Genomic DNA, 115343 nt, shown 5'->3' with positions numbered 1-115343 from the left:
CCGCAGGCCCGGGCAATCCCGACGCAGCAGCGGCAACACCTCCTGCATGTAGCTGTGCGCGGCCAGCAAGCCGACGCCCACATTGAGCTCGCCCCCCTCGGCATTGGCCAGATATTGCGCCGATGCACTGAGGTTTTCAGCGCATCGCAGCAGATCCCGGGCTTGCGACAGCAGTTGCCTGCCCGCAGCGGTCAGCTGCACGCTGCGAGTGCCACGGTCAAACAGCCGCAACTGCAGGTCGCTCTCCAGCGACTGGATGCTGCGGCTGAACGCGGTCTGCGACAGGTGCGCGCGCTTGGCGGCCCGGGAGAAATGCAGCTCCTCGCTGAGCAGAACCATGTGACCGAGGCGCTTCAGGTCCATTAATGAACTCATTGCATCAATAACTCACAATACATGCATTGGACTTGATATATAGCACTAACCAATACTCACCCCAAGGGCATGCGGCGCGGCAGGCCCGACAAGAACAACAAGATAAAAGGGGTAACTCATGAAACGCACAACCCGATGGCAGCGTAACTGCCTGTCCCTGCTGCTCGGCGGCCTGCTGGCTGGCCAGGCTATCGCGGGGCAGCCACCACTCGATGCCGATGCCAGTGATCCGACGGTCATGGGCTGGATGCAGGGCTTTCCGCCTGCAGCTGATAAACAGGTGAACGGCAACAACTATCTCCTGTTCCCAAGAACCCGCTGGTCCTTCTCACATATTCGCGAACTGCTGCCGACAGCAAACGTAGGCCGAGGGGCTGGCGCAGTCAGCTCGCTACCCGACGCCCGCCGGGACGACATTAACGACCTGCAGTTCCAGTTGGCCGACGGCTCGAACATGACCTGGGCACAATCACTGGCGGCCAACTACACCGACGGCATCGTAGTACTGCACCGCGGTCAGGTGGTTTACGAGCATTACTTCGGCGCCCTGCAGGCCGAACGCCCGCACATGGCCTTCTCGGTGACCAAGTCGTTTATCGGTACCCTCGCGGCGATGCTGATTGCCGAAGGTACGCTGGACGAACAGGCCCTTGTATCGAGCTACGTACCGGAGCTGAAGGACAGCGGCTTCGGTAACACTACCGTGCGTCAGGTCATGGACATGACCACTGCCATTCGCTATTCCGAAACCTACTCCGACCCGACGGCTGAGATCTGGGAGTACTCCCGGGCTGGCAACCTGATCCCGCGTCCGGCGGACTATGCTGGCGCGACATCCCTGTACGGCTTTCTGCAGAAGGTACAGCCCGAGGGTCAGCACGGGGAGGTATTCGCCTACAAGACGGTTAATTCGGACGTGCTGGCATGGATCGTTCAGCGGGTAACCGGCAGTTCCTTCGCCGAGCTGTTGCAACAGCGTATCTGGAGCCGGCTGGGTGCCGAACAGGACGCCTACATCGTGGTCGATCAAGTCGGTACCCAGTTCGCCGGAGGCGGCCTCAATGCCAGTCTGCGCGACATGGCCCGATTCGGTGAAGCCTTGCGCAACAACGGTCGCTTCAACGGCCAGCAGATCATACCCGAAGCAGTGGTGGCCGACATCCGTAACGGTGGCGACCCAGCCAAGTTCGCCGCAGCAGGCTACGCCACGCTGCCGAACTGGAGCTATCGCAATATGTGGTGGGTTTCCAACAACGCGCACGGTGTCTTCGCTGCCCGTGGCATCCACGGTCAGACGATCTACGTCGATCCCAAGGCCGAGATGGTCATCGCCCGCTTCGCCTCCAACCCGGTGGCAGCCAACGGTGCCAACGACCCGATCTCGCTACCGGCCTACAGCGCGCTGGCGCAATTCCTGATGCGTCAGCCACAATAGGCAGCAAACCCTAGCGCCTGCGCCACTGCGGCGCAAAACTGCGCTGGCAAGGGTAGCCCGGCCAACCTCGTTGACCGGCAACAACACCGCGCCGGATACCAAAAACACCCGGCGCGGTATACAGAGCATGGCCACCTGCATCAAACAGGTGGCCGCTGCGCTCAACGATCAATCAGGGCAAAGGCGCCCTCACGATCCAGCCGCACCCAGAAATGTGGCGTGCCTACGGTCACCAAACCAGCTGCGGTACTGCACTCGGCATCCACATCAGCCGGCAGGCTAGCCATATAGCTGTTGTCATAATCCAGCGCACTGAGGCAGTCGACAGCCACCACCGGCTCCCAGCTGCCCGCAGTATCATTCCAGCGAGCCAACTGCAGGTTGCTGGCATCCGCGCCGGACGGCACGTTGAACTGCAGTACGAAGTCATCACCGCGCAGGTCGTCATCCAGCTTCCAGTTGCTGTTGACCCGGCCTTCTGGCAACACGTAGGGCTGCTTGCCCTGCTCGCTGCCATCACCAAAGCTGCCGGCGAAACCGGTGTCTTGGTCCAGCCGTTTCAGCGCTCCACGCGCGCTGCTGTAAGTGCCGTCCTGGCCCTGAATACCGCTGACCAGCAGAACCGCACTTTTTGCCCCCTCACGGGCAGGCACCCAGCTAAGCGACAACTGCTTCTTCAAGTCGATGGTCGTTTGGCGGATTTCCACCTCTTCGTCTTCCGTGCCCGCGTTGATCAGGCGCACGCGCTGGCTGTTGTTCAGGTTAGGGTTGTAGCTGGCATGGGGAATATGCAGCCAGCGGTAGTAGCGAGCGGCAAGCGCAGTGTTGCTCTGCGCCGTTGATACACCGGGCTCGACACTGGTGGTACGGGTGCGGGTGTCATAGCGATTGAATATCTGGTTGTCGCCATCCAGAATCCGCGCCGCTTCACCCGACCCGGCGACACACAAGCTGGTGCGGTAGCTTTTGTCATGAGTCATGTTCAACTGGTTGCCGGCAGGGATGCTCGACGGAAACACGATCTTGTCGCAACGCTCTGCAGAGCGGGTAAAGCGATCGATCAGCTTCCAGTCCGGCGTTGCCAGCTCACGCATGCCGTCTTCGTTACTGCGGATCGTGTGACTCTCGTAGTAGGAGCGGTAGTCGACCAGCGCGCCGTTGAACGTCAGAATTGAGGCGTTGACGTCGAGTGTGCCGTCGACACTGCCGTCGTTGATTTTGGTCATCACCACCTGCTGGATCAGTTCACTTTCACCATAGCGGCTGTCGTAACCCTTGTAGGAGGCGCTACCACTGACCAGCTCGGTGTAGTGGCCTCCGTAATAGCCCGATATCAGGCTGCGAATATACTGATGCTCATGACCAGCCACGTAGATGACGTCATTGTCGGCAAACAACTGACGGTAATCGTCGTGCACCAGCAAAAACTGCTGATCCCCCTCGGAGGTGTCGTAAGCTTCTACCGCACGCTCGCGAATGTTGCCGTAACGGCTGCCGACCATCGTGTTGTGGGACGATACGATGATGTGATCAACCTGATCACGGTAGGTTTCAATCATCTCCCGGACGAAGTCATAGGCGAACGGAATTTGCCCATAGGAAACCGTCACGATAAGCACATTGTCACGCACCAGGGCATAGTTTTTGTCGCGCTGGCCCGCCATCTGGATGGCGTCGTCCGGAATCAGATCACTGACGTTGTCATACCAGTCCTGATCCGTGCCCTTGATATCGTGGTTCCCCTGCAACGGCAGCATGACAAAGTCATCACGGTAGTCATCGATAACACTGCGCCACTGGGCATACTCGGCAGGGGTACCTTCTTCGGACAGGTCCCCAACAATCAGTAGCAGGTCTACGTCCTGCTCGCGGTAAAACTCCATCAACGCACGCATGGGCATCACCGAGGTATTCTGCCCGCCACCCTGGGTGTCGGGAATGACCCCAATCCGCAACGTCGGTGCATCAGGGGCAGGCGGCGCTCCCCCTGCATCGCTGCTACTGCTGCCCGACGAAAGGCAGCCGGTCAACAGACCTGCCGCCACTAAAGAGACCAATCCTGTACGAACAAACATGGCGCATCCTTTTCGAACCATATGAATGAGGTCTGAACACTACAGATGCGCTGTGAAAGGCCCGAGACAGAGCGGTTACATTCTGATCACGGAGTTGTTACGAAGCGCCGTATCGCTAGCGCACGAAACGATAGAACAGGTTGGGCTCACTGACCACGAACAGCTCACCACTCTTAGCCACCACCACACCCTCGGGCTGGGGAATGCCCTCCTGCAGTCCATTACCGGCACGCAGCGACCGGCGGTCGAGTAACTGACCGTCAGCCCCCAACTCGAACAGCAGCTGCGACTCATCACTGAGCAGCAGCAGGTGGCCACTCGGCGCGTGCACCGTAATTGCAGAGAGATCGCGGGAAACGCCGGCAGCACTGACCCAGTTGGTCAGGTCGTGGATGTCGAGTTGCAGATCGCCCGCCAAGGTAGGACGCAGGCCGCCGATACGGTAAAGCTGCTGCGGGTCGCGCTCCTTAACCACGTAGAGCAGATCACGCTGCGCATCGTAGGCAACACCCTCAAAGCCCTTGTTGTCGTTCGACAAGGCCACACCCAGAGTTAACTGGCGAGCGTTATCACGGGTGATCGGGCCGAACTGCTCGGGCAGGCGCACGATATTCAATCGCTGCACCCGCTCCTCAATGATCAGCACCAGCCCATCGCCCAGCCAGGCAAGATCCTCCGGATCCTCGAAGCCAATCAGTGGGTAGCGGCCGAGCAGGCTTCCTTGGCGGTCGAGCGCCACCAGTTGAACCGGGCCCGCGTTAGTAATCGCCAGCAGCTGGTCGTGTTCCGGGACGTAGCTAATACCAGATAGATCATTGCCAATACCGGGGATGCTCAGCGCCTGTACCGCCGCGCGGTAGTCGGCGAGCCTGAATACACCGTTCGCCGGGCTAACAATTGCATCAGCGCGATGGAACTCGGTCAGCTTGAGCAGCGTGCCCTGCCAGGCAACCAGAACGGCCAACGCGCTGACCGTCAGCAGCAACAGCAGGAGCCGCCGCGGCCCGCCCCATTCAAGCGTACCCGACATGGATACGCCCCTTGCTGGTATGCAGCTTCATCCACCCTGCTCCTGTCCACTGTCGCGCCGATACTAGGCGACAACGGATGACAGGGTGGTGACAGCGCAGGCTAGCGGAACGGCGGCTCGTCGAAACTGCGCAGCTTGCGCGAATGCAGCGAATCGAGCTGGCTGCGCATCAGCTCCAGCGCATGAATACCGATATGCAGATGCTGGGTCACGGCGCGCTCGTAAAAAGCGCCCGCCGCGCCCGGCAGCTTGATCTCGCTGTGCAGCGGCTTGTCGGACACGCACAGCAAGGTGCCGTAGGGCACCCGCAGACGGTAGCCCTGAGCAGCGATGGTGCCGCTTTCCATGTCGACCGCAATCGCCCGCGCCAGATTGATCAGCGGCCGTTCCTGCGCCCAGCGCAGTTCCCAGTTGCGGTCGTCATAGGTCAGCACCGTGCCGGTGCGCAGACGGCGCTTGAGGTCATCGCCCTGCTCGCCCGTCACGTCGGCTGCCGCCTGCTGCAGCGCCTGCTGCACCTCGGCCAGCGCCGGCAGCGGAATGTTCGGTGGCAGCACCCGGTCGAGGATACCGTCGCGGCGCATGTAGGCGTGCGCCAGCACATAGTCACCGATGGTCTGCGACTGACGCAGACCGCCACAGTGGCCGATCATCAACCAACAGTGCGGCCGCAGCACAGCCAGATGGTCGGTGATGTTCTTGGCGTTGGACGGGCCCACGCCGATGTTGACCAGGGTGATACCTTCGCTCGGGCTGTTGCCCTGCAAGTGATACGCTGGCATCTGGAAGCGGTGCCAGACCACCGACTCGATGATCGCCTGCATCTCACCTTCGGACATGCCACGTTCAACCACCACGTTGCCGGGCAGCACCATGCGCTGGAAGCGCGACTCGGTCTGCAGCATGTTCAGACCGTGGCGGATGAACTGATCGACGTAGCGGTGGTAGTTGGTCAGCAGGATCCAGGGCTGTACATGGCGCCAGTCACTGCCGGTGTAATGCACCAGGCGGCGCAGGGAGAAGTCGGTACGCGCAGCATCAAACAGCGCCAGCGGCAGCGGGTCCTGGTTCTCCCAGTCGTACAGGCCGTCAGCAGTGCCATCATTGGCGGCGGACAGGTCGGTGCTCGGAAACACCCGCGCCAGCTCGGCCGCAGTCACGCCAGAGGCGCCAAGCTCATCACCCTGCTCGACCACGTAGGGATAGGGAATATTGGCCTGACTCGGCCCGACTTCCACGGTAACGGTAAAGTCGGACATCAGCGGCCGCAGTTGGTCCAACAGGTAAGTACGGAAGGCATCGGGCTGGGTCACGGTTACCGCGTAGGTGCCGGGCACCTGCACCTTGGCATAGGCGCGCACACTGCTCGGCACTTCACCCTGGCAATGGTAGGTCAGGCGCAACTCCGGGTAGCGGAAGGCACAATGCGCCTCGCTCGGCGGGACGCGATCCTTGAGGTACTGCTTGAGCGCTGCGCGCAGTGCATTGGTGGCCTGCTGGTGCAGCATAGCCAGGCGGTCGACCGCCGCTTCCGCGGAATCGACCGTTACAAAATCATCGGGGCAAACTGGGTTCACGGAAAACCTCTTATCGGTGGTTCGGGAGGCCCTAGGTCAGCGGGCGCAGGTGTCGATGTCGGCTGCTGTGATCATGACCGGCGTGCTGGTGCTCGTGTTCATCCTCTGTCAGCGAGACCTGGTTCAACTGACCGTGCCGCACGCCGCTCTCGGCCATGATGCGCTCGGCCAGCTGACGCACCTGCGGAGTAGGCCCGCGCAGGATGGAGCTTGCCAGGCAATGGTCATGGTCGATATAGGACAGCAGCGTAGACACGCTAATATCATGATGCTCATGGTGATGGCGGGCCAGGCGCTCGGCCAATTCACGCTGATGGTGGTTGTAGACGTAACTGAGCGAGGCAACACAATATTCGCTCGGCTCCCGCGTCTGGCGGGCACTTTCCAGTTCGGCGCGCAGCAAATCACGCATCGCCTCAGACCGACTGCGATAGCCGCGCTCGGCAATCAGCGCGTCAAAGGCTTCGGCCAGTTCACTTTCCAGGGAAATGGTGATGCGCTCCATGGGGTCCTCATGCGGGCAACGTCAGAATCCGGGTTCCCAGACGTTGTACCAGTGTCTGATCGTGGCTGGCAATCAGCATCGGCAAGCCGGTCTCAAGCAGACAGGCAAACAACCGCTCGCAACTGGCCTGGTCCAGACCATTGCTCGGCTCATCCAGCAGCAGCACGCGCGGGTTCATCGCCAGCACCCCGGCCAGCGCCACCAGCCGCTGTTCACCGCCAGAGAGCTGCTGCACCGGCCGCTCCGCCAGATGCTCCAGCCGCAGCGAAGCCAGGGTGCGCAGCGCCAACTGGCCGGCCCGCTGGCGATCCAGTCCCTGATTGCGCGGCCCAAAGGCCACGTCATCAACCACCGTCGGGCCAAACAGCTGATCGACCGGGTCCTGAAACAGCAACCCCAGGGGGCCACGCAGCGGGACAAAGTCGGCCTCGACAGAACGCTCGCGGCCAAATACCTGCAGGCAGCCAGCCTGCAGAGGTACAAACCCCAACAGCGCGTGCAGCAAACTGGTCTTGCCGCGTCCGCTAGGCCCAAGCAGACACAACCGCTCGTTTTCATGCAAGACGAAGTCGGGCAACGCGAGCTGGCGCTGCGGGCCGCGCGCCAGACGCAAGCCGCTGGCCTGAATCAGCACGCTCATAGCGATTCCTGCCCTGCGGTCACACCCGCCACCGCAGTCGCCCGTTTAGGCGCGCGCACGCGTTGGGCCAGGCCGCGGGCTTGCATCGCCTGTGCCACCCGCTCGGCGCGCAGCAAGGCATGCACCAGAATTAACGCGACCTGCAGTGCCAGCACCTCCAGCGTGCGCCAGTTACAACGGGGGTGGAAACCCCGTGCCTGCATTGCCCGCTGCACCTGCTGACGCGTCTGCTGCATGACACTGAGGTAGCGCACCGTCAGCAACAACAACTGCGCCAGCCGCGCGGGCATGCCCAGACGCGCCGCCGCTGCCGCAACATCGAAGGCATTCATACCCGCCAGCAGGGCAATGCACAGCAGGCCGGCAATATTGCTGCGCAAGCTGATATGCAGCGCCGCGTCCACGCCCGCCGGGTTCCAAGCCAGGCCGCCGCCGGTCCAATGCCAGGGCAGCGTCAACCAGACCAGCACCACGAAGAGATTCAGCAGCGCAATCCGACGTAGCAGCCAGCTGGGCGAGGCTAGCCGCAGCACGACCGCCGCCAGCACGGCAACCCCGGCCACCAGCAACAGCGCCAGCAATTGCCAGGTCTGCTGCAACAGGGCAGCTCCCAGCGCCCCGGCCAGTGCCAATAACAGCCGTTGCGGCGCGGTCATGGGCACAGCTCGCGGGTCATATCGGGCAACATGCGCCACAACAGGTTGAGTGCCAGGGCGCTGATCAGCGCGTCCACCACAAACACCGGCGCATGGGACAGCACCAACATGCCGATCAGGTGATCGAACAGCCGGCCACCGCTCAGATTCAGCACCAACGCGGCCACCACGGCAGCACCACCGACCCCGATCAGCCCGCATCCGGCGCCAACCAGCAACAACCGCCGACGGCTCGGCTCACCGCGTAGCAGGGGCGCCAGCAGGACATGACATAGCAGCGCCGGCGCGGCCATGATCAGCAGGTTGGCACCCAGCACGGTAAAGCCACCAAAGGAGAACAGCGCGGCCTGCAGCAGCAGCGCGACAAAGAACAACGGAAACACCGCCCAGCCCAGCAGCAAGCCGGCCAGGCCGTTGAGGATCAGATGCACACTGCCCACGCCCACCGGCATGTGCAGCGTACTGGCAACCATAAAGGCAGCACCCAGCAGCGCCGCCAGTGGCATCCGCGTTTCATCCAGGCGGCGCACACCCAGTGCGATACCGCCCGCCGACAACACCGCACAGCTGGCCAGCACTGGCAGACTGAGCACCCCTTCGGCAATATGCATCAGAGTCCTCGACCAGGTTGACGGCTGCGCCACAGCGCCCAGAGGCCGAGCACGCCAACCAGATAGCCGATGCCACCCAGCACGTCGCGCCACCATAAATGCTGCTCCAGCCGGGCAATATCCTCGCGCAGCAGCAACAGGCTTTGGTTGCCGCTGCTGCCGCTCGGCAAATCACTGACCAGCGCCTGCGCGCGATGCCCCTCCTCGCCCTCGGCGATGACTCGCATGCCACCGCCCTCGCGGGCGGCGAAGGTGAAACGGCCGTCATCGCCGGTCTTGCTGTGTGCCAACACCCTACTGGCATCTTCAGAGGCTACCAGGGCTACGTAGATCGCAGCAGCCGGCGTGCCGTCGGAGTACAGCGCCAAACCGGACACCTGTCCCTCACTGTGCTGGGCGATCACATCCAGGCCATGCGCTTGAGCGGCGGTGGCCGACAGCCAAAGCAGCAACAGCAGCGTGGCACGCTTTAGCTCAATCCTGCGCATGGAACACCAGGCTGTATTCCGTGCTGAGCTGGGTGTACGCCGGATTGTCGGCCACTGCCAGCCGTTGGCCGGACCAGATCCGATTGACGCCACTGCGGGCGATCAGCACCGCTACTCCCTCGGCGTCACTGACGGCATCGTCACCTTCCTCACCAAATGCCAGGGCAATGCCCTGCGCCGGTTGGCCGTCGATCAGCACCTTGAGGCGCACCGGCTGACCGGCGGCAGGTGCCTCGGCATCCAGCGGCAGCAGCTCGAAGGCCTGCCCCTGCGGCTGGGTTGCCTGCGCGTCCCAGCGCGCAATGTACTTGTGATACTTGACCGCGTTGACCGCTGACTCGGCACCCTCGACCTGATCCATCGGCAGGTTCTCGCTGCGGCCATCCGGCAGTCGGCTCCAGATGCCGTTGTTGAAATACAGCGTCAACACCGACGCCGGCTCGGCGGTTTGTAGCCGCACTCCGGCTGTCAGGTCCTCGCGGGCGACAGCGACCGGCACACCCGCTGCATCGACGGCGCTGACCTGTTCCAGCTTGGCCGGAGGAAAGTCTTCCAGCACGCCGGCATGCCCGCCGAAACGGACGACGTAGCCGTTCGCACTCTCGGTCGACTCAAGCCAGACGGTATGCGCACTGACCAACGGACTGAGCAGCGCCAGAGCGGTTGCGGCAAGCAGGCTGCGTAGGGGGTAAGACATGGTAAAACTCCTTGTGCACGAGGGTCAGAAACTCGCCTGGATGCCCAGGCTGACACGACGGGGCGCGCCGGTGGCATACCCGATGGTAGAAACGGTGGAGGCATAGACCTTGTCCGTCAGGTTCTCCACCGACAGATAAGCGCGGTAGCCCGGGGTGCCGGGAAACAGATAGGCCAACGTCAGGTCAGTCACCCGGTAACCACCATCGACCAATTGATTGCTGGCGTTGACCGCGTAATCACCAATATCGCGCAGCACCAGACTGCCTTCCCAATCCGAAAGCGGGCGCCAATTTACTTGCGCGGTAGTGGTGTGGCTGGGCACGCCGGTCACCCGGTTGCCTTCAAGGGATGCATCACGGTGCTTGCGGATCTCCGACTGCGCCGTGCCCCAGGCCAGCGACACATCCAGGCTGTCGGTCAGGTACCAGTAGCCCGAAACTTCCACGCCCTGACGCCGGGTCTCGCCAAAGTTCTCGTAGTCGCCGGCCGGGTTGCGGCCGATCTCATCGCTGGAGTCGATGCGATAGGTCGCCAGGTCCAGCCCGAGGTCACGCCAGCTCAGCGTCATGCCCAGTTCGATCTGACGGAACACGTTGGGAGAGACGCTGCTCGTGCCGAGCGAGTACTTGGCGGTTTCCGGGGCGATGGCAAAGCCCTCAGCCCAGCTGCCACGCAGCTCCAGCCAATCCAGCGGCTGCGAGCGAATGCCCAGTTTGGGGCTGGTGTGACTGACCGACGACATGCGCTCGCACTCCGCCGTGGAGGTTTGCGCGCCTTCCAGGTCGCAATCCCCGGTGAAGCGGTCCCACCGCAAGCCCAGGCTGGGCATGAACAGCGGGTGCAGCTGCCACTGCATCTCGCCGAAGGCCGCCAGGTTGTTCAGGCTGAAGCGCCGATCCAGTTGCGGCAACCCGACCCGCTGGCGGTATTGGGTGTTTTCATACTTCAGGTAGTCAGTGCGTTCACGATAGGTTTCGACGCCGGTGACCCAGGTGAGCGACTTGCCCGCCAGTTGGCTATCGCCATTAAGGTTGAAGCCGCCGCCCAGCACATCACGGTCGTAGGTTTCCTCGCGCTGGGTCCAGACGCCGCTGACTGGCCGGGTAAACCAGCGGCTGAAGTCCTGTTGGGTGTGGTAGACGAAACTCAGCAGGCGCACATCGTCATCAAGCTGATAGTTGGCGTCCAGGCGCAGGGTTCTGAAGTCCTTCTCGCTGCCGTCGTTTTGCACCTCGCTGTAGACCCCGTAAGGGTCACGCTGATAATCGGCGTAAGGCAGATAGGACGGGTTGTCTGCCTCGGCATGATGCAGACGGGTCGACAGCGCCACTTCCAGATCAGGGCTGAGATCCAGCGCCCAGCGCCCAGCCAGGGTTTGGCGATCGGCCTGCGACTGATCGCGGAAACCGTCATCATGGACCGCCTGCACCGCCAGGTTGAGGCGCTGGCGCTCGGCCTCAAAGCCACCGGCGGCCTGCAGATCCAGCTTGCCGAATTCTGCTGCGCTGATGTCCAGGTCACGGTAGTTACCACCCCGGCGGCTCTGCAGCGTGACCGTGCCGGCCCGGTTGTAGTTGCCATACAGCGCCGATACCGGGCCACGCAGCACATCAATGCGCTCCAGTTCCAGCGGAATGACGACGTTCAAATCGCCGTAACCATCGGCGTGGGACATGGCCTCGTTGAGCGGAATGCCATCGACGACAAAGCCAATGTCTCCGCCGTGCCCGCCGGCTCCAAAGCCGCGCAGCGAGATATTGTCAGCCACTCCCGGCAGCCCCAGCGTGCTGACATTCATACCCGGAACCTTGCGCAGCAGGCTTTGCACCTGATCAACGTGCGCCTCACGAATATCGTCAGCGAGCAGACGGGTGACCGAATAGGCTTGATCGGTGGTATCGGCCATGGCCTGGCCCTTGACGGTGATACTGGCCAGCGACACAGGTTCAGTAGAGGCCAACGCGGGCAAAGGCAACAACAGGGCAGCCGCTAGCGGCGTGAGACGAGGGAGTAGCATCAGGCATCCTTATGCGGGGTCGGTTGCAGCACCTCTCAACTGGCCAGGCATAGGCGAGCCGGGTGCAAGTATGAACAAATCAGCAAAGTTCATACCAGAGCCCGCTTCACTGAAATTCGGCGGTTGCGGCCAGAGGGGCAGCCCGCTTTCGCACCACAAGAAAGCAGCAAGCGGCACTATCGCACCATGTCGGCGCACAGCTTCAGCGATGTCGTCACCGGCAGCCGGAAAACGGGTGGGATCAAAGTAACCTGATGTCGACCGGAGCAACGAAAGAACGGTCCGATGCCCCATGCAGCCCTGCCTGGCTAGCAGACTGATGTGGATAACGGGCGCCGACAGGATGTCAGCGCCCAGCAAACCGGCCGACGCACGCAGCATTCGCGGCGCCGGCCGGTCGCGGGTAGGCTCAGCCGGTCTTGTCCTTGATGACGTCGCTGGTACCGTTGTTTTTGACCGACTCGATGCCCTTCTCGCAGCTGGCCGCCGCAGCGTACATCTGGCTGGTGCCGATCACCTGATGATTGGCCGCCTTGAGATTGAAGAAATGGCGCCCGTCCTTTGCCTCTTTGCGCTCATAGCGCCCGTCCTCTGAGCAGTTTTTCTGTACCGACGCAATGCCGTTCTCGGCGCTGGCTCGCGTGGTGTAGAGCTCACTGGTGAGAATGGTTTCGGCATTGCCTGCCTTGAGGACAAAGCGAAATTGCCCGTCCGTGCTGTTGCTCAGTTCATACCAACCAGCCATATGAAGCACTCCTTATCCAACGTCGGTGGACTACCTGCGCGTCCGCCCGGATGCGGACGACTTGGTCAGTATAGACAGGAGATGCGCGCTGTCTCGCAAGCGAGACCCGTCGACATTATCGAGACGGAACACCCGCCAGCGAAGACGACTCAAGCCCCAGCGCTGCTGCCCGCTGAGCTGCACGCCAATGCGACGGCGAGACGCCGGTCCAGCGCTTGAAGGCACGGGAAAAGCTGGCCGCTTCGCTGTACCCCAGCTGCGCGGCGATGGCATCCAGCCCGAGATCACTGTCGCCCAGCAGGCGCTCCGCCAGGCGCCCGCGCACTCGCTCATCGAGCTGACGAAAGGGCTGGCCCTCAGCCGCCAGCCGGCGATGCAACGAACGCTCGGAGATCCCCAGCGCAGCCGCCACCTCAGCGGCGACGGGCGGCTCCCCCGAACGGCTGATCAGCACCTGAAGAACCTGTCGCGCGAACGGCGAAACAACGTCTTCAAGCCCATCACACAGTTGCCGGCACAGGGCTGCACAGGCGTTGCGGGTAAGCTCGTTGGCGAGCGGCAGCGCACTGGCCAGATCCGCATCCGCAATCAGTACTGCGTTGCTCGCCGCGCCGATGACTACCGGGCATTCGAAGTAGGTTTCGTAACGGTCGGCGGTGGCAGCTCGCGATAGCGCCAGCTCCACCCGCAGCGGTACAAAGGGGCGCTGCAGTAACTCACCGAAGATACGCTTCCAGACTGCCAGCCCGCGCTCGGCAACCATATCCTGCGCATCCCGCGGCAGCACACTGTGGTCCAGACTCATGCGCACACCACCGTCAAACGGTTGCAGCTGAACCGGACAGATCGACAGCGTCAGTTCACGAAACTGGGTACTGACCACCAGTGCCTCATGCAGATTGCGACAGGCCAGCATGGTGTAGCCGAGCAGCCCCAGACTGGTCAGTTGGTAACGACTGCCCACCAGCAGCCCAAGACCGGGTTCCGGCGCCAGCGCCACCAGGTTGCGAATCACGGCCAACTCCTGCCAGCGCTGTATCCGGGCTCCGGCACTCAGCACACCTTCGTCCAACCCACTGCCCTGCAGGCAGGCCTCGACGGAGCAGCCAATACTGTGAGCCGTGTTCAGCAGGTGGCGCACGTTGGTGGCATCACGCACTTCACGCCAGTTCATACAACCTCGTGGCAGTTATTGTCATGTCATGGCAGAAATTATCATGGATAGCCACCGCGCACAGGCGCAATCTTGCCTGGCAGAACAAAAACATCAACAACAAGACAGACCACTGCAGGTAACAGCCATGCCCGAATTTTTTTACACCACGGCAAAAAACAACCAGGCCCGCTCCAGCAACCATTTCCGCACCGTACCGGTGGCTGGCTCACTGGGTGCAGACGTCCACGACATCGACCTCAACAACCTCAGTGACGCCGGTCAGGCAGATCTCCGCCAAGCCCTCATGGACCACGGCGTACTCTTTATTCGGGACCAGAACCTGAGCGTCGAACAGCTCGAAGCCGTGACTCTGCGTTTCGGCGAGTTCGGCAAGGAACCTTATGTACAGCCGATGGCCGATCATCCGCATGTGGTGCATGTGCTCAAAGAAGCCGGCGAGGGCAGCCCATTCGTGTTTGGTGGTGCCTGGCACAGCGACTGGTCATTCCAGGAGCGACCGCCGGCCTTCACTCTGCTGTACGGCCACGATGTGCCGGAAAGCGGCGGCGACACCCTGTTCAACAACATGTACCTGGCCTGCGAGTGGCTGTCTCCAACCCTGCGCAATCTGCTGCGCCAGCTCGACGGCATCCACACCCCGGAGTTCGGTTACGGCCCCAAGGCCGCACACAACGCCGGCATCGAGAACATGCAGATCCGCTTCGGCGACAACGTCGATGAGGATGTCCGTACCCACCCGATGATCACCCGCCATCCGGAAACCGGTCGCGAGGTGCTGTTCGCCAACCCGGCCTACACCCTCGGTATCGCCGGTATGAAACCGGAGGAATCACGCCCGCTGCTCGACTACCTGTTCAGCGTTGCCGCTGCTCCGGCCTTTACTTGCCGCATGCGCTGGACGCCGGGCACACTGGCGATCTGGGACAACCGCTGCGTATGGCATCAGCCCATCTCGGATTACTTCGGCAAGCGCCGCGAGATGTTCCGCACCACGGTTGTTGGCGAAAAACCGAGCCGAGGAGAAACGGCATGAGTCACATCGAACAGGCCGCAGAGGCGCTGCTGGAAGCACGCGCCAGCGGCAAACCACGCGGCCCGGTCGCTAGCGAATATGCATTGACCGACCTAGCGTCAGCCTACGCCGTACAAAACGCGCTGATTAGCCGGCAGCTTCAGGGCGAGCGCCCGGCCGGTTACAAGTTGGGGCTGACCGATGCCCGCGCCCGCCAGGCCCTCGGCGTGGCAGAACCGCTGCGCGGCGTACTGCTGACAGCCAACGAATATCAGACCGGAACGACACTGCAGCATGCGGACTTTATCGCGCCGCGACTGGAGATCGAGGTTGCGATGCGCCTGGCCCGCGATATCGAAGACCCGCTGGCCGATCGCGCCGACCTGATCGCGGCGCTCGAAGGCGTGATGCCCGCGCTGGAGGTTTGCGACTCAGCCTTTGAGGGCTGGCCGAAGTCGCTGGCTGATGCGGTTGCTGACAACCTGTCCTTTGGTGCCCACGTGCTGGGCCAGTGCGTTGCAGCCGACAGCGTGCAGCTGGATGACCTGCCGGTGGCACTGAAGCTTAACGGCGAACAGGTGGGCAACGGCAATACCTCAAGCTGCATGGGCAACCCACTGGACGCGGCGCTCTGGCTGATCAATCAAATGGTCACTGCCGGACAGCAACTGCGCAGCGGTGATGTGATCATGACCGGCGCGCTGGCCGGAATGCAGCCGGTTGCCGCCGGCGATCTGGCCGAAGTGGAGATGGGCGCGCTGGGCAGTGTGAGCTGCCGCTTCAGCGCCTGAGCACACTGGGCACGGCCATCAACGCCGTGCCCTGCTCAAATCGCAGGCAAGAAAAAACCCCGCCGAGGCGAGGTTTTGCAGAATGGTCCTGATCATCCCTAATACGAAGTGCCTCCGAGGCACTGTCCCTGTTCCCTGTTGTTCTGGTCGGTTCCTGCGATGCTCCTAGCGCGATTGATAGTACGCAGCATCGCAGGGTGTGCACATAGGCCAACGCCAGCACAACGCGTAAGCAAATGCTTACATCAATTCAGCAGGCCACCGGCAGGGTCGGTGGCCTGCTCCGGCTCAACCCTTGTGATACCCGGTAACGCGCTCAACCTCGTCCTTGGAACCCAGGAACACGGCAACACGCTGGTGCAGCGACTCCGGCTGAATATCGAGAATGCGCTGGTGACCATTGGTGGCAGCACCGCCAGCCTGCTCGATCAGCATCGACATCGGGTTGGCTTCGTACATCAGGCGCAACTTGCCCGGCTTTTCCGGCTCGCGGGCATCGCGCGGGTACATGAACACACCGCCGCGGGTCAGGATACGATGCACGTCGGCGACCATGGCGGCGATCCAACGCATGTTGTAGTTCTTCTCCAGCGGACCTTCCTTGCCCGCCAACAGCTCGGCGACATAGCGCTTGACCGGCTCTTCCCAGTGACGCTGGTTGGACATGTTGATGGCGAACTCAGCGGTGCTGGCAGGTACTTTCATGTTCTCGTGGGTCAGCACGAAGCTGCCCATCTCCCGGTCCAGGGTAAAGCCCATCACGCCGTCGCCCAAGGTCAGTACCAGCATGGTCTGCGGACCGTAGATCGCGTAACCGGCAGCCACCTGCTCGGTACCCGGCTGCAGGAAGGCCTGCTCATCCAGACTCCCGGTCTGCTCCACATACTTGTCGGGACAGCGCAGTACCGAGAAGATGGTACCGACCGAGACGTTGACGTCGATGTTGCTGGAACCATCCAGCGGATCAAACACCAGCAGGTAAGCGCCCTTCGGATACTGACCCGGAATCTGGTAGGCGTTGTCCATTTCTTCAGACGCCATGCCGGCCAGGTGACCGCCCCACTCGTTGGCTTCAAGCAGGATCTCGTTGGAGATCACGTCCAGCTTCTTCTGCACCTCACCCTGTACGTTCTCGGTGCCCATGCTGCCCAGCACACCACCAAGGGCGCCCTTGGATACGGCATGGCTGATTTCCTTACAGGCACGTGCCACCACCTCGATGAGAAAACGCAGATCGGCGGGGGTGTTGTGGCTGCGCGTCTGTTCGATCAGGTAGCGGCTGAGAGATACACGGGACATGAGCAAGCTCCGGAGAGAAAAGTAAAATCGCGCACAGTTTACCCGCTCCGGGAGCGCTTCGCCTCCTGAATACTCCCCGGCGGCGACAACAAGGCTGCGCAGAAACGAAAAAGCCCCGCCGAAGCGGGGCTTTTTACTGCACCGTCAGACTCAGAACTGAGCTTCGTCGAGCAGGAACAGCGACTCGCTGCCAGCCTTGACCGACGCAGTCAGCGAGTGAATACGCGGCAGCAGACGCGCGAAGTAGAAACGCGCAGTGCCCAGCTTGCTCACGTAGAACTCGTCTTCTGCCTGCTTAGCCAGCGCAGTACGTGCCATCAGTGCCCACATGTAGGCATAGGCGGTGTAACCGAAGGCCTGCAGATACTCGACCGATGCGGCGCCAATTTCATTCGGGTTGTTCTTGGCGTTCTCAATCACCCACGCAGTCAGCTCATCGAGGTTGCCGATGGCTGCTTCCAGCGGGCCGGTGAACTCGCCCAGAGCAGCGTCAGCGCTGGCGATGAAGGCTTTGACCTCATCGCTGAAGTGCTTGTAGAAGGCGCCACCGCTACCAACGATTTTGCGACCCATCAGGTCCAGCGACTGAATGCCGTTGGTGCCTTCATAGATCTGGGTAATGCGACAGTCACGGATCAGCTGCTCCTGGCCCCACTCACGGATGAAACCGTGGCCGCCAAAGATTTGCTGACCGTGAACGGTGGTTTCCAGACCCATGTCGGTCAGGAACGCCTTGGCAACCGGCGTCAGCAGGGCTACCAGTTCCTGAGCACGGGCGCGCACTTCCTTGTCTTCGCTGTACTTGGCGGTATCCAGCTGCATGGCAACATAGCTGGAGAACGCACGACCGCCTTCGTTCAGCGCCTTCATGGTCAGCAGCATGCGACGCACGTCGGGGTGAACAATGATCGGGTCAGCGGCCTTGTCCTTGGCAACCGGGCCGGTCGGCGCGCGGCTCTGGATGCGGTCACGGGCGTATTCGATGGCGTTCTGGTAGGAGCGTTCACCCAGCGACAGCCCCTGAATACCCACACCCAGACGCTCGTAGTTCATCATGGTGAACATCGCGTTGAGGCCCTTGTTCGGCTCATCAACGATCCAACCGGTAGCACCGTCGAAGTTCATCACACAGGTAGCCGAGGCCTTAATACCCATCTTGTGCTCGATGGAGCCGCAGGACAGGGAGTTCTTCTCACCCAGCGAACCATCGTCATTGACCATGACCTTGGGCACCAGGAACAGGGAAATCCCCTTCGGACCGGCCGGTGCATCAGGCAGCTTGGCCAGTACCAAGTGGATGATGTTCTCGGTCAGGTCGTGCTCACCACCGGTGATAAAGATCTTGGTACCGCTGATCTTGTAGCTGCCGTCAGCCTGCGGCTCGGCCTTGGTACGGATGATGCCCAGATCAGTACCGGCGTGCGGCTCGGTCAGACACATGGAGCCCGCCCAGGTACCGGAGTACATGTTCGGCAGGTACTTTTCCTTCAGCTCTTGGCTCGCGTGATTGAGGATCGAGAGGCAGGCGCCGGAGGTCAGCATCGGATACAGACCGAAGGACAGGTTGGCGGAGTTGACCATTTCTTCGACCTGAGCACCGATCACCTTCGGCATGCCCATGCCGCCGAACTCGGGAGCACCGCCCACGCCCACCCAGCCACCTTCGGCGTAGGTGCGATAGGCTTCCGGGAAACCGGCCGGTGTAGTCACGACGCCATCGTTCCAGGAGCAGCCCTCTTCGTCGCCAGAGCGGTTCAGCGGTGCAACGACACCGCCGGTTACCTTGCCGGCTTCTTCCAGGATGGCTACAGCGGTCTCTTCGTCCACCACTTCAGCCAGGCCCGGCAATTGTGCCCAGAGCTTGGAAACCTCAAAAACTTCATTGAGAACGAAGCGCATGTCGCGCAGGGGAGCTTTATAGTCAGCCATGGATATCTCCTCGTGGTTCGGTGCCGGTTCAGACCGGCGCAGGCGGGAGATTGTATATCGACAACAAAAAAACCTATAGCGTCTTTTTATGACTTTTCATTATTGATTGGTCACCATAAACAACATTACTTAAGGCAGGGTCAGGCTAGCCGCCTGACGCGCAATAAAAAACCCCGGCATGGCCGGGGTTCTTTATTCAGATCAGCGAACCGATCAGAACTGCTCGACGGCGATATCCATCAGACTGGATGCACCGGCGGTCAGCGCTTCGGCGTGGGCCTGAGCGCGCGGCAGCAGACGTTGATAGAAGAACGCCTGAGTCGCCAGCTTGCCTTTGTAGAAGTCCACTTCGGTGCTGCCGGCCTCCAGTTTGGCCTGGGCAACCAGTGCCATCTTCAGCCAGAAGTAGGCGTGCACGACGTAGCCGGAGAACGCCAGGTAATCAACCGCTGCAGCGCCCACTTCTTCCGGGTTCTGCATGGCTTTCATGCCGACGGACGTGGTCAGCTCGCCCCACTGGGCATTCAGCTGGGCCAGTTTCTTGGCGTACTCGCCGAACGCAGCATTGCCTTCGACTTCCTTGCACAGCAGATGAACCTGCTTGGTGAACGCCTTCAGCAGCTTGCCCTGGCTACCCAGCACCTTGCGACCCAGCAGGTCGAGCGCCTGAATGCCGTTGGTGCCTTCGTAGATCGGCGCGATACGGCAGTCGCGTACCTGCTGCTCCTGACCCCACTCACGGATGAAGCCGTGACCGCCAAACACTTGCTGACCCAGCAGGGTCGCTTCCAGACCGGTATCGGTCATGAAGGCTTTGCAGATCGGCGTCAGGAAGGCCAGCTGGGCCTCGGCGTCAGCGCGCGCTTCTTCGCTCGCGTAGTGGGCCTGATCCAGCAGGCTGGCAGTATAGTAGGCCAGCGCGCGGTTACCTTCGTTGAACGCCTTCATGGTCAGCAGCATGCGACGCACGTCCGGGTGAACGATGATCGGATCAGCCGCCTTCTCAGGAGCAGCCGGGCCTTTCAGCGAACGCATCTGCAGACGGTCCTTGGCATACGCCAGAGCGGACTGATAGGACGCTTCACCGTGACACAGGCCCTGCATGCCGGTACCCAGACGGGCGTGGTTCATCATGGTGAACATGCAGTTCAGACCCTTGTTGATGTCACCGATCAGGAAGCCGGTAGCATCGTCAAAGTTCATCACACAGGTTGCGGAAGCCTTGATGCCCATTTTGTGCTCGATGGAGCCGCAGACCAGGCTGTTGCGCTCGCCCACTTCACCGTTCGCATCCGGCAGGAACTTGGGAACGATGAACAGGGAGATCCCCTTGGTGCCAGCCGGCGCGTCGGGCAGCTTGGCCAGCACCAGGTGGACGATGTTCTCGGACATGTCGTGCTCACCGCACGAGATGAAGATCTTGGTGCCGGTGACCTTGTAGGTGCCGTCAGCCTGCGGTACGGCGCGGGTCTTGACCAGACCGAGATCGGTACCACAATGCGGCTCGGTCAGACACATGGTGCCGGTCCAGGTGCCGGGGGTCAGTTTGCTCAGGTACAGGTCTTTCTGCTCTTGGGTACCGTGTGCAGCGATCGCCGCAGCACAGCCGTGGGACAGCCCCGGGTACATGCTGAAGGAGTAGTTTGCGGAGGCAACCATCTCGGCGATGATCAGACCAAGCGAAGACGGCAGACCCTGCCCGCCGTATTCCGGCGAAGCGGTCATGGAACCCCAGCCGTTTTCGCAGTAGGCCTGATAGGCTTCCTTGAAGCCCTTCGGCGTGGTGACCACACCATTTTCGATGTGGCAGCCTTCTTCGTCACCAGTGCGGTTCAGCGGAGACAGCACCTGATTGGTAAACTTGGCACCCTCTTCGAGAATGGCGCTGACCAGATCCGGGGTGGCGTCTTCCAGACCGTATGCAGCGTAGCTGCCGGTCATGTCCAGCAGCTCGTCCATGACGAAGCGCATATCGCGCAAAGGGGCGTTATATTCAGGCATGTCGACTCTCCAAAGGGCAGCCAGTCACTGCTGGCAGCATGATTTCATACAGGTGTTTGAACACTAGGGATGCACGCCCTTGCGGTCAAGGTTTTGGCCAGTCCATTACCCCGCCTGATGGAGGACCATAACACCGGAAGCATCCTGCGGTAGCATAGGCACTGCATCCATTGCCCCCGGGAACCCGCCGTGTCCACTCTGGCCGATCTGCACTTCGACAACCGCTTCGCTGCGCTGGGCGATACGTTCTCCAGCAAGGTCATGCCTGATCCGCTGCACAATCCACGACTGGTGGTATGCAGCGAGGACGCCTTGCAACTACTAGATCTGGGTCCGACGGAGGCCAGCGACCCGCTATTCACCGAGCTGTTTTCCGGCCACAAGCTATGGAGCACTGCTGAGCCGCGGGCGATGGTTTACTCCGGCCATCAGTTCGGCGCCTACAACCCGCAACTCGGCGATGGTCGCGGCCTGTTGCTGGGCGAAGTGGTGAACCAGGCTGGTGAACACTGGGATCTGCACCTCAAGGGGGCCGGCAGTACGCCCTACTCGCGCATGGGTGACGGCCGTGCGGTGCTGCGCTCGTCGATCCGCGAGTTCCTCGCCAGCGAAGCGCTGCATGCGCTCGGCATCCCGACCAGCCGCGCCCTGTGCGTGACCGTCGGCGACAACCCGGTCTACCGCGAACGCGAGGAGCGTGGCGCTATGCTGCTGCGCCTGGCGCGCTCGCACATTCGCTTCGGCCACTTCGAATACTTCTATTACACCCGCAAGCACGACGAACTGCGCCAACTGCTCGATTTCACCCTCGACACCTGCTACCCCGACTGCCGCAACCAGCCGGAACCCGAGCTGGCGATGTTTCGCGCCGTACTCAAGCGCACCGCCAGAATGATCGCCCACTGGCAGGCCTCGGGCTTCTGTCACGGGGTGATGAACACCGACAACATGTCGATTCTGGGAATCACCTTCGACTTCGGCCCCTATGCCTTCCTCGACGCCTTCGATGCCCGCCACGTCTGCAACCACTCTGATCACGAAGGGCGTTATGCCTTCCACCGCCAGCCATTGATCGCACAGTGGAATGTCGCCTGCCTGGCGCAAGCGCTAACGCCGTTCATCGCCGTCGATACGCTGAAAGCCGAGCTGGCTCAATTCATACCAACATTTGAGCAGCACTATCTGGCACTGATGCGCCGCCGCCTGGGCTGGGGCGACGCCCGTGCAGAAGACGCAGAGCAGCTGGACGCGCTGCTGCAACTGATGCAGACCAGCGGCGCCGACTACCACCTGAGCCTGCGCAAGCTGGCCGAAGACAACCCGCTGGTACGCGACCACTTCATCGACCGCAGCGCCTTCGACAGCTGGCTGCGAGAGCATCAAGCGCGTTGCCAGGCCAGCACGCGCGAGCGCCAGGCCGCCAACCCGCTCTACGTATTGCGCAACTACCTGGCGCAAAACGCCATCGCCGCAGCCGAGCAGGAGGATTTTGATGAGGTGCGCCGCCTGCACCATATCCTGCGCCGGCCATTCGAAACGCAAGCAGGAGCCGATGCGTACGCAGCCATGCCACCAGACTGGGGCAAACACTTGGAAATCAGCTGCTCCTCCTGATCCTGATTGTTGCAACGCTTATTCCTCACAAGCATATAAAAATCAGTTTTTGTACTTGGACAAATATAGCTCCGCCTCTTAATGTGACGCCCAGCCTGGGTCCGAGTCCGGACCCTCACGAGAGAGTTCGGTAACCGATGAGCTGGGATTCGCTGCCACTGATTGGCGTGGCACTGCTGCTGTGCTGGGTTTTCTACGCCTTCGCGCGGGAAAAGTTCAGCCCCGACGTGGTGGTCGGTATCGCCGTGGCCGTCCTGCTGGTCAGCCAACTGCTGACGCCCTCCGAAGTGCTTGGCGTACTGTCCAACAGCGCCCCCATCACCATCGCCTGCATGTTCATCCTGTCTGCCGCACTGGAACGCACTGGCTGCGTGGAGACGCTGGGTAACTGGCTGTCGCGCATGGGCGGCGGCAGTCAGTGGCGCACCCTGTTCAGCCTGATGATGACCGCCCTGCTGCTGTCGACCTTTATCAACAACACCCCGGTGGTCGCGATTCTCACGCCGGTCGCCATCGCCCTGGCAACGGGCGTCGGCAGCAAGCCATCGAAAATGCTGATCCCGCTGTCCTACGCCACCATCTTTGGCGGCACCATGACCATGATCGGCACCTCGACCAACATCCTGGTCGACGGCGTGGCCCGGCAGATGGGCATGGAGCCCTTCGGCATGTTCGAGATCACCCTGCCCGGGCTGATACTGGCCGGCATCGGCATGGCCTTCGTGTTGCTGATTGGCCACCGCCTACTGCCGGAGCGCGAAAGCCTGTCGCGCCAGCTGCGCCCGGATCAGTCCCGTACCTTTATGACCGAGCTGCTGGTACCGCACGACTCGCCAGTGATTGGCCAGACCATCAGTCAGGCCAACCTGAATGGCAACAGCGGCATCCGGGTGCTGAAAATCTTCCGTGGCGACGACGAGCTGTCGACCCCGCTCAACGACACTCGGCTGCTGGCCGGCGACCGGCTGGTGCTGCACGCCGGCATGCGCGACTTCGTCGAGCTGCGTCAGAACGGCCTGTTGGCGATCAACCGCCCGGACAGCTTCGAGACCATTTCGACCCGCGACGTGATGCTGGCCGAGGCCATCGTCGGCCGCAACTCGCGCTACAGCCACCGCCCGATGCGCGACCTCAACCTGACGGCACGCTACGGTATTCACGTACTGGCAGTGCATCGCCATAACGAGAATATTCAGGACAACCTGGACGACTTCGAGCTGCAATTCGGCGACGTGATGCTGGTCGAGGGCACGCCCGCGCAGATCAAGAAGTTTGCCGACAATGGCGAACTGATCAGCCTCAACTCGGTACAGGAACGCGCCTACCGCCGCGACAAGGCGCCGATTGCCATTGCTGCCGTGCTGGCCGTGATGGTGCTGGCCGCATTCAAGGTCATGCCGATTGAGGGGCTGGCGATGATCGCCGCCGCGCTGGTCGTCGCCACCGGCTGTCTGGATACCGAAGACGCCTACAAGGCCATCGACTGGCGCATCCTGACGCTGATCTTCGGCATGTTGGCGATCAGCATCGCGATGAACAAGGTCGGCCTGGTCGACACCGTGGTTAGCCACGTGATGACCCTGTCACCGCTGCTCGGCCCGCTGTTCATGCTGTCGTTCATCTACCTGCTGACCTCGGTTCTCACCGAGGTGGTCAGTAACAACGCGGTAGCGGTATTGGTCACCCCGATTGCCATCGGCGTTGCCCAGCAGCTGGGCGCCGACCCTCGCCCATTCGTCGTCGCCGTCATGTTCGCTGCCAGCGCCAGTTTCGCCACCCCGATCGGCTACCAGACCAACACCTTCGTCTACAGCGCTGGCGGCTACCGTTTCGCCGACTTCATGCGTATCGGCGTGCCGCTGAACCTGATCATGTGGGCAGCCGGCTCGCTGATCATTCCGCTCGTCTGGCCGCTGTTTCCCTAGCGCGCGCTGGCGCGCGCGAGCTGCAAGCGCAGTCAGGATGAATTGGCCTACAGGCAGTCAAACGCTTTTTAGCATTCAGGGTGCTATCCCAACCACAAGAAAACCCGCGCGATTCAACACCGCGCGGGTTTTGCTTGTGGCTTGTGGCTTGACGCTTGTGGCTCAGCTCCCGCAAAGCGGGAGGTGACTAAAGCGAAGCGTCGAGCGCCTGCGACAGATCGGCGAGGATATCGTCGATATGTTCGATACCGATCGACAGGCGCACCATGTCACGCGGCACACCGGCCTTGGCCAGCTCCTCGTCGTTCAGCTGACGGTGGGTAGTGGATGCCGGGTGGCAGGCCAATGACTTGGCGTCGCCGATGTTGACCAGTCGCACCACCAGGTTGAGCGCGTCGATAAAGCGCGCACCGGCTTCCTGGCCGCCCTTGATTCCGAACGACAGTACCGACGCCGGCTTGCCGCCCATATAGCGCTTGGCCAGGGCGTGCTCGGGGTGATCTTCCAGTCCGGCGTACTGCACCCAGGCGACCTGCGGGTGGTTCTTCAGGAATGCCGCCACCGCCATCGCGTTGTCGCAGTGGCGCTCCATGCGCAGCGCCAGCGTTTCCAGCCCCTGCAGGATCATGAAGGCGTTGAACGGCGACAGTGCCGCGCCCATGTTGCGCAGCGGCACAACGCGACAGCGACCAATAAAGGCGGCCGGGCCGAAGGCCTCGGTGTAGACCACGCCGTGATAGGACGGGTCGGCGGTATTGAGCAGCGGGAAACGTTCCGCGTTCTCGGCCCACGGGAAGCAGCCACCATCGACAACGATGCCGCCCAGAGTGGTACCGTGACCGCCCATATATTTGGTCAGCGAGTGGACCACGATGTCCGCGCCGTGCTCAAACGGGCGGCACAGCGCCGGTGTGGCCACGGTGTTATCGACGATCAGCGGGACGCCGTGGCGGTGAGCCGCGTCGGCCAGCGCCTGAATGTCGATGACGTTACCGGACGGGTTGCCAATGGATTCGCAGAACACCGCCTTGGTGCGTGCATCAATCAGGCTTTCCAGCGCGGCGATGTCGTCGTGGGAAGCAAACCGGGTCTCGATGCCCTGACGCGGCAGGGTGTGGGCAAACAGGTTGTAGGTGCCGCCATACAGCTTGGCCACCGACACGATATTGTCGCCGGCTTCAGCCAGCGTCTGGATCGCGTAGGTAATAGCGGCCATGCCGGAGGCAACGGCCAGCGCACCGACACCGCCCTCGAGCGCGGCAACCCGCTGCTCCAGCACATCGTTGGTCGGGTTCATGATGCGGCTGTAGATGTTGCCCGGCACCTTCAGGTCGAACAGGTCGGCACCGTGCTGGGTATTGTCAAAGGAGTACGAGGTGGTCTGGTAGATCGGCACGGCCACCGCGTGGGTGTTCGGGTCTGGGGTGTAGCCGGCGTGAATGGCGAGCGTTTCAAGCTTCATTGCGCTGTCCTTGTTGTCGAGTTGTTCAAGCCCAGCGCCGAGCATGCAGAAGGAAGCCCGAACGGTCAATCCGGACAGGCGTGACTTATTGACTCTCGATGTGATCGTGCAACGCCATGAACTGCTGAGTCAGCTTGTGCCGACCGTCAAGGAAGATCAGCGGAGTGGCTGCTTCATGCGACTCGCGCATGCGTACCGAGCTGTTCAGGTGCACAGGCAGCACCGGCAACCCCTCGGCGATCAGTTCATCAAGCATCTTCTGCGGCAGCGCCGCACGCGGCTGGAACTGGTTGACGACAATACCTTCAACCGCCAGATCCTCGTTATGCTCTTCACGCACGTCTTCCAACTCGCTCAGCAGACCGTAGAGCGCCTGCCGGGAGAAGCTGTCGCAGTCGAACGGGATCAGCACGCGGTCCGAGGCAATCAGCGCCGACATGGTGTAGAAGTTGAACGCCGGGGCGGTGTCGATGTAGATCCGCTCGTAGTTGTCCTTGAGGTCGTTCAGCAACTTGCGCAGCTTCTGGATCTTGTAGCGCGACTCCAGCTTGTGCTGCAGCTCGGCCAGCTCGGGGCTGGCCGGCATCAACCATAAGTTCTCGAACGGCGTCTCGGTGACGAAGTTCTCGGCCTTCTTGCTGAACAGTCCGCTGGACAGGGTCTGGGCGAAGAAGTCGGCGATGGTGGTATCGATGTCCGCCATCCGTTCACCCAGCAGGTAGTGACTGGAGTTAGCCTGCGGATCCAGATCAATCACCAGGGTCTTGTAGCCCGCCGCAGCGCTGACCGCGGCGAGGTTGCAGGCGATGCTGGACTTACCGACACCGCCCTTCTGGTTGAAAACTACCCTGCGCATACGCCTTCTCCTTGTTCAGTCGCTCCCGCCGTGCGCCATCTTGGCGCAGGAATCGTCAGACCACGATAGCATTCGGATCGTGATAGATCGCTGACAATTCGTGTACCGCTTCGATGAAGGCACCAGCGTGAGCCGGATCGACCTCGGGTGTAATGCCGTGGCCCAGGTTGAACACATGGCCGCTGCCCTTGCCGTAACTGGCCAGGATGCGCGCAACCTCAGCGCGAATCGCCGCCGGCTTGGCGTACAGCACAGTCGGGTCCATGTTGCCCTGCAATGCAACCTTTGCACCAACCCGCGAACGGGCAACGCCAATGTCCATGGTCCAGTCCAGACCCAGGGCGTCGGCACCGGCATCGGCGATGCTTTCCAGCCACAGGCCGCCGTTCTTGGTGAACAGGATAACCGGAATCTTGCGCCCCTCATGCTCGCGAATCAGGCCGGCAACGATCTTGCGCATGTAGGCCAGCGAGAACTTCTGGTAGGCGTCGGCAGACAGGTTGCCGCCCCAGGTGTCAAAAATCTGCACCGCCTGGGCTCCAGCGAGAATCTGGCCGTTGAGGTAACTGGTAACAGACTGGGCGAGCTTGTCGAGCAGCAGGTGCATGGCTTCCGGCTGGTCGTACAGCATGGCCTTGGTCTTGCGGAAATCCTTGGAGGAGCCGCCCTCGACCATGTAGGTCGCCAGCGTCCAGGGACTGCCGGAAAAGCCAATCAGCGGCACCCGGCCGTTCAGTTCACGGCGAATGGTGCGCACTGCGTCCATGACGTACCCAAGGTCCTGCTCCGGATCGGGAACCGGCAGGGCTTCAATATCGGCCAGGCTGTTAATCACCTTGCGAAAGCGCGGACCTTCGCCGGTCTCAAAGTACAGCCCTTGGCCCATGGCATCTGGGATGGTCAGGATATCGGAGAACAGAATGGCTGCGTCCAGCGGGTAGCGATCCAGCGGCTGCAGGGTGACCTCGCAGGCCATCTCCGGATTCATGCACAGCCCCATAAAGTCACCCGCCCGTGCACGCGAGGCGCGATACTCCGGCAGATAGCGGCCAGCCTGACGCATCATCCACACAGGGGTGACATCTACCGGCTGACGCATCAGCGCGCGCAGGAAACGATCATTCTTGAGTTCGGTCATGGGGGCACATCCAGTCGAAAAAGTCAGCGGCCATTGTAGCGGCAATTGCAGGCAAAGATCAGCGAGTGAAACAACAAGGGCGCCCGGAGGCGCCCTTGCATGTGTGACTGGTTGTCACACCTCGAGGAAGTCGAGGATACCCTCGGCAGCCTGACGGCCTTCAAAGATCGCCGTTACCACCAGATCAGAGCCGCGCACCATATCGCCGCCGGCAAAGATCTTCGGGTTGCTGGTCTGGAACTTGTACTGACCTTGCTCAGGCGCAATCACGCGGCCCTGGCTGTCAGTCTCGACGTTCTTGTCAGCAAACCAGTCTGCCGGGCTCGGACGGAAACCGAAGGCAATAACCACGGCGTCTGCCGGCAGCACTTCTTCGGAACCCGGAATCGGCTCGGGACTGCGGCGACCGCGGGCGTCCGGCTCACCCAGACGGGTTTCCACCACCTTGACGCCTTCAACCTTGTCTTCGCCGACAATCGCAATCGGCTGACGGTTGAACAGGAACTTCACGCCCTCATCCTTGGCGTTCTTCACTTCCTTGCGCGAACCCGGCATGTTGGCTTCGTCACGACGGTAGGCGCAGGTCACGGCGGTCGCACCCTGGCGAATGGACGTGCGGTTACAGTCCATAGCGGTATCACCACCACCGAGGACAACCACCTTCTTGCCCTTCATGTCGATGAAGTCATCAGCCGATTTCTCGAACCCGAGATTGCGGTTAACGTTGGCAATGAGGAAGTCCAGCGCATCGTAGACGCCTGGCAGGTCTTCACCCGGGAAGCCGCCCTTCATGTAGGTGTAGGTACCCATGCCCATGAACACCGCGTCGTACTCGGCCAGCAGATCGTCGATCATGACGTCCTTGCCGATCTCGGTGTTCAGGCGGAACTCGATACCCATGCCTTCGAACACTTCACGGCGGCGTGACAGCACACTCTTCTCCAGCTTGAACTCCGGGATACCGAAGGTCAGCAGGCCACCGATTTCCGGATAGCGGTCGAATACCACCGGGCTGACACCGGCACGGGCCAGCACGTCAGCACAGCCGAGACCGGCCGGGCCGGCACCGATGATGGCGACACGCTTACCGGTCGGCACCACGCCCGACATGTCAGGACGCCAGCCCATCGCGAAGGCGGTGTCGGTGATGTATTTCTCGACCGAGCCGATGGTAACCGCGCCAAAGCCGTCGTTCAGGGTACAGGCGCCTTCACACAGGCGATCCTGCGGGCAAACGCGGCCGCAGACTTCCGGCAAGGTGTTGGTCTGGTGCGACAGTTCGGCGGCTTCGAGGATGTTGCCCTCGGACACCAGCTTCAGCCAGTTCGGAATAAAGTTGTGCACGGGGCACTTCCATTCGCAGTACGGGTTACCGCAGCCGAGGCAGCGATGCGCCTGCTCGGACGCCGCTTCCGGCTTGAACTGCTCGTGAATCTCGACGAACTGGGTCTTGCGCGCGCGCAGCGGGCGCTTCTTGGGATCTTCACGACCTACATCGATAAACTGGAAGTCGTTGTTCAAACGGTCTGCCATATCTCAACCTCTAAACTGCAACGGCGGTTTGATCACGCCACTGCAAGACTCATCAGGGCCAGCAACAGGCTGGGCGCTCAGCGGCGCGGCAGCCTGCCTGCGGCGGCTTTATTGTGGGTTCGCACGCGTGGTAGTCAGCAGGGCACGCAGACTTGCGGCCTTTGGCTTGACCAGCCAGAAGCGGCGGATGTAGTCGTCCAGGTTGTCCAGCACCTCGGCACCCCATGCACTAGCGGTCTCGGCAACATACTCGGTCAGCACCTGGGTCAGGTGGCTACGGTACATTTCCATCGACTCATTGCTGATGCGGTGCATCTCGACCAGCTCATGGTTCAGCTTGTCGAAGAACGCATTGTCCATGTCCAGCACGTAGGCAAAACCGCCAGTCATACCGGCACCGAAGTTGTGGCCGGTGCCGCCGAGTACGCAAACCATACCGCCAGTCATGTACTCGCAGCAGTGGTCGCCAGCGCCTTCGATAACCGCGTGGGCGCCGGAGTTGCGCACTGCGAAGCGCTCGCCGGCCACACCGGCTGCGAACAGCTTGCCACCGGTGGCACCGTACAGACAGGTGTTACCGATGATCGAGGTCTGCTCCGAGCGGAACGGACTACCCTTCGGCGGCACGATGGTCAGCTTGCCGCCGGTCATGCCCTTACCGACGTAGTCGTTGGCATCGCCTTCCAGATACATGTGCAGACCACCGGCGTTCCAGACGCCGAAGCTCTGACCGGCGGTGCCAGTCATACGGAAGGTGATCGGCGCAGTGACCATGCCCTGGTTGCCGTGCACCTTGGCAATCTCGCCGGATACACGAGCACCGATGGAACGGTCACAGTTGGTCAGTGACAGCTCGAACTCGCCACCGGTGCGGCCATCGATGGCAGCGCGCGCCATTTCAACCATCTTCTCGGCAGTCAGGCCCTTGTCGAACGGCTCGTTACGCGGCGACTCGCAGAACTGCGGCTTGTCGGCAGACACGTCCTTGCTAAACAGCAGCGGCTCAAGATCCAGGTTTTGCTGCTTGGCAGTCGTACCCGGCAGGATCTCCAACAGATCGGTACGGCCGATCAGCTCTTCCAGACTACGCACGCCCAGCTTAGCCAGCCACTCGCGAGTTTCCATAGCCACGTAGGTGAAGAAGTTCATCACCATCTGCACTGTGCCAATGTAGTGGTTGTCGCGCAGATGCTGGTTCTGGGTCGCAACACCGGTCGCGCAGTTGTTCAGGTGGCAGATACGCAGGTATTTGCAGCCCAGGGCGATCATCGGCGCGGTACCAAAGCCGAAGCTCTCGGCACCGAGGATCGCCGCTTTGACCACGTCCAGACCGGTCTTCAGACCACCGTCGGTCTGTACCCGGACCTTGCCACGCAGGTCGTTGCCGCGCAGGGTCTGATGGGCTTCGGACAGGCCTAGCTCCCATGGGGAGCCGGCGTAGCGGATGGAGGTCAGCGGCGAGGCGCCGGTACCACCGTCGTAACCGGAAATGGTGATCAGGTCCGCATAGGCCTTGGCCACACCAGCAGCGATGGTGCCAACGCCCGGTTCGGATACCAGCTTGACCGAGACCAGCGCCTGCGGGTTGACCTGCTTGAGGTCAAAAATCAGCTGCGACAGATCTTCAATCGAGTAGATGTCGTGGTGCGGCGGCGGCGAAATCAGGGTCACACCCGGCACCGCGTAGCGCAGGCGGGCAATCAGTTCGTTGACCTTACCGCCCGGCAGCTGGCCGCCTTCACCGGGCTTGGCACCCTGGGCAACCTTGATCTGTAGCACTTCCGCGTTGACCAGATACTCAGGCGTAACACCGAAACGACCGGAGGCGATCTGCTTGATCTTGGAGGTACGCTCGGTACCGTAACGCTCAGGATCTTCCCCGCCTTCCCCGGAGTTGGAGCGCGCACCCAGACGGTTCATCGCCTCGGCGATCGCCTCGTGCGCCTCGGGAGACAGTGCGCCCAGAGAGATACCGGCGGAGTCAAAGCGTTTGAAGATCGACTCCAGCGGCTCGACGTCATCCAGCGCAATCGCCTGCTGGTCATCGCGCACCTTGAGCAGGTCACGCAGCGCCGCAACCGGACGGCTGTTCACCAGCGCGGCGTACTCCTGATACTTGTCGTAGCTGTCGCCCTGTACCGCGTCCTGAAGCGCGCGAACCACGTCCGGGTTGTAGGCATGGTATTCGCCACCAAACACGAACTTGAGCAAACCACCCTGCTGGATCGACTTGCGCGGATTCCAGGCTTCCTTGGCCAGCAGCGCCTGTTCGGCCTGCAGATCCTGGAAGCGGGCACCCTGAATGCGGCTGGCAACGCCCTTGAAGCAGACATCAACGACTTCGTCGGCCAGACCCACCGCTTCAAACAGCTGGGCGCCACGATAGGAGGCGATGGTGGAGATACCCATCTTCGACAAGATCTTCAGCAGGCCCTTGGAAATGCCCTTGCGGTAGTACTTGAAGGTCTCGTACAGGTCGCCGATGACCTCACCAGTGCGGATCAGGTCGCCCAGCACTTCGTAGGCCAGGTACGGGTACACCGCGGTCGCACCGAAGCCGATCAGTACCGCGTAATGGTGCGGGTCACGGGTGGTAGCGGTCTCAACCAGAATGTTGCATTCGCAGCGCAAGCCGATGGCGGTCAGGTGATGGTGCACGGCTCCGACAGCCAGCGCGGCGTGAACCGGCAGCTTGCCCTGTTCGATCGAGCGGTCGCTCAGCACGATCAGGGTCTTGCCTTCACGCACGGCAGCTTCAGCCTGAGCGGCGATATCATTCACCGCATCGCTCAACAGCGTGCCTTCAGCGACGTTCAGGTCAACCGTGTGACGGGCGAAACCGGGACGAGACTCCAGGTTCATGATCGCACGCCACTTGGCCGGCGAGATCACCGGCGAGCTGAGGATCGCCCGGTTGGCGTGATCAGCCGTCTCTTCAAAGACGTTGCGCTCGGCACCCAGGCAGGTTTCCAGCGACATAACGATAGCTTCACGCAGCGGGTCAATCGCCGGGTTGGTCACCTGGGCAAACTGCTGACGGAAGTAGTCGTAGACCGAACGCACACGGCCGGACAGGACAGCCATCGGCGTGTCATCACCCATCGAGCCGACTGCTTCCTGACCGTTCTCGGCCAGCGGACGCAGCACCTGATCACGCTCTTCGAAGGTGACCTGGAACATCTTCATGTACTGCTTCAGACGTTCGGCAGACAGGAAGTCAGAGCCGTGGTCGCGGTCATCCAGGTGCGCCTGGATGCGCACAGCATTTTCCTTCAGCCACTTGCGATAAGGGTGGCGGGACTTCAACCGGTTCGCGACGTCATCGGTGTGCAGCACTTCGCCGGTCTGGGTATCGACGGCCAGAATCTGACCCGGGCCAACACGGCCCTTGCTGATCACATCCTCGGGCTGGTAATCCCAGACACCGATTTCGGAGGCCAGGGTGATGTAGCCGTTCTTGGTGATGACATAACGCGCCGGACGCAGGCCATTACGGTCCAGCAGACAGACCGCGTAGCGACCCTCGGTCAGTACGATACCGGCCGGGCCGTCCCAAGCCTCCATATGCATGGAGTTGTATTCGTAGAACGCGCGCAGATCGGCGTCCATGGTCTCAACGTTCTGCCACGCCGGCGGCACGACCATGCGAATGGCGCGGAACAGGTCCATACCCCCACAAATCAGCAGTTCGAGCATGTTGTCCATGCTGGAGGAGTCGGAACCGGTGGTGTTAACCAGCGGCGCCAGACTATCCAGATCGGGCATCAGATCATTGGTGAACTTGTGGCGACGCGCCTGGGCCCAGTTACGGTTGGCAGTGATGGTGTTGATTTCACCATTGTGGGCAACCAGACGGAACGGCTGTGCCAACGGCCACTTCGGCAGGGTGTTGGTGGAGAAACGCTGGTGGAAAACGCTGATCGCGGTTTCCATGCGGGCATCACCCAGATCGGGATAGAACTTGTCCAGATCCGCCGGCATCATCAGGCCTTTATAGGAAACGACCTTGTGCGACAGACTACAGACGTAGAAGCTGCTGTCGGCCTGCATGGCAATTTCGGCCTTGCGGCGAACATAAAACAGCTTGACGGCAAACTGCTGCTCGTCCAGCCCTTCGCCGGATACGAACACTTGTTCAATGCGCGGCATGCTGCCCAGCGCCAGCGGACCGAGAACAGACGGATCAACCGGCACTTCGCGCCAGCCCAGGCCGGTCAACCCCTGATCACTCAACGCATCGGCAAAGGCCTGCTTGGCAGCGGTGCTGGCGGCCTCATCAGCGCCCATGAACACCATGCCGACGGCGTACTGCTCGGGCAGCTCGACTGCCAGCGCTTCGCGGGCAACTTCACGCAGGAAACGATCCGGCTTTTGAATGAGCAAACCACAACCGTCGCCGGTCTTACCGTCGGCGTTGATGCCACCACGGTGAGTCATGCATGTCAGTGCTTCGATCGCCGTCTGCAGCAGGTGATGACTGGGCTGGCCTTCCATGTGGGCAATCAAGCCGAAACCACAGTTATCCTTGAACTGATCAGGCTGGTATAGACCTGCTTTCATAGGCACTCTCTCAACAAGCTAGTAAATTCGGGCGCGTGCGGCTCCAGACCACGGAAAAATCTGGCGCGGCGCCGGACAAAAGGGGAGTAATTGTACACAGCGGCATGCGCCCCCACAATTTTTTTTGGGGGAAAAATGCCGCTTAAGCGTATTCAAATGTCGTAAATAGGAAACTTTACCGCCTGACTCCGGGCTAGCAAACCACCCGTCTAACAGCATTCGTGCCGCCCGAAAGTACCCCGCCAGCCTTGCACCGGCGGGCACTCGACTTAACGCAGACCCGCCTGGATATCTGCAATGCTGCGCGGCCAGGGTTTGCTGTCTCGAAGCGCTGCTGGCAAGGAAGAGACACCAGCCTGAGCTGCCTGTCGCGAGCTATAGATCCCTTGCGTCACCACAAACCAGGGCGCGCCCTGATGCGTCGTTTCAAAATACCCCACATCCTGTACACCAGGGTGCTTGCTGACGAAGCTTCGGGCCGCCTGCTCTGAACGAGTCCCAAGCAACTGTACTACGTATTCCGACCCTGAGCGCGCGCGGTACCAGTCACTGCGGTGGGGACCTCCGGCAGCAGAAACTGTAGCCGGCTCATCAGCTTCAGCCCGACTGACGGGCGGTGCGGGAGTTGGCACCGTAGCTTGCGTTGGTGCTGGCTCTGGGGCTGGCTGTGATTGTGGTGCTGGCTCTGGTTGCGGTGCTGGTTGTGGTGCAATTTCAGCAGCCGCCACTTCTTCAGCAACCGCCACTTCCGGCGACGATTCAGGTGCGACCACAACAGGTACGCTGTCCACAGCCGCCACCGGCGCAGCCGCATCAGACTGCACACCGCTCTGCCCTGCATTGTGAGCCGGTGCTGGCGGCGCAACCGGCTCCGGAACCCCGACCTGAGCCTCAACCACCGGCTCGGGCAACTGCAGCACCGTGCGCTCGGGCTCGGCTGGCGCCTTGTCACCCAGATACCATGCGACCCCGATACCAACAGCTACCAGCCCTGCCGCAAGAAGCAATTTTGAAGACAGTCCGCGACTGCCACCACTGCCCAACGCGACGGGCCCTTCATGCATTGCCTGAACCATCACCTGGCGACCGACCTGGTTGATAGCCCCAGGCCATCCAGCACTGCGTTGATGAATCTCGTCAACCTGCTGATCAGTAAGCAGCTCAATACCCTGACCCGCGCCTTCCAGGCGCTGCGCGAGATACTCTCTCGTTTCGTCCAGCCCCAGCGCGGCGAGCTCTACCACATGGATGCTGGAACCTTCCTCCGCATTGAGGACGCTGGAATATCGCTCGAGCCCTTCGCTGTCGACAAACAAGAAGACCCGTGGCGCGAAGCTACCTGCTTCAGCTATTTCGCTCAGCATGCTAATCGCCGAGGACTCCAGCAACTCGGCGTCATCAATAACAATATAAAGCTGAATACCGACCAACTCACTCTGCTGTGCTTTCGCCAGCAGGCTCGCCACATCGCGCTGCTCGGTATTAAGAGCCTGGCAGATTTGTGCCAGCAACGCCGCTTCAGACGCATGCTCTCGCGCCGACAGAACAACGCACTGCACCGCATCCTTGTTGCTGCTGGCGACCAACGCCTGGCGCAGCAATGTCTTGCCCGCCCCAAGCGGACCAGCAACGACCAGCATCTGCTCGCCATAGCGGGCAAGGTGATGCAGCTCGGCCAGAACCGGTCTTCTCTTGGGGGTGAAAAATTTAAACCCGGGGGTGCGCGCCGAAAAGGGGTCATGATTGAGCTGGTAGTGCTCCAGCAGCTCATCAGAGTTGTTTACCGCGCTGAATACCTCATCAAATCCGTTGCTCATTGCTCGCTTTCCTGCAAACAGGCTCGAAGCGCTTCGACGTCATAATCGGCAGTGACCTCAGCGGCACCGATCTGACGCAACAGCACCAGCCGCAGTTGGCCATCCAGCACCTTCTTGTCGACAGCCATCAACCGCTCGAAATCACTTGCCCGCATTCCAACCGGAGCCAATGTAGGCAGGCCTGCGGCCGCGATAACAGCCTCCCCGCGCGCACGACCCTGCGCGCTGATCCAGCCCAGCCGGGCCGACAGGTCCAGCGCCATAACCATTCCGGCACCAACCGCCTCGCCGTGCAACCAACTGCCATACCCCTGGTGAGCCTCGATCGCATGACCAAAGGTATGCCCCAGATTCAGGATCGCCCGCACCCCGCCTTCACGTTCATCTTCCGCAACGACTTCAGCCTTGATAGCGCACGAACGCAGGATAGCCTGGGTGACCAACCCGGCGTCTAACTGCCGCAACCCCGCCATATTCTGCTCAAGCCAACCAAGGAAGGCTTCATCACGAATAAGGCCATACTTGATGATCTCGGCGAGCCCGGCACTCACCTCCCGCTCAGGCAGCGTGTTCAGACTATCCGTGTCAATAAGCACCGCCTTGGGCTGATAAAACGCACCAATCATGTTCTTGCCAGCCGGATGATTGATGCCGGTCTTGCCGCCGACAGAGGAATCCACCTGGGACAGCAGCGTCGTGGGCACCTGAATGAAGTCAACCCCCCGCTGGTAAGACGCTGCGGCGAAGCCAGTCATATCGCCGATAACACCACCGCCCAGAGCGATTAAGGTCGTCCTGCGATCGTGACGCGCCGCCAGCAGGGCATCAAATATCTGCTGCAGGGTAGCCCAGGTCTTATAGGCCTCGCCCGTCGGCAGGATAACCGAGGTTACCTTGTAGTCACTGAGCACTTGCTGCAAGGACTCAAGATAAAGCGGCGCAACGGTATCATCAGTCACGATGCATACCTGCCGACCGCCAATATGACGCGCGAACAACTCGGCCTGGGCCATCAGGCCCGCACCGATATAAATTGGATAACTACGATCAGCTAAATCGACATTCAGACACTGCATCAAAGCACTCCCATTCAGCGGGCACAGCATACAACAGTCGCGGGAAGCAGCGATACGGGAGGGGGAGCTAGCGAGCAGAGGCGTGCAAACTCAGTCTTCTTGAAGACGAGCAAGAATCGCGTTAACCACAACCTTAGGGCCACGCTGATCCGTTTCAATGATCAGGTCCGCAATCTCCCGGTAGAGAGGGTCGCGCTTGGCCATCAAATCACGCAAAACCGCTTCAGGGTCCGCCGTTTGCAACAGCGGGCGCTGGCGATCCTTGGCTGTGCGCTGCAACTGCTGCTCAACACTGGTACGCAGATAAACCACCAGACCGCCGGACTTCAACGCCGCACGATTGGCGGGGCGCATCACAACGCCACCACCGGTCGCCAGCACAATTCCACCTTCGTGAACGAGTTCCGCGATCATCGCCTCCTCTCGCTGACGAAACCCCTCCTCGCCTTCGACGTCGAAAATCCACGGAATATCGGCGCCAGTGCGCTCCTCAATCTCGCGATCAGAGTCCTTGAAGGGATATTTCAATTCCTTGGCAAGAAGACGCCCGATGGTGCTTTTTCCAGCACCCATCGGGCCAATAAGAAAGACGTTACGCAAGGAATTTACCTGGCCAGCGTGATTGCACCGTTATTGATAATACGCGGCGTCAGGAAGATCAGCAGCTCAGTTTTGCTTTCGGCACTGATATCCCGGCGGAACATCTTGCCCAGCAGGGGCAGATCACCAAGGAAGGGAACCTTTTCCTGAGAAGTTGAGGTTTCACTCTGGAATACGCCACCAATCACAATCGTTTCGCCATCAGCCACCAAGATATTCGCATTGACCTCATTCTTGCGAATAGTCGGCACACCGTTGACCTGATTAGAAAAGTCAGGCTCATCCTTGGTAACAATGACCTCCATGATCACCTGGTTGTCAGGCGTAATCTGAGGCGTCACCTCCAGCGAGAGCACCGCGTCGGCAAACGAGGTCGTAGTTGCGCCACTAGAGCTTGCTTCCTGATATGGAATCTCGGAACCCTTGAGGATCTTCGCAGTCTCCTTGTCCGAAGTTACTACCTTCGGCTGGGAAATAACCTCGCCATTACCAGTGCTTTCCATGGCGGATAGCTGCAGATCGAGAACGGTGTTGTCGGTTACGAAGCCGATACCGATGCCTGAGGTTGCGGCATTGACACCGAGATCCACAAACGGGGTATTGGCGGTCGAAGCAAGGCCGTCATCACCATACACCCGGTACTTGTCGCTATTACCAACGGTCAATTCACCACTCCAATTCACACCCAGCGCCTTGTCAAAACCAACGTTGGCCTCGACGATCCGCGCCTCGATCATGACCTGGCGGACCGGGATATCGAGCTGGGTCACGATTCGACGCAGCTCATCGAGCTTCTCCTGGGTCTCAAGTGCAATGATGCTGTTGGTGCGCTCATCAACCGTGAGCGAACCACGCTGCGAGTCCGCATCAGCAGCCGTGACGGAGGCGAACAGCTTGGCAATATCCGCCGCCTTGGCGTAATTGACCTGAATCAGTTCACGGCGTAGCGGAGCCAACTCAGCAATCTGCTTCTGTGCCTCCAGCTCCTGACGCTCGCGTGCAGCAATCTCGTCGGCAGGTGCCACCAGCAGCACGTTGCCTACCTGACGCTTGTCCAATCCTTTGGTCTTCAAGACCAGATCGAGCGCCTGATCCCAAGGCACGTTCTGCAAACGCAGGGTGATGCTGCCCTGAACCGTGTCGCTGGCGACCAGATTGAGGTCAGTGAAGTCGGCAATCAACTGCAATACCGAGCGTACTTCAATATCCTGGAAGTTAAGGGACAGCTTTTCACCGGTGTAGGTGAAAGCATCAGCACGACGCTGCTCGACCTCAGCGCGGGTCAGCGGTTTGAAACTGACCGTCAGGCGGTTATCTGCCTGATAGACAAGATGCTCGTAGTAGCCGGTCGGCTCAATCACGATGGTCGCATTGTTGCCACTGCCGCTGGCATTGACAAAGTTGACCGGTGTCGCGAAATCCTTGACATCAAGCTGAACGCGCAGCTCATCAGGCAGACGGGTGTTCGGGAAGTTGAGCCTGACGCGCCCCCCCTGCTCTTCCACATCCACCTTGATGGTCGGATCAGTCAGATCAATGATGACGTTGCCAGAACCGTCGCTGCCACGCTGGAAATCCAGACTGCTGATAGCCCGGCCGCTAACCGTGGCAGGGCTGGATACTGCCGGCTCGCTGTCGGTTCGCCAATTGCTGTTGGTGACGACCGGAGAGGTAGCCCCCGCCGTCGGAGCTGCTGCGGCGGCCCCTACCATGACGTAGAGGTCATTGCCTTCAGCACGTGTGGTATAAGGCGCGAGACTGGTCAGGTTGATAATCAGACGAGTTCGATCGCCCGCTTCGACAACTGTAACACTTCGGGCATTACCAAGACCCAACTCGCGACCGCGCTCACCGAGCTTGTTCTTGACCCCAGGCAGGTCAAGTGCAATCCGGGCAGGTTGATCAATGGTATAGCCTTTGGGCGAACCGGTAACCGGTTCATCAAAACTCAATTTCAGCTCAACCCTATCGCCCGGCAGGGACGCGACATCCATGCTTTGCAGGTCGGCCGCAAGGGCCAGCGGACTCAACAGTGTTATCAATGCTGCGAGCGGCATAATTCTGGTCAGAGACATTTGCTTGCGTTCCACGCGTGACTGTTTGCAGTTCATGTTTTCTCTCCCTGGTTGTCCTACCCGCGCTCAGCAAGGCTGAGGGTGCGCGGTCGTTCCAACCACCCGCCTTCTCCGTCCGGCACGATTTCCACTACATCAACGCGATTTTCTTCAATCCCGGTGACACGCCCATGATTACGCCCCAGATAGTCCCCCACCTTCACCCGGTGAACACTACCTGCGCCCGTGATCAGCGCCTGCATACCGTCGGCATTGCTGATGGTGCCGACCATCTGGAAACTTTCAATGTTGAAACCTTCAAGGAACTGCTTGACGCGATTCTCATCAGGCTTGATGTCTTGCGACCCTTTCTGCCGCTGCGACAGATCAATTTTGATCGGCGGCTGGAACGGGCTGCGCAACGACGCCGCGCTGTAGGTAAATGCCTCGTAGGGCTCAAACCGCGGCAGAGGATCGATCTTGCCTGCTGGCCGCGCCCGCACCTCATCCATGAAACGCTGGAGATCAGAGAAGTCGTTACCGCCACAACCGCTGAGCGACAGCGCCGCCAGCACGGCCAAACCGGTCATTCGTTTGGTCATTTTCATTGCTGACCTCCGGCTTCGTTATAGCGGTAGGTCTTCGCGACAATATTCATTACCAGCAGATCCGGGTTACCCGAACTAACTGGCTTGATGTTGAAGTCCCCAAGGGTCACGATTCGCGGCAAACCCGCGACACCGCTGACGAAGGTAGCGAGGTCATGGTAACTGCCCCGCACCACGATATTGATTGGCAGCTCGACATAAAACTGCTTGGCCACCTCGGGACGCAAGGTAATCGACTCGAACTCCAGACCGCTGTTCAAGCCCATCTGGGTGATATCCTCCAGCAGCCCCGGCACTTCGCTGTCTTTAGGCAACTGCTTGAGCAACCCGCTGAATCGCTCTTCAATTTCAGCCAACTGCTCCTTGTAGGCTTCGAGGTTGGCCGCCCTGAAGGACTTGTCCTCGAACTCCTTGCGCAGCGTGACCTCTTGCGCCTGCACCCTTTCCAGGCCCGCTTTGAGGTCCTTGAGGTGAAATTGGTAACCCGCAGCCAACAGAGCGACAAAGACCACGATACAGACGATGACCTTGAGCGCGCCCGGCCACGAGCCGATATTGTTGAAGTCCAGGTCATTAAAATCGACCTTCTTCAAGCTCTCCATAGATTGAGCGAAACTCATTGCTGCTGCTCTCCCTCAGCGGCACCGGCTCTGGGCTCGGTTTGTTTTACGGTCAACTCAAACACGTTGGCCTGATCCAGAGCACCCGAGGTAACCGCCTTGACGGCAGTCAGGTTCGGAGCGGCCAGCCAGTCAGACGCATCCAGCTGACGCATCAGATTAGACACACGACTGTTGGACTCAGCCCCCCCCTTGATAGAGATGGAACTGCCCTTCATTCCAACGTCAGTGAAGTAGACTCCGTCGGGCAGCGTGCGTGCCAGCTCGTCAAAGACTCGAACAATGATTGGCCGCTTGCCCTGCAGATCCTGAATAATCTTCATCCGATCCAGCAACTGGGCACGACGAGCCTGAAGCTGCTCAATCTCCTTGATACGCCGCTCTAGCTGAGCAATTTCACTCTTGATGAAGGCGTTACGCGCGTTCTGATTTTCGATCTGCCCGTTGACGTACCGGTCTCCCAGAAACACCAGCGCACCGGCAAACAGAACCACCAGCGCCAAAATTGTCAGAAATTCCTTTTTTCTTTCTTCCCTTAGCTGCTCGCGCCAGGGCAACAGGTTAATGCGAGCCATCAGTCAAAACTCCTCATTGCCAGACCACACGCAATCATCAGGGCCGGCGCATCGTTGCTCAGGGCAACCGCGTCAACCTTGTTGGACAGGGTCATATTTGCAAAGGGGTTGGCAACCAGAGTGGTGGTACCAATTTTCTGCTGTACCAGCTGATCCAGCCCTGGAATCGAAGCGGTACCACCGGCCAGCAGTATGTAATCAACATCGTTGTACTGGCCACCCGCGAAAAAGAACTGAAGCGAGCGCGAAACTTGCTGAACCACCGCATCCTTGAAGGGGCCCAGCACTTCGACTTCATAGTCGTCCGGCAGGCCGCCCTGCTTCTTGGCCAGCCCAGCTTCCTCCTGGGACAGGCCGTAACGGCGCTGAATCTCATCTGTCAGTTGCTTGCCGCCGAACAGCTGCTCGCGACTATAAATGGTGCGCCCACCGCTAAGCACGCTTAGCGTCATCATCGTGGCGCCGATATCGATCACCGCGATGGTCAGGCCATCATCGCCGCCATCCAGCTGACCGATTACCAACTCACACGCCCTTTCCATCGAGTAGGCTTCAACTTCAACGATCTTGGCGGTCAGCCCGGCCAACGCCAGAGCCGCTTCGCGAATATCGACATTCTCACGACGACAGGCCGCTAGCAGCACTTCTTCTCTGGCAGGATTTCGGGGAGAGACACCCTGAACCTCGAAGTCAATTGCCACTTCATCGAGCGGGTAGGGAATGTACTGGTCGGCTTCGATCTTGATCTGTTCTTCCATCTCATCAGGATCAAGCCCGGCATCCATTTCGATCACCTTGGTGATGACCGCGGACCCGGCTACCGCAACGGCGCCCTGTCTGAGAGATGACTTTGATCGCGCGAGAACCTTTTCCAGCGCCTGTCCGACGCCTTCCAGTTCGACGATATTTTTCTCAACCACCGACCCGGCGGGGAGAGGTTCGACCGCATAGGCCTCGACCTTGTAGCGGCCACCGGAGCGGCTGAGTTCAAGCAGCTTCACGGTGGTGGAGCTGATGTCGATGCCCAGCAGCGTATTCGCTTTTTTCTTGAAGAGCCCTAGCACAGCCAATTTCCTATCAGCATCCGACACTTACGGACGGTTTATGTTTTCCTACATTAAATAACAGGACTTGTACAAGCGCAAATGGCTAAAACAAAAAAAATACGCTTATAATGCAGACTGTTATCCCGTTCTCGTTTAGCAATCCTGCTAACGTTCTAATTAATCAGGGAATTCCGCATCCCTTATGCGACTGCTGAAGTTTTTATTTTGGTCAGCCCTAGCGCTGGCATGCGCCCCAGCCATGGTTCTCAGCGGCGTTGCGCTCTATTTGAGCCCATCGCTTCCTGACGTCGAGTCCCTCCGTGACGTCGAACTGCAGACTCCGTTGCGGATATATAGCACAGATAACCGACTGATTGCAGAGTTCGGCGAAATGCGCCGGTTCCCAATCAATTACGAACAGATTCCGCCGGACTTCGTCCATGCGCTGCTTGCCGCGGAAGATGACAACTTCCTGAATCACCACGGCGTTGACCCGATGGGGCTGTTGCGGGCTGCAGCAGAGCTGGTTCAGACCGGCCACATTCAGACCGGCGGCAGCACCATCACCATGCAGGTCGCAAAAAACTATTTCCTGTCCAGCAAACGCGTGTTCTCACGCAAGCTGAACGAAATCCTGCTCGCTCTTCAGATCGAACGCAACCTCAGTAAGCAGGAAATCTTCGAACTGTATGTGAACAAAATCTATCTCGGCAATCGCGCCTATGGCATTGAGGCTGCGGCCCAGGTCTATTACGGCAAGTCGATCAACGAGCTGCCGCTCGCGGACCTGGCAATGATCGCCGGCCTGCCCAAGGCCCCCTCTCGCTACAACCCGATTGCCAACCCCGAACGCACCAAGGTACGTCGCGACTGGATTCTTGATCGCATGCTGACGCTTGGCTACATAGATGAAGCCAGCTATCGCGATGCTGTCGCCACTCCGATTACCGCACGCAACCACGGCGCCAACCCGGAGATGGAGGCGCCCTACATCGCTGAAATGGCACGTCTGGAAATGGTCGAGCGCTACGGTGACGACGCCTACACTCAGGGGTTCAACGTCTACACAACTGTCGACAGCCGCTTGCAAGAAATGGCCAACAGCGCCTTGCGCGACGGCCTGCAGGAATACGATCGCCGTCATGGCTACCGGGGCCCGGAGTCACGCAACCCCGACATCACACTGGAGCAGGGCCTGTCTCTGCTGAACGGCTACCGCAGCACCGGCGGGCTTGAGCCCGCCCTCGTCGCTGCAGTGAACGACGACAATGTCGAGATACGCCTGCGGCGCGAGCAGGCCGGCATCATTGCCTGGGATGATATGAAGTGGGCTCGCCCCTATCTTAGCGCCAACGGCATGGGACCGCGCCCAAGCAAGCCCTCGGATGTGCTCCAGCCAGGTGACATCATTCGCGTGACCCGCCTCGAAGGCGATAATTTCGGTCTGGCGCAGATACCAGAGGCACAGAGCGCGCTGGTCGTGCTTGGCCCGCATGACGGCGCAATCAAGGCATTGATTGGAGGCTTCTCGTTCCTGCAAAGCAATTACAACCGGGTTACCCAGGCACGCCGCCAGCCAGGCTCCAGCTTCAAGCCCTTCCTGTACTGCGCAGCACTGGACAACGGCTACAACCCAGCCAGCATGGTCAACGACGCACCACTGATTTTCGTCGACGACTACCTTGATTCAATCTGGCGCCCGCAGAACTCGGGCGGTGACTTCCTCGGCCCAATCCGCCTGCGCGAAGCGTTGTACCGCTCACGCAACCTGGTATCCATCCGTCTGATGCAGGACCTTGGTGTCGATAAGGCGCTGAGCTATATCGAACGATTTGGCTTCAGCCGCCAGGAGCTACCTCGCAACCTGTCCGCTTCGCTCGGCACCCCCGAGCTGACACCGCTCCAAATCGCTCAGGGCTACACCGCTTTTGCCAACGGCGGTTATGCGGTCAAACCCTACCTGATCGAACGCATCGAAGACCGCTACGGCAAGCTGATCGACTACGCCCGGCCGGCGGTAACACCCGAGCTGACGGAAGAACAGACCGCGCGCCTGCAAGCCTACGCCGAGCGAATGGAGGCAGAGCAATCAGACGAGCCCTCTGCCGCAGAGCGTATCGTCGATGCGCGCACCATCTATCAGCTCGACAGCATGCTGCGGGATGTCGTGCGGCGTGGTACCGCCGTCCGCGCCCGCGCGCTGGGACGTAACGACCTGGCCGGCAAGACCGGCACTACCAACGACCAGAAGGACGCCTGGTTCTCCGGATTCAATCCGGACCTGGTAGCCACGGTCTGGGTAGGCTTCGACCAACCGGCCACCCTTGGTCGCCGCGAGTACGGTGGCACCGCTGCGCTGCCAATCTGGATGCGGTTCATGGGCCCGGCGCTGGAGGGGGTTCCTGAAAACTTGCCCCGCATGCCGAGAGGCCTTGTCACCGCGCGCATAGACCCGACCACCGGCCGCAGCGCGCCGCCCGGTACCGACGGCGCTTTCATGGAAATCTTCAAGCAGGAAGAAGCGCCGCCGCCCTATAGCGAGCTGGAGATGGGCAGCTACAGCAATGGCGACGGCAGCGTCTCGCCACTCGAGTTGTTCTGAGCCAACGCATGGACCTGGCGCCGCAACCAGCGGTTGACCGGGTCATGCTCCATGCCCTTGTGCCAGTAAAGCGTCAGTCCAATCTCCGGTAGTGGCAACGGCATGTCCAGCAGTCGATTACCCAGCGGTCGGTTGATCAACTCGGCGTGACGCCGCGACATGGTCAGCAGCAATGGCGTCTGCGCTACCACCAGACTCGCCGCCTGATAACTCTGGCACTGCTGCACCACATTGCGCATCAGGCCCAAATGCCCCAGCGCCAGATCCTCATAGGACAGCCCTCGCCGCCAGGACGCCACTGCAATGTGCTCGGCAGCCATGTAGCTGTCGGCCGTCAGCTCGCCCTCAAACTGCGGCCCGGCCACCACGCACAGCGGTTCCTTGACCAGTTGCATCTGCCGCAGACTGGCGTCCGCCGGTCGCGCGATCTGCACAGCGAGGTCAATCCGTCCCGCGGCTAATTCCAGCTTCAGCTCAGACCAGCGCACACCCACGGTGCGCACCCGGCTGCGCGGCGCCAGTTCACGTAGCCGGGTCATCAGTGGCGGGATCAAAACGGGTTCAAGCTGTTCCGGCAGGCTAATAGTAAAGGTACGGGCATCCTCCTGCGGATCAAACTGCTGCAGATAGCCGAGGCTTTGCTGCAGCCGACTCAGACTGTCGATAATCCCGGGCGCCAGCCGCATTGCCGCGGCGGTCGGGGTTACGCCGCGGCCTTCGCGTACGAACAGAGGATCGGAGAAGTGCTCACGCAGCCGTGCCAGCGAGTGGCTGACAGCAGACTGGCTGACATGCAGCACCGCCGCCGCACGGGTCAGGTTACGCTCGCGGTAAACCACCTCAAATACCCGAAACAGATTGAGGTCAATCCGGGCCAATGATGGGGAATCATTCTTTTCACTCATCAACAAACACCTACACCATGGGCTATAGGCCCGAGATTACGCGCCTGCAGCCAAATCATGAATAGCAATCATGGTTCTGAATGAATATTGATCGCTTCTTATCCGCCTCGACAGCTCCTAAGCTTGAGCGATAACAACAGCAAGAGGCACGGACATGCACGAGCAGGACTATCTCGATACCCTCAAGGCGATTCAGACCAAGGTCTGGCCGGCAGGCAAACCGACCACAACGGTCTACCCGCAGGGCGAACGTCCGCTGACCGAGTACCTCTCCCACTGGGCGCGCACCACGCCAGACCGGGTTGCCGTGCATTTCTATGGCCACCAACTGACCTACGCGGAGCTGGATGACCTGAGCAACCGTTGCGCCGCCCTGTTGCAGGCCCAAGGCATCAAGCCGGGTGACCGGGTCGCGGTGTTCATGCCCAACTGCCCGCAGCTGCATATCGCTTTCTACGGCATTCTCAAGATGGGCGCGATCCACGCCCCAGTCAGCCCGATGGCAAAGGGCATGGAACTGAGCTACCAGCTCGACGATTGTGGCGCCCGCGCCATCATCTGCTTCGACCAGTTGCTACCGGTGGTACGCGAGATTCGCGAGCAGACCGCGTTAGAGCAGGTGTTTTCCACCAGCCTGTCCGAACTCTGCCCGGCCCAGCCGCCGATTCCGGTACCGGACCTGCTACAGGCACCCAAACTGCCGGTCACTGACAACATCGACCTGATGTCCGCACTGGCCGCCACAGATCCCGCACCGCAGAACCTGCCCAAGCTGAATCTGGACGATACCGCCGCGCTCAACTACACCGGCGGCACCACCGGTCTGCCGAAGGGCTGCATTCATACCCACGGTGACATGCTCTACACCTGCGCCAGCTTTGTTCCGGTCGCCATGGGTTTTGACGAGGAGCGCATCGGCCTGAACTTCATGCCGGAATTCTGGATCGCCGGCGAGAACTCCGGCCTGCTGTTCCCGGTGTTCGCCGGCACCACGCTGGTGTTGCTGGCCCGCTGGGACGCGCTGACCTTTATGAGCGCCGTGCAACACTACCGGGTTACCCAGACCGGTCTGCTGGTCGACAGCACCTCCGAGGTGCTCGATCACCCGCAGGTCGGCGAGTTTGACTTCAGCTCGCTCGAGACCACCAGTTGCGTCTCCTTCATCAAGAAGCTGACCCCGGAATACCGCCGCCGCTGGCGTGAGCTGACCGGCTGCACCCTGTTCGAAACCAGCTTCGGCATGACAGAAACCCACACCTGCGACACCTTTACCGCCGGCCTGCAGAATGACGACTTCGATCTGAAATCCGAGCCCACCTTTGTCGGCCTGCCGGTGCCCGGTACCGAGTTCAAGGTCTGCGACTTCGAGACCGGTGCGCTGCTGCCGCTGGGTAGCGAAGGCGAGCTGTGTCTGCGCAGTCCGTCGCTGCTCAAGGGCTACTGGAACAAACCCGACGCCAGCGCCGAAGCACTGCGCGACGGCGGCTGGCTACATACCGGCGACAGCGGCGTGATCACCGAGCAGGGCTTTATCCGCTACCTCGGCCGGCGCAAGGAGATGCTCAAGGTCAACGGCATGAGCGTATTTCCCAGCGAGCTGGAAGCCATGCTCGGCCAGCACCCGGACATTCTCGCCTCAGCGGTCATCGGCAAGCCCGACCCGCAGCGCGGCCAGACGCCCCTTGCCTTCATCATCACCAAACCTGGCAGCCAGGCCAGCGCCGAGTCGCTGCGCGACTGGTGCAAGCAGGCGATGGCAATCTACAAGGTGCCGGAGATTCGGCTGGTCGATACACTGCCGATGACCGCGACCGGCAAGGTCAAAAAACAGGAACTACAGGACTGGATCAACTAACCCATGGCATTCAACCGCATTCTCATCGCCAACCGTGGCGAAATCGCCATTCGCCTCGCTCGCGCCATCGCTGACTGCGGCGCCGAGAGCGTCGCCATGTACGCCGAAGATGACGCCCAGTCGCTGCATGTACGCAGCGCCGATCAGGCCATCGCCTTGCGGGGCCAGGGTGTTGCCGCCTATCTGGACGCCGCCCAGCTGATTCGCATCGCCAAGGAGCAAGACTGCGATGCGATCCACCCCGGTTACGGTTTCCTCAGCGAAAACGCCGACTTCGCCCGCGCATGCCAACAGGCCGGAATCACCTTTATCGGCCCCGCGCCTGAGGTGCTCGACACCTTTGGCGACAAGGCCAGTGCGCGTCGACTGGCGCAGCAGCAGGGTGTGCCCCTGACCCAGGGCACCAACGAGCCGACCACGCTGGAGCAGGCCCGCGACTTTATGCAGTCGCTCGGCGAGGGCGCCGCGGTGATGCTGAAAGCCTTGGCTGGCGGCGGCGGACGCGGCATGCGCGCGGTGCACAACCTTGCCGAGCTGGACGACGCCTTCGCCCGCTGCAGCTCCGAGGCCACCGCCGCCTTTGGCCGTGGCGATCTGTATGTCGAACGACTGATCCGCCGCGCACGTCATATCGAAGTGCAGATCATCGGCGACGGCACCGAGGTTGCCCACGTCTGGGAGCGCGACTGCACCCTGCAACGCCGCAACCAGAAACTGCTGGAAGTGGCGCCTGCGCCGAGCCTTGACCCCGCTGTGCGCGAGCAACTGCACGCCGCCGCCTGCACCCTAACCCGCGCGGTTGGCTACCGCGGCCTGTGTACCGTCGAGTTTCTGCTCGACGAGGAGCGCGGCGATTTTGTCTTTATGGAAGCCAACCCGCGCATTCAGGTTGAACATACGGTAACCGAGGCGGTGACCGGTCTGGATCTTGCCGTAACGCAGATTCAGCTCGCCGCTGGCAAGACCCTGGCAGAGCTGGGCCTGACCCAGGCCGACATCCCCGCCGCCCGCGGCTTTGCCGTGCAGCTGCGCATCAATCTGGAAAGCATGGCCGCCGACGGCAGCACTCGCCCGGCCGGTGGCACGCTCAGCGCCTATCAGCCACCCAGTGGCCCGGGCATCCGCGTCGATGGCTACGGCTACGCCGGCTACACCACCAGCCCGCGCTACGACTCCCTGCTGGCCAAGCTGATCGTGCACGCGGGCGGTGACTATCCGAACACCCTGCGCCGCGCCTACCGTGCGCTGTGCGAATTCCGTCTGGAGGGCGCCGCCAGCAACCTGCATCTGCTGCAGAACCTGTTACAGCACCCGCAGGTGCAGAGCAACGACGTATCCACCGCCTTTATCGAAGCCGAAGCCGCCAGCCTGACTGCCGCCCACGCCAGCGCCCACCCGCATCGTTTCTTCCAGAGCGGTACCGGCAGCACCGCCGCCAATCACACGCAGACCGACGCTCCGGCCGGCACCGAGCCACTGAACGCGCCGGTACAGGGCGTGCTGGTCAGCCTCGATGTGCAGGTTGGCGACAGCATCGCGGTCGGTCAGCAGGTCGCGATCATGGAAGCCATGAAGATGGAGTTCGTGGTCAAGGCGACCCAGAGCGGTATCGTTCGCGCGCTGGCGGCCAACGCCGGCGACAGCCTGTTCGAAGGCAGCGCCCTGCTCTACCTGGAGCCGGCCGAGGTCGCGGGCAACACCCAGCAGGACGAAGAGACCGTCGCCATCGACCATATCCGCGCCGACCTGCAGGAAGTGCTGGAGCGCCGCGCCGAGCTGACCGACGAGCGCCGCCCGGAGGCCGTCGCCAAGCGCCGCAAGACCGGCCAGCGCACCGCCCGCGAGAACCTCGCCGACCTGCTCGACGACGGCAGTTTTATCGAGTACGGCGGCTTTGCCCTCGCAGCCCAGCGTTCACGCCGCACGCACGAAGAGCTGCTGAAGATGAGCCCGGCGGACGGCCTGATCAACGGCATCGGCACCATCAATGCCGACAAGTTTGGCGAGCACGCCGCCCGCTGCATGGCGCTGTCCTACGACTACACGGTGTTCGCCGGCACCCAGGGCGTCACCAACCACAAGAAGACCGACCGCATGCTCGAGCTGGCCGAGCAGTGGAAGCTGCCGCTGGTGTTCTTCACCGAGGGCGGTGGCGGCCGCCCGGGCGATATTGACAAGGTCGGCGTGGCCGGTCTGGACTGCACCACCTTCATGCGCATGGCGCGGCTGTCCGGCATGGTACCCACCGTCGGCATCGTTTCCGGCCGCTGCTTCGCCGGTAACGCCGCGCTGCTCGGCTGCTGCGACGTAATCATCGCCACCGAGAACGCCACCATCGGCATGGCCGGGCCAGCGATGATCGAGGGCGGCGGCCTCGGCCGCTTTACCCCGGAGCAGGTTGGCCCGACCAGCATGCACGGCCCGAACGGGGTGATCGACGTGCGGGTACAGGACGAAGCCGAGGCCACCGCGGTGGCCAAGCAGTACCTGTCCTACTTCCAGGGTGATATGACGGACTGGGAGGCGGCGGACCAGCGCGAGCTGCGCCACCTGATTCCGGAAAACCGCCTGCGCGTGTACGACATTCGCAAGGTCATCGAAACCCTCGCCGACCGCGATTCGGTGCTGGAGCTGCGCCGCGAGTTTGCGCCGGGGCTGATCACCGCATTGATTCGTATCGAGGGCCGCGCCTTCGGTCTGATCGCCAATAACCCGATGCATCTGGGCGGCGCCATTGATGCCGTCTCCGGTGACAAGGCGGCGCGCTTCATGCAGCTGTGTCAGGCCCACGGCTTGCCGATGGTTTCGCTGTGCGACACCCCCGGCTTTATGGTCGGCCCGGACGCCGAGCAGCAGGGCACCGTGCGCCATGTGTCGCGCATGTTTGTCACCGCCGCCAGCCTTAGCATCCCGTTCTTTACCGTGGTGCTGCGCAAGGGCTACGGCCTGGGCGCGCAGGCAATGGCAGCGGGCAGCTTCCACGCACCGATGTTCACCATCGGCTGGCCAAGCAGCGAGTTCGGTGCGATGGGCCTGGAAGGCGCGGTGCGTCTGGGCTACTCGAAGGAACTGGCCGCCATCGAAGACGAGGGCGAACGTCAGGCGACCTTCGAGAAACTGGTCGCCGAGCTGTACCAGCGCGGCAAGGGCATCAGCATGGCCAGTTTCCTCGAGATCGACGCCGTGATCGACCCGCTGGAAACCCGCGACTGGCTGATGCGTGGCCTGCACTCGGCCCCGGACGAGGCGCTGAAGAAGGGCACACGTCCGTTCGTCGACACCTGGTAACCCGAGACTGTTGCTGTTTAGTTCACCCGCCTGCCTGCCGGAGGCTAGTTTTCGGCCAGGCAAGGCGGAGGGAGTGCAGTGTGGTCATCCCACATAAGCGACCGACAACGCAGCATGGCCGAAAAATAGCCCCGGCCCTTAGCCAATACGCAGGTGGCGAGCCTCCGGGACCGTCACCTGCTGATGGCTGACTATTACGATAATGCCCTGCTCGCGCCGACGCAGCAGGGACGCCAGCACCCGCTCGCGGGTATCAAAATCCAGCCCGGCAAAGGGCTCATCCAGCAGCAGCAACGGCCGTTTGGTCAGCAGCAAGCGAGCCAAGGCGATACGCCGCGCCTGCCCACCGGAGACCTTGGCACCAAACTCGCCCAGCGTGGTGTTCAGGCCATGCTTGCGCCCGCGCACCCAGTCAGCCAGCGCGACATCGTTCAGCACCTGCCAGAGTGTCTCGTCGGTGGCCTCGGGATCAGCCAAGCGCAGATTCTGCGCCAGTGTCATGTCGAAGATATCCAACTGCTGCGGCAGATAGCCGATCAGCTCACGCAGATTCCAATGCTCAAAGCCCTGCCCGTTGATCAGCCGTTCACCAGTGAACGCCAGCGGCTCGCCCGCCAGCACCTGCAGCAGGGTGCTTTTGCCGCCGCCGGACGGCCCCTCGACCAGCAGCACGTCGCCCTGATGCAGGGCGATGGACACATTTTCCGGGCCGTTCAGCGCGCCGGGCATTCTGGCGCTCAGGCCAGACAGCACCAGGCTAAGTGGCTGCTCAGGCAGCGCGGTTGCGGTGCCGGCAAGGTCGGTCTCGGCGGCGGCCAGCTGATTCAACCGATCCCGCGCCGCCTGGCTGAAACCCAGCGAAATAAAGCTCGCCGCCAACGGCAGCAACGCTTCGGCCAGCCCCATTACCGACAGCAAGGCGGCCAGCAGCCAGGGCACCGACAACGCCCCCTGCTGCAACAGCGCATGCCCCTGCCAGAGCACCGCAAGCAACGCCAGCGCCAGGCCCAGTTGCTGCCCCAGCGCCGTCAAACTGACCAGTTTCTGCTGGCGCAAGCGCTGCGCCAGCCACTGATCATCCTGCTGCAGAAATGCCGACTGCTGATCGTCCCAGCGCTGCCACAACAGTAGAGAGGTCAGCAGCTGCAGACGGTCGAGCAGAAACTCGCGGCGCTGTTCGGCCAGTTCGGCATCACGGCGGGCCAGGCGGGCAGCCAGCCGTCCACCGAGCCTCGGCACCACCAGCCAGGCCAGCAGCAACCCCGGCAGCGCCGCAACCGCCAGCGAGGTGTCGAGCAGCGCCAGCCAGCCAAGCACCAGCAGCGTCAGTACCGATGCCCAGAACCAGGGCGCAACAAAGCGCAGCGGGAAAAAGTCGAGCAGATCGATATCGGCGACCAGCCGGTGCATGGCGATGGCCGAACGCGCTGCGGGCGTCAGCCTGCGCTGCCCGGCAACGCGGGCAAACAGGCGGGTGCGCAGGTCCTTGAGCAGGGCCAGCGCAGCGTTGTGCGAGGCCAGCCGTTCGGCATACCGGCCTGCCGTGCGCACGATGGCGAAGAAGCGAATGATCGCCGCCGGGCGGAAGTAGTCGAAACCGTAGGCCGCTACCGTGGCCAGCCCGGCCAGCGCCGCCGCGCTGATAAACCAGCCGGAGGTGGCCAGCAGGCCAATGGCCGACAACAGCGTCACCGCGCCGAGAAACAGCGCCAGACTCCACTGCCCGAGGCGGCTGCGCAGCAGGGTCCGCAGACGAATGGGTTGCTCAGACATCAGCGCCCTCCTCGCGATGCTCATGCCGGCCGAGCGTCACCACCCGATCAGCCCAATCCAGCCCCTGCAGATCATGGCTGACCAGCAGCAATGTGCGCCCCCGACTCAGGCGTTCGAGTAGCGCGTGAATCAGCTCGGCGGTATCGGCGTCCAGGTGCGCGGTTGGCTCATCCAGCAGCCAAACCGGGGTATCGCGCAGCAGCAATCGCGCCAGTGCCAGCCGACTCAACTGCCCACCCGACAGCCCCAGCCCGCGCTCGCCCAGTTCGGTCTCCAGCCCCTTCGGCAGTTGGCGAATCAACGGCCAGAGCGCGACCTGCTCCAGCACAGCGATCAGCTCGGCGTCAGTGGCCGCGGGCGCGGCAAGGCGCAGATTGTCGGCGATGCTGCCGTGCAGTATCGGCACCTGCTGGGCCAGATAACCAACGTGCCTCAGCCAGTCCGGTCGCGACAGATCCAGCAGCGAGTGACCATTGATCAGCAGCTCACCCTGCCAGGGCACAAAGCCCAGCAGCGCTTCGAGCAGGCTGGACTTGCCGCTGCCGCTGGCGCCCTGCAGCACCACCCGCTCGGCCGCCTGCACACGCAGATCGAGCGGCACCAGGCGACCCTCAATTGCCAGTTGATGACAGTCGATACGCGGCGCGGCGCTGAGCGTCACCGGCTCACGCCCCGGGTGCGCCCACACCTGTTGATTGAGCAGCGGCAGCAGCTCGGTCATCGCCCCTTCGGCTTCCGCCTTGGCGTGGTAATCCGCGCCGAGCTGACGCAGCGGCGCATAGAACTCCGGCGCCAGCAGCAGGATAAACAGCGCGCCCAGATAGGGAACCGGAATCTCGCCCTTGGCCCAGGGCAAAATGCCAAGCAGGCCAAGCCCCAGGTAGAGCGCCACCAGCGCGATCGCCAATGAGGCAAACAACTCGAGCACTGCACCGGAAAGAAAGGCCATACGCAGCACCCGCATGGTGCCGGCACGGTAGTGCTCGGCGGCCGTTTCAACCTCCGCCTCGGCTGCAGGCAGTGCCCCCAGATGGCGCAGCGTCCAGCTGCCGCGCAGCAGGTCACTGAAGCGCCCGCTCATCCGCGCCAGCGCAACGAACTGGCGCTGACTGGCCGAGGCCGCGGCCTTGCCCAGCAGAATCATGAACACAGGCACCAGCGGTGCCGTCAGCAGCAACAACACCGCCGCCAACGGGCTGAAAAGAGCGGTACAAACCACCAGCAGCAGCGGCACCAGCAGCACCAGCTGGCGCTGCACTCGATAACGGCTGATATAGCCGTCCAGCGCCTCGACCTGCTCCAGCAAACGGCTGCCGAGTTCCGCGTCAGCGCCCAGTTGCGCCCGCGCAGGCCCCAGCGCCGCCAGACGCTGCAACAAGGTGCGCCGTAGCTCGCCACGGGCGCGCAGGCTGGCCAATTGGCTTGCCTGCTCGCGGCCATACTGCAGCAGCGGACGCAGGATCAGACAGAGCGCCAGCCAGGGCAGCAACGCGGTCAGCAACTGTGCCTGCGTCTCGCCCAGCCCGCCCTGCTGCCAGGCCACCAGCCAGCCGGAAAACAGCTGCGCCAGCAGCCAGCACTGCCAGACAAAAAGCCCCGCTGCCGCCAGCGCGAACAGCAGGGCCAGATTGAGCAGGGAAGCCTGCGGCGCCAGCAGCCGGGTCAGCCAACTGCTGGCACTACGCGGATCAATCTCAGTCGACTTGATCTTCTTCTCCTACATAGCCGTTGAGTTCCAGCCACATGGCATTGACGATGCCAAACGCAGAGGCCAGCAGTACGCCGAGAATCCAGGTGAAATACCACATAGTATTGTCCTTCCCTTCAGTACAGGCTGTGAGTGTTGTCGCGAATATGCTGCTCGTTCAGACGGCCGCGCATCACGAAGTAACCCCAAGCGGTGTAGCCAAGAATCAGCGGAACAAACACACAGGCCACCCAGAACATGATGAACAGCGTGCTTTCACTGGCGGTTGCGTCCCACATAGTCAGACTGTGGTTCGGCATGCTTGAGGACGGCATGACGAAGGGGAACATGCTGATGCCGGTAGTGACCAGCACCATCGCCATCGCCAACCCGGAGCTGACAAACGCCATGGCGTGCGCCCGCGCCTTGCTGAACAGCGCACAGAGCACGAAGCAGATCACGCCAAGCGCCGGTACGGCCCAGAGCAGCGGCACCTTGCCATAGTTGATGAACCAGGCACCGGAAGCCACTTCCACTGTCTTCTCAATGGTGCGGTTACCGCCATTGGTGTCGATCACGCTGGTGACGATATAGCCATCAACACCCAGCCACAGCCAGATCCCGGCCATGACGAAGACCACCGCACAGGCCAGTGCCATCAGTGACGAGATCGCCTCAGCGCGGGCCTTGATCTGCCCTTCGGTCTTGAGCTGCAGGTAGGTCGCACCGTGGTTGACGATCATCAGCAGACTCAGCACGCCGGCCAGCAGCGCAAACGGGTTGAGCAGTGCCCAGAAGCTGCCGGTGTATTTCAACCGAAGCAAATCGTCAAAGTGAAACGGTACGCCTTGCAGCAGGTTGCCAAATGCCACACCAAAGATCAGTGCAGGAACGGCTGAACCGGCGGTCAGTGCCCAGTCCCAGCGGCTGCGCCATTGCTCATTATCGATCTTGGAGCGGTATTCAAACGCCAGCGGGCGCAGGAACAACGCAAACAGGGTCAACATCATGGCGATATAGAAGCCACTGAATGAGGCGGCGTAGACCGTTGGCCAGGCTGCGAACAACGCGCCACCAGCGGTAACAAGCCAGACCTGGTTACCGTCCCAGTGCGGCGCGATCGAGTTGATCATCACCCGGCGCTCGTCGTTGTTCTTGCCGATAACCTTCAGCAGCGCAGCAACACCCATGTCAAAACCATCGGTTACCACAAAGCCAATCAGCAGAACCCCGATCAGCAGCCACCAGATGAACCGTAATGCTTCGTAATCCATGATCAGGCCTCCTGTGCTTCGGCAGTTTCCAGGTCATAGCGACCGGTGTGCAGGCTCGATGGCCCCTTGCGCGCGTACTTGGTCATCAGCCAGATCTCGATGATCACGAAGATGCTGTAGAGCACGGCGATCGAAATCAGGGTAAACAGCACATCGCCGGGACTCAGTTGCGACACAGCCAGGTGGGTCGGCAGGATCTCACCGATGGCCCACGGCTGACGGCCGTACTCGGCGACGAACCAGCCCATTTCACTCGCGATCCACGGCAGCGGCAGGCTGAACACGGCAAACTTGAGCAGCCACTTCGGCTTGTCGACAGTGCGGCGTGCGCTATGCCAGAAGGCACAGGCAAACAGCAGCAGCATCAGGAAGCCGCAGGCAACCATGACCCGGAAGCTCCAAAACAGCGGCCAGACCTTCGGCACGGTCGCCTCAACCGCGTTGGCGATTTCTTCCGGAGTTGCGTTCAGCACATCATCGGTGTAGCCGCTCAGCAGCAGACCGAAGCCGAGATCAACACGCACCTCATTGAAGCGATCAACCGTGGCAGAGGACTTGTCGCCAGCGCGAATGCGCTGCATCAGGTCGTAAGCTTCCTGCCCGCGGATAATGCGTTGCAGGTTCTCTTCCTTGATCTGCTGCAGCCCCTTGACCTCTTCGTCCAGCGAGCGGGTCGCGATCAGGCCGAGTACCGCCGGAATCTTCAGCGCATAGTCGGTGCGCTGCGCTTCCTCGTTGGGAATGCCGAACAGCGTAAAGGAAGCAGGCGGAACCTGGGTTTCCCACTCGGCTTCAACGGCCGCCAGCTTGACCTGCTGTACCTCGCCAACTTCGTAACCGGACTCGTCACCCAGCACGATGACCGACAGCGCGCTAGCCAACCCGAAAGCTGAGGCAATGGCAAAGCTGCGGCGGGCAAAGGCCAGATCGCGGCCCTTGAGCAGGTAGTAACTGGAAATCGCCAACATGAAAATGGAGCCAGTCACATAGCCTGCGGAAACGGTGTGGACGAACTTAACCTGGGCGACCGGGTTGAGCAGTACCTCAGCGAAGTCGGTCAACTCCATGCGCATGGTCTCGATATTGAACTCCGAGCCCACCGGATGCTGCATCCAGCCGTTGGCAACCAGAATCCACAGCGCCGACAAGTTGGTCCCCAGGGCCATCAGCCAGGTCACCGCCAAGTGCTTGACCTTGCTCATGCGCTCCCAGCCGAAGAAGAACAGACCGAACAGGGTAGACTCGAGGAAGAAAGCCATCAAGGCCTCGATCGCCAGCGGCGCACCGAAGATATCCCCGACGTAATGCGAGTAGTAGGACCAGTTGGTACCAAACTGGAACTCCATCGCCAAGCCAGTGGTAACCCCCAGCGCGAAGTTGATACCGAACAGCTTGCCCCAGAACTGGGTCATGTCGCGGTAAATGGTTTTGCCGGTCATCACATAGACCGACTCCATGATCGCCAGCAGGAAAGCCATACCCAGCGTCAGGGGGACAAACAAGAAGTGAATCATCGCCGTCAAGGCGAACTGCATTCGGGAGAGCTCTACGATATCCATCTGCGTACTCCGCTCGGAGAAGTCATCATCAGGTCAATTCGGCACTGCAGACAGGCCCGGTTACCCAAGACTGCCACTACAGTGTGCCGTAATCATCGCTCCTGCGGCGATTGGGCGAATTGACGCACAGCAAGCAGAACGCAGATTAGTCCAGAAAACTGCGTCCGACCGACGGTTTGCCTACCACATCATCCAGATGGATACCGCCAGCGGCAACAACAACGCCGTTGCCGTCCCCATCAGACTCATCGCCAGTGCCGCAAAGGCACCGGCCTCTTCGCCCTGCTCCAGTGCTCGCGAGGTGCCGACTGCATGCGCGGTAAGGCCCATCGCCATGCCCCAAGCCGCCGGGTGATCTACCCCGCAAACGCGCAGCAACATCGGCCCGAAGATAGCCCCCAACACGCCGGTGAACATCACGAACACCGCCGCCAGCGCGGCAACACCGCCAATCTGCTCGGCTACCAGCATCGCGATTGGCGAGGTTACCGACTTGGGCGCCAGCGTCATCATGATCATATTCTCGGCACCCAGCGCCCAGGCCAGCAGGATCGTCAGCACGGTCGCAACCGTGCCCCCTACCAGCAGGCAGGTCAGCACCGGCACCAGATAGCTGCGAATGCGTCTGAGGTTCATGTATAGCGGCACAGCCAACGCAACAGTCGCCGGGCCCAGCAACACCAGCAACGGCTGCACTGCGTCGCGGTAGTGCGGATAGTCCTCACCGGCCAGCCAGATGGCCAGCACCAGAACCGGAGTCGATACCAGCACCGGATGAAACACCGCCAGCCGGGTACGCTGGTACAGCGCCAGCCCGAACTGATAAGCCGCCAGCGTAGCGCCTACCCAAAACAGCGGATGGGCAACAATCGCCTGCCAGGCATCAGACAGCGTGCCGCTCATTGACCCTTCCTCCGATCCTGACGCTCGATCATTTTTTGCATCAGCCAGCCACAGAACGGCAGACTGACGGCCAGTGACACGCCAAGCGTCACCAAGATTGCGGTAGCGTCAGCCATGATCTGGGTACCATAAGCCATGACGCCCACAGCCGGCGGCACCAGAATCAGTGGCAGATAGGTCAGCAGCCCGCTGGCGGCCAGGCTGATCGACTCACTCACACCGCCGCGCACGCTCAAATACACCACCATCAGCAGCATGCCGATGATCGGTCCTGGGAGAAACGGCAACAGCAGGACATTGAGTCCGGTGCCCAGCAACAGGAAGAACACCAGCCAGGTCATTCCGCGTAAGAGCATTGATTTGAATCCAGCAGGATAGAGACCCTGAAAGGGTAAACACTCGGCCTCCCAGTGCCTAGTGCCAGACGACCAAAAACGCATCTTTCGGGCAAATACCGACCTGGATCAATGGACAATCGACAAAGCGCTGATAAGGTGAGCTGCTTTCACATTTACCCGAATCAGATGTTGTATCGAGTTCATGCCAATCCCGCTGCGCCACCTGTGGCTGTTCTCCAGCCGCGACTCCAGCCACAGAACCGGCCTGCGTCGGGCCGTTCTGCTGCTTGGCGCAATGTGCCTGGCACTGGTGGCCGTGGCATTGCTGCCGCCCCTCCAATGGCTGCACGATCCGGCCAGTTATCTGCCTCTGCACATGCTATTGGAGACACTGGCCATCATCGCGGCATCGCTGGTGTTTGCCATCAGCTGGGCCTGTTACCGGCGTCTCAAGACCGACACCCTGCTGAGCCTGGCCTGCGGCTTTGCCGGGGTCGCACTGCTCGATTTCAGCCATATGCTGTCGTTTCAAGGCATGCCCGTCTTTATCACCCCGGCGGACCCGGAAAAGGCCATCAACTTCTGGCTGGCGGCACGCGGCATGGCCGCCGGAACCATGCTCTGGGTTGCACTGCGTCCATGGAAAGCGTCCGGTCATCGCTTAGAACGCTGGGCGATCCTCGGCCTCAGCCTGTTTGCGGTGACGATGGTATACCTCACGGTGTTCAGGCATCCGTACCTGCTGCCACGCACCTTTGTCGGTGGGCAGGGGCTGACCGCCTACAAAGTCAGCCTCGAATACCTGCTGATTGCCGTTCATCTGTTCACCGCCTGCTGCTTCTGGCGCAGCATCCGCGAGCCGCAGCCGTTCAACGTCACCGCGCTATTTTGCGCCTCGCTGGCGATGGCGCTGGGCGAACTCTGTTTTACCCTGTATACCAGCTTCACCGATCAGTTCAACCTGCTGGGCCATGTGTTCAAGGTGATTGCCTACTGGTTGTTGTACAAAGGCATCTTTGTCGAGGCCATCGAGCAGCCGTATGACCAGCTGACCCGCTCTCGCGCCCAGCTTCAGGCCACCTTTGATGCCATTCCGGACATGCTGTTCGAACTGGATGAGCGAGAGCGCATCATCAATTGTCATGCCTCGGCCGACGCCAGACTGAAGGTCGACCCAAAACAGATGATCGGTAAGTCAATGCCAGAGTTGTTGAGCGGCGACCTGCTGCAACAATGCAGGCAAACCATGCGCAATGCCAGCAAGCGCGGCTATGCACAGAGCCAGCCTTTTATCCTCGAGCAGCCCGGACAAGCGTTGTGGCTGCAGTTATCCGTATCCACCCGCAAGCTCGGCGGCCGCCCCAACGGGCATGTGTTGCTAGTACGCGACGTCAGCCTGCTAAAACAGCAGGAAGAGCGCATTCTCCACCTGGCGCATTTCGACTCCCTGACCGGGCTGCCCAACCAGACCCTATTCCGACAGCGGGTAACGCTGGCACTCGGTCAGGCACGACGCCACCAGCAATCGGTGGCGTTGTTGTTGATCGACTTGGATCATTTCAAGCACATCAACGACACCCTTGGTCATCGCGCTGGCGACCAACTGCTCTGCGCCGTCGCCAAGCGACTGCGGCCGCATCTGCGCACCGAAGACATCCTGTCGCGCCAGGGGGGCGACGAGTTTATCCTCGCCCTGCCCGATATCGAAGCGCAGGGCGCGATGCACGCCGCGCAGCGGCTGCTCGGCGATCTGCTCGAACCGTTGCATTTTGGCAACCACGTCACCACCACCAGTGCCTCAATCGGCATCGCCTTGTACCCCAACGACAGCGATAACCTGGAAAGCCTGGTGCAGCATGCCGACGCGGCCATGTACCTGGCCAAACAGCGCGGGCGCAACAATGTGCAGTTCTATACCGCCGATCTGCAGGCACGTATGTCGCGTCTGATGGAGCTGGAAAACGCGCTGCGCACCGCGATTGAACACAATGAACTCTGCCTTTACTACCAGCCCCAGTGGGCACTGGTGGGGCAACGCCTGACTGGCTTTGAGGTGCTGCTACGCTGGCAGCATCCGACTCTGGGCAGCATCTCTCCGGCGGAATTCATACCCGTTGCCGAGAGCAGCGGTCAGATCGCCCAGATTGGCCATTGGGTACTCAAGCAGGGCCTGGCTCAACTGGCGCGGTGGCGCCATAAGGGTCTCGACACCCTCCTCGCGATCAATCTGTCCGCGGTACAATTCCGCAGCACCGACCTGGCCGAACAAATTGCTGAGCTACTGGAAAGCTACCAGATTCCCCCTGAGTGTCTGGAACTTGAGCTGACCGAAGGCACGGCCATGGAAGACCCGGCGCAGGCGCGCCTGCAGTTGAGCAGCCTGCGTCAGCTCGGCGTGCGGCTGGCGATTGACGACTTTGGCACCGGTTTTTCTTCTCTGGCCCAGCTGCGCCACTTCCCGGTCGACACCCTGAAGATCGACCGCAGTTTCGTGCAAGACATCGACCACGACCAGGGCAGCGCCGACATGGTCCGCAGCATCATTCAGATGGCACACAACCTCGGCATCAGCACCCTGGCCGAAGGGGTGGAAACTGCCAGGCAGCTCCAGTTGCTGCAACAGCTGGAGTGCGAGGCAATCCAAGGCTTTCTTTGGGGGCAGCCGCTGGACTGCGCCAGCGCCGAAACCCTGCTGGCGAGCAAAAATTCGGCTGCCATCCTGCCCTGACGCGGCGCCCCACAGCGCGGCAAAATGTAGCAAAGGCCGCGTCAGCCGCTGCTTCCAGCCGCATTTTGCTATACCATGCGCGCCGGATTAGCGGTCAGGTCGGCCATCAGGTCAGCTGACCCCCAGCTTTACACCCATAATGCCAATACGAAATGGAGCAACATCCATGAACAGCCTGACCCGCGCCGCACTGGGTAGCACCCTGATGCTGGCCAGCAGCCTTGCACACGCCTATCCCCTGCTGTGGCAGAACAACAGCATTACCTACCTGTACGGCACCGACTTCCAGGTCGACCCGGACACCCAGCAGACCGTTACTCTGGAACACGCCAGCGGCTGGACCAAGGGTGACCTGTTCGCCTTCTTCGACAGTATCCACTACAACGGCGGCACCAACGCAGCTGGCGACAACAGCACTTACTACGGTGAAATCTCGCCGCGCTTGTCGCTGAGCAAAATCACCGGCCAGAGCTTTGCCTTCGGCCCGATCACCGACGTCCTGCTGGCCGGCACCTACGAGTTCGGTCGTCACGACATCAAGAACTACCTGCTCGGCCCGGCCGTTGACCTGAACATCCCCGGTTTCGACTACTTCCAACTGAACACCTACTACCGTCATGCCGACAACGACGAAGGCGGCCGCGGTATCTGGCAGATCACCCCGGTCTGGGCCTACACCGTACCGGTGGGCAACTCCGACGTGCTGATCGACGGCTTTATCGACTGGGTTGTCGACAACGACGGCGACAACTACCACGCCAACCTGCACATCAACCCGCAGATCAAATACGATCTGGGCAAGGCGCTGGGCTGGTCCGAGAAGCAGGTGTATACCGGTATCGAGTACGATTACTGGAAGCACAAGTACGGCATCTCGAACGGTACCTTCGGTCTGGACACCAACCAGAGCGCCACCAACCTGATCGTCAAAGTTCACTTCTGATCAGGGCATAAAAAAACCGCAGCCAAGGCTGCGGTTTTTTTATGCATGTGGCACCCGGGAGGGTCGAGCTCCCGCTCGACCAGCAGCCACCGTGCAACACCTTGACCGAGTTGAAACTCGGCCCTCCCCCTCAGTAACCCCGCAGCGCCGCAAAGCGGTTGGCGTGGTAGCGGTAGTCACCAAACAACGCCTGCACACTGCGCGCACGCTTCATAAACAGACCGATATCAAACTCGTCGGTCATGCCCATACCGCCATGCATCTGCACCGCTTCGTTGGTCGCCAGTTCAGCCACCTCGCAGGCCTTGGCCTTGGCCAGACTGACCCACTGCGCCGCCTCGGCATCACCCGCATCCAGCGCCATCTGCGCCTTCAACACCGCCGACTTGACCAGTTCCAGCTCACTGAACAGATGCGCGCAGCGGTGCTGCAGCGCCTGGAAGGTGCTCAGCGCAACCCCAAACTGCTTACGCTCCTGCAGGTAGGCAACGGTGCGCTCAAACACCTCCAGCGACAGGCCCAGCAGCTCACCGGCCAGCTGCGCGTTGACCACATCCAGCGTCAGTTCCAGCGCAGGCCAGGCGTTGCCCGCCTCACCCAGCAGATCACCGGCTGCTACCTTGACGTCCTCAAAGCTGACAATCGCCGCATTGCGGCTGTCAGCCATGATGGTGCGCTCGACACTCACGCCAGGGGCGTTGCGGTCCACCAGCAGCAGGCTGATACCGGCGTGGTCGCCCTCGGCACCCTCGCTGCGCGCTGACACGATCAGCTTGTCGGCGACGTGGCCATCCACCACAAAGGTCTTACGGCCATTGAGCAGATACCCGCCATCGGCCACCTGCAGCCGGGTTGCCACCCGATTCGGCGCGTGACGCGGTGCTTCGTCAACGGCCAGCGCCAGCAACAGGCTGCCCTCGGCAACCTGCGGCAGCAGCGCCTGTTGCTGCTCACTGGAACCGGCCAGCAGCAGCGCAGCCACACCGCCAATGGCGGTCGAGATCAAGGGTGAGGCGCTGAGGTTGCGGCCAGCCTGTTCGCTGACCTGGCCCATACCGACGTAGCCGAACTGGGCACCGCCCAGCGCTTCCGGGATCAGGGTGCCGACAAAACCCATCTCGACCATGCTCTGCCACAGTTCGCGGGAGAAGCCGGTTTCGTCGCGGTTGTCGCGCAGCGCTCGCAGTTGGCTGACCGGTGCACTTTCACTCATGAAACGCTTGGCCGCGTCCTTGAGCATCTGTTGTTCTTCGTTAAGTACCAATGCAGACATGACAGTGCTCCCTTACTGAAGGCCGAGGATATTGCGGGCGATGACGTTGAGCTGCACCTCGGTGGTACCGCCCTCGATCGAGTTGCCCTTGGAGCGCAGCCAGGTGCGAGGAATGACACCTTCGCGTGACGCCTCTCCTTCCCAGACCATGGCATCGCTGCCATGCAGCGCGACCATCAGTTCCTGCCGCCGCTTGTTCAGCTCGGTACCGTAATACTTGAGCATGGCCGAAGCCGCGCCGACGCCCTGCCCAGCCTTGGCTTCATCCAGCACCCGCTCGGCGGTCAGTGCAAAGGCAGCCGCGTCCAGATCCCATGTCGCCAGCTCACCGCGCAGCATGCCATCGGCCAACTTGCCGTCTTCCAGCCCAACGGCATCCACCGCAATCTGCGGCAGGGTCTTCTGGCCAGCCGCGGTGCGACCCATGCCACCGATCATTTCCCGCTCGTGGGTCAGCAGGTACTTGGCGATGGTCCAGCCGGCGTTAATTTCGCCGACCACCTGATTTTTCTCTACCCGGACGTTGTCCAGGAAGGTTTCGCAGAACGGCGAGCTGCCGGAAATCAGCTTGATCGGGCGGGTGCTCACGCCGGGGGTGGTCATGTCGAACAGCACCAGACTGATGCCCAGCTGCTTCTTGGCATCAGGGTTGGTACGCACCAGACAGAACATCCAGTCGGCCTTGTCGGCGTAGGAGGTCCAGATCTTCTGGCCATTGACGATAAAGTGGTCGCCGTGGACTTCGGCACGGGTCTGCAGGCCGGCGAGGTCGGAGCCGGCACCCGGCTCGCTGTAGCCCTGACACCAGCGGATCTCACCGCGGACGATCGGCGGCAGATGCTGACGCTTGAGCTCTTCGGAGCCGAACTTGAGAATCGCCGGGCCGATCATCCAGATCCCGAAACTGGACAGCGGCGGACGCGCGTTGATGCGCGCCATTTCCTCGCGCAGCACCTTATGCTCCTGCTGGCTGAGGCCACCGCCACCATACTCGGTCGGCCACTCGGGCGCGGTCCAGCCGCGCGCCGCCATGCGCTCGAGCCAGAGTTTCTGATCTTCACTGGCGAACGTGAACTTACGCCCACCCCAGCAGGCATCGTTGTCCGAGCGTTGCGGTGTGCGCATGCTCTGCGGGCAGTTCTCTTCCAGCCAGGCGCGGGTTTGCTGGCGAAACACATCCAGATCGGCCACGGGCATTCTCCTTTGTTGTGATTTATCTGCAGGAAACGCTGAATCGGTCAGACCACAAAGATACTCCGGCCGGCGCCGCACGGAAGCGGCTCTTGACTGACCGAATAGTCACCCATCATTCAGGCTGATGCGTCAGGCCCGGGCGCTACGGCAAAACTGCCGTGGAGTCATTCCCTTCCAGCGCCGAAACGCATGGACAAAGTTGGAGACCTCGCCGTAACCCAGTCGCTGCGCCACCTCCTCGAGCGACAACCCCGGTACCCGCAGCAGCTCTTCTGCCAACGCCTCACGGGTTTCCTCCTGTAGCTGCCGAAAACTGGTCCGCTCGCCATCAAGACGGCGACGCAAGGTGCGCTCAGTCAGATGCAGCCGGGCAGCGACCGTGGGCATGTCCGGCAGGGTCGCACCACCGTCCAGCAACAATTCCCGCACCCGCCCGGCCAGGCCATCGCGCGCCCGGTAGCGCTGCAATAGTTGATGGCACTGCTGCTCGCAGGCCTGCCGAATCGCCGGATTGTCGCCAGGCAAACCACGGGCCAGCAGCGCCGGGTCGAGTTCAAGCAAGGTTTCGGCGGCATCGAACTGCGGGGTGCAACCATAGGCTTCGGTGTAGGCATTCAACAGAGCATCCGGCGGTGCAGGCAGGGTCAGCCGAACTGATTTGAAGGGCTGCCTCAGCCCGGTCAGTTCACGCTGAATTCGCGCGGTTGCGGCGCTGTCACGCAGCAACAGAAAGCGCCGCAGAGACGGCTCAATCCAGCGGTCATCGATGACCAGCCAACGACCGCTGGCGTCCTCACGGGCATGGATACGGCAAAAGGCGAAGGTCAGGTCGAGATAGCGCAGCCCCATCTCCAGCGCCTCGCCCAGCGAAGCACTGCTAAGCAGCGCATAACCCCAGATGCCGTACCGGCTGAGCTGGTAACGACGCCCGGCCAACAGGCCGAGCAGCGGCTGACCAGGCAGGCCAGCGAGCAGGTTGCTGACCACCTGCAGCTCCTGCGCCGCCTCGACCCGGGCCTGACCATCGGCCAGCGCCATGACATCCAGTCCGGTGCCCTGCAGGCACTGCGGAACGGTGAGGCCCAGCTCGGTGCCCAGCTGGGTCAGCAACTGAACGCTGCCGATATTGCGCAGGCGCGGCCAGGGAGGAGCAGTAGCAGTCATGACGTGTCCGAAACTCACAATTTTTTGACCGACTATGCCATACCCCCAGTGATAGACAAGGCCTAATATCAGTCGCACAGGAGGAAGCACACAATGACTAAAAAAAGCTCACCTGCCGCACCACTCGACGCCATCATCATTGGCAGCGGGTTTGGCGGCCTTGGCATGGCCATCCAGCTCGACCGCGCCGGCATCAGCCATTTTCTGCTGCTGGAAAAGGCCGCCGACATTGGCGGCACCTGGCGCGACAACCACTATCCGGGCTCCGGCTGCGACGTACCTTCGCACCTGTACTCCTACTCGTTTGAGCCGCGCACCACCTGGCCGCACAAGTACGCCCGCCAGGACGAAATTCACGCCTACATCCGCCACTGCGCCGACAAATACCACCTGCGCCAGCGCGTTCGCCTCAATTGCGAAGTCAGCGAAGCCCGCTTTGACGCCGACAGCGGCTGCTGGCAGGTCACTACCAGCAGCGGAGAAACCCTGGTCGCGCGCAATCTGATCGCCGCCACCGGCCAGCTCAACCGCCCGCTGATGCCGAACATCGAAGGGCTCGGCAGCTTTGCCGGCCCGGCCTTCCACTCGGCCGAGTGGCAGCACGACGTTGACCTCAAGGGCAAGCGGGTCGCGGTCATCGGTACCGGCGCCTCGGCGATCCAGTTCGTACCGCAGATCGTGCCCGAGGTGGCTCAGCTTGACCTGTACCAGCGCAACGCCGCCTGGGTGCTACCCAAGGACGATCGCGAATACAGCGATTCACGCCGCCGCTGGCTAAGCCGCCTGCCGCTGCTACACCAGCTGGACCGGCTCTGGCAGTACCTGACCCACGAAGTGCGCGCGCTGGCTTTCGTGCATTTCCCGGCGCTGGTCAAAAGCAGCGAAAAGACCGCGCTGCGCCACCTGCAGCGCAACATCAGCGACCCAGCCAAGCGCGCGGCCCTGACCCCGGATTACCCACTCGGCTGCAAGCGTATCCTGATCAGCAACAACTACTATCCGGCGCTGAATCAGCCTCACGTCAATGTCGTCACCGACGGTATCGAGAAGGTCGTGCCAGAGGGTGTAATCACCCAGGACGGCACCCTGCACCCGGCCGACGTGCTGATCTATGGCACCGGCTTTGCCGCCACCGAATTCCTCGCGCCGATACGCATCACCGGGCTCAACGGCAGCGAGCTGAATGAAGCCTGGCGCGACGGTGCCGACGCTTACAAAGGCATCTCGGTCGCCGGCTTCCCCAACCTGTACGTGCTCTACGGGCCAAATACCAACCTCGGCCACAACTCGATTATCTATATGCTGGAAAGTCAGTTCCGCTACGTGATTGCCTGCGTGAAGGCCGTGCGCGACCGTGGCCTGCGCTACCTTGATCTGCAGCCCGAAGTGCAGGCGCGCTACAACCGGCAGCTGCAGGATGACGCCCGCGGCACAATCTGGGCTCAGGGCTGCCAGAGCTGGTATCTGACCGCCGACGGCAAACAGACCGTCAACTGGCCCGGCTTTACCTTCACCTATCGATACATGACCCGCAAACCGACATGGAGCGATTATGTCCAGGTACGTTGATGAGCTGTATCGCAATCCAGGGCAGCCCGGGTTGCGCGCCTTTCTGCGCGGCATGCTGAAACTGCTGTTTCGCGGTCTAGTGCGGCCACCCATTCCGTTTTTCCTGCAGGCGATAATCCTGCGCCTGCTGACCCTCGGCATGCCGCTGGCCAAAGGCGTCAGCCGCAGCGCAGAGCAGATCGCCGGACGACCCTGTATGTGGCACCGCCCGGCCGCTGGGGGCAACGGTCGCGTGCTGCTGTACCTGCATGGCGGCGCCTTCGTCATCGGCTCCCCGCAGACCCATCGGGGCATCTGCTCGGCGCTCGCCAGCCGTGGTCAGTTTGATGTCTGCGCACTCGATTACCGACTGGCCCCGGCGTATCCGGCACCGGCGGCCCGTGACGATGCGGTCGCCGCCTATCAGGCGCTGCTGCAGCGAGGCTATACGCCCGCGCAGATCACCCTGATCGGCGATTCGGCAGGCGGCAACCTGGTACTGGTGACGGCGCAAAAGTTGGCCGCGCTCAAGCTGCCGCTGCCCGCCTCGCTGGTCTGCTTTTCACCGGTTACCGATATGACTGCCGAGCAGCTGCACGCGCCTGCGGCCGGCGACCCACTGCTGCATCCGTCCTGGCTAGACAGCGCCCGCGACGCCTACTGCCCGGCCGGGCTGGACCGCGCCGATCCGATGGTGTCGCCGCTGTTCGGCCAGCTCAAGGGCTTGCCGCCATTGCTGCTGCAGGTCGGTGAAGACGAGGTGCTGCTGAACGACAGCCTGCGGCTGGCCGAAGCCGCGCGCGCAGCCGATGTCGCCGTACGGCTGGAGCGCTACGAGGACCTGTGGCATGTATTTCAGGCCCACGCTGGGCTGCTGCACAGCGCTGATGCGGCACTGCAGCGGGTGGTTGACTTTGTGAACAGCGCTCAGGCCGACTCGGTAAGCTGATCCCGGTGAATCGCGTAAGGCCCCCAGGCCTGACGCACCGGCACCACTTCCAGCCGATTAATGTTCATGTGCGCAGGCAGCGCGGCGATGTAACCCACCTGTGCGGCTACATCGTCGGCGGTGAGCGGTACTGTGCCCTGATAGACCTTGTCCGCGGCACCCGAGTCCCCGGCATTGCGCACCAGACTGAACTCAGTCTCGGCAATACCCGGAGCCAAATCAGTCACCCGCACGCCGGTGCCCTGCAGGTCACAGCGCAAGTTGTAGGAAAACTGCTGCACGAACGCCTTGCTGGCACCGTAGACATGACTGCCCGGATACGGATTGCCAGCTGCAGTGGAACCAATGTTGATAACGGTCGCGCCGCTGCCCCAGGCAATCAGCCTGGGCAGCACCGCGTGTGTCATGTTGACCAGCCCGGTGATGTTGGTGTCGATCATCGTGTGCAGGTCGCTCAGCTCGACCGCCTGTGCCGGTCCCGGCGCCAGCGCCAGCCCGGCGTTGTTGACCAGCACCTGAATCCCGGAGAACGGCTCCGGCAAATTATCGATGGCGCGCTGCACGGCGATGGCATCGCGCACATCCAGCTGCAGCGGCAACACCGTAGTCAGCTCACTCAATTCATCGGCCAGCGCCTGCAGGCGCTCCAGACGGCGACCACAGAGAATCAGCGGCCAGCCCTGCCGCGCCAGACAGCGCGCGCTGGCGGCGCCAAACCCGGAGGTCGCGCCGGTAATCAATACTGCACCTTGCATGAATATGTCCTGTTTTCAGTTCCGGGCTAGCGGTGCTGAACGCGTCGGCGAGGCAGTCAGCGCAAGGCAAGCGTTGGCGAAACAGCGCAGTTTACGAACAGTAAATGAGCATGTTTAGCTGACTCTTAGCGCTGCGATGGCCACGTAGCCAGCTTTCAGGGCCGCTAGCGGCGTTCTTCTCGAATAAAGGGTTCTCCCAACGCCCCGGGCTGGCTGCTGCTATCGCGGCTGGCCAGGGCTACCCAGATCATCACCCCGAGGGTGACGGCGTAGGGGGTCATAAATACGAAGTACTGCGGCAGACGAATACCGGAGGCGGCCATCTGCGGAATCAGCGCCTCGATACAGCCAAACAGCACGGCACCGGCCAGCGCCTTCCACGGCGACCAGCGGGCGAAAATCACCAGCGCCACGGCAATCCAGCCGCGCCCGCCGACCATGTCGGCGATCCACATCTTGGTGCTCAGCACCGAGATATAGGCACCGGCCAGACCGATCAGCATGGAGCCAGCGACGATGGCCGCGCAGCGATAGCCCAGCACCGGAATACCGGCGGCATCGGCGGCCTGCGGGTTCTCACCGACCGCGCGCAGGCGCAGGCCGAGCACGCTGCGATTGAGCACCAGAACCACCACGACGAAGACCAGCGGCGTAACAAATACCAGCGGGTTCTGCACAAACAGCTTGCCCACTACCGGCAGCTCCGAGAACGGCCAGAGCGATACCGCGTGTAGCCCGGCGACCGGCTTGTTGGTCCAGTCCAGCAGGGTGCCAAGCAACCCGGTCAGGCCCTGACAGAAGAACACCAGCGCAAGACCGGCGATCACCTGATTGATGCGCATCACCAGCACCATCAGGGCAAACAGCAGCGAGACAAATCCGGCCGCGCACATGGCCAGAATCAGCGCCCAGACAGTCGCGCCACCGGTCATCAGCGACGCCCCGATACCCGCCAGCGCACCGACCAGCATCAAGCCTTCGGCGCCCAGTGCCAGCACCCCGGAGCGCTCTATGACGATCAACCCGAGCGCCGCCAGCGCAAAGGGCACGGCAAAGTCGGGAATGTTGCCGATCCAGCTTGCAATCATGTCCATCAGACCTGCCCTCCCTGAATGCGGCGAATACGGTGACGGATAAAGAACTCGGACGACGCCACGCAGATCACCAGAATCGCCTGGATCAACTGCACCATCGAGAACGGGATCTGATAGAACACCTGCAGGCTGCGCCCGGCGACAAACAGCGTGGCCACCAGCACCGCCACCACGGTCGCGGCAATCGGTTGATTGCGCGCCAGGAAGGCAATCAGAATTCCGGAGAAACCGTACCCGGCGTAGAACGAGTGTGTCAGCCGCCCTTCCTGTCCAGCGGTAATCATCAGCCCGGCCAGACCTGCCAGCGCACCGGATAGCAGCACGGTCCCGAGGATCACCCGCTTGACCGGCACACCGACCGCCCGCGCCACACCCGGGCTACTGTCGACAAAGCGCAGGTACAGGCCAGCGCGTGAAATGCCGGTGAACCAGAGCACGAACAGTGCGACCACCAGCGCCAGCACGACCGCCAGACTGACGCCATCGAACAGCTCGGGCAGACGCTCGAACACCTTGTACTGCGGCGAATAGGGGAACGAATCACGCGGGTCCTTCCAGCTGCCGTAGACCAGATGCAGCAGGAAGTTGATCGCAATGTAGTTGAGCATCAGCGTGGAGATGATCTCGTTGACCTTCAGGTGCAGCTTGAGCAGCACCGGCGCCAGCGCCCAGAGCAGGCCGCAGGCCATGGCGCACACCATCATCAGCGGCAGGCGCAGCGATGGCGGCCCGATCTCGAACAGCGAGATCGCGGTTGCGCCAATCGCGCCCCAGATCATCTGACCCTCGAGGCCCAGGTTCCAGAAGCGCGCGCGGAAGGCCAGACAGCCGGCCAGACCGACCATGATCAGCGGTGCGGCCTGAAACAGCACCGCACGCAGACTCTGGCTGTCGAACAGCGTGAGGATGACAAACTCGTTGAGCAGCTCAGCGGCCGGCACCCCGGCGGCGACCAGAATGGCTGCCGAAATCAGCATCCCGACCAGCAGCGCCAGCGCGATGACCAGCGCCTGCCAGTACCAGGCCATCTGCTGGCGTACTTCTAGGGTGTAGCGGCGCGCCAGCAGCGGTTGAAAATTCGTTGTATCAAACATGATTCACCATGGCCTGCCCGATTGCCTGGCGGTCTGCCGGTTGGGCAAACTCGCCGATGATACGTCCTGCCGACATCACGCCAATGCGGTCTGCCAGCGCCATCACTTCGTCGAGGTCTTCGCTGATCAGCAGCACGGCAGCGCCGGCATCACGCGCGCTGCGCAGCCGCTCGTGCACCGCCAGGGTGGCGCGCACATCCAGCCCGCGACTGGGGCTGTGGACGATGACCAGTTGCGGGGCACGGGCGAATTCGCGGGCAATCACCAGCTTCTGCGCGTTGCCGCCAGACAGCAGCGCCGCCTTCTGTTGCAGCGAGCGCACACCCTGCACATCAAACTCGGCGACCGCGGCGGCGGTGTCGGCTTCGATGCGCTTGCGGCGCAGGAACCAGAACGGCCCGTAGCGACCGCTGTGCACATCGCCCATGGCAAAGTTGTCGCTGATCGACAGCGGTGCGGCGAGCGCCGAGCTGTAGCGGTCGGCCGGGATGCAGGCGATGCCCAGCTCGCGGCGACGGGCCGCACTGAGGCTGTTGAGATCACCTTCACCGACCAGTTCCATCTCGCCGGACACCGGCTCGGGCAGGCCCATCAGCGCGCCGGCCAGTTCACTCTGACCATTGCCACCAACCCCGGCGATGCCGTAAATCTCGCCAGCGCGCAGCTCAAGATTGACGCCGCGCAGCACCGGCGCGTCGCTGCTGGAGCGTAGATCACGCACCGCCAGCTTGACCTCGCCCGCGTCTCGGCTGGATGGAATCTGCGGTGGAGTCGGCGCATCGCCAACGGTCAATTTGACCAGTTCACCGACCGACACGGTCTGCGGCTTGAGGCTGGCAACCGTTGAGCCTGTGCGCATCACCGTCACCTGATCGGCGTAGCGCATGACATCATTCATTTTGTGGGTCACCAGGATGACGGCAGCACCTTCCTGATGCGCGAAATTCTGGACCGTGGTCAGCAGGTTTTCTGCTTCCGCATCGGTCAGTACCGCGGTGGGTTCATCGAGAATCAGAATGCGGGCGCCAGCCAGCAGCACCTTGAGAATCTCGACCCGTTGCTGCTCGGCCACCGACAGTTGATCCACCCGCGCGTGGGGTTCGATGCTGAACCCCAGGCTGGCAGCCATGGCGGTGATCTGCTCGGCGGTCTGCGCCAGCCGCTGCCGGTACGTGCCGGCCTGCAGGTGACGAAGACCGAGCAGAATGTTTTCTGCCACGGTGAAGGGTTTCACCAGCTTGAAATGCTGGTGCACCATGCCGATGCCCTGTGCTGCGGCATCGAGCGGCCCCTTCAGACGAACCGGGTTGTCGTCGATGAACAGCGATCCGGTTTCCGGCGCATACAGCCCTGCGGCGATGTTCATCAGGGACGACTTGCCCGCTCCGTTCTCGCCCAGCAGGGCATGCACTTCGCCCCAGCGTGCGGTGAAGGAGGCTTCGGACAGCGCCTTGAAGCCGTCAAACGACTTGCTTACGCTGTCCAGCCGGATCGCGTTCGGGTTACTCATTGCTGGGTAATCACTCCCTTGACGAACCAGTCCATGGACCAGAGTTCACCGTCGGACAGCGCTTCACCTTCCGCCGCTTTGACGTTGCCGTCACGGTCGGAGATCGGGCCGGCGTAGATCAGTTTCTCGCCATTCAGCAGCTCCTCACGGGCGGCCATGATCTTGGCTTTCTCTTCCTCGTCGATACCCTTGCCGCAGCAGGAGACGTCGGTACCGCCCTGCTCCATCGACAGCAGCGCACCGTGTTCAGCCGGTACCCAGTTGCCGGCCATGATTTTCTTCAGCTCCGGTGCCAGGAAGCGATCCCAGACCCAGACCGAGGAACAGACGGTGGCTTCGGGGGCGAACTCGCTCATATCACGGTGGTGGCCGGTGCCATAGACGCCGCGCTCCTGGGCAACGATCTGCGGGGTCGGGCTATCCACGTGCTGGCCGATGACGTCAGCGCCCTGGTCGATCAGTGCGGTGGCTGCCGCGCGCTCCTTGACCGGGTCGTTCCAGGCGCCGGTGTAGATCACGGTGACGGTAGCATCCGGATTCATCTGCTGGGCGCCCATGGCGAAGGCGTTGACGGTCCAGTTCACCTGACCGAAGGGGTTGGCGGCAACGAAGCCCAGCTTGCCGGTTTCAGAAGCGGCGCCCGCCGCCATGCCGCACAGGTACTGGCTCTCGTAGGTGCGACCGTAGAAGGATTCCAGGTTGTGCGAATTGGTGGTGCCGGAGCCATTCAGGAAGGCCACTTCCGGGTACTTGTCGGCCAGCTCCTTGAAGGTGTCGGAGTAACCGAAGGCGGTACCGATGATGATGTTAGCGCCACGCTGAATCAGCCGTTCAACGGTCGGTTTGATCGCCGAGGCGGTTTCCGGCACGCTTTCCACGTACTGAATCTTCTGGCCGATCTCGCCTTCCAGACGCTGACGCGCCTCGTCGAACGCCTGGGTCCAGCCACCGTCGTTGCGCGGGCTGATGTAGAGCATGGCGATCTTCGCCGGGCCGGTCAGGGTAAATCCGCCTTCCTCGGCAGCAGCCAGGGTCGGCAGGCCGCAGGCGGCCAGGGCGCATACGGCGCCCGCAATCAGTTTTTTCATTGCCAAAGTCCTTCTTGCGATCAGGTGGTGTGACTACATCATGTGGTTGATCCGGAACACGTTGCCTTCCGGATCCATCAGCACCGCCTGATACCAGTTGTAATAGGTGGTATACGGCGGCTTGATCAGGGTGGCGCCCGCCTCGACGGCGATCGGCACCATGCGGTCGACCTCGGCGGGGCTGTCGACGTCGATGTTGAGCAGAAACTTGCAACCGCGGGTGTCGGAGTGCTCGGCCAGATGCAGCAGCTCATAGGCATCCGGCGCGTTGAAGCCGATGCAGCAGGTGCCCGCATCCAAACCGACAAAGATCGGCGAGCGAATCGCCTCCACTTCCGGAAAGTCGAACACCCGCTGGTAGAACCCGCTGAGCGCTTCGATGTCGCGGGCGAATACGTTGACGTAGGAGAGTTTGCTCATATCAGGCCACCTTGCTGCCGCCGAAGGTCGTCTGACGGACGAACTTGGACTTAAGGTGATCGCCGGAGCTGACCGGTGCATACCGCGGCGTCTCGCCCTCGGCCAGGCAGCTTGGCAGGCATTCGACCATCACGTCGTAGTTGGGCTGATGGAAGAACACCAGCGACTGGCGCTGCTGATCACCGGCAGCGTCTTCCGGCGGATTGATCACCCGGTGCAAGGTCGAGATCCACTGGTCGTTGGTCCACTGCATCATCAGGTCACCGATGTTGACCACGAAGCCGTCTTCCACATAAGGCACATCGACCCACTCACCGTCGCGGTTGCAGACCTGCAGACCACCCTGCGCGCCGTCGGGTTTGACGATGGTCAGGCTGCCGTAATCGGTGTGCGCACCGGCGCGCAGCTGGCCTTCCTCGATACCCTCTTTCAGGTGCGGATAACGCAGGCTGCGGAACATGCTGATGTGCTTGTCGATCTTGTCATCGAAGAAGGTTTCCGGCAGTTCCAGCGCCAGCGCGAAGATGCGCATCAGCGTGCGGGCCAGATCGCCCATGGCCTCGAAATACTCGGCATAGGCCTGTTGAAATCCGGGCAGGTCAGCGGGCCAGACATTCGGCGCGAAGTGCGGGCCGGCCATGGCTTCGGAGTAGTAGGGCTCGGCCGGTACATCGGTCGGGCCGATCGAGAAGGATTCCTTGAGATCGCCCGGCGCCGCCTCTTCCATCGAGTAGGACAGGCTTTCTTCGGCAACCGCGCTGTAACCGCGGACCATGTCCGGACGCGGACGGTCCGCCTTGCGCTTTTCGGCCATCGGCAGATCAAAGAACTGTGAAGTCAAGGCATAGACCCGCTCGATCAATTCCTTGGGAATCTGGTGCTCGGTAATCACCAGAAAGCCGATGTCGCGACAGGCCTGGTTGACCGCTTTGGCCACCTCAGCTTTACCCTCGGCAGTCCCGCCGAAATAGGGGCCAAGGTCGATAATGGGAACGTATTGAAGCGTCATACAACCGTTTCCTCCAAATGGAGCTCAGCGAGAGCACTGAGCAGAAGAAGCGACGCGAGAAGTATTCAACGCGCCATTTTCCAATCAGCGGAGACGTTTGCAGCAACTATGCCAAAAAGTGTTTTTTCTTAAAAAACAGATAGATAATGAAAACCGACCGCTTATTTTGGAACAAACGGTCTGATCTAGAGCACTCGGTTTGTGCGTTTAGCCCAAAAAAGGGGCGGAGATATTGATCTACATCAAGAACGCGGACAGACGCCCTGCAACACCAATGCCTTGAGATTGGTCAGCGTCTCGGCAAAGAAGGCCGGGTCTTCCAAGGTACGACCAGAGACGGCCTCAACCTGGGTACGAAAGTCGGCGTAGTGCTGGGTCATGGCCCAGAGTGAAAAGATCAGATGATGCGGCTCGACCGGTGCCAGCTTACCGGCCTCGATCCAGGCATTGATGACGCTGACCTTGGATTCGACGATATCACGCAACGAGCCCTGCAACTCGCCCAACAACAGCGGTGCCCCCTGAATGACCTCCAGACAGAACAGCCGGGACTCAGCCGGATGATCACGTGACAGTTCCAGCTTCACGCGCAGGTAATCGCCAATCGCCTCGGCCGGGTCCTGCTCGACGCTGAACGCCTTGAGCGGGCTCAGCCAGACATCCATCAACTGACGCAGCACATTGATGTACAGATCTTCTTTGGAAGCAAAGTAATACAGCAGGTTGGTCTTGGATACATCGGCCTGACTGGCAACCTGATCAAGACTGGTGCCGTGCAGTCCATAGCGCGAGAACACATCCAGCGCCGCCTCCATGATAGCGCTGCGCTTGGTCTCCATCAGCCGCTTGCGGCGGTTCAGCGTCGCCTCGCTGGGCACCCGGCTGCGCGCCTTGGGCTTCTTTGCAGGTGTTGCGGGACGCTGTATTTGTTTGCTCACTGGAGGGGCAGCCTTAATCCTTGGTGGTCGCATTCTACCCTTGGTAACACAGTCCAACTCAAGCCCCAAAATGGGCCCCAAAACAGAGTTGCATGCACAAACCAAGTGCTCTAATTCGGACTAAATGGTCTAACTTAAACCAATCAAACCACACAAACCATTGATTTAAATCAATAAAAAAAACATGGCCTGGATTGTGCTTTTTCCAGTTCAGCGGCCGGCCGTATACGCCGACCTTCTGAACAAATGGACCACGGAGTGCAATCCAATGAATGTAGGTATCTTCATCCCGATCGGTAACAACGGCTGGCTGATCTCCAAGAACGCGCCGCAGTACATGCCGACCTTTGATCTGAACAAGGCCATCGTGCAACGCGCCGAGCACTATGGCTTCGAATTCGCACTGTCGATGATCAAGCTGCGCGGCTTTGGCGGCGAGACCGAATTCTGGGAACACAACCTCGAGTCTTTCACCCTGATGGCCGGCTTGGCCGCCGTGACCGAACGCATCCAGCTGTTCGCCACCGCCGCCACCCTGACCCTGCCGCCAGCGATCGTCGCGCGCATGGCCTCTACCATCGATTCGATCTCCAACGGCCGCTTCGGCGTCAACCTGGTGACCGGCTGGCAGAAGCCGGAATACAGCCAGATGGGCCTTTGGCCGGGTGATGAGTTCTTTGCCAACCGCTACGACTATCTCGGTGAGTACGCCACCGTGCTGCGCGACCTGTGGACCACCGGTCGCAGCGACTTCAAGGGCGAACACTTCCAGATGGACGACTGCCGCGTCAGCCCGAAACCCCAGGCCGACATGAAGGTCATCTGCGCCGGGCAGAGCGAGGCCGGCATGGCCTTCACCGCCAAGTACGCCGACTACAACTTCTGCTTCGGCAAGGGCGTCAACACGCCAACTGCCTTCGCGCCGACCGTCGAACGACTGGTCAAGGCCACCGCAGAAAGCGGACGCGACGTCACCTCCTGCGCGCTGTTCATGATCATCGCCGATGAAACCGACGAAGCCGCCCGCGCCCGCTGGGAGCACTACAAGGACGGCGCCGACCACGAAGCCATCGCGTGGCTGGGCGAACAGGGCGCCGCCGACACCAAGTCCAAGGGTGACACCAACATCCGCCAGATGGCCGATCCGACCTCCGCCGTGAACATCAACATGGGCACTCTGGTGGGCTCCTATGAAAACGTTGCGCGCATGCTCGACGAAGTCGCCACCGTGCCCGGCAACAGCGGCGTGATGCTGACCTTCGACGACTTCATCAAGGGCATCGAAGACTTCGGTAGCAAGATCCAGCCGCTGATGAAGAGCCGCCAACACGTTGACGAGATGCTGGAGACTGCGTGATGAACAGCCTGACCAAACCTGTTGTCGGTCATGCACCGGTACGCAACAACCCGACCGATGTGATTCTGCCCGCGCGCCCCGAGTCGCTGGCGATCAACAGCGGCGAGACCGCACTGATCGTGGTCGACATGCAGAACGCCTACTCGACCAAGGGCGGCTATCTGGATCTGGCGGGTTTTGATGTCTCCAGCACCGGGCCGGTGATCGAGCAGATCGCCCGCGCCATCGAAGCGGCCCGCGCCGCTGGCGTGCAGGTCATCTTCTTCCAGAACGGCTGGGACAGCGAGTACGCCGAAGCCGGCGGCCCCGGCTCGCCGAACTGGCACAAGTCCAACGCGCTGAAAACCATGCGCAAGAACCCGGAGCTGCAGGGCAAGCTGCTGGCCAAGGGCACCTGGGACTACGATCTGGTCGACGCCCTGCAACCGCAACCGGGCGACCTTGTGGTGCCGAAACCGCGCTACAGCGGCTTCTTCAACACCGCCTTCGACAGTCTGCTGCGCGCCCGCGGCATCCGCAATCTGGTGTTTACCGGCATCGCCACCAACGTCTGCGTGGAATCCACCCTGCGCGACGGCTTCTTCCTCGAATACTTCGGCGTGGTACTGGCCGACGCCACCCATCAGGCCGGCCCGGAATTCGTCCAGCAGGCCTCGCTGTACAACATCGAAACCTTCTTTGGCTGGGTCAGCACCGTCGACGACTTCTGTAATGCCCTGACCAAGCCCGTTACTCAAGGAGCAACTGCATGAGCAAGCAAACCGTACTCCCCGCCGGCACCGGCAAACCGCTGGCCCCCTACGTTCCGGGCTCGATGGCCGATGGCATTGTGTATGTTTCCGGCACCCTGCCCTTCGACAAGGACAACAACGTGGTGCACGTTGGCGATGCGGCAGCGCAAACCCGTCACGTGCTGGAAACCATCAAGGGTGTGGTCGAGGAAGCCGGCGGCACCATGGATGACGTCACCTTCAACATGATCATGCTGCGCGACTGGAGCGATTATGCCGCCATCAACACCGTCTACGCCGAGTACTTCCCGGGCGAAAAGCCGGCGCGTTACTGCATCCAGTGCGGTCTGGTAAAACCGGACGCGCTGATCGAAATCGCCAGCATTGCCCACGTCGGCTGAGGCCGCGGCCGTGATGCATATCGAAATCCACGGCCGGCGTGATGCCGACGCCCCGACGCTGGTATGCAGCTCGGGGCTCGGTGGCGCGGCGCACTTCTGGATGCCGCAACTGGACGCACTGACCAGCGACTACCGCGTCGTGCTGTACGACCAGCTCGGCACTGGCAAGAGCCCCGCCACGCTACCCGCCGACTACAGTATCGACGCCATGGCCAGCGAGTTGCGCACGCTGCTCGCCAGCCACGGCATCGGCGACTATCACCTAATCGGTCACGCCCTCGGCGGTCTGGTCGGGCTGGCGCTGGCCATCCAGCAGGCACCGGGGCTGCGTAGCCTGACGCTGATGAACGCCTGGTCGCGGGTAAGCCCGCATACCGCGCGCTGTTTCTCGGTACGCAAGCAATTGCTGGCCGGCAGCGGGCCGGCTGCCTATGTCGAGGCGCAGGCGCTGTTTCTCTACCCGCCGGACTGGATTGCCGCCAACATCGAGCAGTTGCAAATCGACGACCGCAGGCACGTGGCGGGCTTTCCGCCGACCGACAACCTGCTGCGCCGCATTGCCGCTCTGCAGGCGTTTGCGCCGGACGCACAGGCGCTGGCCGGGGTCCGTCAGCCAACGCTGCTGATCGCCAACCGCGACGACATGCTGGTGCCCTGGCAGTGCTCGCGAGAGCTTGCCGAGCAACTGCCGAACGCCCGCCTGGAATGCTTTGACTATGGCGGCCACGCCTCCAGCGTGACCTGCCCGGACACCATCAATACGACGCTCAAGCGCTTTCTTGCCAGCGTCATTCACGACACCGAATACGCCGCCTGAGTGAGGGCAACCATGTACGAACCATTAGATCAAACCGCCTTGGCACAGCTGTTCACCGAGGCCCGCAGCCACAACGGCTGGCTCGACCAGCCGGTGCCCGACAGCCTGCTGGAAACCATCTACAACCTGACCAAGATGGGCCCGACGTCGGCCAACTGCAGCCCGGCACGCTTTGTATTTGTGCGCACCCGCCAGGGCAAGGAGCTGCTCAAGCCGTGCCTGTCATCCGGCAATCTGGAGAAGACCATGAGCGCGCCGGTCACCGTGATCGTCGCCTTTGACTCGCGCTTCTACGACGCCCTGCCCGAGCTGTTCCCGCATGCGGACGCACGCAGCTGGTTCACCGGCAGCCCGGAGATGATTTACGAAACCGCCTTTCGCAACAGCTCGATGCAGGCCGCCTACTTCATCATGGCCGCCCGCAGCCTGGGGCTGGATACCGGGCCGATGTCCGGCTTTGACGCCAAGGCGCTGGACGCCGCGTTTTTCAGCGACAGCCACTGGAAGTCCAATCTGTTGATCAACCTCGGCTACGGCGACAGCAGCAAGGTGTTCGACCGTTTGCCGCGTCTGGCCTATTCCAAGGCCTGCATTCTCACCTGAAGGAGCCCATCATGCTCGCAGCCAAGATAGTGGAACCCATGCCCGCCCCGGTCACCAAGGACGCCTTCCGCAACGCCATGTCGGTGCTGGCGTCAGCCGTCAACGTGGTCACCACCGATGGCCCTGCCGGCCGCGCCGGCTTCACCGCCACCGCCGTGTGCAGCGTGTCGGACGAGCCGCCAAGCCTGCTGGTCTGCCTCAACCGCAGCGCATCGGTGTACGACATCTTTCAGACCAACGACCATCTGTGCGTGAACACGCTGACCTGCGATCAGCAGGCGCTGTCCAACCTGTTCGGCGGCAAAACGGCGATGGATGAACGCTTCGCCAGCGCCGACTGGAGCACCGACATCAGCGGTGCGCCGATGCTGGACGACGCGCTGATCAACTTCGATTGCCGCATCAGCAACCGGGTCTCGGCCGGCAGCCACGACGTTCTGATCTGCGAGATTCTGGCGATCCGCCAACGCGACAGCGGCGACGGCCTGGTGTATTTCCAGCGTCGCTATTGTCAGCCGGTCTGACACCGGGTGCCTCGCCGCATTAACGGCGAGGCACCTCCTGCTTCAGCTGACCACGCGGTAACACGGCTCGTAGTCGGCACCGCCGGGCAGCTTCATCCGGTGCTGATCGACAAAGGCCTGCAGCAGCGCATCCAGCGGCTGCATGATGCGCGGGTCGCCGTGAATGCGGTACGGCCCGTGCTCCTCGATCAGACGAATACCCTTGTCCTTGACGTTGCCCGCAACGATCCCGGAAAACGCCCGGCGCAGATTCGCTGCCAGTTCGTGCGGCGGCACATCCAGCGTGAGCTGCAGCGCCTCCATGTTGGCGTGGGTCGGATCGAATGGACGCTGGAAACTTTCCTCAATGTGCAGCAGCCAGTTGAAGTGGAAGGCGTCGTTGCGCTCGCGCCGGAACCGCTCCACCTCTTTGAGACCGGCGGCCATGCAGCGCGCGACCTCGGTCGGGTCGTCAATGATGATGCGGTAGTGCTGCTGCGCCTGCGCACCGAGGGTTTCACCGACAAAGGCATGCAGTTGCTGCAGATAGGCCTCGGCACTGCGCGGGCCGGTGAGGATGACCGGGAACGGCAAATCACGGTTGTCCGGGTGCATCAGGATGCCCAGCAGGTAAAGAAACTCCTCCGCCGTGCCGGCACCGCCCGGGAAGATGATGATGCCGTGGCCCACCCGCACGAAGGCCTCCAGGCGCTTCTCGATGTCGGGCATGATGACCAGTTCGTTGACGATCGGGTTTGGCGCTTCGGCGGCGATGATACCGGGCTCGGTGATGCCGAGATAGCGTCCCTCGAGGACGCGCTGCTTGGCATGGGCAATGGTCGCGCCCTTCATCGGACCTTTCATCACCCCCGGCCCGCAACCGGTACAGATGTCCAAATTGCGCAGGCCCAGTTCGTGGCCCACCTTCTTGGTGTACTTGTATTCCTCGATGCTGATCGAGTGCCCGCCCCAGCACACCACCATCTTCGGCTCCAGCCCGGGGCGCAGGGTGCGGGCGTTGCGCAGTAGATGGAAGACGTAATCAGTGATCCCGGCGGAGCTGTCCAAATCCACGCGCTGACCACCCAACTCGCTTTCGGTGTAGACGATGTCGCGCAGCGCACTGAACAGCATTTCCCGGGTGCTGGCAATCATCTCACCATCGACAAAAGCATCGGCCGGCGCGTTGATCAGCTCCAGCCGGACGCCACGATCCTGCTGGTGAATCTGCACTTCAAAATCGGCGTAAGCCTCAAGAATGGTCTTGGCGTTATCGACCCGCGCGCCGGTGTTGAGAATCGCCAGTGCACACTGCCGGAACAGCTGATGCAGCCCGCCGGAGCCGACTTCACTGAGCTGCTGCACCTCACGTTGGGAGAGCGTTTCCAGGCTGCCTTTCGGGCTGACTGATGCATTGATTACTCTGGTTTGCGTCATGCAAGGCTTCCTTGGCGGACGCCGACGGTCATCATCGTCGGCGTAACAATAGATACGACCTCCTGGGCCGCAACGGCAACTTCATTCTCGACCCCGGCAGGCTACCTTGGCAATCGCCGTTGAAATAACGCTCGAGGAACCGGGCGAAGCAAAGCAATGCGCCGCCCCCTGACTCGCGCAATAGCATCCGCAACACCGTCTACCACTGGCCGCCCCCTCAGCTGGCTGCCAACACCTGGCGACTGCGGCCCAGCGCAGCGGCTTCCACAGGACGGCCAAACAGGTAGCCCTGAAATACCTGGCAGCCGCTGTCGACCAGAAAACGCATCTGCTCGACCGTTTCCACGCCCTCGGCCACGACTCCCAGACCTAGGGTGCGGCCCAGCGCAACGATAGTGCCGGCGATCGCTGCGTCGTTGGCGTCGGTCAGTACATGGTCGATGAACGACTTGTCGATCTTCAACTGATCCATCGGCAGGCGCTGCAGATAACTGAACGAGGAGTATCCGGTTCCAAAGTCATCCAGCGAAAAGCGAATACCCATCTGCCGTAGAATCCTCATCTTGCTGATAGTGCGCGGCAGGTTTTCCTGCAACATGCTCTCGGTCAACTCCATGCGTAATCTGGCCGCACAGGCACCGGTGCTATCGATGATCGCAGCCACCTGATCGACAAAGTCATCCTGGTTCAGTTGCCGGGCACTGACATTGACTGCGATATGCCAGTCAGCCCGTTCCGGGTCCTGCGCCCAGCTGGCAAGTTGAAGACAGGCTGTTTTCAGTACCCACTGTCCAATCGACAGAATCAGTCCGCAGTCTTCGGCCAGAGGGATAAAGGTGGCAGGTGACACCATGCCCAGCTGTGGGTGTTGCCAGCGGATAAGAGCCTCGACACCCAATATCCGCTGCTGCCCATCCACTACCGGCTGGTAGAACAGACAGAACTCATCGTTATCCAACGCCTGGCGCAGATCGCGCAGCAGCATCGCCCGCTCGAGCACCTCGGTCTGCATCGCCGGATCAAAGAAGCAGACCTGATCACGTCCAGCGTCCTTGGCTCGGTACATTGCCATGTCAGCCTGCTTGACCAGCTCCTCAGCCTGATCGTCGTTCAGCGTGAACAGCGTCACTCCGATACTCGGCGACACCGATAGTTGCAGGTTGGAGAGCAGGCAGGGCTCACCGAGCCGCTGACGAAGCTGTTCCGCTCGAACGACAACCCGCGCAATGACCTGCTCCAGATCACAGCCCAGATCTTCGAGCAGCAGTACAAACTCGTCGCCGCCCAGCCGGGCCACGGTATCAACATCGTGCACCATCTGCTGTAACCGGCCAGCGACCTGACACAGCAGCGCGTCGCCTTGGGCATGGCCAAGGGTATCGTTGACCTCCTTGAAGTTATCCAGATCAATCATCAACACCGCACCATAACTACCGCTGCGCACAGCCTTGCGGGTCGCCTGCAGCAGACGCTCGGTCAACAGTCGACGATTGGGCAATCCCGTCAGCTCATCATGCAAGGCAATATGCAACGCCTGCGCCTCTGCCTGCTTGCGCTTGGTGATGTCGGCACGAATCGCGATGTACTGCTCCGGTAAACCGTTGTCACCGACAAAGGGTACGATGGTGGTCTGCACCCAGTAGAGCGAGCCATCCTTCGCCCGATTACAGACCTCACCATTCCAAACCTCGCCATGCGCGATGGTGCGCCAAAGCTCGGCGAAGAACGCCCGCGGATGAGTGCCCGAGTTGAGCAGGCTGTGGGTTTGCCCGATCAGCTCATCGCGCGCATATTGGGAGATCGCACAAAACTTGTCGTTGACCTTGGTGATCACGCCGCGCGCGTCGGTAAAGGCAACAATCGCGTGAGCATCAAGCGCCAGCCGGATATCGCTATTCTCGCGCATCGACAGCTCGAGTTTGCGCAGGCTCTGCTCACGCACAGTGGTATCGGTAAAGATCGCCATGACCCCCTCACCGTCGGGCACCACGACCGCATGGCCATGTCGCTGCTCGCCTTGCGGCGTGCAATAGCCTCCATCCAGCTGGCCACGCTCACCATTCAGCGCCTGCTGCAGTAACGGCAGCAACTGTCGATAGCTGGCGCTGTCGATCAGCCGCTCAAGGGGCATGCCATCGACACAGGAGGTCGCGCGCAACAAGCTGCGGTCAAAAGCCGGATTGCTGTAACGCACTCCCAGGCGCTTATCCAGCCGGACCACACCAACCGGTAGGCTTTGCATCAACCGGTTCAGCTCTTGCTCCTTGGCCCGCGTCCGCTCGCTGGACCGGCTGAGCAGGGCGTAGGGGTCGTGCACCGCGACAATAAAGGCAGCGCGGTAGATACAGGAGTAACCGACCACCTTGTAGATATGGCCAAGCAGACTAATAGCGTCGGACGGCTCGACATAGTTGGTAAACGCCAGCTCGCCCACCCCCATGACAAAGCTCGCCAAACCAAGCCAAAGAAAACGCGAATTGCTCTCGCGTCGATAACGGGTGAAAAACCAACCGGCTAGCAACAGGTTGGCCGCGCTCAGAACATATTCAATTCGAGCCTTGAATGATGTAACTCCAAGCCCCGGCACATAGGTATCCGGCAGATGCGGCAAGGCATATACACCGGTTAGCAGCAAACCCGCGAACAACAGCACCGCAGCCGTCAGCCAGCGCACCGGGGTGCCAGCGAAGCGCGCGCCCGCGGCAACCAGGAGCAGCGATAGCGCCTCGGCACTGCGCCCTGCCAGCCAGAAAAAGATAGACAGCTCGATACTGCCATCCACAATCAGTGATGGCATGCCAGCGTAAACCAGAGCATGCGCCAGATCGGTTCCCGCCACCAGGGTGAAGCCAAAAATCAGGACATTGGCACGTGGCAGGTCGCGCTTACCCAACGAACCCCAGGCGATGGTTATCACCATCACCGACACAACCACTGCAACCAGCTCTAGCAACAGATGAACTGACAGATAATCCTGCGGCCGCGCGACAAACAACGGCACCCGGGGAAGCGCCAGGGCAACCACCATCAACGCAGCCGAAACCAGGCAAGCGAGCACGGCGTATCGCCACTTTGGATCACCATCAGGGTCCATTCAAACACTCCGGGTATACAGATGCTGCAGCAGGACTTACACGTCTCAGCGGCATTCGGTGAGCTGACTATTCACTGCGGGAAGACGGCACGTCTGACCGCACCGGAGGGTCTCGTCGAGCCGGGCCGTTTTTGCAACAGCCGTTCGGAAAACAAAAAAGGCCTGCGATTTCTCGCAAGCCTTTTTTTGTGTTTTGGTGCCGGCACCAAGAGTCGAACTCGGGACCTACTGATTACAAGTCAGTTGCTCTACCAGCTGAGCTATACCGGCGCGGGGTGCATTATATATCGCCAGATTTCTGTGTAAAGAGAGTAGCAACACCCAGGCACTGATTATCTTGGTTTTTTTCCTGCTCATACCGTTGGTCTACTTGTGCATGACTTTTCGACCAGCACTTCATAAAGGCTATGCAAGCCCTTGTTTTCATGCATCAAAGACAACTGATCAACATTTGACCTGACCCCGCAAAGCCGCATGCTTTCTCGCTTTGGGGTGGTTACTACAGTGTCATCAACACAGTTATACACAGAAGGCGTGGATAACCACAGATACGCACAAGCTGTGGATAAGTCTGTGCGCAAGCGGTTCACAGACTGGTGATGGCCTGTCAGTTATCCCGTTGAGCCAACAACAGCAGATTGCGTGGCGTGAGCGACGGCTCGCAGAATTCGCCAAGCTGAACCCGATATCCCGCCTCCTGCAGGTAAAGCGCCCGCTCCAGCACCAGCCACAGCTCCAGCGGACGACGAAACAGGCCGCCGACCAGCTCCAGGTTGCGCACTTCGGCCAGCCGCTGCCAGCCCAGCGCTTCCAGCGCCTGCCAGTCCGCGGGAGCCGGCAGTTGCAGGTCGTGGTAAGCCGCCATGGCAAGGCAGAAGTGTGCAAGCGTTTGCGGCTGCGGGCCGGGCGCACGTGACGGGGTAGGCAGGTAGCTATCCACTCCCCTGCCCTCGCGCTGCCAGTGATCGAAGGCCAGACGCCAGGCCATCGAACGGTCACGCTGGCGCAACTCACGGGCACCCGCGGTGGCGCTCTGCTGCAGCGCTAGCCCCAGTTCATCACGACTGAGCGGCAGCGCCGCCGCCTGACCTGCGCGCGATAGCGGTTGATGCGCCGCCCCGGCAATGCGGTTGTAGCAGCAGGGAGAAAGTGCCAGCTGGTGGCACTGACGGGCAACCACCTGTTCGATCAGTTGACGGTGCAGGTCGCCGCAGGCGTGCAGCGCAACCAGGGTGTCATCGCACTCAAGTCGTTCGGCATTAGCGCCCTGCATGACATCGGTGTCCAGATGCTGGGCACTGACCTGCAGCCGTTCGCTGAGCAGGGCACCAGCGCGGTTCAACTCGGCGTCCCATTCCAGACAACACACCGGGCAGCCGCTGTGCCAGGCCAGTAACCTGCCCAGATGGCCCTTGCCGGCGCACCAGTCGACCCAGCGTCGGGCCGGTGTCGGCAGACGCGCGGCGGTCACCGCGGCAAAACGGGTAATCTGTTGCCACTTGCGACCGGGAATATGGCGGTGCAACAGCTCGGGAATCGGTGCGGACAGCGACTCGTTCCAGCGCGGTAGGGCACACAGCGGGCTTGCCTCGGCTGCCAATCGGCCAAACGGCTCTGGCGCCCCCGAGAGCAGCTCGGGCTGCGACTGGGCCAACTCCGCATCGGCCAGCGAACGGCCGCGCAGCCAACCAGCCAGCTCGGGCAGATCAGCTTCCCATGCAAGGACGGGGGTGGTGAAGGGCCGGGACCGCCACAGCACCTGATGGCGCTGCAGCCAGTCCGTCAGCCGGGTGAACCGCGCGAGCAACTCCACGCAGACGGGGTCAGCGCTGCTCGCGGCTGGCGTCGACCTTGAGCCAGCGCTCGACCAGCCGGAACAGCTGGGTAAAGACCAGCGTGATGATCAGGTACATGGCCCCGGCCACCAGGAAGAACAGCTCGTACTGATAGGTGCGGGAGTTGATCGTGCGGATCACGCCCATGATATCCATCATGGTGATGGTGTAGACCACAGCACTGGCCTTAAGCATCAGGATCACTTCGTTGCCGTAGGCCGGCAGACCGATGCGGATTGCCCGCGGCAGTATGATGTACTGCAGCGCCTGACGACGGGACATGCCCAGCGCCCGCGCCGCCTCGACCTCACCCGGCGGTACCGCCTGAATCGCACCACGCAGGATCTCGGCGATATAGGCCGAAGTATGCATGGTCATGGTAATCAGCGCACACCAGTAGGGCTCGCGAAGGTAGGGCCAGAGAAAGCTCTTGCGCACGACCTCGAACTGGGAAATGCCGTAGTAGACAAGAAACAGCTGCAGCAGCAGCGGCGTACCACGGAAGAAGAAGATATAGCTGTACGGCAGCGCGCGGATATACCAGTGCCGCGATGCCCGCGCCAGCCCGAGCGGAATGGCGAAGAACAGACCGATGACCACCGCCAGCCCGACCAACTGCAGGGTTACCAGCGTGCCGTCCCAGAGTTGCGGCAGAAAGCGCTCGATCAGCGCCCAGCGTTCGGCCCAGGTCATAGCTCAGTCCTCACAAAGCCCCGGTTGGCACGACGCTCGAACCAGTGCATCGCCGCCATGATAAAGACCGTGAGGAACAGGTAGATCAACGCGGCCAGCAAATAGAAGGTGAAAGGCTCCTTGGTCGCGTTCGCCGCGGTCTGAGCTTTGCGCATGATCTCTTCAAGGGTAATCAGCGAGACCAGCGCGGTATCCTTGAGCATGATCAGGTACAGGTTACCGAGCCCGGGCAGCGCAACACGCCACAACTGCGGCAGGGTAATGCGCCAGAATATCCGCAGACTCGACATGCCCAAAGCCAGACCGGCCTCTTTCTGCCCCTTGGGGATGGCCAGCAGCGCGCCACGAAACACCTCGGTGGCGTAGGCGCCAAAGCACAACGCGAGAGCGAAGGTGCCCGCAACAAAGGGGCTCAAAGACAGCGTCGGGTTGCCGAACCAGGCACCGATGGCATTCATCGCCGACACCGTGCCGAAATACATCATGAGTACCCAGACGGTCTCGGGTACGCCACGTACAACGGATGTGTAAAAACCACCGCACAGACGCGCGACAGGATTGCCGGACACCTTGGCCGAGGCACCAAGCAAGCCGAACAGAAGGCCGAACACCAGTGCGGCCAGCGACAGACGTAGAGTCATCCAGGTCCCTTCGAGCAGGGCTGGACCAAAACCGTGAAGATCAGGCATGAGTTTACATCCAGCTCGGGCCCCGCAGGGCCCGACTGGTCATCAGTAGATGCTGAAGGGGAAGTACTTGGCGTTGATGGTCTCGTAGGTACCATTTTCGACGATAGTCTGCAGCGCCGCATTCAGGCGCTCACGCAGCGGGTCGCCCTTGCGTACCGCGATGCCGATCTGGTCATTGTCGAACACCGGGTCGCCCTTGAACTCGAAATCCGCACCCGCGTCGCTCTGCAGCCACTCGTACTGCACGAAGTTATCAGCCAGCACACCGTCAATACGGCCCGCGCTCATGTCCAGGTAGGCGTTCTCCTGGGTGTCATACAGGCGAATATCCACCACGTCACCCATGTTGTCTTCCAGCCACTGACCGGCGATGGTCGCACGCTGAGCGCCAATGGTCTTGCCCTTCAGGCTGTCCTCGTCGGTGGCAAAGTCGGACGACTTGGGCGCAACGAACTGCAGCTTGTTGGTGTAATAGGGGTTGGTGAAGTCTACCGCCTGCTTGCGCTCGTCGGTGATCGACATGGACGCGACCAGGAAATCGAACTTGTTGTTGTTCAGGGCCGGGATAATACCGTCCCAGTCAGAGGTGACCACGGTGCACTCAACCTTCATCTCCGCGCACAGGGCGTGGGCGATATCCAGGTCAAAGCCGACAACTTCACCACTGGCGTCGATCTGGTTAAAGGGAGGGTAGGCTCCTTCGGTACCGATACGCAGACTCTCGGCAACAGCGGGAGCACTTACAAACAACGCGGTGGCGGCTGCCAGCAAGACTTTCTTGTATTGCTTCATGGAAGGACTCCTTACTTATGGCTTGACATGAACTGTCGGCAACGTTCGGAAACGGGATTGCCGAATACCTGCTCCGGGTTGCCGATCTCCTCAACCTGCCCCTGATGCAGAAATACCACTTCACTCGATACCTGCCTGGCAAAACCCATCTCGTGGGTAACCAGAAGCATAGTACGTCCCTCTTCGGCGAGCGCACGGATCACGTTCAGAACTTCCTGCACCATCTCGGGATCGAGGGCGGAGGTGGGTTCGTCGAACAGGATGACGCGTGGCTGCATGGCCAGCGTGCGGGCAATCGCTGCACGCTGCTGCTGACCACCGGAAAGCTGTGTCGGGAAGGCATGGCGCTTGTCCGCAATGCCGACCTTTTCCAGGAAGGCTTCGGCCGCTTCAACAGCTTCCGCCTTGGATTGTCCCAGCACACGACGCGGCGCCTCGATGATATTGTCGAGGATGCTCATGTGCGGCCAGAGATTGAAGCTCTGAAATACGAAGCCGACGCGGGCGCGCAACCGGTTAATCTGGCTGTTGTCTGCCGCCACCAGTTCACCGTTGCGGCTGCGCTTGAGCTTGAGCTCTTCGCCAGCAACCAGAATCTGCCCCTGGTGGGGATTTTCCAGCAGGTTGATGCAACGCAGCATCGTGCTCTTGCCGGAACCGGAAGAGCCAAGAATTGAAATGACGTCGCCATCACGGGCGACCAGATCAACGCCCTTGAGAACCTCAAGGTCGCCATAACGTTTGTGCAGGTTGCGCACTTCCAGAGCGGGCGAAGTCACGTATCAGTATCCACCAGGCTGTGTTGGCCATCAGGTATCACAGGTACCGCACTTGTGGTGCGCCACCGTTCGACAGTTCCGTCTGCAGTAATCCGAATGTCATGCTGATGGCAAACCTAGCACAGCTGCTAATCATGACCAAGAACATACTCTTGGTCACATTGAGCCACTTACACGCAAAAGCCTTGCCATCTTCACTGATCTAGCCCCCAGAATGCCCGAAACAGAGCCTTTACGGTGAGCAGACAGGCTAACCAAATCACAACCCCATGAACCGAAACGGTGCAGTCTCTGTAAAGTCTGCGGCGGCGTCGCCGGAATAAGTGTGGTTCTGGTCCTTGCCAAGATCAAGGCGGCGCACACTACCTTTCTCAGGTGAAAAGTCAACTCGTTTGAGGTCAACCCAGAAGGTATTTGGCGTCAGGGTCGACTCGAAAAGTGCAGCCGCGGCTGATGATCTGCGACGACACGCCACCGCGTGGAGGAGATGTTCGGTTCATTCTCCGTGGCGATGCCATAGGGCACCGAAACGTTGCGCAACACGCTAAATACGCTGGCTATCGCGCGATTAGGATCTGCGCTCTTGGGGATTGCATTGACGTAAAAGGAGGCACGGGCAAACCGATCCGCCGCGCGATGGGTGCCGGGCAACATAACGGTGCTGCGCTATCCGCGCCAGTCGTGTTGCAGGGAAACAACGGAAGGCGGAATTTCAGGCAAAAAAAAGCTCGCTAGAAGCGAGCTTTTTAAAAGATGGTGCCCGGGGACGGAATCGAACCGCCGACACGGGGATTTTCAATCCCCTGCTCTACCAACTGAGCTACCCGGGCAACGTGGGCGCCATTAAATAGATTGCGCCTCGACCTGTCAAGCACTCTGAAAAATATTTTCTACTTTTTCAGCTGCTTACCGGCAGATTACTCGCTGGGAGGGACATACCCCTCGGCCTGCGCATAGTCTTCACCGGCAAGAAACTTGTCCATTTCCTGCTGAATGAAGCGGCGATCCTCAGGATCCATCATGTTCAGACGACGCTCGTTGATCAGCATGGTCTGATGCTTCTGCCACTCATCCCATGCCTTGCGCGACACTTCGTCAAAAACCGCCTGCCCCTTGGGGCCCGGATAAGGCGGACGGTCCAGTCCCGGCAGCTCCTTCTTGTACTTTCGGCACATCACCATGCGTGTCATCGACAAAACTCCTCTCAGGCCAGTGACGGAACTCGCGCTTCGATCTGGCGCAGCAATTTCTTCACGGGCGCCGCCAGACCCAGCGGTTCAGGATGCCGCAGGTTATACCAGACCTGCCCGGCTTCGGCCACGACAGGACGTGCAGAGACCCGTAGCAGCACAGGCTGAATGTCCAGGTGGAAGTGACTGAAGGTATGCCGCAACGGTGCCAGCGCCTCGCGCTCATGGGCCGCCATCTGCAAACGGCCGAGCAGGTCGGCCAGCTCGTCTTCGGCGTCGAGCTGAGGCGGACACCAGAGCCCACCCCAGAGTCCGCTGGACGGACGACGCTGCAACCAGACGGCGCCCTCCTCGTTCATCAGTAGCGGCATCACACAGCTGCGCACCGGCAAGACCTTGCGCGGCCTCGACGCCGGGAAGCGTTTCGGCTCCCCCAGCGCCCGCGCCTTGCAGCCATCACGCAGCGGGCAGAGCAGGCAGGAAGGGTTGCTGCGGGTACACAGTGTCGCCCCCAGATCCATCATCGCCTGAGTGTAGTGGGCCACCCTGTTTTCGGGCGTCAGCGCCTCGGCCATACGCCACAGGCGATCATGCACGGCCTTCTCGCCGGGCCAGCCGTCGACGGCTTCGAAGCGGGTCAGCACTCGCTTGACGTTGCCATCCAGGATCGGCGCACGGATGCCCATGCTGAGCGACGCCACCGCCCCGGCCGTCGAGCGACCGATACCCGGCAGCGCGCAAAGCCCTTCCACACTGCGCGGAAACGCGCCTCCGTGCTCACTGACGACCTGTTTGGCGGCCTTGTGCAGATTACGCGCACGGCTGTAGTAGCCAAGCCCGGTCCACAGGTGCAACACCTGATCCTCGTCGGCCGCCGCCAGCGCCTCAACGGTGGGCAGCGCTTCCATAAAGCGCAGGTAGTAGGGAATGACGGTCGCCACCTGTGTCTGTTGCAGCATGATTTCCGACACCCAAACCCGATAGGGCGTCATATCCTGCTGCCAGGGCAGATCGTGGCGACCGTGGCCGTCATACCAGTCCAGCACGCGCTGGGCGAAAACCTCGGGTGTCACCGTGAAAACAGCCCCTTGATGGCGTCACGCAGTTCCGGTGCCTTGTCGCCGAGAGAATCGTCAATGCGCTCTTCCAGTTTGCGCTGCACTTCGTTGCCAACCAGTTTTGCTGCGATCTTGCCAACCCCATCGGTATCCACGCCACAGCTGCTGCCGGCGTTGTGCAGATAGCCCTGACAGCGAATCGGCCATTCAATACCGGCGTAGCGCTCATTAACCTGACACGCTTCGTCCGGCATCTCGCTGCGATCACCTTCCAGCAGCAAGCCGAGCCGATAATCAATCCGCTGATCCGGCAGATTGATCTCGCCCTGCCCCTTGCCGGCCAGTCCCGGCAGATCGGCGATCAGGTCACGGTTGCTGACGACCCCATTGCGAATGGTGAAGCTGCCGCTCAGCTGTTCAAAGGGCGTATTTTCACTGCCGTGCTCACCGCTCAACGACTTGCGATTGGCCAGCGCAATGGCGCGGCAAACCTGCTGTTCGAGATTGACGCCCAGCAATGCACCATCGTTCACCTTGAAACTAGCCGAGCCGTTCAGGCTGTTCATCCAGCGACGCAGGCTGTTACCACCGGCAGCAACCTCCAGATTCATATCCATCAGACCACGCACCTGCTGGGGCACCTCGTAGGCCTGTTGTGCAGCCGCCGAGTCAATCCCCTTGAGCTGCGCTTTCAGCGTATTGCTGACCGGGGTCTTGCGGGTATCAATGCTGCCGGTCGCTGAGAAGCTGCCGGCAAAGATGCCGCCTTCAAATTGCGTAAGACGAACCAGGCCGTCGCGCGCCCTGACCGCCACACTGAATGGCTTGATGTGCTGTCCAGTCAGGGTGACTTGCTGCAGCGCCAGCTTGCCGTCCACGTCCAGACGTGCCAACAGATCCAGCGGCAGCAGGGCGTCATCACTCCACTCCTCTGGGGCCGACTGCGAGCGGCTGCCACCAGCGCCGGCGGCACCTGAACCGTCAGCCTCGCCAGCCTCACGCGGGGGCAGATAGTTATCCAAATTGAGCGTGTCACCACTGAGGTCAAAGCGCAGCGCTTGACGCTCTAAGTCCGCGACACCCAGCGAGCCGTTGAGCGCAAAGCCGTCCAGCGCCAACTGCAGGTCGTTGAGCATCAGACTGTTGGCACCACCCTTGAGGTTGGCCGACAGGGCAACACTCGACAGGGCGCCGGGATCTGCCATCTCCGGCAGCTCCTGGCCGATGTCTCGCAGCAGGTCACGGGCATCAAAGGCCGCAACGTCAAGCCGGCCACTCAGCTGAGGCTCGCTGCTGAGTCCGGTCACTTTCAGTTGGCCGGTGGCGCGCATGTCAGCCAGCGACAACCGCAGCTGCCCCAACTCGGCCACCTGTTCGGCCAGATCGACCATACCGTCGCCCTGCAGCTGGAAGTTCACCGCACGGCCGCCAAAGGGATCGCCACTGGCGTCGACCTTGAGGTCAACCGCACTGAGTTGATAGCGCTGCGCCTCGGGCTGCATCGTCGCCACTGAAGACAGATCAACGCGCACCCGCATGGCCGGCTGGTCAGTGGTCAGCAGGCCCTGAAAAGCCACATCGAACGGCTCGTCGGGCACCAGCGCGCCAGTAGTGAAGTTGGCTTCGTCCAGGCTCAGGGTGCGGCCGGTCTGGCGGTCTTCATAGCGCACACTGGCGTTGGTAACACGTACGCTTTCAACGGTGATGTCAAACGTGCCACCGGCATCGGAAGGCGACGCATCCATCCCACTCGGGGTGCCGTCCTCGGCTTTCTCTGGCTTGGCCTGCGGGCCGACGGTTTCCCAGTTGCCAACCCCCTTGTCGTTCCGCACCAGCTGCAGCTGGATATCGTTGAGGATCACGTCGCTCATGCGCAGCTGCTTGCGCAGCAGCGGCAGCACCTTCACCCCAAGACCCAGGGTGCCGACGGAGGCCAACGGCTGATCGGGCGTTGCCACCGGAGCCACGCCCACATCTTTCAGCTCGATGCCGAGCCAGGGGAACAACGACCAACCGATATCCCCGTCCAGCGTCAATTCAACGTTGGCCTGCTCACGAGCGGCCTGACGGATATCGTCCTTATAGTCATTGGGATCAAACATCCGGGTCAGGAAGAACAGCGCGCCGATCACCAGAATAACGATGCCTGCCAGCACCATCCCCAATACCTTGGCAAAGGATTTCATACTTGCTCCTTGTCGTTTGCGGCCTCCGCGCCGCCTGCGTGCAGCCTACACGGCATCCAGTCTGGCCGCGACCTGTTCAGCCAGCGCCAGGCTCGCCGTCAGCCCCGGCGACTCAACCCCGAGCAGACTGACCAGCCCAACGATACTGTGCGTGTTGTGGTCTTGGATGACGAAATCCCGGGCCGGTTCCCCCGGCCCGGACAGCTTGGGGCGCACACCGGCATAGGCTGGCTGCAGCCGCTCAGCATCGCAATCGGGCCAGTAACGGCGAATCGCGCCGGCAAAGACATCGCGCAAACCCTCGTCGACCTGATAATCCAGTTGATCGATATAGCGCACATCCGGGCCAAAGCGCAGCTGTCCGCCAAGATCCAGCGTCGCATGCACGCCAAGCCCGGTCGCATTGGCTTCCGGCATGGGGTAGACCAGATGGGAAAACGGCGAGCGGCCGCTGTAATTGAAATAGCGCCCCTGACACAGCTGCAGCGGCGGAATCTCACCCGCACCGGCGGCAGCCTGCACCTGCTGCGCGAACAGCCCCCCGGCGTTGACCACCTGTCGGGCGCTGACAATAAAAGGCTCGCCCGCACTGGTACCCGACACCCGCAGACCTCCGCTGACCGGCTCCAGCCCGGCGACCCGGGTGTTGCAGTACAGCTCGCCGCCGGCGACCTGCAGCGCCGCCTCGAACGACTGCATCAGCGCATGACTGTCGACAATCCCGGTGAGCGGCGAGAACAACCCGGCCACCGCCCGCACCTGCGGCTCACGTGCGGCAACCTCGCCGGCATTCTGCCAGAGCAGCTCGACGCCATTGGCCGCGGCGTTGGCCTGCAGCTTTTTAAGCGCAGGAATCTCGTCTTCGGTAACCGCCACCAGCAGTTTGCCGATGGTGTGATGCGGCACCGCATGGGCGCGGCACCAGCCATACAGCAGGTCGCGCCCCTGCCGGCAAAGCTGCGCCTTGAGCGAGCCCGGCGCATAGTAGATACCCGCGTGAATCACCTCGCTGTTGCGGCTGGAGCAATGCTGACCAATGCTGCTTTCCTGCTCCAGCACCAGCACACTGCGGCCGCCGCGCGCCATGCGCTGGGCGACAGCCAGCCCGACAACCCCTGCTCCGATGACCACCAGATCCACATCCACGCGCAGCTCTCCTCCTGTTTCGCTGCCATTGTGCCGTCAGCAATGGTTCGACAACAGCCCTGCCTATCAAGCCGATTGGCAGAGGCCATCAGTCACCGGTAGCCCTTCTGGCTGGCAGGCACGTATAATGCACGCCTTTGAATGCATCCATCAGCGGAGACACCCATGGCTGAGCGTAAGGCCAGCGTCGCGCGCGACACGCTGGAAACCCAGATCCAGGTCGCCATCAATCTCGATGGCACTGGCCAGGCCGATTTCGACATCGGGGTTCCCTTCCTTGAGCACATGCTCGACCAGATTGCCCGTCACGGGCTGATCGACATGACCATCAAGGCCCGCGGCGACCTGCACATCGACGACCACCACACCGTCGAAGACGTCGGCATCACCCTCGGCCAGGCGTTTGCCAAGGCCATCGGCGACAAGAAAGGCATCCGCCGCTACGGCCACGCCTATGTGCCGCTGGACGAGGCGCTGTCCCGCGTGGTGATCGACTTCTCCGGCCGCCCCGGCCTGCAGATGCACGTGCCCTTTACCCGCGCCAGCGTCGGCGGCTTTGACGTTGACCTGTTCATGGAGTTCTTCCAGGGCTTCGTCAACCACGCCCAGGTCACCCTGCACATCGACAACCTGCGTGGCGTCAACACTCACCACCAGATCGAGACCGTGTTCAAGGCCTTCGGCCGCGCGCTGCGCATGGCGATTGAAGAAGACCCGCGCATGGCCGGCATCACACCTTCAACCAAGGGTTGCCTGTAAGCCATGAGCAGTCATGTAGCCGTCATCGACTATGGCATGGGCAACCTGCACTCGGTTGCCAAGGCGCTTGAACACGCCGGCGCCCGTCAGGTCGACGTGACCAGTGATCCGCAGATCATTCTCGCTGCCGACCGCGTGCTGCTGCCGGGCGTCGGCGCCATTCGCGACTGCGTCAGCGAACTGCGCCAGCTCGAACTGGACGGCGTGGTCCGTCAGGCCGCCAAGGAAAAGCCGCTGCTCGGCATCTGTGTCGGCATGCAGATGCTGCTGGAGCACAGCGAAGAAAATGGCGGCGTTGACTGCCTCGGCTTGTTCCCGGGCAAGGTGCGTTTCTTTGGCAATGAGTTGCATGAAGCCGACGGCACCCGCCTGAAAGTCCCGCACATGGGCTGGAATCAGGTCAAACAGGCGATCGACCACCCGCTCTGGCACCGCATCGAGCAGGATGCCCGCTTCTACTTCGTGCACAGCTATTACGCCGCGCCGGACAAGAGCGGCCAACTGGCCGGGCGCTGCCACTACGGTGTCGACTTCGCCGCCGCACTGGCACAGGACAATGTATTCGCCACCCAATTCCACCCCGAGAAAAGCCACACCAACGGCCTGCAGCTGTTGAGCAACTTTCTCGCCTGGGACGGGCGCTGGTAAACCGAATAAACCCCGAGAAACCCGCTTGAGGCTAAAGGCTGGAAGACCTACACCGAGCTTGATAATCCAGCCTATAGCTTTCAGCCTAAAGCGATGCCGCCAGGCCAAGGAACTCCGACAATGCTTATAATTCCCGCTATCGACCTGAAAGACGGCGCCTGCGTTCGCCTGCGTCAGGGCCTGATGGAAGACGCCACCGTGTTCTCCGACGACCCGGTGGCCATGGCCGCCAAATGGGTCGAAGCCGGCTGCCGACGCCTGCACCTGGTTGACCTGAACGGCGCCTTCGAGGGCAAGCCGGTCAACGGCGATGCCGTCACCGCGATTGCGCGGCGCTACCCCGACCTGCCGATCCAGATCGGCGGCGGCATTCGCTCGCTGGAAACCATCGAGGAATACGTCAAGGCGGGCGTCAGCTACGTCATCATCGGCACCAAGGCGGTCAAAGAGCCGGAGTTCGTCGGCGAAGCCTGCCGCGCCTTCCCGGGCAAGGTCATCGTTGGCCTGGACGCCAAAGACGGCTTCGTTGCCACCGACGGCTGGGCCGAAGTCAGCAGCATTCAGGTAGTCGATCTGGCCAAGCGCTTTGAAGCCGACGGCGTCAGCGCCATCGTCTACACCGACATTGCCAAAGACGGCATGATGCAGGGCTGCAACGTCGAAGCCACCGCCGCGCTGGCCAACGCCACCTCGATTCCGGTGATCGCCTCCGGCGGCATCCACCACATCGGCGACATTCAGACCCTGCTCGACGCCCGCGCCCCCGGCATCATCGGCGCCATCACCGGTCGTGCCATCTACGAAGGCACGCTGGATGTAGCTGAAGCGCAGGCGCTGTGCGATAACGCAACCGCAAGCCGCAAGCCTTAAGCGGCAAGCTGTCCGCGCTGGTTTACTGATTTTGCTTGCAGCTTGAAGCTTGTCGCTTGCAGCTGCTTTCGGAGAAAGCCCATGCCCTTGGCCAAACGCATCATCCCCTGCCTCGACGTCGATAACGGTCGCGTGGTCAAGGGCGTCAAGTTCGAGAACATCCGCGACGCCGGTGATCCGGTGGAAATTGCTCGTCGTTACAACGAGCAGGGCGCGGACGAGATTACCTTCCTCGACATCACCGCCAGCCATCAGGAACGCGACACCACGCTGCACACGGTCGAGCGCATGGCCAGCCAGGTGTTCATCCCGCTGACCGTCGGTGGCGGCGTGCGCACCGTGCAGGATATTCGCAACCTGCTCAATGCCGGCGCGGACAAGGTGTCGATCAACACTGCGGCGGTATTCAATCCCGAGTTCGTTGGCGAGGCGGCGGATCGCTTCGGCTCGCAGTGCATCGTGGTCGCCATCGACGCCAAGCGCGTCTCCGGCCCGAACGAACCCGGGCGCTGGGAAATCTTCACCCACGGCGGACGCAAGCCAACCGGGCTGGACGCAGTCGAGTGGTCGAAGAAGATGGAACAGCTGGGTGCCGGCGAGATTCTGCTGACCAGCATGGATCAGGACGGCGTGAAGAGCGGCTACGATCTGGGCGTCACCCGCGCCATCAGCGATGCACTGCACATCCCGGTGATCGCCTCTGGCGGCGTCGGCAACTTGCAGCATCTGGCTGACGGCGTGCTGCAGGGCGGCGCCGACGCGGTACTGGCAGCCAGCATTTTCCACTTCGGTGAATACAGCATTGCCGATGCCAAGGCCTATATGGCCGAGCGTGGAATCGAGATGCGTCTCTGATATCGCTGACGGCTTCCACGCTCTGCCTGGGAAACCGACCGCACGGACGTTACGCATACCGATAAGCGGCGAGCATTGGAACGATCAGCGACGGCGGAGCGCGCACGGACTCCAGTCCCGTTTACGCGGGCGAGTAGCGCAGGGCTGGCGGGAAACAGGACGGCAGCATGCCTGAGGAGCGCAGCGACGAGTTCTGCCGTCCCCCGCCAGGCCGAGCAACGCAGCGAACCCGAAGGGCCGCGTAGCCGGGTGCCCCGGGGGATCGCTAAGGGGGGCTGGGCAAGCGGCCCCCCTTGGCTCGCCGTAAAAGGCGAAAAGCCATCCGTCAGACGACACCGCAGCCGGCAACACCATGCAAAACTGAACGCACCCGAGATGCACATCCTGACGGGCGCTCCCACGCAGAGCATGAGAGCGATCAACGATTCAGCAGCTACCGCTCCAACAACACCTGCACACTCACCAACCGCACCCCCTCTCCCTCCAGTTGCGGCAAGCGTCGCTCCAGATAGCGCAAGGTCTCAGGATACGGATGACCGATCAGTACCGCCGCGCCGTCCTTGCGCGCCTTGGCGACAGCCAGAGCGAACTCGTGATCAATCTCCGCCTCGGTCCGCTGGTTGTCGAGAAACACGTCGCGGGACACGCTCGGCACCTTTGCCGTCTCGGCAGCAAAGGCCGCCTGGGTTTGTGCCGTGGTGCGGCTGTCGACAAAGAACAGCTGACGCTCACCCAACACCTGCATCAACCAGTCCATACGCTGACGATCCGCAGTAAGCCGACTGCCCATGTGATTGTTGACGCCCTGAATCGGGCTGAAGGCATTCAAGGCGAGTTGCAAACGGGAGCGAAACTCGGCTTCCGGCATGGCCGTGGTCAACCCGCCCGGACCAATCGACAAACCAGCCATGTTTTCCATCGGCAGATGCAGCATCACCGGCTTGCCCGCAGCAGCCGCTTCAGTGGCCAGCAGCTGAGAGTGGGGAAGAAACGGCAGGATGGCCAGTGCAACCGGACCGGGCAACGCCACCACCCGCCGACCAACCGGCAAGCTCTGGCCCACATCATCAATGATGATGGCAAGCTGGGGCAGGGAAGGCAGTTCAGTGGGCAACGTCGGCGGGACTGGCTCGGGCTCGATGACCGCCGGCGGCGGCTCGACCGCAGACAGCGGTGGGACCTCGACCGGCACGACCGGCACGACGGGAACGACAGCAGCGCCGGCATTGGCCGGCTGCTCGGTCGCCGGGGCGGACGAAGGCGCTTCAGGCGACTCATCGTCCGAGCAGGCGACCAGCAGCAGCGAAAAACTCAGGGCAAGCGCGCGCGACACGCCGCCGCATGGCGGACAGGTCCAGCCCATCAATCAGTCTGCGGCGCGCGAACGGGTGGCGATATTCAAGCCCTTTAGCAGGCTCAGCGCCTGGGTCAGCTGATAATCCTCATCAAGCAGATTGCGCTCCGCTCTGGGCTCGCTGCCCGTAGGCCGCTCGTTGCCACTGGCGTTGTTGATGTGGCCTGCCAGATCCGCTTCGCGGAAGCCCATCTCCCCCTCATCAAGGGTCAGATGCCCGCGCTCGACACGGATATCCGGCACAATGCCCTGGGCCTGAATCGAGCGCCCGCTCGGCGTGTAGTAAAGCGCGGTAGTCAGTTTAAGTGCCCGGTCGTTGTTCAGCGGCAATACGGTCTGCACAGAGCCCTTGCCAAAACTGTCGGTCCCCATGATCACACCGCGCCCCAGATCCTGCAGCGCGCCAGCGACAATTTCCGAGGCCGAGGCAGAGCCACCATTGATCAGCACCACCAGTGGCACCGTGCCGGACGGGTTGGCACTGGTGGCATTGAAGCGCATCTCGGCGTTGCTCAGGCGGCCCTTGGTGTAAACAATCAGGCCGCTGTCGACAAAGCTGTCGACCACCTCGACCGCCGCCTGCAGAACGCCGCCGGGGTTGTTGCGCAGATCGAGCACCAGCCCCTTGAGCTGGCCGTCAGCGTTGAGGCGATTGATCGCCGCCCGCACCTCGTCACCGGTGTTGACCTGGAACTGGGTAACACGCAAGTAGGCATAGCCAGGCTCAAGCTCCTCGGTCTTGACGCTCTTGACCTTGATCACAGCGCGCTTGAGGGACACCTCGAACGGGCGCCCCTCGCCGCGCACCAGCGTCAATCGCACCTCGGAACCAGGTTCACCGCGCATGCGGTCAACCGCGTCCATCAGGCTCATGCCTTTTACTGGCTGGTCATCGATCTTGATGATCAGGTCGCCCGCTTCGATGCCAGCTTCAGCGGCCGGCGTGTCATCGATGGGCGAGACGACCTTAAGGAAGCCGTCTTCCTGCCCCACTTCGATCCCCAAGCCGCCAAACTGCCCTTCGGTGCTGTCCTGCAGGCCGGTGTAGTCTTCGGGGGTCAGATAAGCGGAATGGGGGTCTAGCCCTTCGAGCATGCCACGAATGGCGTTTTCCAGCAGCGTCGCGTCATCCACCGGCTCGACGTAGGAGCTGCGAATACGCTCGAACACCTCGGCAAAGGTCCGCAGTTCGTTGAGCGGCAAGGGCGCAGCGGCGGGCTCGGCAGCCTGTTCCTGGGCATGAACCTGCGACAGGCCAAAAGCCAGGGTAAAACCGGCCACCAACAGACTACGCGCTGCAATCATGTAACTCTCCAGTCCGGGAAATTCAACGAGCGCCCTGCCGTCTGCCTGGTGCTGTCATCCAGACAGCATACACCAGCCCAACGGATCCAGCGCCTGACCACGATGACGAATTGCGAAGTAGAGCGAAGGCTCCGCCTGGCCGCCGCTATTGCCGACCGTGGCGATCGCCTCACCCGGCTGCACCCACGCACCGACTTCCTTGAGCAGTGTCTGGTTATGCCCGTACAGGCTCAGATAACCGCCGCCGTGATCCAGAATCAGCAGCAAGCCCGAGCCACGCAGCCAGTCGGCAAACACCACCCGACCACCGTGAATCGCATTCACTGGCGTTCCGCTCGGCGCGTTTATCACCAGTCCGTCCCATTTCAACCGGGCGTCGCTGCCACGCTGACTGCCGAAGCGCGCCGCCAGCTGCCCTCTGACGGGCAGCGGCAGCTTGCCGCGTGCTTGCGCAAACGGCAGGTTGCCGGCAGGCACCGGAATACTGACAACAGCTTCATCGAGACGTTTAATCAGGCGAGTCAATTCCGCGCGCTCGGCCTCGCGCGCGCGTAGCTGTTCGTTCTGGCTGCGCTGCTGACCCTGCAGTGACGCCAGTAGCTCACTGCGTTTGCGCTGCTGGGCCTGCAGCGCAGTGGTGCGCTCGGCCAGCCCTTCACGCTGCTGCTGTAGGTCGTTCTGCTGGGTGATGATTTGCGCACTGGTCTGCTGCAGATCGGCAAGGGTGTCGTTGAAGCGGGAGATTTCCGCAACCCGCGCCTGACCGACGTAATCGTAATAGCGCAGCATCCGCGCCATGCGTCCCGGATCGTCCTGATTGAGCAGCAGCTTCATATAACTCTGCTGTCCGGCCATGTAGGCAGCCCGGACCTGCCGGGCAATCTGTTCCTGCTGCCCCTTGAGCGACGCCTGCAGGGTGCGGGTCTGTTCGCGCAAATCGATCAGCCGGCTCTCGCCATCACGGATCTGTTGCTCCAGCTCGCGCCGCTCGCGCTGCAGACGACCGATGTCGGTCTCGCTTTCCTTCAGCTCGGCCTCCATACCGGAGACCTCCTGACGCAGCCCCTGCAGCATGTCCTTCAGTCGCTCGATGTCCGCCTGCGCCTTTTCCAGCTCGGCCCTCGCGGCACGCGAATCAGCCGGCTGGTCCGCCGCCAGCGGTGCAGCCCAACCGCACACGGCGGTCAGCAGCATGGCCATCAGCGGCCGCCACCAGCGTCCCTGCTGCGAACTAGGCATCGGCGCTTACTTCACGCTGGTGATGATGCTGCGACCGGTCATCTCGGCCGGCTGCGGCAAACCGAGCAGCGTCAGCAGTGTGGGGGCAACGTCAGAGAGGATGCCGCCATCACGCAGCTCGACCTGGCGCGGCCCCACGTAGACGAAAGGTACCGGCTCGCAGGTATGCGCGGTGTGCGCCTGCCCCGTGTGCTCATCAGCCATCTGTTCGACGTTGCCGTGATCAGCGGTAATCAGCGCCTCGCCACCCACCTTCGCCAGCGCGGCGCTGATGCGGTCGATACAGCTATCCAGGCATTCAACGGCGGCAACTGCCGCCTCAAATACACCGGTGTGGCCAACCATGTCGCCGTTGGCATAATTGACGATGATCACGTCGTACCGCTGCTGCTCGATAGCCTCAACGATGCGATCAGTCACTTCCGGCGCGCTCATCTGCGGCTGCAGGTCGTAGGTGGCAACCTGTGGAGAGGGGATCAGGATGCGCTCTTCACCTTCGAACGGCTCTTCGCGGCCGCCAGAGAAGAAGAAGGTCACGTGGGCGTACTTTTCAGTTTCGGCAATACGCAGCTGCGTCTTGCCCTGCTTCGCCAGATATTCGCCCAGCACGTTTTCCAGCGTTGCCGGCGGATAGGCACAGGGGGCCGGGATATCGGCGGCGTACTGGGTCAGCATGACGTAGCCGGCCAGTTTGAGTTCGCGCTGACGGGCAAACCCGCTAAAACCGGGGTCAACGAACGCACGGCTCAGTTCCCGGGCACGGTCTGCGCGGAAGTTCATGAAGATGACTGCATCGCCGTCCTCGACCCTGACTGGCGCGCCAATGGTGGTGGCTTTGACGAACTCGTCGCTTTCACCACGCTCGTAGGCAGCAGCCAGACCGTCGGCCGCCGTCGGCGCATTGAACTCACCCTGACCTTCAGTGATCAGGCTGTAGGCCGCCTCGACCCGCTCCCAGCGGTTGTCACGATCCATCGCGTAGTAACGACCGATCAGGCTGGCCGTGCGCCCCTTGCCAAGGCGCGCGTAGGTGTTTTCCATCATCTGCAGCGAGGGTTCGGCGCTCCTCGGCGGCGTGTCGCGACCGTCAAGGAAACCGTGCACATAGATGTGCTCGCCGCCACGGCGGGCCGCCAGCTCGACCATGGCGGCCAGCTGATCCTCATGACTGTGCACGCCACCCGGCGACAGCAGGCCCATGACGTGCACCGCACGACCCGCGGCCACGGCCTTGTCGACCGCAGCGCAGAGGACCGGGTTCTCGAAGAAATCGCCATCCTTAATCGACTTGGTAACACGGGTGAAGTCCTGATAGACCACCCGGCCGGCGCCCAGATTCATGTGTCCAACTTCAGAGTTGCCCATCTGGCCATCAGGCAGGCCGACATCCATGCCTGAACCGGATACCAGCGTATGTGGGGCATTGGCCCAAAGCCGGTCCCAGACCGGTGTATTGGCCGCCATGATCGCGTTGGAATCAGGGGACTCACTGTGACCGAAGCCGTCCAGAATCATCAGAACCAGAGGTTTGGGCGCTGCTGTCATGGCAAATAACTCACATTGGGAAGATCAGGAAAGGAACTGCGTGCCTGTCGGCCGCCAACATGCTCGACAGTTTACTGGTCGGGCGGCAGCCTGTCATGCTCGGTTCCCGCCATCGTTGGTGTATACTCGCGAGCTTTCAGCGTACCGGAAGCCAGTTCAATGCAGTTTCTTCAACATCTGATCGAATTCATCGGCAATCACTACCTGCTGACCACCGCTTTTCTTGTCATCCTCGCCCTGCTGCTGTTTACCGAAGGCCGCAAGGCTGGCGCGTCGCTCAGCACCAGCCAGGCGACTGCCCTGATAAACCGCGAGCAGGCTGTTGTGATCGACCTGCGGCCAAAGAAAGATTTCAGCGCAGGCCACATCGTCGACTCCATCAACATCCCCTACGACGCGCTGGAAAAACGCATGGGCGAACTCGACAAGCACAAGGGCAAGCCCCTGCTGCTGGTCTGCGCCGCCGGCCAGCACGCCTCCGGCTGCGCCAAGCAGTTGAAAGCCGCCGGCCACGAAAGCGTGGCTCGCCTGTCCGGCGGCATTTCCGGCTGGCGCGCCGACAACCTGCCACTGGTGAAATGATATGGCTGACGTCGTAATTTACAGCAGCAACTACTGTCCGTTCTGCACGCGTGCCAAGCAACTGCTGGCCAGCAAGGGCGTGGAATACCGCGAAATCAGCGTTGACGGTCAGCCTGCCCTGCGCGCGGAAATGACGCGCCTGGCCGGCGGCCGCACCTCAGTCCCGCAAATCTGGATTGGTGATACCCACGTTGGCGGCTGCGACGAGCTGTTCGCCAGCCAGCGCGCTGGACAACTGGATGCGCTGCTGGCAGGGTAAGCAGCGCTTTCAACACGCAATTACAACCATCACATCAAGGATTTTTCACGATGGCCGAAGAACAGAACAATCAAGCCGCCAACGGCGCACAGGCAGGTCAGCCGCAGTTCAGCCTGCAGCGCATCTACGTCAAAGACCTTTCCTTCGAGTCGCCGAAGTCGCCGGCCGTTTTCCAGAGCCAGTGGAACCCCCACGTCAATCTGGACCTGAACACCCGTAACAGCGAGCTGCAGCCCGGCGTCTACGAAGTAGTGCTGACCGTCAACGCCACCGTTACCAGTGGCGAAAACGAGGTCTGCTTCATCGCTGAAGTCCAGCAGGCCGGCATCTTCGCCATCGACGGCCTGGAAGACGCCGCCCTGCGCCACACCCTCGGCGCCTTCTGCCCGAACATCCTGTTCCCCTACGCCCGCGAAGCCATCGACAACCTGGTTCTGCGCGGCAGCTTCCCTCCCCTGATGCTCGCACCGGTCAACTTCGATGCCCTGTTCGCCCAATCCGAACAGCGTCGTGCCAGCGAAGCTGAAGGCACTGCCTGATCAGTACCTGCGTGCCGGGCCATCTGGTCCGGCAACGGGCGCACCAGACGCCCGACAACTATCTGATCTTGTGCGCCCGCCAGCGCATGCTCTAAGGTAGGCGTCCGCACCCCGAACGAAGACGGAATCTCGCATGACCCTGCCGGCCTCTCGCCCCCTTTATCTGCTCGCTCTGATCGTGTCTGTCCTGTTGCTGACTGCCGCCCTGTATTTAGAGCATGTTGTCGGCCTTGAGCCCTGTCCGCTCTGTATCATCCAGCGCATCGCCGTCATCGTGGTTGGCCTGATCTGCCTCGCAGCTGTGCTGCACAACCCGAGCCCGAAGCATGGCAGACGAACCGGCGCAAGGGTCTACGGCGTCCTGGTGACACTGGCAAGCCTGGCCGGCGCCATCACTGCCGGCCGTCAGGTCTGGCTGCAGCACCTGCCACCGGATCAGGTGCCCTCGTGCATCCTGCCGCTGGACTACATGCTCGAAACAATGCCGTTCTGGGACGTGCTCAGTCAGGTATTTAGCGGCACCGCGCAGTGCGCAGAGGTGACCTGGACCTTCTTTGGCCTGAGCATCGCCGAGGGCACCCTGATCGCCTTCATCTGCTACACCGTGTTTGGCCTGATGCAGGTGCTGCGCAAGGTCGACTGACCGGGCGAGCCGCGCCGCGTCAGAACCCTTGATGCAGCAACACTGACTGGCCTATTCTGTTGCAACTCGGTAATCACTCACAGCCAACATGTCGGCACAGCCGACACTGCCGAAAGAGGTGGAAGATGCTGGAAACTTGCACAACCTCCCAGGAACGCTGGGGCGGCGTCCACCAACTGATCGACCGCTGGCTGGCCGAACGCAACCAGTTGATCATGGACTACACCCGCCTGCGTCAGCGCGTTCACACACCCGACTCGGCCGACACGGCCCTATCCGCCTTCTGCGACGTTCTGGTCGACTATGTTTCGGCCGGCCACTTCGAAATCTACGAGCAGCTGCTGCGCGAAGCGCAGGATTTCGACGACCAGCGCGGTATTGAACTGGCTCATCAGGTTTATCCCAGGATCGAGGCCATCACTCGCGAAGCAGTCACCTTCAATGACAGTTACGGCCAACTGGCGAGCATTGTTGACGAAGAACAGATGCAGCAAAGACTGCAACAGCTGGGTGCCCTGCTACATGAACGTTTTGAGCTTGAAGACTGTCTGATCGAAGTACTGCACAACGCTCACAAGGATCTGCTCAGCACTGTCTGAGCAATCCACGCATAAGGAACATCTGCTCGTGACCAGCACAGACAAGCCAAAAGCCGCCGACAAAGTTTCCTCACCGCTGCACCTGCTGCAGACGCTGACCCGAACCCTCAACGAGCACCTTACCGAGGCCTGCGAGCAGGCGGTCAAGGATGCCGGCAAGGCATTGGAGAAACTCCAGCGCCAGCAGGAGAAGCTCGAGGACAAACTCAGGCAGAGCGAAGCCAAGCTGGCGGATCGCACCGCTGAGGATCCCGGCAAAGGTGGCGGCAAGACCCGTCGCAAGATCGCTGACCTGCAGGCCGCCCTGCTTGATCTCAAGCAGGCTCGCAGCAATGCTGAGAACTACATCCAGAAGCTGGAAGCCGATGTGCGCCAGACGCTGCGTCTGGCCAAGGGGCTTGACCGTATTGACGCCCAGGTCAGCCAGGCGCTCGACCGACGCGACGCTCCCAAACCGGCAGCCAAGCCGCGCAGCCGCCGGGCCCCGGCCAAGCGCAAGCCTGCGACCACGAAAGCCGAATCGCAGCCCACTACAGAAGCGAACTAAGCTCCTGCTCAAGGCGTAGCGCCAGCTGCTCCAGCAGCTCGGCGCGACGCCCGCTTAGCGCACCTTCGCAGGCCCCTGCCAGACAGGCCGACAAATCGGCAGCAGTCAACTCGCTACAGCCCAGCCAAGCCCCCAGGCGAGCCAATTGATTTAGCTCTGCCTCGATCTCCGTCTGCTTCGCGACCTGATACAACGCCTGCGACTGTGGGTCACCAGCGAGACTGCGCCGGGCTTCGCGGGCCGGCAGAATGACCGCCTCGCGCCAGGCGCCCTGCTCCGTCTGCAGAGCCTGCCAGCGGGACGCCGGCAACGCCCGCCGCTGCTGCCACAACCAGATGGCCAACAGCAGCAGCAACACGTCCTCGTCGCACTCGTCCTGCAGCGCCAGCAGCAGCGGCGCTACGCCGTCTATGGCGTAAAGCCATTGCGCCCATTGCGGCAAGCCGAAGGTTGTCTCACGCATTATGCTTCTCCCGCCTTCTGGCGCTGATATACTCCCGCCCCATGATCAGCATCGACTCCCTTACCCTGCAGCGCGGCCCCCTGCGACTGCTTGAACACGCCAACCTTACCCTGCACGCCGGCCAGAAAGTCGGCTTGCTGGGGACCAATGGTGCCGGCAAATCCAGCCTGTTTGCCCTGCTGCGTGGCCAGATAGAACCCGACGCCGGCAGCTGCAGCGTACCGGCTGACTGGCGCATTGCCCACATGCAGCAGGAAGTCAGCGCACTGGACCGCCATGCGGTCGACTATGTCCTCGACGGTGACCAGCGCCTGCGTGACATCCAGCGACGGCTGGCCGAAGCCGAGCGCCTGGAGCAGGCCGAGCAACTCGGCGCACTATACGCCGAACTGGAAAGTCACGGCGGTTTCAGCGCCGACAGCCGTGCCCGCACCCTGCTCGCGGGGCTTGGTTTCACTAGCGAGCAGTGCAACCGCCGGGTCGGCGACTTCTCCGGTGGCTGGCGGATGCGCCTGAACCTGGCCCAGGCGCTGATGTGCCCATCCGACCTGCTACTGCTAGACGAGCCAACCAACCACCTCGACCTCGATGCCATCCTCTGGCTGGAAGACTGGCTGCGTAACTACCCCGGCACCCTGCTGCTGATCTCCCACGACCGCGACTTTCTGGATGCGGTGGTCGAGCATATCGTGCACTTTGAAAACCGCGCGCTGCATCTTTACCGCGGCGGTTTCAGCCAGTTCGAGCGCACCCGCGCAGAACGCCTGGCACAGCAGCAGTCGGCCTTTGAGAAGCAGCAGGCCGAGCGTGAGCACATGCAGAGCTATATTGCCCGCTTCCGCGCCAAGGCCAGCAAGGCGAAGCAGGCACAAAGCCGTCTGAAAGCCCTTGAGCGGATGGAAGAACTGAGTCCCGCGCACATCGACTCGCCGTTCTCATTCAGCTTCCGCGAGGCCAGCAACCAGTCAACACCACTGATCGACCTGCATCAGGGCAGCCTCGGCTACGACGGCAACGCCATTCTCGAACAGGTCAAGCTGCAGCTGGCACCGGGTGCGCGCATCGGTCTGCTCGGCCCCAACGGCGCCGGCAAATCGACCCTGATCAAATCACTGGCAGGTAGCCTGCCACTGCTTGGTGGTGAGCTGAAAACCGGAGAGCACCTGGCGATCGGCTATTTTGCCCAGCATCAGCTCGACAGCCTCGACCCGGCCGCCAGCCCACTACTGCATCTGGCACGGCTGGCACCGGATGAGCGCGAGCAGGTGCTGCGCAACTTCCTCGGTGGTTTCGACTTCAAGGGCGATCGCATCGAAGAGCCGGTGCTGAATTTTTCCGGCGGCGAAAAGGCCCGGCTGGCATTGGCGCTGATTGCCTGGCAACGCCCGAATCTGCTGCTGCTGGACGAACCAACCAACCACCTCGACATGGAAATGCGCCACGCACTGACTGTCGCCCTGCAGGCCTTCGAAGGTGCCATGCTGCTGGTGTCCCACGACCGCGCACTGATCCGCGAAACCACAGACGAACTGTGGCTGGTCGCCGACGGCCGCGTGCGCAGCTACGAACAGGATCTCGACAGCTACACCCGCTGGCTAGCCCAGTTCCGTCAACAGCAAGCCGCCGCTGCCGCACCTGAATCCGCTTCCAGCGCCCCCAAGGTTGACGCCAAGGCACAGCGCCGGGCGGCCGCCGAACAGCGCCAGCTGCTGGCACCACTGAAAAAAGCGGCGGAAAAACTTGAGAAAGAGCTGAACAAGGTCAGCGAACTGAACGCCGAGGTCGAGAACACACTGGCTGATAGCAGCCTGTACGAAGCCGCCAACAAGGACCAACTGAAGGAGCTGCTGGCGCGGCAGACCGAGTACCGCCAGCAGATTGCCCAGCTGGAAGAAGACTGGCTGCTGGCTCAGGAAGAGCTGGAAGCGCTGCAACAAGAACTCGGCAATAGCTGAGCAAGGAGCCAAGATGACCATCTGGATCGACGCCGACGCCTGCCCCAGACCGGTACGCGACGTCACCGTCAAAGCCGCCCGACGCAAGCAGGTCGAGCTGGTACTGGTTGCCAACAGTGCCCAGCAACTGCCGCCCGGCCCCGGCATACGCCAGGTGACAGTAGCCGCCGGCGCCGACGCTGCCGACCATTACATCATTGAACACTCACGGCCAGGTGACCTGGTGGTGACCGCCGACGTGCCGCTGGCAGCTGGCCTGGTAGACCGCGGCGTCACTGCCATCAACCCGCGCGGCCAGATCTACGACAAGGGCAGCATCGGCGAGCGTCTGGCAGTGCGCAACCTGATGGACGAGCTGCGCGGTGCCGGACTGGCCGGACGCGGCGGCCCAGCACCCTACAACGACAAAGACAAACAGGCCTTCGCCAACGCACTGGACCGACTGATCGCGCGCCTTTGAAACTCAGGGCTCGCGCGCAACTGTGCACCGTCGGACACCAAAAACAGAGCGCACACCATATCCAGCTCGACCGCCTCGCTAATCTTGGTCAAAGCGTTAAACCGTGCACGCTCGGCGTGCAGCTAACGCTGCATCAAGGCTCAGCCGTTGAGGGAAACGGGACACCCCCAGCGGTGTCCTTCAGTGAAGGCAGGTCACACAGACAGGCAACGACATCCTGCCGGGTAACATCCACCTTGCGCCCTGCCAGCAGAGCCTGAACCACCGGCTCGACAAAACTGCTGTCAGCACTGCAATGCGCGCCATCGCTGTAAGGACCAACATAGGTCAAACTGCCGTCCGCGGCCCAAATGGCAATCGAGGGCGCGCCCGGCCATTCGGCCCAGGCCTCGGGTATCGGCCAATAGGGCAACTGGCTCAATCCGGAGGGCATACCCTCCGCCGATTGCTGACCTGAACGGGCAAAACGCACCCCCTGCCCGGCGAAGCGAACCGTCATCTCGTCTACGTAAGCCTCATGACCTGCGCTGCAGGGACAGTTTGACTGCCACACGTGCACTACCTGCACCTGACCAATCGGGAACGGCGGCGCAACCTGCTCTGCCTGGAAGAACGCCGGGCGTTCAAACGCCTTGACGTAACGCCCCTCAAACCACCAATAGGCCCAGGCCAATCCCGCCAGCCATAGCAACATCGCCATACCGACGAGAGACCTGCGCAGCCAGATATTCATTCACAATTCACCATGCCAAGTATCGGCGCTATTGTGCCACAGTGCTGCACCACCACAGCGCTATGCGACATTCTGGCATGCGCGATATTTGTGCAAACCCGGACACAACTTCGGCAGCTGGCCATTTGCTCTCATAGCACCGTGTTTTATCGTAGCCGGCTTGATTGCAACTGCCCCGACTGCGGGCAAACCAACCTGTCACGGACGAAACAGCGTTGACGGCCCCTGGCCGAGGATGAGTGCGCACATGCTGGCTGATCTGGACCTCAAGACACTGACCGTCACCCTGACGGTAGTCACCCTGGCAATCACGCTGCTGTTGTGCCTGGTAGGCTGGCAGGTCGGACCACGGCATGGCATGCGTTACTGGACGCTTGGCAACCTCGCCGTGATGCTTGGTTTGCTGCTGAACATCAATCAGGGGCACATCCCCCATAGCCTGTCTATCGTGCTCGCCAACGGCCTGATGACTCTGGGCTTGGGCGTCGTCTGGCTCGGCTTACGCAACTTCCGCGACCTCTCGCAGCCGCAATGGATGCCCATGTTTGCTGCGCTGGTCACCATGCTACTACTTTGGTTTTTCCGCTATCAGGTCGACAACCTGCCCGTTCGCTACGCCATCAGTTCATTGGTGCTCGGCGGCTTCTGCCTGCTCTGCGCCGCAGAGCTGCTGGTACCCACACGCGCGCCTATGCGCACCGCGAGCTGGTTCAGTGGCCTCATTGCACTTGCCTACGGGCTCATCCTGGTTGCCCGACCGGCGGCATCACTGGCCGGCTGGAACGGACCTGCCGACCTGCTCGGCGGGCCGCTACAGCTGATCACCGTACTGGGTGCCATAGCCGCCCAGATCGGCATGGTTAGCGGCTTCATTTTGATGATCCACTACCGTAATCTGGACCGGCTCCGTGCCCTGTCGGAACAGGACCCGCTGACCGGCGCGCTCAACCGCCGCAGCCTGCAGCAACAGGCCGAGTTGATGCTGTGCCGCACCCGGCTAAGCAACGAGCCGATTACGCTAATCATGCTCGACGCCGACCATTTCAAACGCATCAATGACGAGTTTGGGCATCAGACCGGTGACGAGGTGCTCTGCCACCTGGTCGACCAGACACGCCTGCATCTGCGCAGCAGAGACCTGCTCGGACGCTTTGGTGGCGAAGAGTTCGTGCTACTGCTACCGGGCCTGAACAGCCTGAGCGCCAGCCAGGTTGCAGAGCGTATTCGGCAGTCGATCAGCGATGCCGCGTGGCCCACACACAAGCACACCGTCAACATCACCGTAAGCCTCGGAGTAGCCTGTTCCGAGCATCACGGTTATGATTTCACTACGCTGCTCGGCGCTGCCGATGCCGCGCTCTACTGTGCCAAGGGGCTCGGGCGCAACCGCGTCGAGCAAGCCCAGGCTCCCGGCGATGCTGCCCAGGAGCTGGTTGCCCTCCGCCTCCTGTCACATTTCCGTCACAATCTGGACGTATAACGTCAGTCAGACAGGTGCACTGCGACCCGCACCCCCCTGGAGTCCCCGTGAGTAATTCCCCTGTTCAGCGCCCTTTTCCCCTCAGCCGCCCACGCCGCATGCGCAAGGATGATTTTTCCCGCCGCATGATGCGTGAACACACCCTGACCACGGACGACCTGATCTACCCGGTTTTTGTCCTGGAAGGCGAGCAACAACGCGAAGCGATTGCCTCCATGCCGGGCATTGAGCGGCTATCGATCGATTTGCTGCTGGAGGAAGCTGCCGAACTGGTAGAGCTGGGCATTCCAGCCATTGCCCTGTTCCCGGTTACGCCGCTGGAGAAAAAGTCGCTGGATGCTGCCGAAGCCTGGAACCCGGAAGGCCTGGCCCAGCGCGCAGTGCGCGCCCTGAAAGCCCGCTTCCCAGACCTGGGCGTCATTACCGATGTTGCCCTCGACCCGTTCACCACCCACGGGCAGGACGGCATCATCGACGACAACGGCTATGTGATAAACGAAGTCACGGTCGAGGCGCTGGTAAAGCAGACCCTCTCGCACGCCGAAGCCGGTGCCGACATCGTTGCCCCGTCCGACATGATGGACGGGCGGGTTGGCGCCATGCGTGAAGCGCTGGAAGCCTCGGGTTACATTCACACCCGGATTCTTGCCTACTCCGCCAAGTACGCCAGCGCCTACTACGGCCCGTTCCGCGACGCGGTGGGCTCGGCCGGCAACCTTGGCAAGGGCAACAAATCGACCTACCAGATGGACCCGGCCAACAGCAATGAGGCACTGCACGAAATCGCCACGGACCTGTCTGAAGGTGCGGACATGGTCATGGTCAAGCCCGGCATGCCCTATTTGGATGTGGTGTACCGGGTGAAAGAAACCTTCAAGGTGCCCACCTTTGTCTACCAGGTCAGCGGCGAATATGCCATGCACTGCGCCGCCATCAACAATGGCTGGCTCAACGAAGCGGTTATCCTGGAATCGCTGACCGCCTTCAAGCGCGCAGGAGCCGACGGCATCCTGACCTATTTCGCCAAGACCGCTGCCCGTCAGTTACGCAGCCGTCAGTAGTTCTATCGAGGAGACCATGTCAGAGCTCAACAGCACCCGAGACACCACCAAGGACGATATCGCGCCGCCTGCCGAAAGCAGTCCCCGCAGCGATCTGGTCACCCGTCCGGCACAGGTCAGCGAAAAGGTCGTCGAGGCTACCCCGGTACCCGACCTGAATGCGCCTGAGCTCTACATTCACCGAGAACTGTCGCAACTGCAGTTCAACATCCGCGTGCTGGAACAGGCGCTGGATGAGTCCTACCCGCTGCTTGAGCGCCTGAAGTTCCTGCTGATCTTCTCCAGCAACCTGGATGAGTTTTTTGAAATCCGCGTTGCCGGCCTGAAAAAGCAGATTACCTTCGCCCGCGAGCAAACCGGCCCGGACGGACTGCAGCCACAACAGGTACTGAGCAAGATCAGCGAAACCGCGCACTATCAGGTCAGCCGCCAGTACAGCATCCTCAACGATATTCTGCTGCCGCAACTGAACGAAAAGGGCATTCGCTTCCTGCGCCGCTATCAGTGGACGCACAAGCAAACCCTGTGGATTCGCCGCTTCTTCCGCCAGCAGGTCGCGCCGATCATCAGCCCGATTGGGCTGGACCCGACGCACCCCTTCCCGCTGCTGGTGAACAAGAGCCTGAACTTTATCGTTCAGCTCGACGGCATCGACTCCTTCGGTCGCGACTCCGGCATGGCGATCATTCCCGCGCCGCGCTCGCTGCCGCGCCTGATTCGCCTACCCGACGAGCTGTGTGATGGTGGCGACAACTTCGTGTTCCTCTCGTCAATGATCCACGCCCATGCCGACGAGCTGTTCCCCGGCATGAAAGTACTCGGCTGCTACCAGTTCCGCCTGACCCGCAACGCCGACCTGATCGTGGACCCGGACGAAGTCGACGACCTGGCCCGTGCGCTGCGCGGCGAGCTGCTGTCGCGCCGCTATGGCGACGCGGTAAGGCTCGAGGTCGCTGACAACTGCCCGAAGCCGCTGACCGACTTTCTGCTGCGCCAATTCGGTCTGACCGAAGCGGAACTGTACGAGGTCAACGGCCCGGTCAACCTGACCCGGCTGTTCTCCATCACCGGCCTGGAAAATCACCCGCAACTGCAGTTCCCGCCGTTCAGCCCGGGCCTGCCGCGGGTACTATCGGGTGCCGACAACCTGTTTCAGGCCATCAGCAAGCAGGACATTCTGCTGCAGCACCCCTATGAGTCATTTTCCCCAGTCGTCGACCTGCTGCGGCAGGCGGCACAGGATCCAAACGTGCTGGCGATCAAACAGACCCTCTATCGCACCGGCGCCAACTCTGAAATCGTTAACGCGCTGGTCGATGCAGCGCGCAACGGCAAGGAAGTGACCGTGGTGATCGAACTGCGGGCGCGCTTTGATGAGGAGTCCAACCTGCAGCTGGCGAGCCGTTTGCAGCAGGCAGGGGCGGTAGTGATTTATGGCGTGGTCGGCTTCAAGACCCACGCCAAGATGATGCTGATCCTGCGCCGGGAAGAGAAGAACCTGAAGCGCTATGTACACCTGGGCACCGGCAATTACCATGCTGGCAACGCCCGCCTGTACACCGACTACAGCATCCTGACCTCGGACGTGGCGCTGACCGAAGACGTGCATAAGCTGTTCAACCAGTTGATCGGCATGGGCAAGACCCAGCGCATGAAGAAGCTGTTGCAGGCCCCCTTCACTCTCAAGAAGCGCCTGCTG

The 115343-nt window shown here is 61.6% G+C and carries 99 protein-coding genes and 2 tRNA genes (2 of these 101 cut by a window edge); 33 read left to right on the top strand and 68 right to left on the bottom strand.

The features are described from left to right. Nucleotides 1-363, bottom strand: the beginning of a protein-coding gene (locus C1949_RS08950; RefSeq protein WP_170063038.1) for a LysR family transcriptional regulator. Its footprint begins 564 nt before the window's first position; only the first 363 of its 927 coding nucleotides appear in the window; the start codon lies at nucleotides 361-363; its stop codon lies off the left edge, out of view. 130 nt (nucleotides 364-493) lie between these two features. On the opposite strand from C1949_RS08950, the gene C1949_RS08945 reads away from it, so the two are divergent. Next, complete coding sequence (locus C1949_RS08945; RefSeq protein ID WP_104738135.1) at nucleotides 494-1810, top strand: serine hydrolase domain-containing protein; 1317 nt, start codon at nucleotides 494-496, stop codon at nucleotides 1808-1810. A 161-nt stretch (nucleotides 1811-1971) separates the two neighbouring features. Here C1949_RS08945 and C1949_RS08940 read toward each other — a convergent pair whose 3' ends face one another. The 12 genes from C1949_RS08940 to C1949_RS08880 all read right to left on the bottom strand — a co-directional run bounded on the left by C1949_RS08940 (nucleotide 1972) and on the right by C1949_RS08880 (nucleotide 14027). Continuing rightward, nucleotides 1972-3885: a metallophosphoesterase family protein gene (locus C1949_RS08940; protein WP_104738134.1), complete on the bottom strand. Its 1914-nt coding sequence runs from the start codon at nucleotides 3883-3885 to the stop codon at nucleotides 1972-1974. Nucleotides 3886-4000: 115 nt separating this feature from the next. Continuing rightward, nucleotides 4001-4915, bottom strand: a complete 915-nt coding sequence (locus tag C1949_RS08935; protein WP_104738133.1) for an SdiA-regulated domain-containing protein — start codon at nucleotides 4913-4915, stop codon at nucleotides 4001-4003. A gap of 101 nt (nucleotides 4916-5016) precedes the next feature. Continuing rightward, the gene (amn, locus tag C1949_RS08930; protein ID WP_104738132.1) at nucleotides 5017-6492 is read right to left on the bottom strand and encodes an AMP nucleosidase; all 1476 of its coding nucleotides are present in this window, start codon (nucleotides 6490-6492) and stop codon (nucleotides 5017-5019) included. Between the two features lie 31 nt (nucleotides 6493-6523). Then, a complete protein-coding gene (gene nikR / locus C1949_RS08925; RefSeq protein WP_104738131.1) occupies nucleotides 6524-6997 on the bottom strand; it encodes a nickel-responsive transcriptional regulator NikR in 474 nt (157 codons plus the stop codon). Between the two features lie 7 nt (nucleotides 6998-7004). Continuing rightward, nucleotides 7005-7637, bottom strand: a complete 633-nt coding sequence (locus tag C1949_RS08920; RefSeq protein WP_104738130.1) for an energy-coupling factor ABC transporter ATP-binding protein — start codon at nucleotides 7635-7637, stop codon at nucleotides 7005-7007. Then, nucleotides 7634-8293: an energy-coupling factor transporter transmembrane component T family protein gene (locus C1949_RS08915; RefSeq protein WP_104738129.1), complete on the bottom strand. Its 660-nt coding sequence runs from the start codon at nucleotides 8291-8293 to the stop codon at nucleotides 7634-7636. Before C1949_RS08915 ends, C1949_RS08920 begins: the two co-directional genes overlap by 4 nt. Further along, nucleotides 8290-8904: a cobalt transporter CbiM gene (gene cbiM / locus C1949_RS08910; protein ID WP_104738128.1), complete on the bottom strand. Its 615-nt coding sequence runs from the start codon at nucleotides 8902-8904 to the stop codon at nucleotides 8290-8292. Before cbiM ends, C1949_RS08915 begins: the two co-directional genes overlap by 4 nt. After that, nucleotides 8904-9392, bottom strand: coding sequence for a hypothetical protein (locus tag C1949_RS08905; protein ID WP_104738127.1), 489 nt, complete (start codon nucleotides 9390-9392; stop codon nucleotides 8904-8906). Before C1949_RS08905 ends, cbiM begins: the two co-directional genes overlap by 1 nt. After that, the gene (locus C1949_RS08900; protein WP_104738126.1) at nucleotides 9379-10089 is read right to left on the bottom strand and encodes a DUF4198 domain-containing protein; all 711 of its coding nucleotides are present in this window, start codon (nucleotides 10087-10089) and stop codon (nucleotides 9379-9381) included. The genes C1949_RS08905 and C1949_RS08900 overlap by 14 nt, the downstream gene beginning before the upstream one ends. Before the next feature lie 24 nt (nucleotides 10090-10113). Then, nucleotides 10114-12108 (bottom strand): TonB-dependent receptor, encoded by a 1995-nt coding sequence (locus C1949_RS08895; protein WP_104738125.1) that lies wholly within the window; start codon nucleotides 12106-12108, stop codon nucleotides 10114-10116. A gap of 409 nt (nucleotides 12109-12517) precedes the next feature. Next, a complete protein-coding gene (locus C1949_RS08885) occupies nucleotides 12518-12853 on the bottom strand; it encodes a YegP family protein (protein WP_104738123.1) in 336 nt (111 codons plus the stop codon). A gap of 115 nt (nucleotides 12854-12968) precedes the next feature. Next, entirely contained in the window at nucleotides 12969-14027 is a 1059-nt protein-coding gene (locus C1949_RS08880; protein ID WP_104738122.1) for an AraC family transcriptional regulator, read from the bottom strand. A gap of 127 nt (nucleotides 14028-14154) precedes the next feature. Here C1949_RS08880 and C1949_RS08875 point away from each other — a divergent pair, with 127 nt between their 5' ends. Both C1949_RS08875 and C1949_RS08870 read left to right on the top strand, forming a co-directional pair. Then, nucleotides 14155-15063: a TauD/TfdA dioxygenase family protein gene (locus tag C1949_RS08875; protein ID WP_104738121.1), complete on the top strand. Its 909-nt coding sequence runs from the start codon at nucleotides 14155-14157 to the stop codon at nucleotides 15061-15063. Then, the gene (locus C1949_RS08870) at nucleotides 15060-15833 is read left to right on the top strand and encodes a 2-keto-4-pentenoate hydratase (RefSeq protein WP_170063037.1); all 774 of its coding nucleotides are present in this window, start codon (nucleotides 15060-15062) and stop codon (nucleotides 15831-15833) included. Before C1949_RS08875 ends, C1949_RS08870 begins: the two co-directional genes overlap by 4 nt. 288 nt (nucleotides 15834-16121) lie before the next feature. On the opposite strand, the gene C1949_RS08865 is transcribed toward C1949_RS08870, so the two are convergent. The 3 genes from C1949_RS08865 to C1949_RS08855 form a co-directional block, all read right to left on the bottom strand. Beyond that, complete coding sequence (locus C1949_RS08865; protein ID WP_104738119.1) at nucleotides 16122-17132, bottom strand: class 1 fructose-bisphosphatase; 1011 nt, start codon at nucleotides 17130-17132, stop codon at nucleotides 16122-16124. 150 nt (nucleotides 17133-17282) lie between these two features. Further along, nucleotides 17283-19061 carry an acyl-CoA dehydrogenase C-terminal domain-containing protein gene (locus C1949_RS08860; protein ID WP_104738118.1) on the bottom strand — a complete coding sequence of 593 codons (1779 nt, stop codon included), beginning with the start codon at nucleotides 19059-19061 and terminating at the stop codon, nucleotides 17283-17285. Between the two features lie 213 nt (nucleotides 19062-19274). Then, on the bottom strand, nucleotides 19275-21062 hold the full coding sequence (locus tag C1949_RS08855; RefSeq protein WP_104738117.1) for an acyl-CoA dehydrogenase C-terminal domain-containing protein: 1788 nt from the start codon (nucleotides 21060-21062) through the stop codon (nucleotides 19275-19277). Nucleotides 21063-21251: 189 nt separating this feature from the next. Here C1949_RS08855 and selO point away from each other — a divergent pair, with 189 nt between their 5' ends. Further along, nucleotides 21252-22676 carry a protein adenylyltransferase SelO gene (gene selO / locus C1949_RS08850; protein WP_104738116.1) on the top strand — a complete coding sequence of 475 codons (1425 nt, stop codon included), beginning with the start codon at nucleotides 21252-21254 and terminating at the stop codon, nucleotides 22674-22676. A gap of 137 nt (nucleotides 22677-22813) precedes the next feature. Further along, nucleotides 22814-24601, top strand: a complete 1788-nt coding sequence (locus C1949_RS08845; protein WP_104738115.1) for an SLC13 family permease — start codon at nucleotides 22814-22816, stop codon at nucleotides 24599-24601. Nucleotides 24602-24788: 187 nt separating this feature from the next. Here the strand turns inward: C1949_RS08845 and C1949_RS08840 are convergent, their stop codons facing one another. The 13 genes from C1949_RS08840 to C1949_RS08780 all read right to left on the bottom strand — a co-directional run bounded on the left by C1949_RS08840 (nucleotide 24789) and on the right by C1949_RS08780 (nucleotide 42564). Next, nucleotides 24789-26063 (bottom strand): bifunctional O-acetylhomoserine aminocarboxypropyltransferase/cysteine synthase, encoded by a 1275-nt coding sequence (locus C1949_RS08840; protein WP_104738155.1) that lies wholly within the window; start codon nucleotides 26061-26063, stop codon nucleotides 24789-24791. An 85-nt stretch (nucleotides 26064-26148) separates the two neighbouring features. Next, entirely contained in the window at nucleotides 26149-26919 is a 771-nt protein-coding gene (locus C1949_RS08835) for a ParA family protein (protein WP_104738114.1), read from the bottom strand. A 55-nt stretch (nucleotides 26920-26974) separates the two neighbouring features. Continuing rightward, nucleotides 26975-28057: a uroporphyrinogen decarboxylase gene (gene hemE / locus C1949_RS08830; RefSeq protein WP_104738113.1), complete on the bottom strand. Its 1083-nt coding sequence runs from the start codon at nucleotides 28055-28057 to the stop codon at nucleotides 26975-26977. A 114-nt stretch (nucleotides 28058-28171) separates the two neighbouring features. Continuing rightward, on the bottom strand, nucleotides 28172-29590 hold the full coding sequence (locus C1949_RS08825; protein WP_104738112.1) for an FAD-dependent oxidoreductase: 1419 nt from the start codon (nucleotides 29588-29590) through the stop codon (nucleotides 28172-28174). A 108-nt stretch (nucleotides 29591-29698) separates the two neighbouring features. Next, complete coding sequence (gene gltB / locus C1949_RS08820; protein WP_104738111.1) at nucleotides 29699-34150, bottom strand: glutamate synthase large subunit; 4452 nt, start codon at nucleotides 34148-34150, stop codon at nucleotides 29699-29701. Nucleotides 34151-34419: 269 nt separating this feature from the next. Continuing rightward, entirely contained in the window at nucleotides 34420-35967 is a 1548-nt protein-coding gene (locus C1949_RS08815; RefSeq protein WP_104738110.1) for an AAA family ATPase, read from the bottom strand. Further along, entirely contained in the window at nucleotides 35964-37043 is a 1080-nt protein-coding gene (gene aroB / locus C1949_RS08810) for a 3-dehydroquinate synthase (protein ID WP_104738109.1), read from the bottom strand. Before aroB ends, C1949_RS08815 begins: the two co-directional genes overlap by 4 nt. Before the next feature lie 90 nt (nucleotides 37044-37133). Continuing rightward, entirely contained in the window at nucleotides 37134-37643 is a 510-nt protein-coding gene (aroK, locus tag C1949_RS08805; RefSeq protein WP_104738108.1) for a shikimate kinase AroK, read from the bottom strand. A 5-nt stretch (nucleotides 37644-37648) separates the two neighbouring features. Further along, entirely contained in the window at nucleotides 37649-39718 is a 2070-nt protein-coding gene (locus C1949_RS08800; protein ID WP_229744399.1) for a type IV pilus secretin PilQ, read from the bottom strand. A gap of 56 nt (nucleotides 39719-39774) precedes the next feature. Beyond that, complete coding sequence (pilP, locus tag C1949_RS08795; RefSeq protein ID WP_104738154.1) at nucleotides 39775-40287, bottom strand: type 4a pilus biogenesis lipoprotein PilP; 513 nt, start codon at nucleotides 40285-40287, stop codon at nucleotides 39775-39777. 14 nt (nucleotides 40288-40301) lie between these two features. Next, entirely contained in the window at nucleotides 40302-40925 is a 624-nt protein-coding gene (locus C1949_RS08790) for a type IV pilus inner membrane component PilO (RefSeq protein WP_104738106.1), read from the bottom strand. Continuing rightward, nucleotides 40922-41500: a PilN domain-containing protein gene (locus tag C1949_RS08785; protein ID WP_104738105.1), complete on the bottom strand. Its 579-nt coding sequence runs from the start codon at nucleotides 41498-41500 to the stop codon at nucleotides 40922-40924. Before C1949_RS08785 ends, C1949_RS08790 begins: the two co-directional genes overlap by 4 nt. Beyond that, a complete protein-coding gene (locus C1949_RS08780) occupies nucleotides 41500-42564 on the bottom strand; it encodes a pilus assembly protein PilM (protein WP_104738104.1) in 1065 nt (354 codons plus the stop codon). Before C1949_RS08780 ends, C1949_RS08785 begins: the two co-directional genes overlap by 1 nt. A 184-nt stretch (nucleotides 42565-42748) precedes the next feature. Here C1949_RS08780 and C1949_RS08775 point away from each other — a divergent pair, with 184 nt between their 5' ends. Continuing rightward, nucleotides 42749-45148 (top strand): penicillin-binding protein 1A, encoded by a 2400-nt coding sequence (locus tag C1949_RS08775; protein WP_104738103.1) that lies wholly within the window; start codon nucleotides 42749-42751, stop codon nucleotides 45146-45148. On the opposite strand, the gene C1949_RS08770 is transcribed toward C1949_RS08775, so the two are convergent. Then, nucleotides 45103-46053, bottom strand: a complete 951-nt coding sequence (locus C1949_RS08770) for a LysR family transcriptional regulator (RefSeq protein WP_104738102.1) — start codon at nucleotides 46051-46053, stop codon at nucleotides 45103-45105. The genes C1949_RS08775 and C1949_RS08770 overlap by 46 nt on opposite strands. Before the next feature lie 154 nt (nucleotides 46054-46207). Here C1949_RS08770 and C1949_RS19410 point away from each other — a divergent pair, with 154 nt between their 5' ends. Together C1949_RS19410 and C1949_RS08765 are read left to right on the top strand one after the other, a co-directional pair. Then, entirely contained in the window at nucleotides 46208-47908 is a 1701-nt protein-coding gene (locus C1949_RS19410; RefSeq protein WP_170063036.1) for an AMP-binding protein, read from the top strand. A gap of 3 nt (nucleotides 47909-47911) precedes the next feature. Continuing rightward, complete coding sequence (locus tag C1949_RS08765; RefSeq protein ID WP_170063035.1) at nucleotides 47912-51196, top strand: carboxyl transferase domain-containing protein; 3285 nt, start codon at nucleotides 47912-47914, stop codon at nucleotides 51194-51196. Nucleotides 51197-51334: 138 nt separating this feature from the next. Here the strand turns inward: C1949_RS08765 and cydC are convergent, their stop codons facing one another. From cydC to C1949_RS08730, 7 genes are all read right to left on the bottom strand, one after another. Next, nucleotides 51335-52969 carry a thiol reductant ABC exporter subunit CydC gene (cydC, locus tag C1949_RS08760; RefSeq protein WP_170063034.1) on the bottom strand — a complete coding sequence of 545 codons (1635 nt, stop codon included), beginning with the start codon at nucleotides 52967-52969 and terminating at the stop codon, nucleotides 51335-51337. Further along, complete coding sequence (gene cydD / locus C1949_RS08755; RefSeq protein ID WP_268236198.1) at nucleotides 52962-54596, bottom strand: thiol reductant ABC exporter subunit CydD; 1635 nt, start codon at nucleotides 54594-54596, stop codon at nucleotides 52962-52964. Before cydD ends, cydC begins: the two co-directional genes overlap by 8 nt. A gap of 67 nt (nucleotides 54597-54663) precedes the next feature. After that, entirely contained in the window at nucleotides 54664-54777 is a 114-nt protein-coding gene (gene cydX, locus C1949_RS08750) for a cytochrome bd-I oxidase subunit CydX (protein ID WP_096004427.1), read from the bottom strand. Nucleotides 54778-54793: 16 nt separating this feature from the next. Then, complete coding sequence (gene cydB, locus C1949_RS08745; RefSeq protein WP_211287112.1) at nucleotides 54794-55933, bottom strand: cytochrome d ubiquinol oxidase subunit II; 1140 nt, start codon at nucleotides 55931-55933, stop codon at nucleotides 54794-54796. Further along, on the bottom strand, nucleotides 55933-57489 hold the full coding sequence (locus C1949_RS08740; protein ID WP_170063033.1) for a cytochrome ubiquinol oxidase subunit I: 1557 nt from the start codon (nucleotides 57487-57489) through the stop codon (nucleotides 55933-55935). The genes cydB and C1949_RS08740 overlap by 1 nt, the downstream gene beginning before the upstream one ends. A gap of 180 nt (nucleotides 57490-57669) precedes the next feature. After that, complete coding sequence (locus tag C1949_RS08735) at nucleotides 57670-58392, bottom strand: LrgB family protein (RefSeq protein WP_104738098.1); 723 nt, start codon at nucleotides 58390-58392, stop codon at nucleotides 57670-57672. Next, a complete protein-coding gene (locus tag C1949_RS08730) occupies nucleotides 58389-58748 on the bottom strand; it encodes a CidA/LrgA family protein (protein ID WP_104738097.1) in 360 nt (119 codons plus the stop codon). Before C1949_RS08730 ends, C1949_RS08735 begins: the two co-directional genes overlap by 4 nt. Nucleotides 58749-58932: 184 nt before the next feature. Here C1949_RS08730 and C1949_RS08725 point away from each other — a divergent pair, with 184 nt between their 5' ends. Further along, on the top strand, nucleotides 58933-61458 hold the full coding sequence (locus tag C1949_RS08725) for a bifunctional diguanylate cyclase/phosphodiesterase (protein ID WP_104738096.1): 2526 nt from the start codon (nucleotides 58933-58935) through the stop codon (nucleotides 61456-61458). 166 nt (nucleotides 61459-61624) lie between these two features. Then, entirely contained in the window at nucleotides 61625-62401 is a 777-nt protein-coding gene (locus tag C1949_RS08720; protein WP_104738095.1) for an outer membrane protein OmpK, read from the top strand. 130 nt (nucleotides 62402-62531) lie between these two features. Here C1949_RS08720 and C1949_RS08715 read toward each other — a convergent pair whose 3' ends face one another. The 3 genes from C1949_RS08715 to C1949_RS08705 form a co-directional block, all read right to left on the bottom strand. Continuing rightward, on the bottom strand, nucleotides 62532-63674 hold the full coding sequence (locus tag C1949_RS08715) for an acyl-CoA dehydrogenase family protein (RefSeq protein ID WP_104738094.1): 1143 nt from the start codon (nucleotides 63672-63674) through the stop codon (nucleotides 62532-62534). Between the two features lie 12 nt (nucleotides 63675-63686). Next, nucleotides 63687-64865, bottom strand: a complete 1179-nt coding sequence (locus C1949_RS08710) for an acyl-CoA dehydrogenase family protein (protein ID WP_104738093.1) — start codon at nucleotides 64863-64865, stop codon at nucleotides 63687-63689. Between the two features lie 132 nt (nucleotides 64866-64997). Further along, complete coding sequence (locus C1949_RS08705) at nucleotides 64998-66032, bottom strand: AraC family transcriptional regulator (protein WP_104738092.1); 1035 nt, start codon at nucleotides 66030-66032, stop codon at nucleotides 64998-65000. Between the two features lie 93 nt (nucleotides 66033-66125). Between C1949_RS08705 and C1949_RS08700 the strand changes: the two genes are divergently transcribed. Together C1949_RS08700 and C1949_RS08695 are read left to right on the top strand one after the other, a co-directional pair. Further along, entirely contained in the window at nucleotides 66126-67601 is a 1476-nt protein-coding gene (locus C1949_RS08700) for a flavin-containing monooxygenase (RefSeq protein WP_104738091.1), read from the top strand. Further along, nucleotides 67585-68529 carry an alpha/beta hydrolase fold domain-containing protein gene (locus C1949_RS08695; RefSeq protein ID WP_104738090.1) on the top strand — a complete coding sequence of 315 codons (945 nt, stop codon included), beginning with the start codon at nucleotides 67585-67587 and terminating at the stop codon, nucleotides 68527-68529. Before C1949_RS08700 ends, C1949_RS08695 begins: the two co-directional genes overlap by 17 nt. Here C1949_RS08695 and C1949_RS08690 read toward each other — a convergent pair. From C1949_RS08690 to rutR, 8 genes are all read right to left on the bottom strand, one after another. Further along, nucleotides 68508-69284, bottom strand: a complete 777-nt coding sequence (locus tag C1949_RS08690; protein WP_104738089.1) for an SDR family NAD(P)-dependent oxidoreductase — start codon at nucleotides 69282-69284, stop codon at nucleotides 68508-68510. The two genes, C1949_RS08695 and C1949_RS08690, sit on opposite strands and share 22 nt — an antisense overlap. Nucleotides 69285-69448: 164 nt before the next feature. Continuing rightward, the gene (locus tag C1949_RS08685) at nucleotides 69449-70378 is read right to left on the bottom strand and encodes an ABC transporter permease (RefSeq protein ID WP_104738088.1); all 930 of its coding nucleotides are present in this window, start codon (nucleotides 70376-70378) and stop codon (nucleotides 69449-69451) included. Beyond that, nucleotides 70378-71472, bottom strand: a complete 1095-nt coding sequence (locus C1949_RS08680) for an ABC transporter permease (RefSeq protein ID WP_104738087.1) — start codon at nucleotides 71470-71472, stop codon at nucleotides 70378-70380. Before C1949_RS08680 ends, C1949_RS08685 begins: the two co-directional genes overlap by 1 nt. Next, nucleotides 71465-72982: an ABC transporter ATP-binding protein gene (locus C1949_RS08675; protein ID WP_104738086.1), complete on the bottom strand. Its 1518-nt coding sequence runs from the start codon at nucleotides 72980-72982 to the stop codon at nucleotides 71465-71467. Before C1949_RS08675 ends, C1949_RS08680 begins: the two co-directional genes overlap by 8 nt. Continuing rightward, on the bottom strand, nucleotides 72979-74070 hold the full coding sequence (locus C1949_RS08670) for a BMP family ABC transporter substrate-binding protein (protein ID WP_104738085.1): 1092 nt from the start codon (nucleotides 74068-74070) through the stop codon (nucleotides 72979-72981). The genes C1949_RS08675 and C1949_RS08670 overlap by 4 nt, the downstream gene beginning before the upstream one ends. A 33-nt stretch (nucleotides 74071-74103) precedes the next feature. Next, nucleotides 74104-74490 carry a VOC family protein gene (locus C1949_RS08665; RefSeq protein WP_088277161.1) on the bottom strand — a complete coding sequence of 129 codons (387 nt, stop codon included), beginning with the start codon at nucleotides 74488-74490 and terminating at the stop codon, nucleotides 74104-74106. Nucleotide 74491: 1 nt separating this feature from the next. Next, a complete protein-coding gene (locus tag C1949_RS08660; RefSeq protein ID WP_104738084.1) occupies nucleotides 74492-75499 on the bottom strand; it encodes an isopenicillin N synthase family dioxygenase in 1008 nt (335 codons plus the stop codon). A gap of 242 nt (nucleotides 75500-75741) precedes the next feature. Further along, nucleotides 75742-76470, bottom strand: a complete 729-nt coding sequence (rutR, locus tag C1949_RS08655) for an HTH-type transcriptional regulator RutR (protein ID WP_104738083.1) — start codon at nucleotides 76468-76470, stop codon at nucleotides 75742-75744. A gap of 235 nt (nucleotides 76471-76705) precedes the next feature. On the opposite strand from rutR, the gene rutA reads away from it, so the two are divergent. The 6 genes from rutA to rutF are packed head-to-tail and all read left to right on the top strand — an operon-like array spanning nucleotide 76706 to nucleotide 80870. Next, nucleotides 76706-77794 carry a pyrimidine utilization protein A gene (gene rutA / locus C1949_RS08650; RefSeq protein ID WP_104738082.1) on the top strand — a complete coding sequence of 363 codons (1089 nt, stop codon included), beginning with the start codon at nucleotides 76706-76708 and terminating at the stop codon, nucleotides 77792-77794. After that, entirely contained in the window at nucleotides 77794-78546 is a 753-nt protein-coding gene (rutB, locus tag C1949_RS08645; protein WP_104738081.1) for a pyrimidine utilization protein B, read from the top strand. Before rutA ends, rutB begins: the two co-directional genes overlap by 1 nt. Beyond that, nucleotides 78543-78926 carry a pyrimidine utilization protein C gene (rutC, locus tag C1949_RS08640; protein ID WP_104738080.1) on the top strand — a complete coding sequence of 128 codons (384 nt, stop codon included), beginning with the start codon at nucleotides 78543-78545 and terminating at the stop codon, nucleotides 78924-78926. Before rutB ends, rutC begins: the two co-directional genes overlap by 4 nt. A gap of 13 nt (nucleotides 78927-78939) precedes the next feature. Continuing rightward, the gene (rutD, locus tag C1949_RS08635) at nucleotides 78940-79743 is read left to right on the top strand and encodes a pyrimidine utilization protein D (protein WP_104738079.1); all 804 of its coding nucleotides are present in this window, start codon (nucleotides 78940-78942) and stop codon (nucleotides 79741-79743) included. A 12-nt stretch (nucleotides 79744-79755) separates the two neighbouring features. Further along, nucleotides 79756-80346, top strand: a complete 591-nt coding sequence (locus tag C1949_RS08630; protein WP_104738078.1) for a malonic semialdehyde reductase — start codon at nucleotides 79756-79758, stop codon at nucleotides 80344-80346. Between the two features lie 11 nt (nucleotides 80347-80357). After that, on the top strand, nucleotides 80358-80870 hold the full coding sequence (rutF, locus tag C1949_RS08625; RefSeq protein WP_104738077.1) for an NADH-dependent FMN reductase RutF: 513 nt from the start codon (nucleotides 80358-80360) through the stop codon (nucleotides 80868-80870). Nucleotides 80871-80912: 42 nt separating this feature from the next. Here rutF and ppnN read toward each other — a convergent pair whose 3' ends face one another. The 14 genes from ppnN to C1949_RS08555 form a co-directional block, all read right to left on the bottom strand. Then, nucleotides 80913-82286 (bottom strand): nucleotide 5'-monophosphate nucleosidase PpnN, encoded by a 1374-nt coding sequence (ppnN, locus tag C1949_RS08620; RefSeq protein WP_104738076.1) that lies wholly within the window; start codon nucleotides 82284-82286, stop codon nucleotides 80913-80915. A 217-nt stretch (nucleotides 82287-82503) separates the two neighbouring features. Further along, nucleotides 82504-85380, bottom strand: coding sequence for a bifunctional diguanylate cyclase/phosphodiesterase (locus C1949_RS08615; protein ID WP_104738075.1), 2877 nt, complete (start codon nucleotides 85378-85380; stop codon nucleotides 82504-82506). Between the two features lie 194 nt (nucleotides 85381-85574). Further along, nucleotides 85575-85650 (bottom strand) — tRNA-Thr (locus C1949_RS08610). Between the two features lie 337 nt (nucleotides 85651-85987). Then, nucleotides 85988-87193 carry a methyltransferase gene (locus C1949_RS08605; RefSeq protein WP_104738074.1) on the bottom strand — a complete coding sequence of 402 codons (1206 nt, stop codon included), beginning with the start codon at nucleotides 87191-87193 and terminating at the stop codon, nucleotides 85988-85990. Nucleotides 87194-87203: 10 nt separating this feature from the next. Beyond that, nucleotides 87204-87908 (bottom strand): ABC transporter permease, encoded by a 705-nt coding sequence (locus tag C1949_RS08600; RefSeq protein ID WP_104738073.1) that lies wholly within the window; start codon nucleotides 87906-87908, stop codon nucleotides 87204-87206. Next, the gene (locus C1949_RS08595; RefSeq protein WP_104738072.1) at nucleotides 87905-88597 is read right to left on the bottom strand and encodes an ABC transporter permease; all 693 of its coding nucleotides are present in this window, start codon (nucleotides 88595-88597) and stop codon (nucleotides 87905-87907) included. Before C1949_RS08595 ends, C1949_RS08600 begins: the two co-directional genes overlap by 4 nt. 42 nt (nucleotides 88598-88639) lie before the next feature. Beyond that, complete coding sequence (locus C1949_RS08590) at nucleotides 88640-89389, bottom strand: ABC transporter substrate-binding protein (RefSeq protein ID WP_104738071.1); 750 nt, start codon at nucleotides 89387-89389, stop codon at nucleotides 88640-88642. 11 nt (nucleotides 89390-89400) lie between these two features. Next, the gene (locus C1949_RS08585; RefSeq protein ID WP_104738070.1) at nucleotides 89401-90168 is read right to left on the bottom strand and encodes an ABC transporter ATP-binding protein; all 768 of its coding nucleotides are present in this window, start codon (nucleotides 90166-90168) and stop codon (nucleotides 89401-89403) included. Between the two features lie 420 nt (nucleotides 90169-90588). Next, nucleotides 90589-90822 (bottom strand): linear amide C-N hydrolase, encoded by a 234-nt coding sequence (locus C1949_RS19795; protein ID WP_308421303.1) that lies wholly within the window; start codon nucleotides 90820-90822, stop codon nucleotides 90589-90591. A gap of 100 nt (nucleotides 90823-90922) precedes the next feature. Then, nucleotides 90923-90998 (bottom strand) — tRNA-Phe (locus C1949_RS08575). An 87-nt stretch (nucleotides 90999-91085) separates the two neighbouring features. After that, entirely contained in the window at nucleotides 91086-91358 is a 273-nt protein-coding gene (locus C1949_RS08570) for an oxidative damage protection protein (protein ID WP_104738069.1), read from the bottom strand. A gap of 14 nt (nucleotides 91359-91372) precedes the next feature. Then, the gene (gene mutY, locus C1949_RS08565; RefSeq protein ID WP_104738068.1) at nucleotides 91373-92431 is read right to left on the bottom strand and encodes an A/G-specific adenine glycosylase; all 1059 of its coding nucleotides are present in this window, start codon (nucleotides 92429-92431) and stop codon (nucleotides 91373-91375) included. Next, nucleotides 92428-94602 (bottom strand): AsmA family protein, encoded by a 2175-nt coding sequence (locus tag C1949_RS08560; protein WP_104738067.1) that lies wholly within the window; start codon nucleotides 94600-94602, stop codon nucleotides 92428-92430. Before C1949_RS08560 ends, mutY begins: the two co-directional genes overlap by 4 nt. A gap of 45 nt (nucleotides 94603-94647) precedes the next feature. Further along, entirely contained in the window at nucleotides 94648-95754 is a 1107-nt protein-coding gene (locus tag C1949_RS08555) for an NAD(P)/FAD-dependent oxidoreductase (RefSeq protein WP_373289807.1), read from the bottom strand. A 159-nt stretch (nucleotides 95755-95913) separates the two neighbouring features. On the opposite strand from C1949_RS08555, the gene hisB reads away from it, so the two are divergent. From hisB to hisF, 4 genes are all read left to right on the top strand, one after another. After that, the gene (gene hisB, locus C1949_RS08550) at nucleotides 95914-96507 is read left to right on the top strand and encodes an imidazoleglycerol-phosphate dehydratase HisB (RefSeq protein ID WP_088276175.1); all 594 of its coding nucleotides are present in this window, start codon (nucleotides 95914-95916) and stop codon (nucleotides 96505-96507) included. A gap of 3 nt (nucleotides 96508-96510) precedes the next feature. Next, nucleotides 96511-97155, top strand: a complete 645-nt coding sequence (gene hisH, locus C1949_RS08545; RefSeq protein WP_104738065.1) for an imidazole glycerol phosphate synthase subunit HisH — start codon at nucleotides 96511-96513, stop codon at nucleotides 97153-97155. Nucleotides 97156-97275: 120 nt separating this feature from the next. After that, nucleotides 97276-98025: a 1-(5-phosphoribosyl)-5-[(5-phosphoribosylamino)methylideneamino]imidazole-4-carboxamide isomerase gene (gene hisA, locus C1949_RS08540; protein ID WP_104738064.1), complete on the top strand. Its 750-nt coding sequence runs from the start codon at nucleotides 97276-97278 to the stop codon at nucleotides 98023-98025. 81 nt (nucleotides 98026-98106) lie between these two features. Beyond that, nucleotides 98107-98880: an imidazole glycerol phosphate synthase subunit HisF gene (gene hisF, locus C1949_RS08535; protein WP_083728214.1), complete on the top strand. Its 774-nt coding sequence runs from the start codon at nucleotides 98107-98109 to the stop codon at nucleotides 98878-98880. A 433-nt stretch (nucleotides 98881-99313) separates the two neighbouring features. Here hisF and C1949_RS08530 read toward each other — a convergent pair whose 3' ends face one another. From C1949_RS08530 to gpmI, 4 genes are read right to left on the bottom strand one after another with little or no spacing between them, the layout of a single operon-like run. Beyond that, nucleotides 99314-100243 carry a divergent polysaccharide deacetylase family protein gene (locus tag C1949_RS08530; protein WP_104738063.1) on the bottom strand — a complete coding sequence of 310 codons (930 nt, stop codon included), beginning with the start codon at nucleotides 100241-100243 and terminating at the stop codon, nucleotides 99314-99316. Between the two features lie 3 nt (nucleotides 100244-100246). Next, nucleotides 100247-101539 (bottom strand): S41 family peptidase, encoded by a 1293-nt coding sequence (locus C1949_RS08525; RefSeq protein ID WP_104738062.1) that lies wholly within the window; start codon nucleotides 101537-101539, stop codon nucleotides 100247-100249. A 54-nt stretch (nucleotides 101540-101593) separates the two neighbouring features. Continuing rightward, entirely contained in the window at nucleotides 101594-102778 is a 1185-nt protein-coding gene (locus tag C1949_RS08520) for a murein hydrolase activator EnvC family protein (protein WP_229744400.1), read from the bottom strand. A 6-nt stretch (nucleotides 102779-102784) separates the two neighbouring features. Next, nucleotides 102785-104323, bottom strand: coding sequence for a 2,3-bisphosphoglycerate-independent phosphoglycerate mutase (gpmI, locus tag C1949_RS08515; protein WP_104738060.1), 1539 nt, complete (start codon nucleotides 104321-104323; stop codon nucleotides 102785-102787). A gap of 159 nt (nucleotides 104324-104482) precedes the next feature. Here gpmI and C1949_RS08510 point away from each other — a divergent pair, with 159 nt between their 5' ends. From C1949_RS08510 to C1949_RS08485, 6 genes are all read left to right on the top strand, one after another. Further along, entirely contained in the window at nucleotides 104483-104905 is a 423-nt protein-coding gene (locus C1949_RS08510) for a rhodanese-like domain-containing protein (RefSeq protein WP_104738059.1), read from the top strand. 1 nt (nucleotide 104906) lies between these two features. Next, nucleotides 104907-105164, top strand: a complete 258-nt coding sequence (gene grxC / locus C1949_RS08505; RefSeq protein WP_104738058.1) for a glutaredoxin 3 — start codon at nucleotides 104907-104909, stop codon at nucleotides 105162-105164. Nucleotides 105165-105214: 50 nt separating this feature from the next. Then, on the top strand, nucleotides 105215-105703 hold the full coding sequence (gene secB, locus C1949_RS08500) for a protein-export chaperone SecB (protein WP_104738057.1): 489 nt from the start codon (nucleotides 105215-105217) through the stop codon (nucleotides 105701-105703). 133 nt (nucleotides 105704-105836) lie between these two features. Then, the gene (locus tag C1949_RS08495; protein WP_104738056.1) at nucleotides 105837-106346 is read left to right on the top strand and encodes a disulfide bond formation protein B; all 510 of its coding nucleotides are present in this window, start codon (nucleotides 105837-105839) and stop codon (nucleotides 106344-106346) included. Nucleotides 106347-106471: 125 nt separating this feature from the next. Beyond that, complete coding sequence (gene rsd, locus C1949_RS08490) at nucleotides 106472-106945, top strand: sigma D regulator (protein WP_104738055.1); 474 nt, start codon at nucleotides 106472-106474, stop codon at nucleotides 106943-106945. 28 nt (nucleotides 106946-106973) lie between these two features. Further along, nucleotides 106974-107492: an AlgP family protein gene (locus tag C1949_RS08485; RefSeq protein WP_104738054.1), complete on the top strand. Its 519-nt coding sequence runs from the start codon at nucleotides 106974-106976 to the stop codon at nucleotides 107490-107492. Here the strand turns inward: C1949_RS08485 and C1949_RS08480 are convergent. After that, a complete protein-coding gene (locus C1949_RS08480; protein ID WP_104738053.1) occupies nucleotides 107476-107955 on the bottom strand; it encodes a TIGR02444 family protein in 480 nt (159 codons plus the stop codon). The genes C1949_RS08485 and C1949_RS08480 overlap by 17 nt on opposite strands. Nucleotides 107956-107996: 41 nt before the next feature. Between C1949_RS08480 and C1949_RS08475 the strand changes: the two genes are divergently transcribed. Next, nucleotides 107997-109910, top strand: coding sequence for an ATP-binding cassette domain-containing protein (locus C1949_RS08475; RefSeq protein ID WP_104738052.1), 1914 nt, complete (start codon nucleotides 107997-107999; stop codon nucleotides 109908-109910). A 13-nt stretch (nucleotides 109911-109923) separates the two neighbouring features. Next, on the top strand, nucleotides 109924-110370 hold the full coding sequence (locus tag C1949_RS08470; protein WP_104738051.1) for a YaiI/YqxD family protein: 447 nt from the start codon (nucleotides 109924-109926) through the stop codon (nucleotides 110368-110370). A gap of 133 nt (nucleotides 110371-110503) precedes the next feature. Here C1949_RS08470 and C1949_RS08465 read toward each other — a convergent pair whose 3' ends face one another. Next, entirely contained in the window at nucleotides 110504-111103 is a 600-nt protein-coding gene (locus C1949_RS08465) for a DUF6436 domain-containing protein (protein ID WP_146040301.1), read from the bottom strand. Nucleotides 111104-111350: 247 nt separating this feature from the next. On the opposite strand from C1949_RS08465, the gene C1949_RS08460 reads away from it, so the two are divergent. The 3 genes in view from C1949_RS08460 to ppk1 are tightly spaced (at most 47 nt apart) and all read left to right on the top strand, a layout consistent with a single transcriptional unit that may run on beyond the window. Beyond that, entirely contained in the window at nucleotides 111351-112583 is a 1233-nt protein-coding gene (locus C1949_RS08460; protein WP_170063032.1) for a GGDEF domain-containing protein, read from the top strand. A 47-nt stretch (nucleotides 112584-112630) separates the two neighbouring features. Further along, nucleotides 112631-113644 (top strand): porphobilinogen synthase, encoded by a 1014-nt coding sequence (hemB, locus tag C1949_RS08455; RefSeq protein WP_104738048.1) that lies wholly within the window; start codon nucleotides 112631-112633, stop codon nucleotides 113642-113644. A gap of 16 nt (nucleotides 113645-113660) precedes the next feature. Further along, nucleotides 113661-115343 carry the 5' portion of a polyphosphate kinase 1 gene (ppk1, locus tag C1949_RS08450; protein ID WP_104738047.1) on the top strand. Its footprint extends 534 nt past the window's final position, so the window shows 1683 of its 2217 coding nt (coding positions 1-1683); it begins with the start codon at nucleotides 113661-113663; its stop codon lies beyond the right edge, outside the window.

Origin of the sequence: Halopseudomonas oceani, assembly GCF_002903165.1 — a bacterium.
Classification (GTDB): Bacteria; Pseudomonadota; Gammaproteobacteria; order Pseudomonadales; family Pseudomonadaceae; genus Halopseudomonas; species Halopseudomonas oceani.
Note: the sequence above shows the minus strand (reverse complement) of the source record. Positions and strands in the feature narration are given on the sequence as shown.

What these genes read in the sequence shown, in the direction of transcription:
- C1949_RS08945 (WP_104738135.1), top strand. Translation starts at nt 494, where the DNA reads ATGAAACGCACAACCCGATGGCAGCGTAACTGCCTGTCCCTGCTGCTC.
- C1949_RS08940 (WP_104738134.1), bottom strand. Translation starts at nt 3,885, where the DNA reads ATGTTTGTTCGTACAGGATTGGTCTCTTTAGTGGCGGCAGGTCTGTTG.
- C1949_RS08935 (WP_104738133.1), bottom strand. Translation starts at nt 4,915, where the DNA reads ATGTCGGGTACGCTTGAATGGGGCGGGCCGCGGCGGCTCCTGCTGTTG.
- nikR (WP_104738131.1), bottom strand. Translation starts at nt 6,997, where the DNA reads ATGGAGCGCATCACCATTTCCCTGGAAAGTGAACTGGCCGAAGCCTTT.
- C1949_RS08920 (WP_104738130.1), bottom strand. Translation starts at nt 7,637, where the DNA reads ATGAGCGTGCTGATTCAGGCCAGCGGCTTGCGTCTGGCGCGCGGCCCG.
- C1949_RS08915 (WP_104738129.1), bottom strand. Translation starts at nt 8,293, where the DNA reads ATGACCGCGCCGCAACGGCTGTTATTGGCACTGGCCGGGGCGCTGGGA.
- cbiM (WP_104738128.1), bottom strand. Translation starts at nt 8,904, where the DNA reads ATGCATATTGCCGAAGGGGTGCTCAGTCTGCCAGTGCTGGCCAGCTGT.
- C1949_RS08905 (WP_104738127.1), bottom strand. Translation starts at nt 9,392, where the DNA reads ATGCGCAGGATTGAGCTAAAGCGTGCCACGCTGCTGTTGCTGCTTTGG.
- C1949_RS08900 (WP_104738126.1), bottom strand. Translation starts at nt 10,089, where the DNA reads ATGTCTTACCCCCTACGCAGCCTGCTTGCCGCAACCGCTCTGGCGCTG.
- C1949_RS08895 (WP_104738125.1), bottom strand. Translation starts at nt 12,108, where the DNA reads ATGCTACTCCCTCGTCTCACGCCGCTAGCGGCTGCCCTGTTGTTGCCT.
- C1949_RS08885 (WP_104738123.1), bottom strand. Translation starts at nt 12,853, where the DNA reads ATGGCTGGTTGGTATGAACTGAGCAACAGCACGGACGGGCAATTTCGC.
- C1949_RS08880 (WP_104738122.1), bottom strand. Translation starts at nt 14,027, where the DNA reads ATGAACTGGCGTGAAGTGCGTGATGCCACCAACGTGCGCCACCTGCTG.
- C1949_RS08875 (WP_104738121.1), top strand. Translation starts at nt 14,155, where the DNA reads ATGCCCGAATTTTTTTACACCACGGCAAAAAACAACCAGGCCCGCTCC.
- C1949_RS08870 (WP_170063037.1), top strand. Translation starts at nt 15,060, where the DNA reads ATGAGTCACATCGAACAGGCCGCAGAGGCGCTGCTGGAAGCACGCGCC.
- C1949_RS08865 (WP_104738119.1), bottom strand. Translation starts at nt 17,132, where the DNA reads ATGTCCCGTGTATCTCTCAGCCGCTACCTGATCGAACAGACGCGCAGC.
- C1949_RS08860 (WP_104738118.1), bottom strand. Translation starts at nt 19,061, where the DNA reads ATGGCTGACTATAAAGCTCCCCTGCGCGACATGCGCTTCGTTCTCAAT.
- C1949_RS08855 (WP_104738117.1), bottom strand. Translation starts at nt 21,062, where the DNA reads ATGCCTGAATATAACGCCCCTTTGCGCGATATGCGCTTCGTCATGGAC.
- C1949_RS08845 (WP_104738115.1), top strand. Translation starts at nt 22,814, where the DNA reads ATGAGCTGGGATTCGCTGCCACTGATTGGCGTGGCACTGCTGCTGTGC.
- C1949_RS08840 (WP_104738155.1), bottom strand. Translation starts at nt 26,063, where the DNA reads ATGAAGCTTGAAACGCTCGCCATTCACGCCGGCTACACCCCAGACCCG.
- C1949_RS08835 (WP_104738114.1), bottom strand. Translation starts at nt 26,919, where the DNA reads ATGCGCAGGGTAGTTTTCAACCAGAAGGGCGGTGTCGGTAAGTCCAGC.
- hemE (WP_104738113.1), bottom strand. Translation starts at nt 28,057, where the DNA reads ATGACCGAACTCAAGAATGATCGTTTCCTGCGCGCGCTGATGCGTCAG.
- C1949_RS08825 (WP_104738112.1), bottom strand. Translation starts at nt 29,590, where the DNA reads ATGGCAGACCGTTTGAACAACGACTTCCAGTTTATCGATGTAGGTCGT.
- gltB (WP_104738111.1), bottom strand. Translation starts at nt 34,150, where the DNA reads ATGAAAGCAGGTCTATACCAGCCTGATCAGTTCAAGGATAACTGTGGT.
- C1949_RS08815 (WP_104738110.1), bottom strand. Translation starts at nt 35,967, where the DNA reads ATGAGCAACGGATTTGATGAGGTATTCAGCGCGGTAAACAACTCTGAT.
- aroB (WP_104738109.1), bottom strand. Translation starts at nt 37,043, where the DNA reads ATGCAGTGTCTGAATGTCGATTTAGCTGATCGTAGTTATCCAATTTAT.
- C1949_RS08800 (WP_229744399.1), bottom strand. Translation starts at nt 39,718, where the DNA reads ATGTCTCTGACCAGAATTATGCCGCTCGCAGCATTGATAACACTGTTG.
- pilP (WP_104738154.1), bottom strand. Translation starts at nt 40,287, where the DNA reads ATGACCGGTTTGGCCGTGCTGGCGGCGCTGTCGCTCAGCGGTTGTGGC.
- C1949_RS08790 (WP_104738106.1), bottom strand. Translation starts at nt 40,925, where the DNA reads ATGAGTTTCGCTCAATCTATGGAGAGCTTGAAGAAGGTCGATTTTAAT.
- C1949_RS08785 (WP_104738105.1), bottom strand. Translation starts at nt 41,500, where the DNA reads ATGGCTCGCATTAACCTGTTGCCCTGGCGCGAGCAGCTAAGGGAAGAA.
- C1949_RS08775 (WP_104738103.1), top strand. Translation starts at nt 42,749, where the DNA reads ATGCGACTGCTGAAGTTTTTATTTTGGTCAGCCCTAGCGCTGGCATGC.
- C1949_RS08770 (WP_104738102.1), bottom strand. Translation starts at nt 46,053, where the DNA reads ATGAGTGAAAAGAATGATTCCCCATCATTGGCCCGGATTGACCTCAAT.
- C1949_RS19410 (WP_170063036.1), top strand. Translation starts at nt 46,208, where the DNA reads ATGCACGAGCAGGACTATCTCGATACCCTCAAGGCGATTCAGACCAAG.
- C1949_RS08765 (WP_170063035.1), top strand. Translation starts at nt 47,912, where the DNA reads ATGGCATTCAACCGCATTCTCATCGCCAACCGTGGCGAAATCGCCATT.
- cydC (WP_170063034.1), bottom strand. Translation starts at nt 52,969, where the DNA reads ATGTCTGAGCAACCCATTCGTCTGCGGACCCTGCTGCGCAGCCGCCTC.
- cydX (WP_096004427.1), bottom strand. Translation starts at nt 54,777, where the DNA reads ATGTGGTATTTCACCTGGATTCTCGGCGTACTGCTGGCCTCTGCGTTT.
- C1949_RS08740 (WP_170063033.1), bottom strand. Translation starts at nt 57,489, where the DNA reads ATGGATATCGTAGAGCTCTCCCGAATGCAGTTCGCCTTGACGGCGATG.
- C1949_RS08735 (WP_104738098.1), bottom strand. Translation starts at nt 58,392, where the DNA reads ATGAGCGGCACGCTGTCTGATGCCTGGCAGGCGATTGTTGCCCATCCG.
- C1949_RS08730 (WP_104738097.1), bottom strand. Translation starts at nt 58,748, where the DNA reads ATGCTCTTACGCGGAATGACCTGGCTGGTGTTCTTCCTGTTGCTGGGC.
- C1949_RS08725 (WP_104738096.1), top strand. Translation starts at nt 58,933, where the DNA reads ATGCCAATCCCGCTGCGCCACCTGTGGCTGTTCTCCAGCCGCGACTCC.
- C1949_RS08720 (WP_104738095.1), top strand. Translation starts at nt 61,625, where the DNA reads ATGAACAGCCTGACCCGCGCCGCACTGGGTAGCACCCTGATGCTGGCC.
- C1949_RS08715 (WP_104738094.1), bottom strand. Translation starts at nt 63,674, where the DNA reads ATGTCTGCATTGGTACTTAACGAAGAACAACAGATGCTCAAGGACGCG.
- C1949_RS08705 (WP_104738092.1), bottom strand. Translation starts at nt 66,032, where the DNA reads ATGACTGCTACTGCTCCTCCCTGGCCGCGCCTGCGCAATATCGGCAGC.
- C1949_RS08700 (WP_104738091.1), top strand. Translation starts at nt 66,126, where the DNA reads ATGACTAAAAAAAGCTCACCTGCCGCACCACTCGACGCCATCATCATT.
- C1949_RS08695 (WP_104738090.1), top strand. Translation starts at nt 67,585, where the DNA reads ATGTCCAGGTACGTTGATGAGCTGTATCGCAATCCAGGGCAGCCCGGG.
- C1949_RS08690 (WP_104738089.1), bottom strand. Translation starts at nt 69,284, where the DNA reads ATGCAAGGTGCAGTATTGATTACCGGCGCGACCTCCGGGTTTGGCGCC.
- C1949_RS08685 (WP_104738088.1), bottom strand. Translation starts at nt 70,378, where the DNA reads ATGGACATGATTGCAAGCTGGATCGGCAACATTCCCGACTTTGCCGTG.
- C1949_RS08680 (WP_104738087.1), bottom strand. Translation starts at nt 71,472, where the DNA reads ATGTTTGATACAACGAATTTTCAACCGCTGCTGGCGCGCCGCTACACC.
- C1949_RS08675 (WP_104738086.1), bottom strand. Translation starts at nt 72,982, where the DNA reads ATGAGTAACCCGAACGCGATCCGGCTGGACAGCGTAAGCAAGTCGTTT.
- C1949_RS08670 (WP_104738085.1), bottom strand. Translation starts at nt 74,070, where the DNA reads ATGAAAAAACTGATTGCGGGCGCCGTATGCGCCCTGGCCGCCTGCGGC.
- C1949_RS08665 (WP_088277161.1), bottom strand. Translation starts at nt 74,490, where the DNA reads ATGAGCAAACTCTCCTACGTCAACGTATTCGCCCGCGACATCGAAGCG.
- C1949_RS08660 (WP_104738084.1), bottom strand. Translation starts at nt 75,499, where the DNA reads ATGACGCTTCAATACGTTCCCATTATCGACCTTGGCCCCTATTTCGGC.
- rutR (WP_104738083.1), bottom strand. Translation starts at nt 76,470, where the DNA reads ATGCGACCACCAAGGATTAAGGCTGCCCCTCCAGTGAGCAAACAAATA.
- rutA (WP_104738082.1), top strand. Translation starts at nt 76,706, where the DNA reads ATGAATGTAGGTATCTTCATCCCGATCGGTAACAACGGCTGGCTGATC.
- rutB (WP_104738081.1), top strand. Translation starts at nt 77,794, where the DNA reads ATGAACAGCCTGACCAAACCTGTTGTCGGTCATGCACCGGTACGCAAC.
- rutC (WP_104738080.1), top strand. Translation starts at nt 78,543, where the DNA reads ATGAGCAAGCAAACCGTACTCCCCGCCGGCACCGGCAAACCGCTGGCC.
- rutD (WP_104738079.1), top strand. Translation starts at nt 78,940, where the DNA reads ATGCATATCGAAATCCACGGCCGGCGTGATGCCGACGCCCCGACGCTG.
- C1949_RS08630 (WP_104738078.1), top strand. Translation starts at nt 79,756, where the DNA reads ATGTACGAACCATTAGATCAAACCGCCTTGGCACAGCTGTTCACCGAG.
- rutF (WP_104738077.1), top strand. Translation starts at nt 80,358, where the DNA reads ATGCTCGCAGCCAAGATAGTGGAACCCATGCCCGCCCCGGTCACCAAG.
- ppnN (WP_104738076.1), bottom strand. Translation starts at nt 82,286, where the DNA reads ATGACGCAAACCAGAGTAATCAATGCATCAGTCAGCCCGAAAGGCAGC.
- C1949_RS08615 (WP_104738075.1), bottom strand. Translation starts at nt 85,380, where the DNA reads ATGGACCCTGATGGTGATCCAAAGTGGCGATACGCCGTGCTCGCTTGC.
- C1949_RS08600 (WP_104738073.1), bottom strand. Translation starts at nt 87,908, where the DNA reads ATGACCTGGGCCGAACGCTGGGCGCTGATCGAGCGCTTTCTGCCGCAA.
- C1949_RS08595 (WP_104738072.1), bottom strand. Translation starts at nt 88,597, where the DNA reads ATGCCTGATCTTCACGGTTTTGGTCCAGCCCTGCTCGAAGGGACCTGG.
- C1949_RS08590 (WP_104738071.1), bottom strand. Translation starts at nt 89,389, where the DNA reads ATGAAGCAATACAAGAAAGTCTTGCTGGCAGCCGCCACCGCGTTGTTT.
- C1949_RS19795 (WP_308421303.1), bottom strand. Translation starts at nt 90,822, where the DNA reads ATGTTGCCCGGCACCCATCGCGCGGCGGATCGGTTTGCCCGTGCCTCC.
- C1949_RS08570 (WP_104738069.1), bottom strand. Translation starts at nt 91,358, where the DNA reads ATGACACGCATGGTGATGTGCCGAAAGTACAAGAAGGAGCTGCCGGGA.
- C1949_RS08560 (WP_104738067.1), bottom strand. Translation starts at nt 94,602, where the DNA reads ATGAAATCCTTTGCCAAGGTATTGGGGATGGTGCTGGCAGGCATCGTT.
- hisB (WP_088276175.1), top strand. Translation starts at nt 95,914, where the DNA reads ATGGCTGAGCGTAAGGCCAGCGTCGCGCGCGACACGCTGGAAACCCAG.
- hisH (WP_104738065.1), top strand. Translation starts at nt 96,511, where the DNA reads ATGAGCAGTCATGTAGCCGTCATCGACTATGGCATGGGCAACCTGCAC.
- hisA (WP_104738064.1), top strand. Translation starts at nt 97,276, where the DNA reads ATGCTTATAATTCCCGCTATCGACCTGAAAGACGGCGCCTGCGTTCGC.
- hisF (WP_083728214.1), top strand. Translation starts at nt 98,107, where the DNA reads ATGCCCTTGGCCAAACGCATCATCCCCTGCCTCGACGTCGATAACGGT.
- C1949_RS08530 (WP_104738063.1), bottom strand. Translation starts at nt 100,243, where the DNA reads ATGGGCTGGACCTGTCCGCCATGCGGCGGCGTGTCGCGCGCGCTTGCC.
- C1949_RS08525 (WP_104738062.1), bottom strand. Translation starts at nt 101,539, where the DNA reads ATGATTGCAGCGCGTAGTCTGTTGGTGGCCGGTTTTACCCTGGCTTTT.
- C1949_RS08520 (WP_229744400.1), bottom strand. Translation starts at nt 102,778, where the DNA reads ATGCCTAGTTCGCAGCAGGGACGCTGGTGGCGGCCGCTGATGGCCATG.
- gpmI (WP_104738060.1), bottom strand. Translation starts at nt 104,323, where the DNA reads ATGACAGCAGCGCCCAAACCTCTGGTTCTGATGATTCTGGACGGCTTC.
- C1949_RS08510 (WP_104738059.1), top strand. Translation starts at nt 104,483, where the DNA reads ATGCAGTTTCTTCAACATCTGATCGAATTCATCGGCAATCACTACCTG.
- grxC (WP_104738058.1), top strand. Translation starts at nt 104,907, where the DNA reads ATGGCTGACGTCGTAATTTACAGCAGCAACTACTGTCCGTTCTGCACG.
- secB (WP_104738057.1), top strand. Translation starts at nt 105,215, where the DNA reads ATGGCCGAAGAACAGAACAATCAAGCCGCCAACGGCGCACAGGCAGGT.
- C1949_RS08495 (WP_104738056.1), top strand. Translation starts at nt 105,837, where the DNA reads ATGACCCTGCCGGCCTCTCGCCCCCTTTATCTGCTCGCTCTGATCGTG.
- rsd (WP_104738055.1), top strand. Translation starts at nt 106,472, where the DNA reads ATGCTGGAAACTTGCACAACCTCCCAGGAACGCTGGGGCGGCGTCCAC.
- C1949_RS08480 (WP_104738053.1), bottom strand. Translation starts at nt 107,955, where the DNA reads ATGCGTGAGACAACCTTCGGCTTGCCGCAATGGGCGCAATGGCTTTAC.
- C1949_RS08475 (WP_104738052.1), top strand. Translation starts at nt 107,997, where the DNA reads ATGATCAGCATCGACTCCCTTACCCTGCAGCGCGGCCCCCTGCGACTG.
- C1949_RS08470 (WP_104738051.1), top strand. Translation starts at nt 109,924, where the DNA reads ATGACCATCTGGATCGACGCCGACGCCTGCCCCAGACCGGTACGCGAC.
- C1949_RS08465 (WP_146040301.1), bottom strand. Translation starts at nt 111,103, where the DNA reads ATGAATATCTGGCTGCGCAGGTCTCTCGTCGGTATGGCGATGTTGCTA.
- C1949_RS08460 (WP_170063032.1), top strand. Translation starts at nt 111,351, where the DNA reads ATGCTGGCTGATCTGGACCTCAAGACACTGACCGTCACCCTGACGGTA.